The following is a 115,343-nucleotide window of genomic DNA, read 5'->3' as shown; positions in this document are numbered from 1 at the left end:
TAAAGGTACTGAAATAGGTTTCTTATGAGTAGTAGCATATGCCCAAATAATAGAAACTTTAACATTTTGAGTTCTTCCTAATTTTTCTTGAATAGTCATTAAATCAGCTATTCCTTGCATTGGATGGTAAAGATCACATTGAAGATTCATTACTGGAACTGATGCATATTTAGCCATTTCTCTTAAATATTTATTTCCTTGTTTCCAGAAACAATTCCTTGCAGCTATCCCATGCCCCATTCTAGATAATATTACTCCAGTATCTTTAGCAACTTCACCATGTGCTATTTGCATTGTTGAAGTATCTAGGAAGTTACCATGTCCACCCAATTGTGCCATTCCTGCTTCCATTGAGTTTCTTGTTCTTGTAGATTGTTCAAAGAACATTAAAAATATTGATTTATCCCTCAAATATGGAGTTGATTCTCCCATAGCAAATTTTCTTTTCAAGTCAAAAGATACGTCTAATAAAGTATTAATTTCATCCTTTGTCCACTCTTGTAATGTTATAAAGTCTTTACCTCTAAATGTAGTTTGCATTTTTATATTCCTCCTAAAATTTTATTATTTATTTACATACTTATTTACATAAGTTATTGGTGTTAAAGCATAAAGTGCTGCACATTTTACTAACTCATCTTTCCAAGTTTTTTCATTTGGTGCATGTGCTTGGTCCTCATGACCTGGTCCAAATCCTATACATGGAATTCCATATCTTCCCATTATAGAAACTGCATTTGTAGAGAAAGTCCACTTATCTACTAATGGTTCTTCTTTAAATAATTCTTTATATCCATCTACTAATGTTTGACAAGCTGGATGGTCTTCTTCCAATACCCATGATGGGAAATATGATTCTGTAGGGTATACAAGTCCTGTCCATGATGGTCTATCGTATTTATATAACTCAACTTCCGCATTTGCAGCTTTTACTGCAGGTAAATTTTTAATTTCTTGAATAGCTCCTTGCCAAGTTTCACCATCTGTAAGTCTTCTATCTATTGATATAGTACATCCATCTGCTACTGCACATCTTGATGGCGATGAGAAGAATATTTCAGAAACTGTTAATGTGCCTTTTCCTAAAAATTCATCATAATGTAAGTTTTCATGTAATGCCTTTAATTCATTTAATATTGGAGCCATTTTAAATATTGCATTTTCTCCTCTTTCTGGAGCAGAACCATGACAACTCAATCCTTTAGTAGTCACTTTAATTTCCATTCTTCCTCTATGTCCCCTATATATATTTAAAGAAGTTGGCTCAGTTATAACTACAAATTCAGGTTTAATCTTGGATTCTTCTATAATATATTGCCAACATAATCCATCACAATCTTCTTCTTGAACTGTACCTGTAACTATTAAAGTATAATCATCTTCAAGACCTAAGTCTTTTATGATTTTACCAGCATATACCATTGAAGCCATTCCGCCTTCTTGGTCAGAAGCTCCTCTACCTCCTACTACTTCATCATCTTCCATTCCTTCAAAAGGATCAAACTCCCATGCAGATTTGTCACCTACACCTACAGTGTCAATATGAGCATCCATAGCTATTACATGTTTTCCATGACCAATATAACCTAATACATTACCCATTGGATCTATTTCCACTTTATCAAAACCTACTTTTTCCATTTCTTCTTTAATTGTATAAATTACTTCTTTCTCATTACAAGATTCACTTGGATGACTAATCATTTTTCTTAGAAATGTAGACATATCTTGTTCATACTTTTTTGCTAATTCGAAAATTTTTTTAACTTTAAAATCTTTTGACATTTTAAATCCTCCCTTAAAATTAAAATTTATATTAAATTATTTTCTATCTTAGTCAACATACTTATCAGGATAAACTCCGTTCCAAACTATTTCCCTATAGTAATCTGGATCAGTATCTCCTTCTGTACTTACAACTAAAACTCGAGAATTTTCATCTAGTTTTAATTGTTCTTTTAAATCTTTTAAATCTTCATCTTTAAGTATTGAATATACTATACCTGTAGTAACTGCCCCTGACTCACCAGAAATCACTTTATCATCACCATTTAATGGGTTTCCAAGAACTCTCATTCCATTTGCTGCTATATATTCTGGACATGAAATATATGCATCTGAGTAATCATTTAATATTTCCCATCCAATTGGATTTGGTTCTCCACAAGCAAGTCCTGCCATTATAGTATTCATATCACCAGTTACATTAGTAATCTTTTTATTCTTACCTGATCTATATATGCAGTCAGCTTTATTTGGCTCCACTACAACAGTTATTGGTCTATCTTCTCCATAATAAGCTGCTATAAATCCTTGTACCGCTCCAGCAAGTGAACCTACACCAGCTTGTATAAATACATGTGTTGGTTTTTCTATTTTCATTTCTTCCATTTGTTCCACTGATTCTAGCATTAATGTAGCATACCCTTGCATAATCCATAGAGGAATATCTTCATAACCTTCCCAAGCAGTATCCTGAATTATTTCCCAACCATATTTATTAGCCATATCAAGTGATAGTCTAACTGCATCATCATAATTCATATCAGTAATACTTGCTTCAGCTCCAGTAGCTTGTATATTTTTAAGTCTTATTTCTGAAGATCCTTTTGGCATATATACAACGGCATTTTGATTTAATTGTTGTGCTGCCCAAGCAACTCCTCTACCATGATTTCCATCTGTAGCAGTCACAAAAGTAATATCACCTAATTTTTCTTTTGTTTCTTTATTAGTAAGCATATTAAATGTAACATCTCTCATTGGAACATTTAATTTCCCAGCTAAAAAATTACCAATTGCATAAGAACCACCTAGTACTTTAAATGCGTTTAATCCAAATCTGTATGATTCATCTTTAACTAATATTTCAGAAACCCCTAATTTATTTGAAAGATTTTTAAGTCTTGTAAGAGGAGTTTTGGAATATACATCAAAACTTTCATGAAACCTTTTAACATTCTTAGCATTTTCAACATTGAAATCTTTTACAGAAACTTTATCTTCGCATTTCCTTGCTTCTTTATTCATTACTATTTTAATAGATTCAGCCATCCATGAATCTCCTTTCAGCTTTTATTTTCTTTACACTTATTTATATAAGCAATTACCATGCCAAACTATTAAAAATAATATTTAAAATTTATAGTAGTTTTATAAATAACACTTTATAAGCTACTTATGAGCACCTAATCTTTATATTTTGTTATAAAATAAATAATAAAGTATAAAAATAAGCTTATTTTTATACTTTATTATTGTTTTTTTATTATCAATTTGATAAATAGTTATCATTTTGATAATAAATTCATTTAACCTTGATTTTTAGCTATAAAAAGGATTTCCTTTTATTTTTATTATCATTTTGATAATTTTATTTTTAAATTCTACTCCACATATTTTTTGCTAAATTTCTAGATTTTTGTAATATCTTGTGTTCATCCGCCACTAATATCTCTCTTTCTTTCATAACTATCTTTCCATTTATAATTGTAGTATCTACACTTCTTCCCATTATTCCAAATAATATATGTGCATTATAATTGTTTTTATTAATAGGAGTATGAGGTATATAATCTATTACTATGACATCAGCTAATGCTCCTTTTTCTAATGTTCCTATAGGTTTAGAAATATATTTTTCAGCTATTTTTCTGTTATTTGCAAAAAGCATAGTTGGCACTTCACTCCAAGCAACTCTAGGATCACATAAATGATGTTTTGCTAAAAGGTTAGCTACTTTCATAGATTCAAACATATCTGCTGTAAATCCATCTGTTCCAAGTCCCAAGTTTATTCCCATTTCTATCATTTTAATTATAGGGGCTGCTCCTACTGCATTTCCCATATTACTTTCAGGATTATGAACTACATTACTATTAGTTTCTTTTAAAATTTCTAATTCTCTTTTATTTGTATGAATACCATGGACTGCTATTGTTTTATCACTTAACATATTATAGTCATTATATCTTTCTACTACTCTTTTACCATATTTTTTAAGTGTATCAAATTGATCTTCTATTCCTTCAGCTACATGGACATGAAAACCAGCATCTAATCCTTCTATAGCTTGATTACATTTTTTAAGTGTATCATCTGAAAGAGTCATGGATGCATGAAGTCCAAACATAGCTGTTAGCATATCATCTTTATTTTCTTTAGTATATTTTATAAAATTAATATTTTCTTCTATAGCTTCTTCTAATATTTGTTCACCATCTCTATCTGTAACTTCATAACAAAGATTACTTCTAACATTCAATTCTTTTGCTACTTCTGCTATTGTAAATAAACTATTTTTTACTGCACCTTCACTTGCATGATGATCAAATATTGTTGTTGTCCCATTTCTAATACAATCTATATAAGTAGCATAAGCACTATATTTCACATCTTCAAGTGTTATTGTTTTATCTAGTTTCCACCATAACTTTTCAAGTATTTCTACAAAATTCTTAGACTCTTCTGTATTCATACCACGAGCAAATGAGCTGTAAATATGCATATGAGTATTTATCATACCAGGCATTATAATTCTTCTTTTTGCATCCATAAATTCTACATCTGGATATTTACTTTTTATATGTTCTGTACTACCTATTTCATGAATTAAATTATCTTTTATAACTATTGCTCCATCTTCTAAATAAGGATTACTTTTGCTTTGTGTAATCATTCTACCATTACCTACAATAAACAAGAAAAAAACCTCCTATAATATTAATTTTGAATTCTACAATAATTATAAAGCAAAATTCATGCCATTATTTTTGACATTTACTTTCATCAAGTTTCCTATAAAGTGTTGCTATTCCTATTCCTAATTTTTCAGACGCCATTTTTTTTCCTTTTGTATCCCAGCCATAAATATCAAGGGCTTTAATAATATAGTTTTTTTCTACATCTTTAAGTTTCTTTATAGTTTCTATTTCGTTTCCTATATCTCTATTTTGAATATAATTCATTATATTTTCAGGTATCATCTCTTTTTTTAATATGTTATAATTATCAGCTAGATTTATCATATACTCCAAAGTGTTTTCAAGTTCACGCACATTTCCTGGCCAAGGATATTCAAGTAAAATTTTCTTTGCATCTTCTTCAATTCCTTCAACATCTTTTTCAAATAATAAATTATATTTTTTTATCTTTTGTTCCATTATTATTTCAATATCTTCTATTCTTTCTCTTAATGGTGGTATACTAATAGGTATTACATTTAATCTATAATATAAATCATCTCTAAAGTTATTCTTTTTAATTAATTCTTTTAAGTCCTTATTTGTTGCAGCTATAACCCTTATGTCAAGATCTATAGGCTTATTTGACCCTATTCTAGTAACCTTTTTTTCTTGAAGTACTCTTAATATCTTAACTTGAAGATGCAAAGGCATGTCACCAATTTCATCTAAAAATATAACTCCTTCATTTGCCAATTCAAACTTTCCCATTCGTCCACTTGAATTAGCACCTGTAAAAGCCCCCTTTACATATCCAAATAGTTCTGATTCTAAAAGTTCGTCTGGTATTGCACCACAATTTATAGCTACAAAAGGTTTATCACTTCTATTACTCTCAGAATGAATTGTTCTTGCTATAAGTTCCTTTCCTGTTCCACTTTCTCCAGTAATAAGTATAGTAGATTTTGAATCTGCAAACTTTTTTATTCTTTCTTTTAAAGCATTAGTATATTTAGATTTACCTAATATAACATCCGTAGTAATTGTCCTATGTGCATTAGTTAAAGCATAAGCTTCTGATTTCATCTTTTTTATTCTATTAAACATGAATACTTTATTATAATTAGATATAACAGAAGGTAAACTTATAAGATTACCTAAAAGGTCAAACTTCATATCTCCTATTCTAATTGTATATTCTTCTTTCCCCATAATAAATTCATTTTTAGAAACAAATTCTATATTCTCAATATTTTGATTACTATTTATGTGAAGTTGAGTTTTGGCACTATCATTCATATGTGAAATTTTACCTTCTTCACTTGTCATAATTATACCTTTATCAACATTATCTATAATATTTGTAAGAACATTTATTACTGATTTGTTTCTTTCATTTTCCATATATTCATAAACTTTAGAGCTTATAAAGTCTGAAATTTGATATAAAAATTCAAGTTGCAAATCAATTTCAGAAAGTATTATTTGTTTTTGTACAGTATTTGAACAAATTAAACCTATTACACCAATTACTTCATCTTTAAGCTTTATTGGCGCACTTAATTCTAATTCTTCACTACAACTTCCTTTATTTATACACCTTTCACATAAAAGGTGTTCTCCAGGATTTTCAATTATTTTATGTTGACCAGTTTCTAGTACATTTTGGTAAACATAAGCTTCTCCTAATATATTTTCATCTACTCTTTTTTTAAATATTCCAGTTCCAGCTATTCTATTTAAATCTTTATCAACTATTTCAACATCAACTCCAAGAACATTTGCAACTACATTTGCATATTTCTTTACAACGTCTCTAATAAGGCTTAATTTTGACTGTCTATGGTTCATTTTCATCATCCTTTTAAAGAATTTAATAGATATTTTTATAACTATATTATATATTACAATTTATATCCAAACAAATATTTAAACAATAAAAAAACCGAGCATCCTCGGTTTTTTATTAACTAACTTCATCTCTTTTAAATTGAGAATTATATAATTCTGAATAAAATCCATTCTTCTTTAATAATTCATCATGATTACCTTGTTCTATAATATCACCATGATTCATAACTAATATTAAATCAGCATCACGTATAGTTGATAACCTATGAGCTATAATAAAACTAGTTCTATCTTTCATTAAATTATCCATTGCCTTTTGAATTTGAATTTCAGTACGAGTATCTATAGAACTTGTAGCTTCATCAAGTATTAAAATCCTTGGATCTTTCAATATTGCTCTTGCAATTGTAATAAGCTGTTTTTGACCTGAGGATACATTTGTAGCTTCTTCATTTAATACCATATCATATCCATTTGGAAGATGGTGAACAAAGCTGTCTACATGTGCTGCTTTTGCTGCTGCTATAACTTCTTCATCTGTTGCTTCAAGACGACCATACCTTATATTTTCCATTATACTACCATTATAAAGCCACGTATCTTGAAGTACCATTCCAAATTTTCTTCTTAAATCAGACCTAGTAAAATCTTTTATATTATGACCATCAATTAATATTTCACCTTCATCTACATCATAAAATCTCATAAGAAGCTTTACTATTGTAGTTTTACCAGCACCAGTAGGCCCTACTAAAGCTATTTTTTGTCCCGGTTTTATATCAGCTGAAAAATCATTAATAATTGTTTCTTCTTTATTGTATCCAAAATTAACATGATTAAAAGTAACTCTTCCATCTACTTTTTTTAGTTTAATAGGGTTTGTAGTTTCTTTTATTTCCTCATCTTCTTCTAAAAATTCAAATACTCTCTCTGCAGAAGCTGCAGTTTGTTGAAGTATATTTGAAATATTTGCTACTTGAGAAATAGGTTGTGTAAATTGCCTTACATACTGTATAAATGCTTGAATATCTCCAACTTCTATAGTTCTTTTAGCTGCTAGATAACCACCTAATATACTTACTACTACATATCCAATATTTCCTACAAAATTCATAAGTGGCATCATAATACTAGTTAAAAATTGTGATTTCCATGCAGCTCCATAAAGTTTTTTATTTCTTTTATTAAATTCATTAATACTCTTTTCTTCGCCATTAAATGCTTTTACTACAATATGCCCACTATACATCTCTTCTACATGACCATTCACATTCCCTAAATAATCTTGTTGTTGTTTGAAAAATTTTTGAGATTTCTTTACTATAGACATTATAAGAATCAGAGAAATAGGTATAGTAATAAGTGATGCTAAAGTCATCCTCCAGCTTATACTAATCATCATAACGAGTACACCTATTATAGTAGTAACTGAAGTAATTATTTGAGTTAAACTTTGATTAAGTGTCTGACTTAAAGTATCTACATCATTAGTAACTCTAGATAATATTTCACCTTTACTTGTAGTGTCAAAGTACTTAAGTGGTATAAGATTTATTTTTTCTGATATATCTTTCCTAAGTTTATAACTGACCTTCATAGATACTCCAGACATTACATAGTTTTGAACATAACGGAATAATGAACTTATTACATATAGCCCTAAAAGAATTAAAAGGGTGTTTCTAATATAAATAAAGTCTATACTCCCAGTACCTGCAATTTTTGACACTATTCCTTCAAAAAGTTTTGTAGTAATACGTCCAAGTATTTTAGGTCCTACTATTAAAAATATAGTACTTGCTATAGCAAATAAAATTACTATTATAATTGAGACTTTATATACACTTAAATAATTCAATAATTTTTTCATAGTTCCTTTAAAATCTTTTGCCTTTTCTCCACCTTTCATCATTCCATGAGGACCACCTTTCATAGGTCCTTGACGTTTTGGTTTCTTTTCTCTCATGCTAATTCCTCCTTTGAAAGCTGGGATTCAGCTATTTCTCTATAAGGCTTACAGTTTTCAAGTAATTCCTTATGTGTTCCTTTTCCTACAATTTCTCCTTCATCAAGTACTATTATTTGTTCTGCATTCATTATACTTGCAACTCTTTGTGCTACTATTATAATAGTACTTTTTTCTATCCTTTTATTAAGTGCCTTTCTAAGAGCAGAATCTGTTCTGAAATCAAGTGCTGAAAAACTATCATCAAATAAAAATATTTCAGGTTTTTTCATGAGAGCTCGTGCTATAGAAAGTCTCTGTTTTTGTCCGCCAGATACATTAGAACCACCTTGAGAAATTGGTGATCTAAATTCTTCTTCTTTTTCTTTAATGAATTCCATTGATTGAGAAATTTCTGCTGCTTTTATTAAATCTTCTTTTTCAGCATCTTCGTCTCCATATTTTAAATTTGATTCAATTGTTCCACTAAATAATATGCTTTTTTGAGGAACATACCCTATTTTTTCCCTTAAATCATGCTGAGATACTTTTCTTATATCTACACCATCTACAAGTATTTCACCACTTGTTACATCTTGAAATCTTGGTATTAAATTTAAAAGAGTAGTTTTACCAGAACCAGTAGAGCCAATAATAGCTGTAGTTTCACCTGGTAATGCTTTAAAGTCTATGTTTTTTAACATATCTTCTTCTGCTCCATCATATCTAAAAGATACATTTTTAAATTCTACTACTCCTTTTAAGGAATTATCAAATTCTTTAGGATTTTCAGGATCTTTTATTTCTAGCTCAGTTTGTAACACTTCTACTATACGATTAGCTGAAACAGAAGCTCTTGGAATAAGTATAAACATCATAGACATCATTAAAAATGCAAAAATAATCTGCATTGCATATTGCATATAAGCCATCATATCTCCAACTTGCATATTAGCATCAGCAATCCTATGAGCTCCTACCCATACTATAAGTATAGTGACTCCGTTCATTATAAGCATCATTGCAGGATACATTAATGCCATTACTCTATTAATAAAGAGATTTGTATCTGTAAGATTTTTATTTGCCTCATCAAATCTATTTTCTTCAAATTGCTGATTACTAAATGCTCTTATAACCATCATACCTGATAAATTCTCACGTGTAACTAAATTGAGTTTATCAATAAGTTTTTGTACTACCTTAAATTTAGGCATTACTACTATAATTAAAATAGAAATTAAACCTAATAGAGCTATTACAGCTACCCCTATAATCCAAGACATAGAAGCACTTTTACCTATAGCCTTTATTACTCCACCAACTCCCATGATTGGAGCAAAAAATACCATTCTTATCATTATTACAATTAAATTTTGTATTTGAGTTATATCATTAGTAGTTCTTGTAATAAGGGATGCTGAAGAAAATTTATCTAATTCTTTTATAGAAAATCTTTCTACATGATTAAAAACATCATATCGTAAGTTACGAGCCATGCCTGCTGCAGTTTTTGAAGCTAAAAATCCAACTATTACAATACTAATAGCACTTATTAAAGCTACTAATAACATCTTTAATCCTGCTTTTAAAATATAATTAGTTTGTATTTCATCTACATCCATACCAAGAGCTGAATACTCAGCTTTAACTGCTCCTACTGCAGATTGTATTAACATATCTTCACCTAATGCATCTATTCTTTCATTCATTTGTTTATCTATTTCTTGCCTTTGGTTAATCGGTAAGTTTTCAATTATACCATATATATCAGTATCAGCTGGTATCTCTGTACCATTAAATTCTATCACTCCATCTTTAGCATTATTTTGAATTTGTTCTATACCTGATATAGTTACAAGTGCTCTACCTATAATACTATTTAAGTATTCAATTTTTTCATCATCTATATCTTTCAATACATATATAGGTGACTCAGCTAAATTTGGATGTTTTTCCAAGTAATCATCATAACTTTCACTATTTTCATCAATAAAAATATAATTATTTGATACTTCTTTCTTTTCCTCTTCATTCATAAATATTTTTATTTTATCCATCAAACTTTTTCTCATAGCTTCTGGAGTAGCTTCTGTAATACCACCTTGTTGGATACCTTTATTAACTATATCTGCCATATAGTCAGGAAGTGAAAGTTCTGCCATAGCTTGAATAAATAAGAAAATAACCGCAAATATAATTAAAACCTTAAATGGTTTAAGATATTTAGCTAATTTAGTCATTATATTTCAACCCCTTACTTTTTTTCATTTCTATCTAATACTTTTTTTAAGGTTTCAAGTCCTTCATATATTTTTTCAATTTCTTCTTTTGTACCATTTTTTATAATATCATCTATTTTATTTTCAACTTTAGAAAAATGATTTTTAGATTTCTTTTTAAAAGAAGGAGTTATCTTTACATGAACAACTCTTCTATCCTCTTTACTTCTGATTCTTTCAATATATCCTTGTTTTTCCATCCTATCTACTATTCCTGAAACTGTACTATTTGAAAGTCCCATTTTTTGACTTATATCACTTATTTTCATCTCTTCATATTTGCTTAATATTCCTATAAGCATACCTTGTGGTCCTGTCAAATTCATTTCTTTAAATTCATCTTCTATATTACGTTTCATAGTATCCATTACATTTTTTAATAATTTAACTATACTTATTCCATTATTTTTCATTAATACACCTCATTTTCAAAACTATTTCGCATAGCAATATTTAGTATACGAAATATATTTTATCTTTATTATTATTAATTGTCAACATTTTTCATAAAAAAAACTCCTAAATAGGAGTTTTCTATTATTTATAAAATATGATATTTAAGTATTTTAATTTCTCTCTTTAAAGAAATTAATATCTATCATAACTTCTTCTAAAGATTTTCTAGTATTAGGTTTTTCATTTCCACTTTTAATTCTTTTTCCTATTGCTATCATAGCAATTATATCACAGTCTTCAGGTATATTTAGTATCTCACGTGCTTTCTTTTTACTAAAACCAGCCATTCCATGAGTATCATATCCTCTTTTTTTAGCTTCTAAAGATAAAAATCCCCATGAAGTACCTGTATCAAATTTATTATAATTATTTTTTTTATTGTTACGTTTAAATGTATTTGTAGAAATTGCAATTGCAAGTACAGGTGCTTTTTTTGCCCAACTATTTCCTTTCATTAATAATCCCCTTAATATTTCTACATCATCATCCTTATAAGCTACAATATATCTCCATGGTTGCTCATTAAAACAAGATGGTGCATATCTAGCAGCTTCAAAGATAGCTTTTAAATCTTCAAGTGGTACTTTTTCATTACTAAATTCTCTAGGAGACCATCTCTCCTTAATAACCTTCATTATATCGTAATTAAATTGTCTTTCCATATAACCACCCCAATTTGTTTTATTCATATTTAATATGTTACCCTTATTATATTGTTTTAAATAATATGTATAAGGTATAAAATATATATGAGAACTTTAAATATGGAAAGGGGATAAATATGGGTCAAAAAATATTGGATATCAAAGATTTTAGTTTTAGAGATGAAGTAGGTGATCCCTTTATTATAAGAATGCATCATTTAGATAATTATCCTAAAGGTAATGGTAAAATGGGAGTACAAAAAGAAGAGTTAAAACATAAAAATTTAGGTGAAGATTTCGATTTTAACAGTCCTTTTAAAATGTATTATGGAAAAGATGTTCCTGGATTTCCCGTACATCCCCATAGGGGTTTTGAAACTATTACAATAGTTCTAAAAGGGTTTGTTGATCATTCTGATTCAGCAGGCTTAACTGGAAGATATGGCAATGGAGATGTACAATGGATGACTGCAGGTAAAGGTATGCAACATGCTGAAATGTTTCCTTTGGTTTATGATGATAAAGAAAACACCTTGGAATTATTTCAAATATGGCTTAATTTGCCACGTAAAAATAAATTTGTAGAACCACATTATAAAATGTTATGGAATGAAGACATACCTATAGTTAAGGAAATAAATGAAAATGGCAATATAGCATATATTAAAGTAATATCTGGCTCATATAAAGATACTAATTCACTAGACCCAAACCCTGATTCTTGGGCAAATGATAAAAATAATAATGTAAACATTTGGACAATTCATATGGAACCAAATTCAAGTATAGATATTCCAAAGATTTCTCCTACTTTAAATAGAAAATTATATCTATACAAAGGTGAAAATATATATATTGATGGTGCTGAAATAAAAAACTCAAAGACCATTAACCTTAATGGAAATGAACAAATAAAAGTAACTAATGGTGATGAAGATAGTTACCTTCTACTATTAGAAGGAGAACCTATTGGAGAAAAAGTAGTTAATTATGGACCTTTTGTAATGACATCTATGGAAGAAATACATGAAGCTTATAGAGATTATGAAAAAAATCATTTTGGTGGATGGCCTTGGGAAAAAGAGGGTCCTATTAATCCAAAGGAAAAAGAAAGATTTGCAAAATATAGCAAAGAAAATATAGTTTATCCTAAAAAATAATAATCTGCCTCAATATATTGAGGCAGATTATTATTTAGATTAACTTATATTCTGACTTTTATTTTTCTTTTTTGAATCAAACTCATTTACTGCCTTAACTACTAATGCTGATAATCCAACAAGGGCTATAAGGTTAGGAATTACCATTAAAGCGTTAAACATATCTGCTAATGCCCAAACAAGTTCTACATCTAATAATGTTCCCACCACTATACATATAAGAACTAATGCTCTATAATATTTTACTCCACCTTTTCCAAATAAATATTTTATATTAAGTTCTCCAAAAAAGTACCAGCCTATTATAGTTGAAAAAGCAAAGAAAAATAATGCTACGGCTATAAATTGTAATCCAAAATCACCAAAATTACTAAATCCTAATCTAAATCCTTCTTGAGTTAATTCAGAACTTGTAAGACCAGTTTCAAATGCACCAGTAGTTAATATTACAAGAGCTGTTATAGTACAAACTATTCCAGTATCAACTATAACACCTAACATAGAAACATATCCTTGTTGTACTGGATGATCTACTTTAGCTACTGCATGGGCATGAGGAGTTGAACCCATACCTGCTTCATTTGAAAATAATCCTCTTGCAACACCGTATCTTAAAGTTTCTTTTACAGTTGCACCTATAAATCCTCCTGTTGCAGCACGAGGATTAAATGCTCCCCACACAATCATTTTAAGTGCTGGTAATATCTCCGAATAATTAATTGCTAAAACTACTATACCACCTAATATATATAAAGCCGCCATAAATGGAACTACTTTTTCTGTAAATGAAGCTATACGACTTACTCCACCTAATAATATTAATGCTGCTAAAGCTGCTACTATAATTCCAATAACTATTTTGGGAATAGGAAAAGCATTATTTACTGCAAGTCCTATAGAATTGGATTGTACCATACTTCCCATAAATCCAAGGGCAAATATAATTGAAATTGAAAAAAATCCTGCTAAAAATTTGCTTTTCAAGCCATATCTTAAGTAATATGCAGGCCCTCCAACTAATTCTCCATTTATACTCCTGTTGTATGTTTGAGCTAAAACTGCTTCTGCAAATATTGTTCCCATACCAAAGAATCCACTAATCCACATCCAAAATATAGCTCCAGGTCCTCCTGCTGCTATAGCTGTTGCAACTCCTGCTAAGTTTCCTGTTCCAACTTGTGCTGCTATAGCTGTAGAAAGCGATTGAAAAGCTGACATGCCAACATCTTCTGTTTCCTTTTCTGGCTTACTAAATACTTCTTTAAATATTGACTTAATTTTTGTAACTTGAATAAATTTTAACCTAAAAGTAAAAAGAATACCTGTCCCAAGTAATGCAACTAACATTACTGGCCCCCATAAAAACCCATTAATACTTTCAATAATATCCACTATAAATCCCTCCAATTTGTATGAATTGTATATTTAAGAAAAATATAAGAAAAGCTTTGTTAAAATTATATCTTTCTAGTTACAGAAACCTTCAAAAAGAAACAATCTAAAGCCTAAAAATAAAACTTTTTCGAAATATTACAATTTAATTACAGAAAACCCTTTCATTTGTTACTGTTATATTATATAATAATAATCAAGATATAAAACTATTAAAGGAGGCGTATGTTTTGGCATTAAAAAAACATGCTTTAAAAAGTACAGTAGCAACTTTAACACTTATGGCAGTTTTAGCAATGGGATTGCCTGCTAATGCACAATTAGGAGATCAGCTTTTAAAAAGAGGAATGCGTGATACTGATGTTAAAGTGTTGCAACAACACCTAAAAGACTTAGGACATATGAATTATAATGGGACAACAACATATTACGGATATATTACAGAAAATGCAGTAAAAGATTTTCAAAGAGCAAATGGTTTAAAAGTTGATGGCTATTTTGGCCCCAACACTTCCAAAACATTACTTAATAAAATAAATAAAACAAATTCTAGCTCAAATTCAACAAATACTAATACAAACAACAACACTTCATTATTTAACTATACAAGAGTATTAAAATATGGTTCTAGAGGACAAGATGTAAAGTCATTACAATCTATACTTAAATCATTAGGACATTATAGTTCAAGTATAGATGGCATTTTTGGTCCTGGTACAAGAAGTGCTGTAATAAAATTTCAAAGATCACAAAAAATTAGTGCAGATGGATACTTTGGTCCTAATTCTTATAAGTACTTAAAAAATACTTTAAGTGGAAATAATAAGCCCTCTAAGCCAGCACCAGAAGAGAAACCAAGTAATAATACTGGACTTTTAACTTACAAAAGAGTATTAAAATATGATTCTAGAGGGCAAGATGTAAAATCATTACAATCTGCACTTGATAAATTAAATTATTATAGTTCAAGTATAGATGGTATTTACGGTTCTGGTACTAAAAGTGCTGTAATGAATTTCCAAAGATCTGCTCATATTGCAGTAGATGGATATGCTGGACCTAATACTATAAAAACAATCAATAAAGCATTAAATGGTGAATTACCAAATCGTGGTGGATCAACTGAAAATAATACAAGTAATAGTAGTAGAGATAAATTAACTCAAAACATAATAAATGAGTCTAAAAAATACTTAGGAGTACCTTATCGTTATGCTGGTTCTACTCCATCAGGTTTTGATTGTTCAGGTTATACACAATATGTATATAGAAAATTTGGTATAAGTCTTTCTCGTAGTTCTGTAGGTCAAGCTGGTAATGGTTCTAGAATAAGTAGAAATAATTTAAAACCTGGAGATTTACTTATATTTGAAGGTACTTATAAAGCTGGTCCAAGTCATACAGGTATCTACTTAGGAAATGATATGTTTATAAGTGCTACTTCTTCAAGAGGAATTGCTATTGCAAGTTTAAATAGTAATTACTGGGGTTCACACTATGCATATGGTAGAAGAGTATATTAATAAATTGAATATTTAAAGCATCGCTTTTGCGATGCTTTTTTAATTTTTATTGATTTTTAAAAATAATTTTGTTATAGTATGTTTTAAATACTTATGGAAGAAAGGACAAAAAAATGGATAAATTAAAACAAATGATTCTATCTAAAGGTGAAACAAGAGAAGGTAATATTCTTAAGGTTGATAGCTTTTTAAATCATCAACTTGATTCAGAATTCTTGTATGAAATAGGTAAAGAATTTTATAATTATTTTAAAAATGAAAATATAACTAAAATTGTTACAATTGAAGTAAGTGGTGTTGCAATTGCTGCTATGGCAGCATTGTTTTTTAAAGTTCCAGTAGTTTTTGCAAAAAAATCTGAAAGCTTAAATTTAGATGAGGATATTTATAAAGGAAAAGTCTATTCTTATACTAAAAGAAAAGAGTACAATGTAATGGTAAGTAAAAGGTATCTTAATAAAGAGGATAATCTACTAGTTATAGATGACTTTTTAGCACAAGGTAATGCGATGAAAGGTCTTATTGATATTATAGATCAAAGTGGTGCTACAATTAAAGGCATGGGAATAGTTATAGAAAAGGGATTTCAATCAGGAGGAACTTATCTCAGAGAAAATGGTTATAACTTAAAAAGTTTAGCTATAGTAGATAAAATAACAAAAAAAAGCATTACTTTTAGATAAAAGTAATGCTTTTTTTATTAGCTTATATTTTTAATTTTATTGTCACTTATATTATCCATATTTTCCTCTTTCAAAGCTTTTAAAAATGAAAAAGCTCCAAATATCATTACTATAGCAAATGGAAAAGCAGCTACTATTGAACTAGTTTGTAATGCCTGTAATCCTCCAGAAAACATAAGTGCAAATGCCATCATTGACTGAATAGCTCCCCATATTACCTTTGTATTTGTTGGTGGATTTAAATTTCCATTTTTAGACATCATTCCTAATACAAATGTAGCAGAATCTGCAGATGTAATAAAAAATGTGCAAAGAAGCAATATCGTAATAAATGATATTATATTTCCTAAAGGTACATGTTCCATCACTACAAATAATGCTGTCTCGGTTACTTTGACTGCTTCAGTTGCTACTTCAGTTCCTAAATTCATTGCTGTTGTTCCAAATATTGCAAACCATAAAAATGAACCAAGTGCGGGTACTAATGAAACTCCTAAAATAAATTCTTTTATAGTTCTTCCCTTTGATATACGTGCTATAAATGAACCAACAAAAGGAGCCCATGCAATCCACCATGCCCAGTAAAATATTTTCCATCCACCTATCCAACTATTATCACTAAATGCATTAATAACAAAACTTTCTCTAACAAAACCAGATAAAAATGCACCTATACTATTTGTAAACATATTTATTATAGCAAGTGTAGGTCCTAATATAAGAGTTAAAATCATCAGTATGGAAGCTAAAGTTATATTTGAATTAGATAGGAATAAAATTCCCTTATCTAAGCCTGTAATAGCAGATATCATAAATAAAATTGTTACAGTTACTATAATTATTATTTGGATTAAATTGTTTATAGGCACTCCAAATAAATAATTTAATCCACTATTAATTTGTAAAACTCCTAGTCCTAAAGAGGTTGCAACACCTGCAACTGTAGCAAATACAGCAAGAATATCTATAAACTTTCCAATAGGTCCTCTTACCTTCTCTTCTCCTAATAGAGGTATAAAAATACTACTAATTAATGCTGGCTTTTTCTTTCTAAATTGCATATATGCAAGTGGCATAGCTACAACAGCATAATTTGCCCATGGATGTACACCCCAATGTATAAAAGATGTAAACATCGAAAAATTTGCTGCTTCTTGAGTTCCTGAACTTACGCCTATAGGATTAATAAAGTGATTTAAAGGTTCTGCTACTCCCCAAAATACAAGTCCAATTCCCATTCCAGCTGAAAATAACATTGCAAACCAAGATATGTAACTGTATTCTGGTTTTGAATCATCATCACCTAGTTTAATCCTTCCATATTTGCTAAATGCTAATACTAGCACAAATGCTACGAATAAAAACATAGCCATTAAATAAAACCAACCAAATTTTTCTGTCAAAAAAGAAAATACATTATTTGCTATATTTCCAAATGAATTAGGTGAAAATATACCCCATAGTGAAAATCCTAAAACTATAAATAATGAAATAAAATAAACATGATTATCTTTTTTTTCCATAATAATCTCCTTTTTAATTATGACATATAAAATATAGCTATATTTTATATGTCATAATTTTTTTAGATTTCTACTTTAAAAATTGTTGGTTCTTCTATGTTTATAGTAAGAGAATCTAACGCTATCCCTACTCTATGAAATCTTAATTTCCACTGTTCTTCTTTAGTTGTATTAGGATCTCCTAATGGATATGGAATAGATATTGTAGGTACTATTTTATTTACTCCTACAGATTCTGCTACTGGTATTAAATTGCACATTTCTACCACTGGTATTCCTGCCCTTTCAATTTCTCTTACCATTGTTGCACCGCAACGTGTACAAGTACCTCAGGTAGCAGTTAATATAACTCCATCTACATTATCTTCTTTTAATTTTTGAATCATTTCTTTACTCATTCTACTAGCTTCTGCTTGAGTAGTGCCAGTTCCAACTGTACTATAGAAATATTTATGAAGTTTCCCTATTTTTCCTTCTTTTAAATATTTTTTCATTGCATCTACTGGTACAATTCTATTTGGATCTGAATCACCAGCTGTAGGATCATATCCAGCATGTATAGTTTTAAATACTCCAGGTTCTAATCTATCTAATTCTGATATATCATACCTTCCCCAACGAGTTGCAGAAGCTGACTGTATTCTATCTGGATTATCTACTGGTACTATCCCTCCTGATGTTACTAAAGCAATATTTGCTTTTGATAAATTTTTTATAGGTTTTGCTATTGGAACTAAATCTTTCTTAGGGATAGGAAGCTCTGTCTGATAAGGTTCCTTATTCAACTTCTTAATTAACATTCCTACACCTCTTTGAGCTGCAGTTTCACCTGATTCTAACCAAACTTGTGCTCTTATGCCTCTTTTAAAAAATCCTTCTTCTTCTGCTGATTTTGTCTCTTCGTTATTTAATACTTTATTTGCAAAGTTAGCCATAACTTTTATATCTTTTCTTAACTTAGCAGCAGATTTTCCACCTTTAAAGATATGAATATCTCTTTTAAAAATTTCTACTCCGGGATTTTCTATATGCATAGAGGTTAAAGCTGGAACATTAAATTTTTCTTTTACAGCTTTACATATAGTTCCACAAGCTACTCCATATCTCCCTGCTTGAAAAGCTGGTCCTGCTATGAAAATATCAAATTCTTTATCCTCTAAGAAAGATAATATTTCTTCCACAGCCTCTTCTGTATTTGAAGATATATAATTGTCTCCACAAATTACTGTATGTATTACTTCAGCATCAATTAATTCATTTAATGCAAGAGCTGGACCTACTAGACCTTCTTTTATTTCTGGTTTATAATCTGCTTTTTCTTCTCCACCAATACCAGCAAAGAATTGATTAATATAATGTATTGCCTTTTTCATGATGACACCTCCTAAAATTCTTTCATAGTTTTAATTGACCAACCTGCAATTCTATCTCCACAGAACATTGCATTGTTTTCCATGATTATAGAACCATCTTCTCGTACTGAAGGTCCAATATTCTCATCATATGACCATCCACCAGATAAACCATCTCTTGAAAGCGATTTCAAATTCCCTATTACTTTATCTGCCGGTGGAAGTTCTATTAATTGTGATACATTGCCTGTTGATACTAATGCATCTGCCTTTTCATCTAATGATACAAGTGGTTGACTAGCACCATCTCTTCCAGTAGCTTCATTGCTTATACCTACAGTTTTTACTCCTACATCTTCTAAAGCTCTTAAACATAAAATATAGTCAGCATCAGGATTTCCATATCCTTCTTCAGTAACTATAGCTCCATCTGCACCTAATGACTTAGCCATTTGTGCAACAAATATGGATGATCTCTTTTTCTGTTCTAATGATACATTTAAGTTTGACATTATAACTCCTAAGAAATTTATACTTTTACCATGTTCTTTATACAACTCTCTTATAGTAGGAAAATTTTGCAAGTCATAAGTTGACCATTTTGATGATGAAGGCATGAAACTACCTGAAATATTAGAACCATCTAAAATTTCATTTGGATGCATGAAAGTTGGTATATATTTATTCATGTCCCATCCATAAACTCTAGCATTATACCCCATTATTTCCATTTGTGATTGTGGTTGCATTACTAGAACTACAGAAGGTAGTTTGTTTAAATTCTCTGACCTTTTAACTATAGGTCCTAGTTCATAGTTTTCTATCTCTTCTGGTTCCATTTCTTTTACTGTATTGCCTAAGTATTCAGCAAATTTATGAGTAGCCATTCTAATAGCAGTATTTCTTTTTTGTTGTTCAAATCTTTCTTGTTCTTCATCAGTATCTGCTACTATGCAAATATTAATTAACTCTGAGAATAAAGTATATTTTCCTCCTTCTTTGCTCATATCAACTAGTCCATCTCCAAAGCTTCCATAATTCATACCAACTCCTAATACACTGCATCCCTTTAGTGCATGTACTCTACCACTTCCAGCCATCTCTACTCCTCCTGTTACTCCAGGAAAGATTGTTCTACCATCTGGCCGTATTCTTGGTTCTACTGCTTCCTTGATTGGAACTATCTTTGTGTTATCACCTGGTTTTGCAATTTCTAGATCTACAGCTGTAATGTGTTCATCTTTTTTTATGAATCTAATAGCTTCATCTTTGCTAATTGTAAGTATTCCATCTTTAAAATTAGTTTTATTTCCAAATACAACATCTTTAACATTAAAATTACCAATTTCTAACTTCACATCTTCACCTCTTTTTTTATAATCATGATTATATTTGTTAATAATTTATATTAGTCAAAATAAAAATATATTACTTTTTTATTTAAATTTATTTTATTGTGATAATTTTATTTACTAACAAATATTCTTATATTAAAAAGTAAAATTTGGAGGCATTATGAATAATAAAGAAATGCAAACAAAAAGAGTAATGGGAGATTTTATTAATGCAAGTAATAAACTTATAAGAGAAAATGGAATAGCAAATATTTCTTTAAGAAAAGTATCAAAAATCGCAGGATACAATAGTGCTACAATGTATAATTATTTTGAAAATCTAGATCATCTAATTTTTTTTGGAGCTATGAAATATTTAAACAATTACACGAGAAGTTTAAATAACTATCTAAAAAAAGAGGAATGTTCTATGGATAGATTTTTAAAGGTATGGGAATATTTTTGTTTTTATGCTTATAGTGAGCCTCAAATATACAATGCTATATTTTTTCCAAACCTAAATAATAATATAGGACATTACATGAAAAAGTATTATGATTTTTTCCCAGAAGAATTATTAAGTAGTAATACAACTATTCGTAATATGCTTTTAAAAGATAATATAAATGATAGAGCTATGACTATATTATCTGATTGTGTAAATGAAAATTATATAAAATGTGAAGATGCTATTATATTAAATGATATGACTTTAGTAATATTTGAAGGTATTTTTAAAAGAGTATTAAATAAAAATATGTCATATAAATATGCTATAAAAAATACTATGCTCTATTTTAAATTAATTATTGAGAATTTTTTAATTAAAGATTATAATTTTTATTTTTAGAAAGAAGAAAGCATTGCCTAAGGCAATGCTTTCTTTATTTAATATTAAATTTATTATCTTTCAAATCTTTTATTGATTTTTCACTTATATTTATATTATCAACTCTTGCATGAGAGGGGCCAGATTTAGTCCATTCTATAAATTTTTCTATATTTTCTTCTTTACCTTGAGCATCTATTTCTACACTTCCATCAATTCTATTTGTCACCCAACCAGATATATTTAATTTATTAGCTTCTTGAGTAGTATAATATCTAAATCCTACCCCTTGTACTCTGCCAAAAATTTCTATATTAACTCTTTTCATTATATTCACCTCTTACTTAAAATACCCGATAAGTATAATGTTAAAACTTATATTTCCATAGCTAAATCTAATTTTGTAACCTTTAAAGCCATTTTAACAATATTATATATAGTTATTGTTACAAATATATTCGTTATTGATGTAGGAATTACTATTGCTAAAAATAATGCCATAAATGGTGCAGGTAATCCTACTAAAAATAATGAAGTAGATAAAAACACACTTCCACTTACAACTGTCCCTAGAAAAGCTATTATTCCAACTTTTATTTGACCCATTTTTACATTAGCTAATAAATGGATTAAGAAATAAACTGCTAATGAAGTTATAATTTTATCTACTATATTTGCTATTTGACCACCTGGAAAAGTAGTTGTCATAGCAGTAATTATTCCACTAAGTAATGCTGTAACTATTATACTTTTAAAATCTTTATTTATCATCAATGCTACAAATATAAAGGATAACATTAAATCAAACTTCATGCTCCCAAGGGTGCCTGGTACAATTTGATGCATAATAAATCCTATGGCAAGTAATAAAGCTATAAATATATTTTTTCTTAAATTCATTGTAATTATCTCCTTTTAATTTTATTTTGTTATACCAATCATATTCATCACCATCACAAGTTCAAATCATACCATTCACCTCCTTAAATTTATGTATTAAAAAAACCCTTCATCTCCTATAAAAGGGACGAAAGGTTTTATTCCGCGGTACCACCCAAATTAGATAGTATAAACTATCTCTCTTTACAGATACAGAAAATTATTCGATATCTTTTTTCTATAACGGGAATTCCCGACTAAGGATACTTTAATAAAATTTCACCTTGTATCTCATAAGACCATTCATTAAAAAATTTATATCGAACTCACACCAACTTCGACTCGCTATAATAAATTTATTTCAACTACTTTTCTTAATCATTGACTTTAATATTTTATTTGTATTATTTTATCATATATATTACTTAAAGTAAATATCTATTAATATATTAATAAACAGCCTATTTCATTTCTGTTGAATGTTTTTTATAATAGAAAAATCCAATTCCCATCCATAATACCATTATTATTATAGATGGATTACTCAACTTCCCTGGAGAACCAGGTATTATTAATAATCCCATAAAAGTTAAACTAATTAATGCTCCTATTATTGATAATGCTCTGTCAATACCTATTGTAGTTTTATACCCTATATAACATACATAAAAATATGCTATAGCAGCTAATAAGGAAGACATATCTACTATATATATTATTACTTCCCGACCTAGCCAAGGAGCAATTAAACTTACAATAGCTACAAACTTAATAGACTTTTCAAATACTCCATTTTTATTTCTTATATTAAATTTATCAGGTATAAGTTTATATTTAGAAAGAGCTCCTATCAACTTACTACTACTTAGCATAAATCCGTTTATACCTCCTGTTACTGCTCCCATTAGAGAAATAACTAATAATAAAAACCCTATATTACCTATATTATCTAATACAGCAGAACCTAAAGCCCATTCTTCTAGCAAAGCTTTTTCAGAAGTATATACTAATCCTGTGGTTATATTTAATAAATTATAAAAAAGTACTCCTGTAAATATAGCAATTATAGCTATTTTAGTAGCTTTTGTGCGTTCAAAATTTAAATCTGTTGATACCTGTGGGATAACATCAAACCCTACAAATAAAAATGGAACAATAGCTAAAATCTTAGCAACCTCACTCATGCTAAATTTATAATTTATTATATAGTTCTCTAATATTAAATTGTGATCAATTTTTATAATCATTACACTAAATACAATAATAACATTTAATACTAACAATAAAATCATTGTATTTTGAACTCTTGAACTTGCTCGTAATCCTTTAATATTTATAAAAGCAAATAAAATAATTATAAAACTAGATATTAATATTTCTGACAAATACACAGGATAACCTGCTATTTCATAAAGGTATAAAAATTCTACACTTGTTCCAAATAATTTTTTAATTACTAGTACAAATGCTGTAGCATTGAGAGGTACCATACTTATATAGCATAAAGTTAAAGACCATCCAACTATAAATCCGTTAGCTTTACCCATATTATTATAAGTATATGAAAATTCTCCACCATCTTCATCATTTTTTTCCATCATAATATGATATCCTTTTTGTATAAAAACAATAGCAAGGCCACCAAGAATAAATCCGATGGCCGTACTAATGATACCACTTTCATGGAGAAATTTTGACCCTGGAAGTGTAAAGGAACCCCATCCAATAATAGAACCTAATGCTAAACTTAATATATCTATTCTATTGAGCCTCTTTCTCATATAATATACCTTTATTAATTAAAATTATATTCTGTAACTATTTTTTCTCTTCCAGTTACTTGATCTTGAAAATATTCATAACAACAAATTCCTAAATAAGATCCAGAAATATTTACCACATTGTCATATCCCATATTTTTTAATGCCATTAAAGCATTATAACTTCTTTGAGATGAACGACAATGTAAATATACTTGTTTATCTTTTGGTATCTCATCTAATCTATTTCTAATTTGACTTAATGGTATATTTACTGCATTCTTAAGATGTCCTTCTGTAAATTCATCTTCTTCTCTAACATCTATTATGAATTCATTATTTTCTACTAATTCTCTAACCTTAGTTACAGGCACTTGTTCAAATTGACCGTTTAATAAATTTAATCCTACTAATGCTGCATGATTTACTACATCCTTTGCTGTTCCAAACAATGGTGCATAGCATAATTCTAATTCTTTTAAATCTTCTAAATTACCACCCATTAGAATCATTGTAGCAATAACATCTATTCTCTTATCTACATTTCCTTTTCCTATAGCTTGTGCTCCTAAAATCCTTCCTGTTGGATATTCATATAGTAATTTAAAGTGCATTGGATTACTTTCAGGCATTAGCCCTACCTTATCTCCTGGTATAACATATACTATGTCATAGTTTATACCTTCTGATTTTGCAACCTTTTCATTTAACCCAGTAGATGCTGCACCTAAATCAAATACTTGAACTACTGATGAACCTATTACTCCATTGTTTCTATGTGCTTTTCCATACATATGATCTGCTGCTGCTCTAGCCTGTCTTTGTGCTGGACCAGCAAGTGCAAGTCTTGATTTTTTATGTGTTAATCTATTATAAACTTCTATAGCATCTCCTACTGCATATATATCTTTATCATTAGTCAAATAATTATGATCTACTTTTATAGCACCAGTTTCTCCTATTTCTATTCCAGCATCCTTTGCTAAACTTGTTTCAGGAGCAACACCTATTGCCATAACTACTGCTTTTGCATCTACTTTTTTTCCAGATTGTAATTCCACTGAATCTTCATTTATTTGTTGTACTCCATCACTTAATATTAAATTAACACCTTTATCCATCATTTCTTTATGAAGAATTTGTGCCATATCATAATCAAATGGAGCCATTATTTGATCCTGTGCTTCAATTAAACTTACATTTTTACCTGCTAAATGTAAATTTTCTGCAACTTCTACTCCTATAAATCCTCCACCTACTACAGCTATATCTGCTATATTATTTTTAACAATATAAGAATTTAGTTTTTTAATGTCTACTACATTTCTTACAGTAAATACATTGTCTCCATTTATTCCTTTTATACTTCTAGGAAGTATAGCATTCGCTCCTGGAGATAATACTAATTTATCATAGGATTCTTTATATTCTTCTCCAGTTTGTAAATTCTTTACCACTAATTTTTTTTCTTCTCTATTTATCTTAATAACTTCACTATTAACTCTAGCTTCTATATTATATTGTTTTTTAAATTTTTCCGGAGACATTAAAACTAAATCATCACTACTCTCTACTATGCCACTTAAGTGAAATGGTAATGAACAATTAGAAAAAGATACATTAGGTCCTCTTTCAAACATTATTATCTCTGCTGATTCATCTATTCTTCTTGCTCTTGCTGCAGCTGAAGCTCCTCCAGCAACTCCTCCAATGACTAAAATTCTTTTACTCACAACTATCACCTCTTATAAAGATTTTTTAATTATAATTATTTATTGTATTATTATTTACTATCCATTTTTTTAGCAAATGTATTACCTATAATTCCACCACTTACCATAAAAATTAAAAATACCCATCCTGATAGAGAGAAATTAGCTATAGGTGTATATAGAGCTCCTACATTACATCCATTAGCTAAACGAGTACCTAGTCCCATAGTAAGTCCACCTAATGCAAATAATAAGAATTGCTTACCAGTTATATTTAATTCTGAAGTAAACATCTTTTTAAATATACCAGCAGTAAATAAGTAAATTGCTGTTCCAATTATTATTCCAACATTTTGAACTGTTATTGGATGTTCAAAAAATGGTAGATTAAATACATCTGATGGCATCTTAGTAAACTCTGAAATTGAATCAGCAGATATCCCAAAATTCATTAAAAATTTACCAAACCATATTCCATAAGGAGTTGATGCTCCCCAACCCGCTTTAGTTACTCCCATTAATATCACAAATAATAATGTTATTACTACTGCACCTTGCTTTAAAGTCCAAGGTTTTATGAAAAGTTTATTATATGATTCTTTACTGAATAAACTATAATTTGAACTATCTTCTATTAAATATTCATCTTGAAGTTTTTCAGTAGGATGTTGAGTATAACTATCATTTCTTTTTCTATATCTTTCATATTTATATGCTATTGAAACAACTATTAAACAGAATAAACCTATAAGCAAAAGTGCTCCTAAATAACCTTGAAGTCCATCCCATTTAAATAAATCTGGTAAAAACACTCCTCCAGATAATTCTTTACCTGTACTTGAAACTACCCATGAATTTGTAACGAATGATGCTGTTTTTTGTATTGGAAATCCTACAAATATTCCTAGACTAAAAAATATTAATGTTATTAATGCTCTTGGTAATCCAGTTATTAAATCAGTAAGTACTCCTGATGCACAACATGCAGAAAATGTCATCCCAAATCCGAATAATAATCCTCCTAAAATCAATCCTAAATTTATTGGGTTTACCCATAAATTATAAGAAGTAGGATCAGAATTATATAAAAATGCAGATGTTGCAAATGCAGAAATAAAAAACATAAACATTAAAGTTCTCATTAATTTAGTTGAACCTGTTGCATAGGCTCTATTTATACTTCCTGCAAATCCACTATACGCTCTAGTCAGAGTATATCCTAAAGCTAATCCTATTAATAATCTAAAAAATAACATATCAGTCTTTAAAAAAGCATTTCCAATTAATACTGTTAATAATAAAATAATGAATCCAATGATATTTTCTATAGCATTACTACTATCTAAATTTTTTCTTTTTCCACCTATCTTATTGTTAGAAATTTCTGTGTTTATCACAGTATACACCTCCGATTGATTTAAAATTAACATATTATTGCATTATCATTTTTGTAAATTAGTAAATAATCCCTCCTCGTTGTTTAATTTTTAACTTAGATATATAAGCTTTACGTGATTACAGTTATAGTATATACTGATAGATGATAATAGTGAATTAGATAAAATTTATACAATATAGATAATATTTATAGCAATTAAATTTTAAGTTAAGGAGATGGAAGTATGAATTTAGAATATCTAAAATCTTTTTATTGGATTGCAAAATGTAATAGTATTTCAAAAGCTAGTAAAAAACTTCATATTTCTCAACCTGCCCTTAGTAATCAATTAAATAGGTTAGAAGATGAATTAGGCTCTTCATTGTTAAAACGCTCAAATAAAGGTGTTTTACTTACTGCTACTGGAGAGATAGTTTTTGATTATTCAAAATCAATCTTTGCTCTTGAAGAAAATATGCACAATAGTATAGAAGAGTTAGACAAATTAAAAGATTTATTATCTATAGCTGTTTGTAAAAGCTTTGGATCTAGCTACTTTGCATCTAAAATCCATAATTTTAAAGATATTCATAGTAAAGCACAAATTAAAATTGATACTTATAATTCTTTAGATGTAATAAATAAAGTATTGAATCACGATTATAATATCGGTATTATTTTAAATCAATTTCCTTTAGATAATTTAGAGCAACTAGAGTTTTTTAATGATGAATTATTACTTTTTACAAATAAAGATTATCCTCACGATTCAATAGATATAAAACAATTAATTGAAATTCCTATAATAATTAGAGAAAAACAATCTACAATGTATAAAATGTTAGATAACTTTGCTAGAGCAAATGATTTAGATATAGACAATTTCAATATATTATTTAGTACTAATTGTGTGAGCATAACAAAATCCTCTATAATAAATGGCTGTGGATTTACATTTTTTCCAAAATCAAGTATGTATATTGAACTAAAAAATAATTTATTAAAAGAAATTAACATAAATAATGCTAATAGAAAAGATTTTCTTAGCTATAAATATTCAGTTATTAAGAGAAGTAAATATGAATTAAATTATTATGAAAAAAGATTAAAAGAATTTCTATTAAAAGTATAACACCTATTAACTTTTATAATTATAAAAGTTAATAGGTGTTATTTTTATATTATAGGTGAAAGTAATAATACTTCTTCATTTTCACTATATATTCTATTAAACTGATATATAGGTAGTGGATTTTCTCCAAGTCCTGTTTCGAATGTATATCCTGGAAGGTTATATTCTTTTATAAACCAATCCTTATAGCCAGCAAATGCTGCAGCATAAGGTACATCTGATAATCTATATCCTGTTATATTGGAAAATACTTCACCAATAGCCCTAGCATTAGGAGGATTAAAATCAAGGTATTGCCAATATATTACTCTTCCTTGAGTATGATAAGCAAGTGTCATTTTAAAATTATGTTCTCTGGTAAAATCAACCATAGCTTTTGTTTCAGGCTCTGATAATGGTGAAGGACCTCCATATCGTGTAGGACCTGGTCCTGTTACTCCAAGTTCAGTTTCCTGCTCTTTAGCTTCTTCCCAATTAGCTGGATAATTTCTATTTAAGTCTACTCCCCTTATATTTGCATTCCAAACTTCGGATAGTGGTTCACCTGTATCATTCCATTCTAATATTTGTTCATAGTATGGATTTTCAGGTGTTATACCATTTATCACAACATCTACTCCATCAGGATTTACCATAGGAACTATATAAATACTACTTGATTGCCAAATATCAACTATATTATATCCTCTAATAAAACCATTGTTCACAAAGCTCTCTAAAAAATTTTCCGTAAACTTCATCATAACTGGGGAATTTATCCATTCCAATGCATGATGACTAGCATTATAAAATACTTCATTAGGTCCATTGCCTAATTTTATATAATATAAACTTTTCCCAAGTACTGATGTCCCTATAGTTCCAACTTCTAAAAAAGGATACCTTGCTTTTAATCCTTCTATATTTTTTTCTAATAATTCATAAGTATATCCTACATCAGTTAATACTACATCAATACCATATGGCACAACTATCTTAGTACCAATAGTTAAATTATTAGGATCTAAATCTGGATTTGCTACTATAATAGAATTTACACTAGTATAATATTTATTAGCTATGCTATAGAAAGTATCTCCTTGTTTAATAGTATAATTATCATATCCTAAAATAAATCGTTCCAATAAACTCCATGTATTTGGTCCTACTATTCCATCGCTTATTAATCCATTATCATTTTGAAATCTCATAACTGCTATTTGTGTATTAATACCATATATACCATCAATAGCTCCAGGATTATATCCTATTTTAGATAAAACACTTTGAACTATCTTAACATTATTACCTCTAGAACCTAATTTTAAAATCTCCATAGTTTCACCTCTATTCATAGTTATGATATATAGTATTACTATGGAGATTTTTTGTTACTCATTACATTCTTCGTGATGAATATGCTGATGACATATTGAGTCAGTTGATACTAATTCTCCAGTTATATAACTTTCTACTAATTTTCTTGCATTACCGTGAGCTCCAGTTATTACTTCTATATTTTTATTGTTAAATATATTTATAGCTCCAGCTCCCATTCCTCCTGAAATTATAACATTAACTCCTAAATCATTTAAAAAATTAGGTAAAAATCCTGGCTTATGTCCTGGATTTGTTATAGATTCATTTTTAATAATATTATTTCCTTCCACCTCATAAATATTAAAATTCTCACAATGACCAAAATGCTCTGTTACTAAATCTTTTTCACTAGCTACTGCAATTTTCATTTAAACTCCTCCTATTTTATGTGTTTAATATTTTTATAGCTTGATTAAATACATCTTTTACCTTTTCCCCTATTTCACAATCAATATCTACAATAGTCTTTCCAATATTTATAGCTTTAATGGCATTTCTATCAAATCGTAATTTACCTATCATAGGTATTTCATTATTTTTGCAAAAATATTCAATTTCTTGACTTTTATCAATATTAACATCATATTTATTTATACATATAGCAGTTTTGATTCCAAATTTATATGATGTTTCAACAATTCTTTTCATATCAGTTATTCCAGATATAGAAGGTTCAGCTACAACTAAAACCATATCTACACCGGTTATTGAAGCAATAACTGGACAACCTATTCCTGGTGAACCATCTATTATTGCTAATTTTCCTCTTGTAATTGGCATATTTAACCTCTCTTTTACTTTGGTTACCAATTTCCCTGAAGTCCCACTCCCCATTTTAAGTTCTGCTGTTGAAAATACTTTATCTTCAGTATAAAGATCTAGTCTTCCTGCTATATCAGGTTGTAATTTAGCTGCATTCACTGGACAAACTAATTCACAAACTCCGCATCTCTCACAACTATAAGTATCTATTTTATAACTATCTTCTTTTTTTACTATTGCATCAAATCTACAATTTTCGAAACATTTTCCACAACTTATACATATATCACTATGGATATATGATTTATCCATTCCATAATAATCTTTAGTAATAGATTTGATTAAATCATCTATTACAAGGTGTAAGTTTGGGGCATCCACATCGCAATCTGCAAAAACTTTATCTTCTGAAAGTTTTACAAAACTACTTGCAATAGTAGTCTTTCCTGTTCCCCCTTTACCACTAAGGATTAGTAATTTCTGCATGCCACACCTCCTTAGTTACTTTTTCTAATAATGACGAAAATAACTCTTTATATTTATCATTTACTCTTGAAACAATCTCCCCATTAGAATTTAAATTTCCAATTGATTTATCAAAATATATTTTTTCTAATATATTTATATTTTTTTCATTACAAAATTCTTCTATGGGATTATTTTTATCTGTATATTTATTTAATACTACACCATGAGACTTATTAAATAATTTTACTAAATCATATACCATATTCAAATTATGAGATCCAAAAATAGTTGGCTCTGCTACTAATATACAATAATCAGCATCTTTTATACTATCCATAACTATACATGGACTTCCTGGTGGACAATCTATGATATTATAATTATTATTATCAATATATTTTAAAGATTCTTTAATAATAGGCACACCAGATACTTCACCAATATTCATAATTCCAGATATTACACTTACGTTATTTGAAATGCCTTTTTCTACTATCCCTATTTCTTTTTTCTTTTCAGTTATAGCATTAGCTGGACAAATAATAGAACAGCCTCCACAAGAATGGCATACATCTTCAAATACTAAAACTTTATTAGTATATGCTAATGCATTAAATTTGCAAAACCCCACACATTTTTTACATCCAGTACAAATATTATTATCTACTTCTGGAATATTTACATATATACTATTTCTAGTTATATTAGTAGGTTTAAAAAACAAATGGCCATTAGGTTCTTCTACATCACAATCAATATATGTTGAATTGCCAGCTACTTCAGATAAATTTACAGATATGAATGTTTTGCCAGTACCACCTTTACCACTTAATACTGCTATATTCATTATCTTCTTCCTCTACCTCTATTATTATTTCTTCCAACCCCATGAAAACCAGCATGTATTTCTGTTAATTCATTTAATTTACCTTCTTTTAATAACTCTATATTTTCTTTTATAGCCCCTGCAATGGATCTATATAGTTTTATATTAGAATTTTCAAATACTTCAGCTGAATTTTTACCACATCTTGGAATTATTAAAGAATCAATATTTTGATCTACTAATATTTGAGCTGCGCTTATACCAGCTCCACCTTGACTTGCTGCTGCTGTATTATCTATAAAAACACTAGATTCACTTTCAGTATCATATATCAAAAAATAATTTGCACGTCCAAAAGTATTATTAATATAACTATCTATAGATTTTTCGCTTACTGGCATTGCTATTTTCATATTCACACATCTCCTTCTTTTTTATTAATTAACTCTCGTTTTCTACAACCTTTCCCACAAGGCTTATTAGAATTTATACAAAGATTATAATTTCCACCTTCAATAACTATCACTTTTCCATTAATTAAAGAATCAGCAAGTTTTTTTCTAGCTTTATCATATATTCCTTGAACAGTAGTACGAGCTATATCCATTTGTTCTGAACATTCTTTTTGTGTAAAATTATTTAAATCAATTAATCTTATAGTTTCATACTCATCTACTGACATAATTATAACTTCTTTAACAATTCTCCCTATGCCCATAGGTCCAAATCTTTTGTTTTCTGGCAGCGAGCACACTCTCCTTCTTTTTTTAGGACGTGGCAAATAATTCACCTCCATTCATTATCGACATATGTCATCTATAAAATAATTATACTACATTTGCGACATATGTCAATAACTTTCCAAAAAATAACCATTAGACTTTTAAAAGTCTAATGGTTTAATTTATTTAAGATTTCCCTGTGTAGTGTCTACATATTCTCTTGCTCTTCCACATCTTGGTCTATATTCACTTTCATATGTTCTACTCACTCCACATCTCAGTTGGTTTTCTTTATCATAAGATCTGCTCATTCCACATCTTAACATATTTACTTCTTCTTTTGCATGTTGATGTCTTTCCATTTTAAAACACCTCCCAATTTATTTATATCCATAATTATAATTATTTATGCATTTCTTTGTATTAAATATTTACTTCTTTATAATCTAATTCCTCCATGTATCCCTCCTAACTCCTCTGTAGTTTTTAATGAGTAAGGTATCATAATTTGGAACTATTTTTTGTAAATATTCTTTAATATCTTGAACACTACCATTACTTGTCACTTCCTTTAATTTTTCAATTTCTTTAACTAACAATTCATAATCTTTAAATTGAGATTGAGCTATAAAAATTTTTGCATTATTTGTTAATAATACTTCTTCTTCATATAATAATAATTCTTCATATAATTTCTCTCCATCTCTTAAACCACTAATTTCAATAGGTATATCCTTATAAGGTTCAAATCCTGAAAGTCTTATTAAGTTTTCTGCTAAGTTTAATATCTTAATAGGTTCCCCCATATCTAATATAAATATCTCCCCACCTAATGCCATAGCACCTGCTTGTATTACAAGTTGAACTGCTTCTTGTATAGTCATAAAATATCTCGTTACATCTTTATGAGTTACAGTAATAGGGCCACCCTCTGATATTTGTCCTTTAAATAAAGATATTACGCTCCCATTACTACCTAGTACATTTCCAAATCTAACTGCTACAAATTCAGTTTTGCTAATATTATTTATAGATTGAATATACATTTCACATAGTCTTTTAGACGCCCCCATTACATTTATAGGATTTACTGCTTTATCTGTAGACATCATTACAAATCTTTTTACATGGTATTTGTGCGCTGCCAATATTACATTTATTGTACCTAATACATTATTCTTTATTGCTTCCTTTGGATTACTCTCCATTAAGGGAACATGTTTATGAGCTGCAGCATGAAATACTATATCTGGCATTAAATCTTTTATAACTTCATTTACTCTTTGTTTATCTCTAATAGATGCAATTATAATCTTTATATCTATATTCTTATATTTTCTTTTAACTTCATTTAATAAATTATATGCATCATTTTCATATATATCCAATATAATAATTTTTTTAGGATTAAATTTTGAAATTTGTCTACATAACTCAGAACCTATTGATCCTCCTCCCCCAGTTACTAAAATATTCTTATCTTTTAAATATTCACTTATTTCTTCAACTTTTAATTTCACTTCTTTCCTACATAATAAATCTTCTATCCTCACATCTCTTATCTTATTAATACTGCCCTTACTTTCAATATACTCAGACATATTAGGAAGAATTGTAATCTTACATTTAGTTTTTTTGCATTCATCAATTATATCTCTAATTTGTTTTTTATCTGCTGATGGAATAGCAATGATTATCTCATCAATACTTTTGTTTTTTACAACATTCACTATTTCAGTTTTTTTCCCCAAAATAGGTATTCCATTTATTCTTTGACCTATTTTTTTCTCATTATCATCAATTACAACGACTGGTTTATAATTTAATTTAAAGTTATTTTTAAACTCTCTGATTATCCTTGCTCCAGCATCTCCAGCACCGATAATCATAATTCTCTTTATATTATTATTTGAGTTTAACTTCTTCTTTTTAAATCTTCTTATTACTCTGTAACTTAAACGACTTGTACTAATAAATAAAATATCAATAATAAATATGAGAATATATATATTTTGAGGAAAATTAACTCTCCTTAATATAAAATAAAATAAAACAATAATATTAGAAATAAAAATAGCTGTAAGTATTTGTATTAATTCTTCTATACTTGCGTATCTCCAAAAATTTTTATATAGATTTAAATATGAAAATATAATTAGTTTAATAAGTGTAATAGGAATAAAATTTTTAGCAATATAACTTAAATATATTAATGGAATATTAAAATCAAACTTTAAATAAAATGATAAATAAAATGATATATTAATTAAAATAATATCCACAATAATTAGTATTAATTTTTTAGTTCTTTTATCCATTTTAATAACCCCTAACTTAATTGATTAATTATGATATATTTATTGCCCCTTCTAATTTTTCAGTAATCTAATTAATTTGATCTATGGTTAAGTTATTGCTAAATGGTAGTGCTGTAGTAGAATTACTTACTTTTTCAGTAATAGGAAAATCATTCTGTTTAAAGACAAATATTTTTTATTGTTTTGTATAGTCAATTCAAATATTTTGTCAGCACTAGTAGATCGTAATACCTTTCTATTTTTCTAACTTTATACTGTCTGATAACAACTCACTATTCTATTCTTTTCATCTGTCATTGTTTTAAACTTATACATAGTAAAAAGTTTCTCATCCAACCCTGGCCTCTTTTGCTTAAATATTATCGGACTTCCAAGATTTATTTTAACTAATAAACTTATAATTATAAAAACAGGACTTAAAACAATAATAGCTATCAAGGCCAAAATAAAGTCCATTAATCTTTATATATATTTTCTATATATACTACTTTTATTCTGATGACCTTTCATTTATCACATTCCCCTTTAGAATCTCATAATTTTTCAATCTCTTTATCTGCTAAATTTTATATCAAATTACATATACATAATATTTCAATTCTATAAATAACCTAAAAAAGTCCATCCCCTTATTAAAATATGAATATGATTATAAAATGTTACTTTCACTTTAGTTATCAGTTTATAGTTTTCTTAAAGTAATTTTAGACAATAAAAAAGCACTAGTAATATAATCTATGCATATTACTAGTACTATAAGAATTTATTTTTATATTTTTTCATTATTTTCCTTAATTAATTTTTTAAATTTTTTCCACTATCTTTTAAATCTATTAATCCCTCTGGATAACATGACCATATAGTTTGTTTTAATAAATAGTTTTCATTATATTTTATTGCATATGCTCTAAATACATTTAATGGCACACTTAAAGGTATACTTTCATTTCTATATTTATTTAATAAATATAAACTAAACTTCTTCTCTTCTTTAGATAATCCATTGGAAAAATATCCAAATATATGCATGAGAGCATTTATATAATTGGTTTTTCTAGGTAAGTTTTTCAAAGCTTTCCCTAAATTAAATTTATAATTATTTAAAATAGTTTCTATATTTAATTTATCATGATTTGCTACAATTCTTCCTAATACTTTTAATATTTCTGGGTTATGAGCCATTAATAAATATTTATTCTTACTATGAAAATCTACTAAAGATTTCATTATTCTTTCTTTTTCTACTATTTTAAATCTATTCATAGTATATAGATGTGCAAGAAAATGCTCTCTGATTTTAAAATTTGTAAGTCTTCCTTCTCCTTCAATAGCTAAGTAAGGATATTTTTTTAATACTTCTTTTGCAAATATTCCATCCTCTTTCCTAAGTACATTAGGGTTTTTTTTACCATCATAAACTTTAGTGTCTTTTATTCCACAAGATGGAGATCTTCCTTTAAGTAAAAATCCATCTACATCTTTTAAAGAGCTTAAAAAATAATTAGTAAATTTTTTCATTTCATATGTATACTCATTTTTAGTTTCTGGTTGAAAAAGAATTATTTCATTATCTTCTAATACTAATCTAATAGGCTTTCTAGGAATTCCAAGTCCTATCTCAACTTCTGGACAGACTGTTATATAATCTACATATTCTCCTAATTTATCTACAAAATCATCTTGTATTACTTGACCATTATATCTGCATTTAGAGAATCCTAAACATTTACTTACTACAACTTTTGGCTTATCAATCATATATGTCACTCCTATATAGAAAATTAAGAGCTGAAAATAAACCAGCTCTTAATTTTCTTACATATTATTTAAATCTTTCTTAAACTTTTCAATACCTATTCTATCTATCATAAAACCCAATTTTTCACCCGTTTCAGCATTATCTTTATAATAAATAAATAATTTATCAATTAAATCTAAAATTTCATTTTCTGTCAAATCTTTTTTTATTATATCTGCCATTCTTGGATTAAATCCACCAGAACCACCTGCAGTGAGAGTAAGTAACCCATTAAAATCTGCCACTACTCCTACATCTTTACTATAAACACTTCCACATGCATTTCTACAACCTGCCACACCTATCTTTGTCCTACAAGGCATATCCTGCTTCTGGTATTTTCTATATAATTTCATTCCGAGACCAATTGTATTATATTTCATTCTCTTACAAAATCCTGCTGGACACATTTCTACATTTTTAACTGAGTTTTGAGATAAAACTGCTGGTTCCATATCAAGTTCTTCCCAAATAGCAGGTAAGTCCTCTTCAAATAAATTTGTTATAAGTATTCTTTGCCCTGAAGTAAGTTTAATTACTCCATTATATTTTTTAGCTACTTTAGTTATTTTTTCTAATTGTTCTACAGTGATAAATCCTCCTGGAATATCTGGAGTAATTGCATATTTCCTTATACCATCTACAATTCTCTGCAAATTCCCATAATGTTTTCCCATAAAATTCTCCTTTTAAAATTTTATTTAATTGCAGCTATAACTGATATTTCAAAAAGTATAGATTCTCTTGCCATTTGTGCTTCAACACATGCACGTGCAGGCTCGAATCCATCTTCAATCCAATCATCCCATATTTCATTCATTTCACTAAACATACTCATATCTTTTATATAAAGAGTAGCTGATAGTATATGGCTTTTGTCTGAGCCATATTTGTTTAATAAATCTTCTACTTTTTTTAATGTTATTTTTGTTTGCTCTTTTATCCCTTTGTCTTCATCTCCACATGTTTGACCACAAAGATATACTGTATTATTATGTACTACAGCTCTACTCATTCTTCCCGTTCCTTCATATCTTTTTATTTCCATAAAAACACCCCTATCATTTGTTTATAAATTAATTATATAAAAAAAGCTATTTTATATCAATTTATTATAATATTTCTTTGATTCTACCTACAATACCACTTTCTAACCTTACTTTTATACCATGGTGATGTTTTCTTGAATTAGTTAAAATGTCTTTTACAATTCCTTCAGTAAGTTTTCCAGTTTTTTGATCTTGTTTTTGAACAACCTTTACTTTTATTCCTTTTTTTACATTGTCTCTTACAGTGCCATTCATAATTTTTCACATCCTATTATATTAATAATTATTAGTATATTTTTTCAATTTATATTCTTTACTAAATATTTTTATTATATCATTTTTTAAATAAAATAAAAAACTACCAGAAATTTTCTGATAGTTTTCTACATATCATTTAAAAAGTAAATAACCAAATTCCAAGTCCTATAAACAGTATTCCCCAGATAATAAAGAATGTAACTGTACCCTTTTCACCTAACACCTTTTTAAACAGTTTAATTTTTGTCATATTCCAAATTGAATTTGGTTTTTTTATTGCTATATATAATACAAATAAAGCATATACTATTGCAAGTAGTCCTAGAAGTGGATAAATATTCATATAAATTCCTCCCTTTATTTTATTCAAGCCCTTTTCTTATTTTTTTATGAAGAGCCAAATATACTACAAAAGAAATAATTAAAACTATAAAAGAATAAATCAATATTCGTGACCAGTTACCTGTTCCACTTAAAACTAGTTTATTTCCTTTATAAGACCAATAAAATGGTATCCAGTAAAAAAATTTCTGCCATTTATCTGATAATAGTTCTATAGCTAATACTGAACCTATAATTGGTAAAAACAGTACTTTTATACTTGCTGCTGCACTCATTACATCACTATTATTTATACCTTGAATAAAACCTAAAAGTAAGCTTATAATTGAACCTACTAAAATCATTGTTAACAATTGCAAATAATTAATATCAGTAAATCCTGTAATTAAGACCACTGAAAGAGAACCAAATATTACAAAAGATATACCTATTATACTTTTACCTAAAATAAATTGATTCCTTGTAGTAGGGGTGACATTTATGGCACTTGTTGTATTATCTGTTTTTTCTTCCACAATATTAAAAGATATTAACATGCCACCGAGAACTGCAATTAAAAGCAATACTCCGTTTACTAAAGTTTGTTTTAATGGTGGAACTTCTTTTCGCAAATCAATCAATTCTACATTTGTATCTTCTATGTTCACATCTAACTCATAAAGAGAATTTAATGTTCTAGCAAAATCTATTAATTCTTGTGGTTCATCTCCTTCTGGCATTATATAATAATCGTTACCATCAGGAATTATACCAATTATATTGTCCCTTTCACTTACTCTTTTTTCTATATCTTCTTTTGTTTTAAAAGTTTCTACATTTGCAAAGTCCTTAAAGAATTTAATTTGACTTTCATTTTGTCCTTTTAAAAGAGCTAAATTTACAGTAGTATCTTCTATCCCTGGAGCAAATATATTTATTCCTATTGCTATTATTATAGGAAATAATATTAAATATAGTGATAAAAAATTTCTTTTATTAACTTTTAAATCTCTTTTAAATATATTCCATATTTTCTTAATCATAATATCCCCCTTTCTTCTAAACTGTAAGCGTAGATTTATATCTTCTATTAGCTAGTGTAAATAACACTATACCTAATAATAAGAAACCTAAAGAAGCTAACAATATATATTTTATATCTTGATTCTCTAAAATTATCTCTTTAAAAACTTCTATCATATGATATGTAGGAAAAAATTTCATCCAATCTGGATTCCAAGAAGGTATCATATTAGCAATAGCTGGTAATATTAATATTATTATAATTATATAAATAGTACCAAATGCTTGCATTATATTATCATAAAAACTTGCTATTAATAACCCTAATGATGAAGAAAATAATGTTGTTGCTATTAAAAATAATATCATTAAAAAATAATTTGGTTGTAACCCCATAACAGGTATAACCATTATTAAACTAGTCACTAAAGTAGTTAATAAAAGGACCATTGTCTTACTTAAAAGATATTCTTTTACGCTAGATGCTGTAACTGCATAAGCCTTTATTACACCTTCATCTTTATCTAAAAATACATATGCTGCTATTATAAAAAGACCCATTAAACTTCCATTGAAAGTTAAAAATGTAGGAAGTAAATTTTCTCTATCAGTTAACTTTTCTTCACCAATTGATAAAGGTCTGACATCTTGATTATCTACATTTTCTCTTAAAGCCTCTGTATTTTCTACATTACTTATTAGATATAAATTTTTAAGTTTTTCTTTTTCATAACCTTGAATATAATATTTATAATGTAGTTTATTCTCTTTCATATTAACTACCATACCAAATTTTTGTTCTTTTTCTGATATATCTCTGATTTGTTGTTCACTATTTAATATATATATTTCTTTATCGCTAGTTTCATAAATGTCTACATCTACTTCTTTATTATCTATTTTAATTTTTTTTACTTCCTTTTTATTATCTAAATCTAATTGTTTTATACCATCTATATAATTTTCTCTTATATTCTCAGGTAAATTAAAATAAATATACTCTTCACTCTTTGAACTAAAATTTTCAGGTACTACTGTTAAAACTATTACAAGAAGTAATATTGCTATGAAAATTTCTATATAAATATAAAACCCACGAAAAGCTAACTTCATTTCCTTTAGAAAGCTATGCCATAATTTCATTTTACTTTAGCTCCCTTCCTGTAACTTTTATAAAGATTTCTTCAAGTGTGGCTTCTTTTGTATGCATTGTTTGTATTTGATAATTTTCAATTATATTTTTAATAGAATTTTTATCTTTGTCTAAAATAGTTGAAAAAGTTTCTGTGATTATCTGTTTTTCTTTTATATATTCAACTTCTACAAGTTTTTCTCCATATTGTAATTTTAAGTTTTTAGGTGAATCTATTAATTTTATTTCACCGTCTACAATAAATGCTACTCTATCACAAAGCTCATCTGCTATAAACATATTATGAGTAGTTAGAAATATTGTAACTCCTTCTTTATTTTTTTGCTTTATAATATCTTTTATATTTGAAGCTATAGCAGGATCAAGGCCAGTTGTAGGCTCATCTAAAAACCAAAGTTCAGGATTATTTATCATAGATCTTGCAAATGTTAATCTATGTTTCATTCCCTTTGAAAAATCCCCTGCTCTAATATTTTCTTTACCATCTAATCCTACTAGTTTAAGTAATTTCATGCTATCTACAGTTTTTACATCAAATAATTTACTATAAAAGTCTAGATTTTCTTTTGCTGTAAGTTTACTATATACATTTGATTGTTCAAAACTCATTCCAATTTTGTTAAACATTTTTGATGAAATATTTTTTATATCATATCCTACAACTTCAACTTCACCCTTTTGTAATTGTAAAAGTCCTGTAAGAATCCCTTGAGTAGTTGATTTTCCTGCTCCAGATGGACCTAAAAAACCAAATACTTCACCTTTATCTACATTAAAACTGACATTCTTTACTGAATAATTATCATCCTTGTTATATGAATGATATAAATTTTTTACACTAATCAACTATATTACCCCCTTTTAAATACTTAAATTTATTTAATACTATTATTTATAAAAAGATTTTCTAAATATTTCAATATATTCATCTACTTCCTTTTCAATGATTTTATAATTTATTTTTTCATTAGAATTTCTAATTTCTAAAATTTTTTGCTCACCATATTTTTCAAATGTCCAATTTATTATAGTAAAAGCCTTTTGTTTGTCAATATCATCTCTAAAGAAAGAAAAATCAATATTTTGAGTATATATCTTATCTATTAAACCTAAAGAATATTTATCACCTAATTTTTTCATATCTTCAACTGATATATTTTCAAATATTCTTGAAAAAAAATTAAACAAATAAGGATATCTATCACTCATTTTAAGCTTTATAATTCCAACTTGTTTTAACCTTAATAAAAAATCTTTTTCATCCCAATTAATGTTATTTTCTATATTTGACAATGTTTTTTTTATGCTAAATTCCTTTAAAAATTCATAAAGTTTTTGTTTTGTTCCAAAATAATGATATAGTAATCCTTTAGATATTTCAGCTCTTTTAACAATATTATTTGTTGAAGCCTTTTCAAAATTGTTCTTACTAAACTCTTCTAATGCGCTATTTATTATTCTATCTCTTTTTTCTATATCAATTTTCTCTAATATTGTTTCCATATTATTATTCATCCTTTTGTTTTGTATTGACTTTACTGGTCAGTTTAATTATAGCATACTCTGACTATATTGGTCAATAAAATTTTAAGTTTTATATTTTCTTTATATGTGGTAATATATATGTAGGTATTCAGTAAACTTTAGGAGGTTTTTTAATGTTAGTTACAGTAGATGATATGTTGAAAAAAGCACATAAGGAAGGATATGCTGTAGGACACTTTAATATAAATAATTTGGAGTGGACTAAGGCTGTATTACTTACAGCACAAGAAAATAATTCTCCAGTAATTTTAGGTGTATCTGAAGGTGCAGGAAAATATATGGGAGGATTTAAAACTGTAGTAGGTATGGTAAATGGTATGCTTGAAGAGTTAAATATAACTGTTCCTGTAGCACTTCACTTAGATCATGGTAGTTATGAAGGTGCACAAAAAGCTATGGATGCTGGATTTTCATCTGTAATGTTTGATGGTTCTCATTATGATATAGATGAAAATATAGAAAAAACAAAAGAAATTATAAGAATTGCACATTCTAAAGGAATTTCAGTTGAAGCAGAAGTAGGTTCAATTGGTGGTGAAGAAGATGGTGTTATAGGTTCTGGTGAAGTCGCTGATCCTAATGAATGTAAAACTATTGCTGACTTAGGTGTATCTATACTTGCTGCTGGAATTGGTAATATTCATGGTAAATATCCTGAAAATTGGAAAGGTCTAGATTTTGATGTATTAAAACAAATTGATGATATTACAAATGATGTTCCTTTAGTATTACATGGTGGAACAGGTATTCCTGAAGATATGGTTAAAAAAGCTATAAGTCTTGGAGTTGCAAAGATAAACGTAAATACTGAATGTCAATGGGCATTTGCAGCTGCAACTCGTAAATATATTGAAGAAGGAAAAGATTTAGAAGGTAAAGGATTTGATCCTAGAAAACTTCTAGCTCCTGGTACAGAAGCTGTTAAAGAAATAGTAAAAGAAAAAATGGAACTTTTTGGTTCAATAAATAAAGCTTAAATATTTAAAAGGATGTATGATTTACATACATCCTTTATTATTTGTTATTAACTATACATTCCATTAGCCTGCATATAATTATATATTTTTTCGCCATGTTCTTGTTCTTCTTTTTGAATATGATTTAATGCTTTTCTTACATTAGTATCTTTACATTCAAATATTGTTGTATTATATGTGCTTGACACATATTTTTCTGTAGAAAGTAAATCTTGACATAAGTCAGCATCTTGCTGATTGTTCATATTATTACCGCTAAATTGTGTTATTTCATTTTGAGAATTATTAGAACTACTTTGTGAACTTACATTTGGCACTTGACCATTTAATATTTGATTTACAGTATTTAAATGCTCCCTCTCTTGAGATGCCAATTCATTAAAAAGTTGTTTTAGTTCTGGATCTCTAGCTTCATTTGCATACTTTGTATATTTTTTAATACACATTTCTTCATGACTTTTCTGATCTTGCAATAATGTCTGTTCCTTTTGACTTAAATTTAGCATATAGAATACACCTCCTTAAGCTTATTTTTCCTATGATTTAAAACTTTATTCATAAGTAAAATAACCTAAAGATTAAGTTTACATAAGAGGTGAAAATGCTCTTAATATTGATCGGCCTAATCTTCTATGAAGTTTAATATCAGTTGCCTCTTCATAAGTAATTTCCTTGCAAAACTCTAGTGTATCTAAAAAATCTTTTTTCATATAATAAATACTATCTGTTTTATACATCCATACTCCACATTCAAAATGTAAATATAAGCTTCTATAATCCATATTAATTGTACTTACTACTCCATAGTTATCATCAACAATAAAATTTTTAGAATGAATAAAACCAGGCGTATATTCATATATTTTTATTCCCTTTTCAATAAGCAATTTATAAAAAGAACGTGTAACTGCATGAACATACCATTTATCAGGGCTATGAGGTGTGATAATTTTTACATCTATTCCAGCTTTTGCAGCAGAAGTAAGAGCTACTACCATTTCATTGTCTATAATTAAATATGGTGTAGTAATATATATATAATCTTTTGCTTTATTTATTAAATTAAGATATGTTATTTCACCCACTGTTTCATCATCTAATGGATTATCAGTAAAGGGTTGTATGTATCCTTTTTGTTCCTTATAATCAATATGTACTTTTTCTTTTTTAAATTTATTGAAATCTTCATCTATTCCATTAATATAATCCCACATGGATAAAAACATTACAGTAAGAGACCATACAGCATCTCCCTTAATCATAATAGCTGAATCTTTCCAATGTCCAAATCTATCAATAACATTTATATACTCATCCGCTAGATTTATTCCACCTGTAAAACCAGTATGACCATCTATTATTGCTATTTTTCTATGATCTCTATTATTAAGTTTTGGAGATAAAACTGGAATAAGTGGGTTGAAAATTGCACACTTTATACCCATACTTTCTAACTTTTTATCATATCCATAAGGCAATGTTAGTACACATCCAAAATCATCATATATTATTCTAATATCTAAACCTTCTGATGCTTTTTCCTTTAGTATTTCTAATATTTCATCCCACATCTTTCCTTCAGAAATAATAAAATACTCTAAAAATATGAATTCTTTAGCCTTTTTTAATTCTTCCTTTAATCTTTTAAACTTTAGCTCACCAATTGGAAAATATTCAGTAAAAGTATTTTTAAAAGCTGGTACATAAGCAGAATTTTGTAAATAGCTGCATTGATTCATTGCATCTTTATCAATTAATTCTATTTCCTTTAATATATCTCTATCAGGTGGCAAGCATTGTTTCATTTTATGCTCTATAAATTTCATCCTTTTTTTATCTCTTTTATTTACTTTATTACCACCGAATAATATATAAAACAATCCTCCAAATATAGGAAATAATAATATAGGTATTATCCAAGCTATTTTATAAGCAGGATTTATTGGGTCATTTATTATAAACAATACAACTCCTATACTAATTACAATACTAACTGCATAAAAAACTACAAAATAATCTTGAAATTTTAATATTGCCCATATTAGAACAAGAAGCTGTGCCAATATAGAAATACCTATGACTAATATCCTATTTAATAAAATTTTTTTAATAAATTTCATCTTTTACCTCTCTTATATTTAAATAATTAAAATTCTATTTTATTATACCATATGATTTAGATTATTCATTAAAAATTGATAATATATTATCAATTTTTAATGAATTGTACTTTTATTGTATCGTACTCTTTTAAATTTTATATTTTCACTAAAATTAACCCCTAATACTCCACCAATTATAAAAATGGATCCTATAATATGATAATAATATAAATTCTCATTTAAAAATATAACTCCTGCAAATATAGATATAACCGTCCCTAAATTAGCAAATACACTCATTTTTGAAGCCTCAATATTTGATAACACATAATTATTAATAAGCGATGAAACCAAAGAAGATAATACTCCAAGATATACTACAGAAATAGTGAAATCTATGTTTGTAAATGGAGTAAAATAATTTAATAAATCATTTGACATTATATGTTTTACTATAGCAATAATATTATATATTATAAAACTAATAGATATCATAACAAAGCTTATTTCCATATTTGAAAAATTCTTATTAAGTACTCTACCAACTACATTATATGATGCAATTGATATTGCTGATAAAAGTAAAAGTATTACCCCTAAAATATTATTAAGATCAAATGTTACACCTTTCATAATAGTTATATAAACAACTCCAGATACAGATAAAATCATGAATATTTTTTGACTTAATGTACTTTTTTCTTTTAAAAAATAAGAAGCTAATAGTAATGTAAATATTGGTGATGATGCTAGCAATATTCCTCCTTCAGCTGAAGTAGCATACTGAAGTCCTGTTGTCTGGAGTCCAAAATATAATAATGGATTAAAAAGTGCAAGAGGTAATATTTTTTTAATTTTTTCTTTTGTTAAATTCACTTTTATAAACCCAAATAATATGCCTATTAAAAGTCCTAAAAATGCTGAAGTAAACCTATGGGCTAATATATCTATAGGTTCTGAAGTTTCAAGAGCAACTTTATTTAAAAAATAAGATAGTCCTGTAATTATAGAAAATATTACAGCTGCTAAATATACTATTTTATTTTTATTTTTTATCATTATAAAAATTTCCTAATTCTTTTGCTTTTATAGGTAAATATGAATTATATATAGGAATTGGAGTAAATTTAAATCTACTATATTTATGAATTTTATCAATCTTATCTTTTATATCTTTATCATCTATTTTTCCTTCTCTTATATAACGATTCAAAGTGTCATAACTAAACCCAAGTACATCTTCATCTGTTTTCTTTGTAAGTCCATCTTCTGGAGTTTTAATGATAAATTTTTCTGGAATTCCAATATATCTACCTACTTGTATAACTTCATCAGTTGTAAGAGTTGCAAGTGGTGAAAATGCTCCTGTGGTATCTCCATAAACTGTAGCATATCCTACCCAATCTTCAGATAAATTACTTGTATTTATTACCCTACCATTATATATGGATTGGCTTATAGCATAAAGTAATGTCATACGAATTCTTGGAGGTAAATTTAATTTTGTTTGTTCTGATATATCATCTATAAAATCACCTTTTACACCTTCTAAAACTTCATAAAAACTTTTCATCATAGGAGTAATAGATACCTCTTTACATTTTATACCCAAAAAATCACATATTTCATGAGAATAATTTATATCATATTGCACTTCATGGGGCATTAAAACTCCTAATACATTCTCTTTTCCCAATGCTCTTACACATAGTCCTGCAACTACAGAACTATCTTTTCCACCTGATATACCAATTATAGCTTTCTCCCCACCAGTACTACTCATCATTTCTCTTATCCATTTTATTAAATCATTAGTTAATAATTTTAGTTTATCATTGCTTAACTTCATATTCATTCTCTCTCTTTCATATAAAATTTCGTATTATTTTTCAGCTACTATTATCAAAGGAAATGACTCTATAGGTTCATAGTTACTTTGAGTAAAATCCCCATAAAAATTAATACTAGAAAACCCTACTTCCTTTAACAATTCTTTTATTTCTTCAGATGTTATTGGATGTAATAATACATTGTTTTCAAAGGTGTTATTATCTACCTTTAATATGGTTTTAAAATTTATCTTATGTTCTTGCTCTAAATACTCATAATATCTTTCAAACACTAAATTTTCTTCATTATTTTTTATAGTTGGTAGTCTTTTGATATTTTTTTCTAATATTCTATCGTAATTAACTATTTGTATTAATAATTTCCCGTTTTCTTTTAGAGAATTTTTAGCTGAATACAAAAACTTTTTTATAATTTCATTATTTTCTAAATGAACTATAGAATTACCAATACTAAAAATTAAGTCGAACTTTTTATTTAACTTTTCTATATCTAGCATATTTAAAACTTTTGCATCTATTTTTTTGTCTTTTTCTTTTAATTTGTTTATCATTTCATTATCTAAATCAATAGCAGTTACATTATATCCATCATCACTTAATTGTTTTGAATATAAACCACTACCACTGGCCACATCTAAAATATCTTTTGGATTGTTTCCAGCTAAATCCTTTATTAAGTTTAATTTATTTGTTGATAAAGGAAAAATATAATCATAATATCTAGCTATTTCTGCATAAAATTTTGACATAAAATCACCTCTACTGTAAACCTTTAAAAAAGTTTACTAATTTATTAACTGATTCTTCAGTAGTAGCCCATGATGTTACAAATCGTACTGCACTATTGGCTTCATCTACTCTTGCTTCAATTGAATACAAAAATTCCTTTGATAAGTTTTCTAATATGTCATTTGATAATATAGGAAATAATTGATTTGTCATAGGTGGTGTATAAAAACTATAGCCTAGCTCTTCTAGCGAATTTGCTATTTTTTCTGCCATTTTATTAGCATGATTTGCTAGGGAAAAAAATAAATCATCTTCAAATAATGTTTCAAATTGAATCCCGGTTACAAAACCTTTAGCCATAAGAGCTCCTCTTTGTTTAATAAGATATCTAAAATCTTCTTTTATTTCATCTTTACATATAACTAAAGCTTCGCCAAGTAAAGCTCCATTTTTAGTTCCTCCTATATAAAAAGCATCCACCAAATTAGATATTTCTTTTAAAGACAAATCATTTTCTTTACAAGTAAGAGCAGAACCAATACGTGCTCCATCTAAAAATAATAACAAATTATTTTCATCACATATTTTCTTTATATCACTTAATTCTCTTTTTTTATATATAGTGCCAAGCTCTGTAGAATTAGATATGTACACCATCTTAGGTTTTACCATATGCTCATCACTATGATAATCTAAAGCTTTTTTAATAGATTCTATACTTAATTTCCCATTTTTAGATTCCATAGCAATTACCTTATGTCCTGTAGCCTCAATAGCACCTGTCTCATGTACATTAATATGTCCAGTATTAGCAGCAATTACAGCTTCATGCGGTCTTAAAAAACTTGATATTGCAAGCAAGTTAGTTTGTGTTCCACCTGGTATAAAATGAATATCAATATTATCATTTTGAATGAATTTTATCATATGTTTCTTTGCTTTTTCACTATGTTTATCTTGTCCATATCCTATGTTTTGCTCTAAATTATATTTAGTAAGATTTTCTAATATTTTTGGATGAGCACCTTCACTATAATCATTCATAAAACTATACATTTTAATTCCTCCAATACTTTTTATAATTTTCCTGTCACTGAATATAAATTATCATTTATATTAATAATTTCCAAATCCTTAAAACCTATATGAAATAATTTATCCTTTAACCATTCTTGAGATACTCTATGTTCTAATGATGGACCAATATCCATTTTGATTTTTTTCCACTCAATAATTGAAACTCTGCCATTACTTTGTAATACTCTCTTTAAATTAGTAAAAAACTCATCTTTATTATCAATTTCATGAAGAACATTACTAATAAAAATATAATTCACACTATTATCTTTTAATTCTGATATTTCTCCTTTTATAACCTGAATATTATCTATATCCTTATTATTTATTTTTTCTTCTACATCTTTAAGCATATCTTGTGATATATCTATAGCATAAACCTTCCCTGTACTCTTAACTATATCTAAAGCTGGAAATATGAAATATCCTATTCCACAACCAATATCGGCAATATAGTCTCCTTCTTTTAAATATAATTTTTCCAAAGTTTCTTTTGGTGGTAAGGATCTTCTTCTATCAATATTATCTAATTTTTTCTTGTTTTTTGGATTAAATTTATATGACATAGTATTCTCCTTTTAAAATTATTTTGAGTTAACTATAATAAATATATTATAACATAATGAAAATATCCTTAAACAATTGTTTAAGGATATTTGAATTTTGAATTTATTTATCTTCTAAAAATGTTTCAGCAACTGATTTTGCAGCAGTTCCTAATTCTACTTTATAGCCTAATTTAAATAGGGCCATTTCTAATGCACCCATTATTCCATATACTTCTACATGGTGAAGAGATCCTAAATGTCCAATCCTAAATATTTTTTCCTTTAGCTTCTTAAGCCCACCACCAATTATTATATTGTAATCTTCGCTTAACACTCTAGCTAAATCAATATATTTAATTCCTTTTGGTAAAAATATAGCTGTAACTGTATTTGAAGCATCTTTATCATTTGCAAGTAATTTAAGTCCCATTGCTTGAGATGAATTTCTAACAGCAGTAGTCATGAGTTCATGTCTATTCCATACATTTTCTAATTCTTCATCTAAAATCATATCTATAGATTCTTTTAATCCAAATAATAATGAAGTTGAAGGTGTATATGGAAATTGATTTCCTTTCATTCTTTCTTTGACTACTTTAAAATCCCAATACCATTTACTCATAGTAGATTTTTCTATTAAGTCCCATGCCCCTTTACTAATTGATACTATGCCAAGTCCTGGTGGCAACATAAGTCCTTTTTGTGATGAAGATACAACTACATCTAAGTTCCACTTATCTGTTTCAAGCTCTAAGGAAGCAAGAGAACTTATTGCATCTACAACAACTAATGCTGGATGATTTAATTTCTTTATAATTTCAGAAATGCTTTTAATGTCATTTTTAACTCCTGTTGATGTTTCATTATGTGGTAAACATATTGCTTTTATTTCTTTATCTTTATCATTTTCTAAAACTTTTTTTATATCACTTTTAGTTACAGCTTCTCCCCATTCTTTTTCTATTGGTATTACATTTAAGCCATGATTTTCCGCAATTGAAGCCATTCTATCACTAAATACACCTAATTTAACTATAGCTACTGTATCTCCTCTAGAAAATAAATTAACTATAGAAGCTTCTAATATTCCACTGCCTGAACTTGGAAATATCAAAATATCATTTTCTGTCTTATAAATCTTTTTTAATCCTTTCACACAGGAATCTACTAATTCTTCAAATTCTTCTCCCCTATGATTTAATAAAGGCTTAGAAAGACTTCTAAGTATTCTATCCGGTACATTTGTTGGCCCTGGTATTTGTAAATATTTTCTTCTTTCCACTTTACTCGCTCCAATCTATATATCATTTATTATTTTTTTTACTGTCTTTACAACCTTCTCTATTTCTTTTTCTCCAATTCCTAAATGAGTAACCATTCTAAAGCTATAATCCGATATTCTTTTTGCTTTAATTTTATTGTCATTTAATTTATCTAAAAATTTATCTATATCTATTGGTAAACCTTTTACTGACCCCGTTAGTATTGATGTATGAATATTATCTACATTTACATCTAATCCTTCTATTTCTGCTAATTTTTCCCCTAATAATTTTGCATTTTTATTATCTTCTTTTAATCTAGGTATCATTGTTTCAAGTGCTACTATTCCTGGAGCTGCTAAAAACCCTGCTTGTCTAAACCCACTTCCTAATCGTTGTTTTATCCATCTTGCTTTTTCTATAAACTTTCTATCTCCAGCAAGTATTGCTCCAAAAGGTGCACAAAGACCTTTTGTAAGGGCAAACATTACTGCATCTACATTTTTCACTATATCTTTAACCTCTATATCTAAAGCTACTGATGCGTTAAAAATTCTAGCTCCATCCATATAAACTGGTATATTATGTTTTTTTCCTAATTCACATACATTATTTATATTTCCCACTGGTACAATAAATCCTGCATTTAAATTATTTGTGTTTTCAATGCAAATAAGTCCTGTTCTTGCATTTTGAATCCCTTTATTTTGAATTAAACTTTTCATTTTATCTATATCATAATATCCATTTTCTACATCTATAGGTCTAGTTTGAACTTGAGAAAGTGCTGCAAGAGCCCCTACTTCCAAATTATATATATGAGAAGTATTTCCAACTATAACTTCTTCACCTCTATTTGTAAAAGTCATTACCGCTATTTGATTTGCCAGTGTTCCAGATGTTACAAATAAAGCATCCTCTTTACCTAATATGTCAGCCGACATTTTTTCAAGCTTTTTTACAGTAGGATCATCTCCTAATATATCATCTCCCACTTCTGCATTATACATTGCATCTCTCATAGCTTGAGTAGGTTGAGTAACAGTGTCTGAACGTAAATCAATATAATTTTCCATTAATTTCTCCTTTTTTAATATTATTTAATATATTACTTATATTTTATTCCATCCTTATGCCCTTAATCAAGATATATTAAATAAAAAGTCAGAAAAAATTCTGACTTTTAAATTATTTCTAATATTTTTAATATTTTCATATACGTTCTTAGACCTGTTAATAATATTTTATCATCAAAATTGAATTTAGAACTATGAAGGGGATAATTGTAACCTTTGATTTCATTTTTTGAACCTAACAAAAAGAAAAAACCTGCTACTTTTTTTTGATAGTAAGAAAAATCTTCAGATATCATCAGAGGCTCTATTTCCATAATCTCTTTACTACTTAAAGATTTCTTAACTATATTATATAAATATTTATCATTTATAACTGGAGGATAAAAATCTCTTATTTGCGTGTCAATATTAATATCATACATTAATTCAATCCCTTTATTTATTTCATAAATTCTACTTTTAATTTTATTATAAATATCTAAGTTAAAAGCTCTTATTGTTCCTTCTAATTTAATTTTATCAGCGATTATATTTATAGCACTTCCTCCTGAAATTTTTCCAATAGTTAACACTCCAGTTTCATTAGGACTTATATTTCTACTTATAATGCTCTGATAAGATTGTATTAATAAACTTGATATATATATACCATCAATTCCTAAGTGTGGCATAGCACCATGACTATTTTTAGAATTAATAAAAATATCAAATTCACCACTTTGAGCCATTATAGGTCCTGAAGCAATACCAATTTTACCTTCTTTTATTTCTGGGGAAATATGTAACCCAAAAATATACTTAACATTATATTTATCTAAAATACCTTCATTTACAATAATATTTGCTCCACCAGGCCCTTCTTCTGCTGGTTGAAATATTAATAATATATCTTTATTTATTTTATTTAATCTTGATAAAAACATTGCTAATCCAATTAAAATAGACATATGTCCGTCATGACCACATGCATGCATTTTTCCTGGATGTGTTGAAGAAAAATGTACTTCTAAGTCTTCATTAATCATCAACCCATCCATATCTGCTCTAAATGCTATAGCTTCACCAGTTATTTTACCTTTAATAAATGCTATAATTCCTGTTTTTGCAGTAATCTCTACCTCATACCCAAATTCTTCTAGTTTGGATTTTATAAATGATGATGTTTTAAATTCTTTAAACCCTATTTCTGGAATTTGATGAAGGTACTTTCTTACTTTTATCATCTCTTTATTTATTTCTTTATATAAAGTATCCTCATATTCTTTCACTGATTATCACCTCAAATATATCTAAAAATTCATCTATTTCTTTAGTATCTATATTTAGTGGAGGTAGCAATCTAATTACTGTTTTATTTGTAATATTAATAATTAATTTTTTTTCCAATGCTTTTTCTTTTATAATAAAGGCATATTCACCTACATCAATACCAATCATCAAACCTTTACCTCTTATATCTTTAATTATATGTGGATATTTATCTTTAAGTATATATAGTTTATCTAATAAATAATTACTTTTTCTCCTTAAATCTTTCTTAAAATCTTTTTCTAATATTTTATTTATTACAACTTCACCACAAGCACAAGAAACAGGATTACCACCAAATGTACTGCCATGTTCTCCTTTTTTTAGTAGGTTTTCAATATCTTTACTTACAAGCACAGCTCCTAAAGGCAATCCTCCACCTAAGGATTTTGCAAGTGTAGTAATATGAGGTTTAATATTATAATAATGAGACGTTAATAATTCTCCTGTTCTCCCTAATCCAGTTTGTATTTCATCAACAATGATTAAAAAATTATACTTTTTTGATAATTCATTTAAACACTTTACAAAAGAATTATCTATCTGTATTATACCTCCCTCACCTTGTATAAGTTCAATAAATACAGCACATGTTTTATGGTTAACTTTTTGTTTTAAATCTTCAATATTATTATATATAAAATAATCTATATCTGGTAAAAGGGGTTTAAAATTTTCTTGATATTTTTTCTGTCCTGTTAAAGAAAGACTTCCCAAAGTTCTTCCATGAAAAGAATTATAAGCTGCTAATATATGAGTTTTTCCTTTGTTAATAGAGAGTCCAAATTTTCTAGCAATCTTTATTGCTGCTTCATTAGATTCTGTTCCTGAATTAGTAAAAAACACTTTAGAAGCATGAGTATTTTCCACTAATAATTTAGCCAATTTAACTATTGATTTGCTAACAAAATAATTTGAAATATGTATATAATCGGAACTTTGTTTTAATATAGCCTGAATAATTTCTTCATTGCTATTACCTATATTATTCACTGAGAGACCACTAAACATATCTAAATACTTATTACCATCTTCATCATATAAATATGAACCTTTTGATTTAACAATTTCTAAATTTATTCTATTGTAAACATTTAAAATGTATTTTTTATCTTCTCTAAAAATATTTTCCACTTTAATTACCTCTTAGATCTTCTACAATTTGAACTTTTTCCAATGTCTTATGGTCTTTGATTTTTATCACTTTTGCAGGAGAACCAGCAACTACAGAGTTATTAGGTACATCTTTTGTAACTACAGATCCAGCAGCCACTACTGCCCCTTTTCCTATTTTAATACCTTCAAGTATTACTGCATTTGAACCAACTAATACATTATCTTCAATAATAACAGGTGTTTTACTAGGTGGCTCTAATACTCCTGCTACTACTGCTCCAGCTCCTATGTGTACATTTTCTCCTATTATTCCTCTAGCACCTATTACTGCATTCATATCAATCATAGAACCTTTTCCAATCTCTGCTCCTATGTTAATAACTGCTCCCATCATAATTATAACTTTTTCATCTATTTTAACTCCCTCTCGTATAATTGCCCCTGGTTCAATTCTGGCTTTAATATTTTTAATATCCAAAAGAGGAATAGCAGAATTTCTTCTGTCATTTTCAATATGATAGTCTTCTATTAAATCTTTATTTTTTTCTATAAACTCACATATTTCTTTGTATTCACAAAAAATTACCCTTGAATTACCTTCTCCAAAATTTCTTAGATTTTCGAAATCAATATAATCTAATTTTCCTTTTATATAAACTTTAACTGGTGTAGTCTTTTTTGATGATTTTATAAATTTAATAATTTCATTTGAATTAGTAAAATTTATTTTATTTTTCATAATCATTTCACCTCTTATGTTTAATTGCTTTCTATAAAGTTAAAAATATCTAACATGGAATATAATCCATTTTTCTTATTTATTACAAATTTAACTCCTTTAATAGCTCCTAATGCAAATATGTTTTTGGTAATTGCAGTATGTTTTATTTCTATCATTTCATCTAATCCAGAAAATAATACAGTATGCTCTCCTGACATGGTTCCACCTCTTATAGAATGTATGCCAATTTCATTTTTTGTTCTTAACTGCTTATGACCTTTTCTTCCAAAAACATAGTTTTTAGTATTATTAAATGACTTATTAATTTCATCAGCTATCATACAAGCAGTACCACTAGGTGCATCTACTTTAGTATTATGATGTTTTTCAATAATTTCTATATCAAAATTTTCACCTAGTATATTAGATATATTTTTAGCTAATTCAACCAATATATTTATCCCTAAAGACATATTCTTTGAATATAGTATAGGAATTTCCTTAGAAGCTTCTTCTATTAACTTTTCATCCTTTTGTATAAATCCTGATGTAGCTATTACTAAAGGTATATTATTTTTAATTCCATAATCTAATAGATTGTTCAAATTACTATAATGTGAAAAATCAATTATAGCATCAATTTCTTCTTTCATATCCCATATTTCTTTATATATTGGATATTCTCTATTTGACTTTTCAGGATTTCTATCTATTCCAGAAATAACTCTTATATTTTCACTTTCCTTTATCATATTAGTTAATACCAAACCCATCTTCCCATTACAACCATTTATAGCTATATTAATCATTTTTTACCTCCTATTAATAATTAAAGTATCATTTACAAATAAAATCAAAAGAACCTATTAAATACACTTCATCATCTATTATTTATACTTCTAATTCACCTCCTATCATATATATATTCACTTTTATATTTCTATTCCAGCTGCACCTGTTCCACATAATAATGTTTTTTCTGTAGTTTTTCTAAATTGTCTACCTTTATAACTCTATGTATATTTCCAATAAATAATGTTGACATTTTATATATTATATTATCTATTTCTACCTCTTTATTAATAAAATTTATTTTTACGCAATAAAAAAAGCCAGAAAATTTCTAGCTTTTAAATAAAATTTATTTAATTATATCTTTAACTACCTCTGAAGCAATGATTAAACCTGCTACTGGTGGCACAAAAGAAGTACTTCCAGGAATTTGCCTTCTTTCAGCACATGTTCTATCTTTATTAGGACATATACAATCTGTTTTACAATTTCCCACTAATTGTTTAGGTGTTATAGGTTTTTCTTTTGAATATACTACTTTTAATTTTTTAATTCCTTTTCTTTTAAGTTCTTTTCTCATGACTCTTGCTAATGGACAAATAGAAGTTTTATAAATATTAGACACCTCTAACATTGTAGGGTTTAATTTGTTTCCTGCTCCCATACTACTTATAATTGGAATCCCTTTCTTATTGCATCTTTCTATTAAATCCAATTTAGAAGAAACCATATCTATAGCATCAACTACATAGTCAAATTTATCAAACAAAAGCTTTTCTGCACTTTCACTATTATATAATTCATGAAAACAAATTACTTCTGCTTTAGGATTTATTTCTTGTATTCTATTTTTCATAGTTTGTACTTTTGATTTTCCAACAGTTTCTCTTGTTGCATGTATTTGTCTATTTATATTTGTAAGACAAATATCATCGTCATCTACAAGTATAAATTTTCCTACCCCACTTCTTGCAAGTCCTTCTACTGCAAAAGTACCTACTCCACCTATTCCAAAGACAGCTATAGTACTTTTCTTTAATTTTTCTAATCCTTCAGTTCCTATAAGCATTTCTGTACGTGAAAATTCATGTAACATATATAAGCGCCCCTTTAGATTTAAAGTTGTATTTCTCATACTGAAATAGATTAGCATAGAAATTTTTCATAGTCAATATAAAAAGCTATCTAAAATTTAAATTTTAGATAGCTTTTTACATTGACTAATCTTCATTTTTAATATCTTCTATTAATTTTTTCATTTCTGCAATTTCTTTTCTTTGTGCTTTAATTATCTCATCAGCTAATTTTCTAACTCTAGGATCTGATATATTAGCACGTTCACTAGTAAGTATAGCTATAGAATGGTGAGGTATCATACCTTCCATATAGTCTTCATCATCCATTGTAGTTTGATTTCTCATTAAAAATAATGATGAAGTAAATACTAACACACTAACAACTACAATAGCTATATTCATTTTCTTATTCTTAAGCATATGTAGCATAAATAATAGCATAACAACTGCCATTACTGAAGTAGAAAGTATAGTCATATATAGTCTTTCTTCACTGAAGAAAATATGATCAAATTTATAAGTGTTAAGATACATAACTATAAACATAAATATTGCAGAAGTTGCAATCATACCAAAAAATTTACCATAGTTTTTATTCATCTTTAGCACTCCTTTTTAATTTCATCTTAAAAAATTTATACCCGGTAAAATTTTCATTATTCATTCTAGATATATAAATACTATACTTACACTCTATAATGATTTAATTTATAAAATATTGTTTAAGTATTTTAGATATTGGGTAGTATAATTATGAAAGAAATTTTTAAAAATTTGAGGAGGTTACAATGAAAGATATAAAAAAATTAAATGAATATTTATCAAATTTAGCTGTTTTAAATATAAAGTTTCACAATTTACATTGGAATGTGGTAGGTAAACAATTTGTGCAGGTACATGAGTTTACTGAATCACTATATGAAGATTTCTTTGAAAAATATGATGAAGTAGCAGAAATCTTAAAGATGAAAGATCAAAAACCATTAGTTAAAATAAAAGATTATTTAGACAATGCTTCTGTAAAAGAATCAGATAAAGAACAATTCTCTATTGATGAAGTTCTTGAAATTGTTAAAGGTGATTTAGAATTAATGAAAAATTTAGCTACAGAAATCAGAAACTCTGCTGATGAAGAAAATGATTTTGAAGTAGTAGCTATGTTTGAAGATCACGTTTCAGGATATAGTAAAAACTTATGGTTTATAAAATCAATGCTTTCATAGAATAAAAACGGACTCTAAGAGTCCGTTTTTTTATTTATAAGCAATATCTTTTCTAAAATACATTCCATTATAATAAATCTTAGATATCTCTTCATAAATTTTTTCTCTAGCTTCAGCCGTATTAGATTCCAAAGAAGTAATACTTAAAACTCTACCACCATTGGTAACTAAATCTCTATTATTATATTTTGTACCATTATGAAAAAGTATTAAAGATTTATTTATATCTTCTGTTCCTGTAATTGAAATTTCTTTTTTATACTTTTTAGGATAACCATTTGAAGTAGTAACTACTGTAACACAGGAATTATTACTCCACAATAAATCATTTTCTACTATTTTATTATCTATTGTTTTTTCAAATATATCTATTAAATCACTTTTAAGTCTTGGCATTAATACTTCTGTTTCTGGATCCCCAAACCTCACATTAAATTCCAATACCTTAATATCAGATTCTTTTAAAATAAATCCAATAAATAATATGCCACTATACTCCAGTTCTTCTTCTTTTAATCCTCTACTAATCTTTTGTAATACTTGTTTTTCTATCTTATCCTTTAATTCCTCTGTAAATAATTCATTCGGTGAATATGCCCCTATGCCTCCTGTATTAAGTCCCTTATCTCCATCAAAGATTTTTTTATAGTCCCTTGCACTTTCCATTGGAATTATATCATTTCCAGATACAAAACAAAGAAGAGATGCTTCTGTTCCTTCTAAAAATTCTTCTATGATTACTTTCTCTCCCTCTTTTCCATATATTTTTTTCTCCAATATATCTTTTAGAGTATTTAAAGCCTCTGTTTCATTCTCACAAATTATAACTCCTTTTCCTAGACATAATCCATCTGCTTTTATTACAAGGGGGTAAGTAAACTCTTTTATTCCTTTTACTGCTTCATCATATTCTAAAAAGGATTTATATTTAGCTGTTGGTATATTATATTTCTCCATAAATTTTTTAGAGAATTCCTTACTAGCTTCTAATTGACTAGATTTTTTATTAGGCCCAAATATTTTCAAATTATTTTCTTTGAATTTATCTACTATACCTAATGCAAGTGGCTCTTCTGGTCCTACAACTGTTAAATCTATTTTGTTATCTAATGCAAATTCCAGTATTGAATCTATATCATTAGGTTCTATATCTACATTTTCAGCAACTTCTAAAGTTCCTCCATTACCTGGAGCACAATATATCTTTTTTACTTTGTTAGATTTACTAATCTTCCAGCATAAAGCATGTTCACGTCCTCCACTACCTATGACTAATATATTCATATTAACCCCCTAATTAATGTTTGAAATGTCTAATACCTGTAAATACCATTATCATATTATTTTTATTTACTTCTTCTATTACTTCTTCATCCCTCATAGAGCCTCCAGGTTGAATAATAGCCTTTACACCTGCTTTTGCAAGTATCTCTATTGAATCTCTAAATGGGAAAAATCCATCTGAAGCTATAACACTTCCAGAAACCTTATTCTTTGCTCTATTTATTGCATTTTCTACCGCCCAAACTCTATTGACTTCCCCTAGTCCTATACCAATAGTTGCTTTATTTTTTGCTATTACAACTCCATTAGAATTAATATGTTTTGCTGATTTAAATGCAAATAATAAATCTTCTAATTCTTGTTCATTTGGCTTTCTTTTACTTACAATTTGTATATCATCTAATAAAAGTTTATTATCCTTTTCTTGAATAAGTATTCCACCTAAAACTTTCTTTATATCAAATTCATTATAATTTTTTTTCATTATATCCTTTATCTCTATAAGTCTTATATTTTTCTTTTTAGTAAGTATATCTAAAGATTCATTACTAAATGAAGGAGCAAGTACTACTTCTATAAAAATTTCATTTATTTTCTCTGCAATTTCTTTGTTTATCTCTCTATTAGAAGCTATAATACCTCCAAATATTGATTTTGTATCGCATTCATAAGCTTTTACATATGCATCTTCTATTTTTTCACTACTCCCTATACCACTGGGATTAGCGTGTTTTACTCCTACTATAGTAGGTTCATCAAATTCTTTTAATATCTTTAATGCTCCATTTGAATCATTTATATTATTAAAAGACAATTCTTTTCCATGAATTTGATTTCCATTTGCTAAAGTACCTTTAGTTTCATTTATTTCTTCATAAAATGCTGCATTTTGATGAGGATTTTCTCCATATCTTAAATCTTTCTTAGATTTATAGCAAAAAGTAATATTTTGTGGAAACTTTAAATCTTCTAATTTATTAAAATAATTAGAAATTAAAGTATCATAATATGAAGTATAATTAAATACTTTTCTAGCTAAGTATCTTCTAGTTGAAAGACTTGTTTCATTATTATTATTAAGTTCTTGTAAAACTAAATTATAATCTTTTGGGTCCACTATAACTGTTACATCTTTATAATTTTTTGCAGCAGCTCTAATCATAGATGGTCCACCTATATCTATATTTTCTATTATATCTTCATGACTTGCATCTGTATTTTTTATAGTTTCTTCAAATGGATACAGATTATTTACTACTATATCTATTGATTCTATTCCCATTTCTTCAATAGTTTCTATATGTTCTTTATTTTCTCTTTTAAAAAGTAACCCTCCATGTATATATGGATTTAAGGTCTTTACCCTACCATCTAATATTTCTGGAAATTTAGTTATATCTTGTACTTCTAACACATCTATATCTGACTTGCTTAATAATTTTTTTGTACCACCAGTTGATATTATTTCCCAACCTAATTTTTTAAGAGAAGAGGCAAATTCTACTATACCTTCCTTGTCATATACACTTATTAAAGCTCTTTTCATTTCATCTCCCCCAATATTTTTACTTTCCTACTATTTAAAACAATTCTTTCTTCAGCAAATAATTTTACTGCCATAGGTAATATCTCATGTTCTATAGTAAGTACTTTTTGTTTTAAGCTATTTATAGTTTCATCTTCATCTATTTCAACTATTTTTTGTAATATTATAGGACCTGTATCTACTCCATTATCTACAAAATGTACTGTAGCTCCACTATATTTACATCCATAATTTAATACTTTTTCATGTACTTTTTCTCCATAACATCCTTTTCCTCCAAAGCTTGGTAGTAATGAAGGATGTATATTTATTATTTTATTTTTAAAAGCTTCAATAAAATTACTAGATAAAACTTTTAAATATCCTGCTAAAACTATTAATTCTATATCTCTTTCTTTAAATTCTTCTATTAATTTTAAATCATAGTCCTCCATATTATTAAAATCCTTATAATCTAAATACAAGGATTTTATTCCTCTTGATTTAGCTCTTTTAAGTCCATAAGCATCTTTTTTATTTGATATTACTAATTCTACTTTTGCATTTATATTTTCATTTTCTATTGTTTCAAATATAGCTTGAAGATTTGTGCCGCTGCCTGAAATTAAAACTCCTATTTTTAGCACAGTACTACTCCTTCATCACCTTTTTTAATTTCTCCTAAAATATAATATTTTTCATTTAAGTAATTTAATAAATTTTCAGTTTTTATTAATTCATCCTTTGAAATTACAATTACCATTCCAATTCCCATATTAAAAGTAGAATACATTTCACCAATACTAATGTCACCCCATTTTTGTAATAGATCAAATATGACTGGAGTATCTATTTTAGAAATATCCATATGAGCAGTTAATCCTTTAGGTAAAATTCTTGGAACATTTTCATATAATCCTCCACCTGTGATATGAGCTATTCCTTTTATATTAATTTTTTCTATTAAATTTAATACTGGTTCTTTATATATACGAGTAGGTTTTAATAATTCTTCTCCTATAGTAGTTTCCAACTCATCTATAAAGCTATCAATTTTTAATTTTTCTTTTTCAAATACTATTTTTCTAACTAATGAATATCCATTACTGTGTAGTCCATTAGAAGGAAGTCCTATTACAATATCTCCTTCTTTTATCTCCATTCCATTAATTATATTTTCTTTGTCAACTATGCCAACACAAAAACCTGCTAAATCATATTCATCCTCTTCATAAAGTCCTGGCATTTCGGCTGTTTCTCCACCTATTAGAGCTGATCCTGCCTTGATACAACCTTGTGACACCCCTTTTACTATACTTGCCATTTTTTCTGGTATAAGTTTTCCAGTAGATATATAATCTAAGAAAAACAACGGTTTTGCACCTTGACATAATATGTCATTTGCACACATAGCTACACAATCTTCACCTATAGTTTCATGCTTATCCATCATGAAGGCTATTTTAAGTTTAGTTCCTACACCATCTGTGCCAGATGCTAGTACAGGGCTTTTATAATCTTTAATGTCTAATCCAAATAAGCCAGAAAATCCCCCTAATTCAGATACTACATCTTTTGTATGAGTATTTTTAATAAGACTTTTTATTAAACTAATTTGTTTATATCCTGCTTGTTTATCTACTCCAGCATCCTTATATGTTAAAGCCATATTAATCCATCCTTTCTATTGGGTATTTACCTGTAAAGCATCCCTTACAAAATCCATTATTTTCACCTACAGATTGTAATAATCCTTCTAATGATAAGAAATATAATGAATCTGCACCTATTATTTCTGTTATTTCTTCAGGAGTTTTATTTGCACCTATTAAATTATCTTTATTTGGAGTATCCATTCCTAAATGACAGGAATGAGTTACTCTAGGAGATGCAATTCTTACATGAACTTCTTTTGCTCCTGCATCTTTTAACATCTTTACAGTTTGTTTTATTGTGGTTCCTCTCACAATAGAATCGTCTACTAATATTACTTTTTTACCTACTATATTTTCTTTTAAAGGATTTAATTTAATCTTTACACCTTGTTCTCGTAATTCTTTTGTAGGGCTAATAAATGTTCTTCCTACATATCTATTTTTAATTAATCCCTCTGCATATGGAATTTTTGACTCTTCTGCATATCCTATTGCAGCTATAATTCCAGAGTCTGGTGCACCTATTACTATATCTGCATCTATTTTTGATTCTTTAAAAAGAGTTTTTCCTGCTTTAATTCTAGATAGATAAATGCTTTTTCCATCTATTTCACTATCAGGTCTAGCAAAATATATACTTTCAAATAAACATAAGGCTCTTTTTTTAGATTTCTTATATATACTTTTAATACCTTCATCATCAATTACTACTATCTCACCTGGCTCTACATGTCTAATAAATTCTGCTCCTATGGTATCAAAGGCACATGTTTCTGAAGATAATATATAGTTCTCTCTTAATTTTCCAATAGATAATGGTTTAATACCAAAAGGACCTCTTGCTCCTATTAATTTATCATTCGTCATTATAGCTATTGAAAAAGAACCTTTTAATTTCTCCAAAGCATTTTTTATAGCATCTTCTACATTATCTTTATGATGTCTTGCTATTAAATTGGCTATCAATTCTGCATCTAAATCTGTTTGAAATATAGTTCCATCATCTTCTAATTTGTGTTTTAACTCTAGATAATTTGCTATTTTACCATCATGTGCTAATGCTAAAGCTCCTTTTCTATATCCTACTACTAAAGGTTCTGTATTTTTTCTATTCTTTTCTTCATCTGAAAAAGCATATCTTACATGTCCAATACAAATGTTTCCTCTAAATCTATTTAAAATTTCTTTTTCAAATACTTCATTTACAAGCCCCATATCTTTGTGATAATCTATAAATCCATTATTATTTATTGCAATTCCAGTACTAACTTGCCCTCTATGCTGAAGAGCATAGAGGCCATAGTACATCATACCTGAGATTTCTTCTATATCTTTTCCATAAATACCTAAAACACCACTCAAAATAACCCCCCCTTAAAAGTTTAGAGATTCATTCATTTCTTCAACTTGTTTTTTTAATTCCAATTTATATTCCTTTAATGCTTCTTTTAATTTTGGATATTTAATTGATAGCATTTGTACTGCAAGTAACCCTGCATTTTCTCCACCATTAATTGCAACAGTTGCTACAGGTACTCCTTTTGGCATTTGAACTGTAGAAAGTAAAGAATCTAATCCATCCATAGTAGATGATTTTGCAGGAATACCAATTACAGGTAATGTGCTAAGTCCTGCTAAAACTCCTGCTAAATGAGCTGCTTTACCTGCTATAGCTATAATTACTTCTGTATTATTTTCTTCAGCATCTTTAACAAATTTCACTGCCTTATCTGGTGTTCTATGGGCTGAAATTACCTTTACCTCATATTCAATATTAAATTTCTCTAAAATTCCTATTGTCTTTTTAGCTATCTCTTTATCTGAAATACTTCCCATTATTACGCTTACTTTCATTTACATTACCTCCTAATCAAAATATTTAACTCCTGATTTAAATATATTATTTGTTCCTTTTATTTCTATATTTTTATATAAGTCTTTGTGAATTCTATCAATAGAAGAAATTGTTCCAAGTATTCTTCCATCTTTACTTGTTAAGGATTCTATATTTCCTAAAGATCCAGTAGGATTTTCATTTGAAAATGTTGTTGCTATTTGTTCACTTAAATTATTTCCATCTGTTAAAATCAATCTTCCTTCTTTTGTAGCTACTGGTGCTGTGTAAATATCTCCTATATTCATAGAATTAAACCAAGGAGATGAATTATTTTCTACCACTATATCGCACGTAGTAGATATAAATTCCCCACTTTCATTTTCTGCTAAAGTTACTGAATCAATTATTAACCCTGATTTAATAAGACCTTGAAAACCATCACCTATTCCAAGAATAAGTCCATCTCTTAAATTTAAATGGTTTTGTATTTCTTCTTTTATATAATCTTCATTTAAAATATATTTAATAAGTTTTCCACCAGTTTCAGGTTCACCACCAAATATAGCTCCATGAGGAAAGGCAATGATTTGACTTTTCTCTATCCTTTTTTTTAATTCCTTAAAAGAATCTTCTACACTAACTTTATTAGAAAACTTAAATACAAAAGTATCTACTTCACCTCCAGCTTCCTTAAAAGAATTAGCTAAAGTATATTCCCCATGAGTTCCTGTAAATATAGGTATCAATATTTTAGGTTTTATGGATTTATTAGATTTAAATATAATTTTTTTATCACTTTTTATTTCTATTTTTTCTTTTAAAGTTTTATTTTTTACAGGGAATATATCTTTTAAAGGACTTTCCCATATATTTATAAGTTCATCTATAGATTCATTATCATTATCTATATAAATTTTACTTTCATTTATAGTTTCACCTAATATTTCATAGTCTACATCTTGAAATAATTTTTCTATATCTTCTTCTTTTGATATTTCAATTACTAAGGATCCAAATAAAGGTCTAAATAATTTTTCCTTTTCTATATCATTAAATTTGAAACCTATTTTATTTCCAAAGGCCATTTCACAAATAGTTCTAGCTATTCCACCTTCTTTTATGCTTTGGATAGCTTTTATTTTTTTATTATTAATTAGTTCTTTAACTTTTCTATAATTCTTTTTTAATTCTTTAAAATCTATTAGACCTTTATCATTTATTTCTAAAGGAATTAATAATACATTGCTATTTTCATATTTAAATTCATTTGATACGATATTTTCTAACTTTTCAGTTGTTACTCCAAAACTTATAAGTGTAGGGGGAACATCAATATCTTCAAATGTACCACTCATACTATCTTTTCCACCTATACTTGCTATATCAAGTTCCCTTTGAACTAAATATGCTCCAAGTAAAGCTGAAAAAGGCTTACCCCATTTAATAGGATTTTCTCCTAATCTTTCAAAGTATTCTTGAAATGTTAGTTTGATATTTCTATAATCTCCTCCTAAAGCTACTACTTTTGCAATAGATTCTATTACTGCATAATATCCTCCATGAAATGGACTCCATCTGGAGAGTTTTGGTTCATATCCATAAGTCATTATAGAACAAGTAGAAGTTTCACCTTCTAGAACCGGTATTTTTGATACCATTCCTTCTATAGGACTTAACATATATTTTCCTCCATAAGGCATCAGTACAGTAGTTCCTCCCACTGTGGTATCAAAGTTTTCTAAAAGTCCTTTTTGACTAGAATTATTAATATCTTTAAGAGTCATTTTTAAACTATCCATTTTGGATTTATTATTTAACTTATTTGGAATTTCTTCTAAATAACTATTATTAGAAGGATTTTCTACTTCCACTTTAGTATTTTTTCTTATGCCATTTGTATCTAAAAAGTCCCTTTTAATATTTACTATTTCTTTATCTTTCCATAACATTTTTAATATTCTTTCTTCTGTAACTTTAGCTATTACAGTAGCTTCTAAATCCTCTTTATTTATTTCTTTTAAAAATTTATCTAAATTATTTTTATCTATTAAAACAGCCATTCTTTCTTGAGATTCAGAAAGAGCTATTTCAGTTCCATCAAGACCAGGATATTTTAATTTTACATTGTCTAATTCTATAGTTAATCCATCGGCTAATTCTCCTATTGCAACTCCTACTCCTCCTGCTCCAAAATCATTACATTTTTTTATCATCTTAGATACATTTTCTTTTCTAAATAATCTTATTATCTTTCTTTCTAAAGAAGGATCACCTTTTTGTACTTCTGCTCCACTTGTATGAAGTGATTTTTCTGTATGTTCTTTAGATGAACCTACAGCTCCTCCAAGTCCATCTCTCCCAGTTCTCCCACCTACTAAAAGCACTAAATCTCCATCACTTGGATTACCTCTATAAACCCATTCTTTAGGAGCAGCTGCAACTAATGCACCACATTCCATTCTCTTTGCTAAAAATCCTTCATCATAAATTTCTCTTACATATCCAGTACTTGCACCTATTTCATTTCCATATGAGCTATATCCTTTCATAGCAGTTTTAGTTATTTTTCTTTGAGGTAATTTCCCTTTTAAAGTTTCATCATATTTTTTTCTAGGATCAGCTGAACCTGTAATTCTCATTGCTTGATATACATAACTTCTACCAGATAGTGGATCTCTAATTCCTCCTCCAAGACAAGTAGCAGCACCTCCAAATGGTTCCATTTCTGTAGGATGATTATGAGTTTCATTTTTAAACATTAGTAACCATTTTTCAGCTTTACCATCAATATCTACATCTATTTCTATACTTGCTGCATTTACTTCATCTGTTTGTTCTTTATCTTCTAAAAGTCCTTTTTTCTTTAATTCTTTCATATTTATAGTAGCTAAATCCATTAAAGATATAGCTTTATCTTGATCTTTATAAGTGTAATGTCTAGAAGATAAATATTTCTTTAAAGCTTCTTCAAAAACTTCCTTATATGTTCCTTCATTGAATTTTATATCTTTGATTTCTGTCATAAATGTAGTATGTCTACAATGGTCAGACCAGTAAGTATCTATTAGTTTTATTTCTGTAATGTATGGATTTCTATTTTCATCTTTAAAATATTTTTTAGTAAATAATAAATCTTCTAAATCTAATCCTATACCATAATCATCTTTAAATTCCTTCATTTTTTCTTCGTTGAAATCTATAAATCCATCTATTATTTCAATATCATTTGCCTTTTCTTTTTCCTCCATAAAAGTAAACTTATCTAAAGAAATCTCTGCTACTTCTATTGGATTTATATGATAATCTTTAATAATTTTAAATTCTTCATCATTTATACCTTTTAATATTATTACTTTTGATTGCAAAATTTTTATATCTTTATCTGGAAAAAGAGTATTTATAATCTTATTTGAAAAAAACTCTCTTTTGTTGTATTGCCCTTTTAAATCTTCTATTCTAAATACTTTTTCATCTTCACTAATATTTAATTCCTTATATAGGTTATCTATTTCAGGTTCATATAGAAACTTTTCTATAATTTCTTTTTCCTCTTTCTCATTTGCATTTACTAAATCATAAACATTTATAACCCTAACGTCTTCTAACTTTTTAATCTCTAAATAATTTTTAAACTCTTCTAAAAGATTTTTAGACTCTGAATTAAATCCTTGTTTTTTTTCAATAAATACTCTACTATATTTCATATTTTCCTCCTTTAAGATAAAAGCCCAGACGGGCAGATTTCGAGTGAAACCTACCCGCCTGGGCTTTTATCCCTTCGGTGTAATACAGAAGTATCTGTGTCGCTTGGACCAGCAAAGTAACTTTCGGAACCCTAGACACACTCTCACTCATAGACAAATGATTATCGGTCATTTAGTAGAAACGTCCCAACCATATTATGAGACTTATATGAGCATTTCTATTAACTTAATATTATTTTACCTAATTCAAATGGTTCTATATATTTGCCATCTCTATAGACTCTCATATTACCTGCTGATATCTCATCTATAAGAGCTATGTGATTATCATTACCTACTCTCCCAAATTCTAATTTTATATCATATAATTCTAAATCTTTTTTAGAAAGTTCATCTTTTATTACTTTACTAATTTTTCTAGTAAGACTTGTTAAAATTTCATATTCTTTTTTAGTCATTATATTTAACATTTCTAATGCTTCATCAGTTATTAAAGGATCATTTCTTTCATCATCTTTTAAAGTGATTTCTACATAAGCATCTAATTCTTGTCCTTCTTCTATATACATACCATATCTTCTAATAAAACTCCCTACAGCTTTGTATCTACAAATTACTTCTACACCTTTACCAAATGGTTTAGCCTTTAATACTGTCATATTTTGATTATCTAAATCTGAATCCACATAATGAGTAGGAATATCCATATCATTTAATTTTTCAAAGAAAAACTTTGTAAGCCTTAGTCCTAAATTACCCATGCCTTCTATACTAAGTCCTACAGTATTAGCACCTGGATCAAATACTCCATCATTTCCTGTAACATCATCCTTGAATTTTAATAATACTTTATCACTATCTAATTCATATACATCTTTAGTTTTACCTTCATAAATAAGCTTGATAACAATCCCTCCTATAATTTTTATTTTTACTAAATAAAAGTTAAAAAAGCCCAGACGGGTAGGTTTCGAGCGAAACCTACCCGTCTGGGCTTTTATCCCTTCGGTGTAATACTTAAGTATTTGTGCCGCTTGGACCAGCAAGAAAATTCTTCGGAACCCTAGGCACACTCTCGCTCATAGACAGATGATTATCGGTCACCTAGTAGAAACGTTCCAACCTTATTATGGAACTTATATGAGCATTTATTCGATTATTTAATATACTTAGATAGTAACAAGTATATTAAAATAAGTCAAGCTATTTTTGAAAAATAATTTATATATTGCAAAGGATATTGTAAAGATTAACATTTCAAAATAACCAAAATATAATATTGCTACAGATTCATTAAGATAAATTAGTTAATTCTTTTGAAGAGTTTAATAGTATCATCTATCTGCATCATATCTGGATTTCTAATATCTTTTAGATCTGCTCCCATAACTACAGATATGTATTCTTGATTATCTTTTATTCCAAGAGTTGCCCAACACATACCTGCTTCATAGGTCGTTCCTGACTTTCCTCCTATAATTTCAAATCCTTCTTTATTTAAATTATCAAGTTTTGAAAGAACAGTTGACCTTAAAAGTATTCCATCAGGATGATCTAATGTAGATGTTGTTTTAAAAGTTTTTTTAGTAAAAATTGCTTTAAAGTCACCATTATCTAAAGCATAATCTAAAAGGTGAGCCATATCATATGCTGTAGTATATTGATTATTATCATGAAGACCTTCTGGATTTGTAAAGTGTGTATCTTTGAGCCCAATTTCAGAAGCTTTTTCATTCATAAGACTGACAAAATCTTCAACTGAACCTGCTAAATTAACAGCAAGAGAATTTGCAGCTTCTCCCCCAGAACTTAAAATAGTTCCATATAGAAGATCTCTGTATGTTACTGCTTCTCTACCGTAAAAACCTGCCATAGAAGAATTATTTTCAACCATTTTCTTGTAAGTTTTGACATCTACCTTAACAGATTTTGATAAATCATCAATATGTTCAAGTGCAACAATTGTTGTCATAATTTTTGTAAGAGATGCAGGATATGCTCTAGTTTTAACATTTTTTTCATATTCTACACTCTTATCTTCTCTATTTAATACATAAATATATTTACTAGTATAGTTATCATCAGACTTTCCAAGAATTCTTTTAAAATTAGAATCCATATTCCAAAATTTACCTAACATTATTGTAAGTATAAATATAAAAAACATAGCAATAACTAGAAATTTTAAATTCCTTTTAATTTTTAACATATGTATCTCCTACTTTTCCATATACTTATTATAATCATTATTAAAAATGCACCTCACTTTCTGATATAATGATACCAGAAAATGATGTGCAGTATTTTCGTTTTTTATTATTAAATACTTACGATTTTCTTACAAAAATCAAACAGGAATTTTTATATTAATTTCAATATATTCATTTTGACTTTTGGCATTAATACTTCCACCATGGGCCTTAACTATTGATTTTGCAATAGCAAGTCCAAGTCCAGCTCCTCCACTTTTAGTACTCCTAGCATAATCAAGTCTGTAAAACTCCTCAAATATATTATCCAACTTAGCCTTAGGAATTGTAGGTCCATTATTTGTTACTTTTATTTTTATAAAATCATCAATTTTATTCATAGATATATTTATATCAGTATTTTCATAAGAATAATTAATAGAATTTCTAATAACATTATCTATGACTCTTTCCATTTTACCAGTATCAATATTTATAATAACATTGCTTTGAATATCGCTATTAATGGTAAGATTTTTATGACTTAATAAAGGCTTAAATTCATAAATAATCTGTTCCATCATAATTCCAAAATCAATCTTTGATTTTTCTAAATTAATGTCCTTTAGGTTATAACGAGTGATCTCAAAAAATTCATTGATTAAGTCTTCTAATCTCTCCGATTTATCGTATACAATTTGCAAATATTTTTTCCTGAAATTATCATTTAAATCATGTTCATCCTTAAGTATTGATAAATATCCAAGAATAGAAGTCAGAGGAGTTTTTAAATCATGAGCTAAATAAATTATCAAATCATTTTTCCTTTTTTCAGAATCCCTAGCTATTTTCTCATTTTCTCTTAAATTAAACTTTATACTATTCATCTTTTCAGTTACATCTTTTAAATCTCCTGAAAGAGAAATTAACGTATCATCTTTTCTATAAATTTGATCAATAGAGCTTACAATCTCATCCATATATTTAATAGTTTTATTAAATAATGCAAAACCTATAAAAGCATAACCCATTGATAAGACTAGAAATATTAAAAGTACCTTATTATTATTTGCCCAATGATAAAAAGGGTACATGAGTTCATATCCAAAATATGTTTTTCCACTTAAAATTTCCTTAAATAAAAAAAATAATAATAACATAATAACAGTATATATGCTAGACCAAATAACAAATTTTAATGCAATTTTTTTATAGAAATGTTTATAGTAATTATTCAATTATATAACCTACTCCCCAAACTGTTTTTATAAATTTTGGTTTTCTAGCATCCTCGTTTAGCTTTTCCCTTAATCTTGCAATATGGGCCATCACTGTATTGTTATTATCTAAATATCTTTCTCCCCAAACATTAGTAAAAAGTTTCTCAGAAGAAATAACATTTCCTCTATTCTTAGCAAGATACAATAAAATATTGTATTCTAAAGGAGTAAGATCAATTTCTTTTCCGTAAAGATTTACTTTATGAGAATTTTTATTAATATACAATCCATTAATATCAATAGAATCTGGTTCAATATCTTTATTATATAACTTAGTCCTTCTAATTTGGGTTTTTACTCTAGCAATAAGTTCAAGAGGATTGAATGGTTTAGTTATATAGTCATCAGCCCCTATAGTTAATCCCATTATTTTATCCATATTCTCAACTTTAGCTGTCAACATAATGACCGGATAAAAATATTTTTCTCTAATTTGCTTTAGAATACTAAATCCATCAATATCCGGTAACATAACATCTAAAATAGCTAAGTCAATTTTATGATTGTTAATAATCTGCAAAGCTTCCTCACCACTATTAACTTTTAATATATCATACCCCTCATTTTGGAGATAAAATTCTAATAAATCAGCTATTTCCTTTTCATCGTCAACTATTAAAATTCTAACCATATTAAACCTCCTATGTAGCATTCTACAAATTAATATTATATCATAAATTATATATATATTATATGAAATGCACATTGTATAATAACTTAGTATGAAATGAGATATATTAATAAATATACTCTGTTAAGATGAAAAGTAAACAGCCAAAGTCTGATATTTCATCAGACTTTGGCTGTTTAAATTATTTTTATTATTTTCCATATCTATTTAACATAATTTATAAATTAATTTTTTCAACTTGTTCTTTAGCTATTTTACCAGCTATAGGGAATTCATACCATTCATTTTTATATGATTTCATTACAAGTATAATCCATATAACTAAAGTTATAGGACTCATTAAAGCTCCTATTAACGCTCCTATTATTGGAACCCATGCTATAAAAAATCCTATTACAAATAGTGCACCAAAAACAACTATTGATTGCATTGCATGAAATCGCACAAATTTATTTTCTTTCTCAATTACAAGAAATATTATGCCTGTAATAAATCCTAAAATATAAGATAACATTGCAGCAACATTTTGATCTAAGCCAGTAGAGGTTTTCTGATTTTTATTTTTATTATTATCCATAATTATCACTCCTTATGTATAAATACATACCCTTATTAAGGGTGTTCTATCAATATTTATAATATAATAATATTATTATATTATAAATATTATTATTAAGGATATAATATATTTTAAAAAATGAAAAGAGGTTCAAGATATGAATAAATTAGATCTAATTAAAAAGTGGGAAATTATAGGTATATTTTGGATTATAATAATAGGTTCTTTGCTTCATTTTACATACGAATGGTCAGGAAATTCAAAATTTGTTGCCTTATTTTCACCAGTTAATGAAAGTGTTTGGGAGCATCTTAAGTTAGGGTATTTTTCACTATTATTTTATATTCCTATAGAGTATAAATTTTTAAAACCTAAAACTAATAGCTTTTTTCTTGGGAAACTTCTAGGAATATTATCTATGGAAATTACTATATTACTTATATATTATTCTTATCACTTAATTTTTAATAAATCATCACTTATAGTTGATATATTATCTTTCATAATAGGAGCTGTCCTATGTCAATTAATAAGTATTAAAGTTCTAAAAACAAATATAAATAAAAAAGCTAATATTTTAGGATTTATAGGCTTTATATCATTTGGATTTATACTTTCTTTTTTTACTTTTTTTCCACCTAAGCTTCCTCTATTTATGGATAATAACACTAAAAAATATGGAATATATTAATATTGTGAAACAAAAAATAAAGCATCAATCAATTGATTGATGCTTTATTTTTAAATTATTCTCATTTTTAATCTTCATATTCGTCTTCTTCATCTTCTTCAGCTCTTTCCTTTGCTTTATCTGTCTTTTCTCTTTCTCTTTCAGCTTTTTCTTCGGCTCTTTCCTTTGCTTTATCTGCTTTTTCCCTTTCTCTCTCAGCTTTTTCTTCAGCTCTTTCCCTTGCTTCCTCTGCTTTTTCTCTTTCTCTTTCAGCTTTTTCTTCAGCTCTTTCCCTTGCTTCCTCTGCTTTCTCTCTTTCTCTTTCAGCTTTTTCTTCGGCTCTTTCCCTTGCTTCCTCTAATTTATCTTCATCATCTATATCATCTTCATCGTCTATATCATCTTCATCATCTATATCATCTTCATCATCTATATCATCTTCACCTTTTAAAGATATGTATCTTTTCATTAAATCTTTAATGGATTCATTTGCATTATCTCCTACTTCTTCACCAAGTAAATTTGTAATAATATTATATTTTCCAGGTGTAATTCCTAATTTTTTCGCTTCTCTTACCATTTCATAACCTAAAGTCTTAGATTCAATTTCAGCTTTTATATGACCATCAGTAACTTGTTTTTGAGTTATTTCCATTAACTTTTTAGAAAGTTTTTCTGATTTTTTACTATTTTTTGAAGATGATGAAATTAAAATATTTCCACCCTCACCATCAAAATATCCATTTTCAGAAATTTTTTCAACTGCATTAGAAATTGCATCTTCTATATTTTGATTTTTTAAATCTACTCCTTCTAAAACTTTTTCTGCATCTTCATTCACAGCTTCCATGCCGATAACATTTTCAAATCTATTAACTTCCATTAAAACACTAGGATTAACATCTAAACTTACATAGTAGTAAGGTGTTGCATATGCCCATACTCCACCACCTATCATCATTACAAACATCGCTGCAATTGCTACTATAGCACTTATTTTACCTTTTGTGAAAGTTTTATTCTCTTCCATGTAAATAACATCTCCTATCGTATAATTTTTATTTTTTCTTTTTACTACAGTTCCATCATCCTGCAGTAATATAGCATGTCCAAATTTTATTTCGACTACAACTGCCCTCATATTTCCAACTCCTCTTTAATATAACCTAAATATTCTGAGAGATAAGGATAATCTCCATTCATTATTTCAGTTGCTGCTATTATATACTTACGATGTCGTTCTAAAGTTTTTCGGGGTATTCCAACATTTTTTTTAATAATTTTTACACATAACTGTTTTTTATTTCTCATCTCTTCAATTAATATAGGATTCTTTAATAAATAAGCAACAGCTTTAGCACATGCAACTTTTGTTTTTTTTGCCTTTGGTGAGCTCTTTATAAGGTTATTGAATTTAAAACCATAATTTTTGAAGACTTCTGCTATTGATTGAATTTCCAACTTCAAATTATGTGAATTGTCTTCCATAATTGCAGCATCTTCAATCCATTCAACTTGTATTTCTGAGTTATATTTATTTTGTTTTTTATAATAATCAATAATATTTCTACGTATTAATAATTCTGCAAAAGAAATGAAGCTTCCCTTTTTATAGTCATATTCTTTTATAGCTTTAGAAAATTCTGCTAATGCAATTGACCACTCATCATCATTTTTTGATATGTATTTTTTTGAGATTTTTGAGGCACTTTTCAATATGAAATTTTCATATTTATTTATAAAATTATCAAATTTTTCAGGACTGTCTACTATATTTAATACCATTTCATCTAATTCTCTCATATAATTATGTCCCCTTTAAATATATTAAAGTATTAAATAATATATTTAATACTTTTGTCTGTAAAAATTCTACTAATTTCTTTTGTGAAAAATTCTTGTATTTCATTTATTTGTTCCTTAGTATACATATATTTTCCATAACCAAATTGACCATATTTAAACCTTCTATCTTCTTCTTTCATAGGAAGAGTTGTATCAGGAAATATTTTAGTAATTACTTCTTTGGCTTTAAGTGTATACCTGTGAGATATAATTTCAAAAGTAATATCATTTGAATTATTAGGTTCTATTGATTTAGATATATCTTCAATTAACTTTCTATATTCATTTTTCCAACCATCATATAAAAATACAGGTGCTATGATAAATCCTAAAGGATATCCTGCTTTATATATTTTAGATGCAGCCTCAATCCTTTTTTTTGCTGATGAAGTAAAATGCTCATGATTTTTTATAATTTTTTCAGTATTTAAACTAAATCTAATAGTTGTATGGCCTTTGTGATCCAAATCTAAAAGACTATTAATATTATTATATTTTGTTACAAATCTAAATCTAGCATTAGGAATTCTAGAAAAATAATCAATTGATTTTTTTAGTCCATGGGTATAAGGTTCTACTGGCAAAGGATCTGAGGTAGCTGCACCTTCAAAAATAGTGACTCCTTCCCTTTTTTCAATATATTTTTTTGCTTGATCAAGTATTTCTTCTACATTTACATAAGTTCTTATATAAGGTTTATTTCCAAATCTTGTATTTAAATAACAATACTCACATTGCCCCATGCATCCAGTTACAAGCGGTAATTGATAATGAGCTGATGGCTTACATGTTTGAAATTTAAAACTTCTTCTCACACCAATTACTAATGTTTGTTTAGCTTTACTGTATTTTTCTTTTAAATCATCTGACTTTATGCTTGGTACTCTATTTGAATTTAATTTAACTATTTGAATATTTTCTTTTTTAAACTTATCATATATTTCTTTCCCTAAAGGATACTCTAGAGCTTCTTTTTCGAATAATACTTGATTAGGTTTAAACATTATGAAATCACCTCAAAATAAATATTTTTATTCATATTAATAGGTTTTCCCATAATTAAATAATCATTCTAGGTTTTATTTAAGTAAATATAGTTTATAAGTAAAATATTTATATTTAATAAAATTATACTGTAACTAATATTAACAGTAAATAGTACTAAATCACCTATTTTTATTATTTAACATATAATAATCTTATACTATAAAGAAAGGAATGAAATATATGAATAAATATTATAGATATTATGTATGTCCTTATTGTTCTAGACCATATAATTATAATCCTTATCACAACTATACTTACAATTATTGGAATGATCCAATGGGTGATAAAAATCACGACAAATATTATGAATTAAAAGACTATGGTCCTAATCCTTTTGTTGTTAATATTGAAGATATAACTAAACAAAATACTAACTTTAGGACTGCCTTATGGACAGGAGAACATTTGCAATTAACTTTAATGGAGATAAAACCTGGAGAAGATATAGGTTTAGAAATTCACCCAAACCTTGATCAATTTGTGAGAATAGAGGAAGGTCAAGGACTTGTATTAATGGGAGATAAAAAAGATAATTTATATTTCAGAAAAAATGTTTATGATGATTATGCATTTATAATACCTGCAGGAAAATGGCATAACCTTATTAACACAGGATGTGAACCGATTAAATTATATTCTATTTATGCACCTCCACAACATCCATATGGTACTATTCATAAGACTAAATCAGATGCTGAGGCTGATGAATAAAAATACTACAAATAAGAACTGATTAGTCATATGGCTAATCAGTTCTTACTTATAAATTTTATAAAATTATTATCAATTTTTATATTTAAAAAGTCAAATTCATCTTTTATATATTCCAAACCTTTTTTGTGATAAAAAAACACATGAGTATTGTCATTTTTATAATACCAACTATCAAAATTTATACTATTATCATACAAATTAGTCATGCAAAATATACTGCCACCTTTTTTTAATATTTTACTTAATTTATTAAATTCATCATATGGATTATGAAAATGCTCCATTACTTCACAACAAATAATATAATCATATTTTTTATAAAGCTTATTAGAATAGTTATGAAAAAAAGGGTCATATAACTCTATATTAAATCCTTCTTCTTCTAAAAGTTTAGTTATAACAGGACCAGTACCTGCTCCATAGTCTAACCCTATATGATTTATATTATAATTATTTTTAACTCCTTGAACAATAGGGGAAACAAAATTTTGATATCCAGAATCATATATATCATTATTATGAGCTTCATATCTTTTCTTTTCTTCTTCATCAGTTAAATAATATGCGGGATCTAACATTATAGAAAAGCAATTATTACATTGATAATATTCTTTATTTTCAGTTTCATAAAATAAGTTTGTTTTAGAACCACAAAGTAAGCATTTTATAAATGGTGCCAATTAAATCACTACTTTCAATTATACATATTTTATTTTATTATAACTAAACAAAATATAATATTCAATTTAGTTCATCTCATCACATATGATTTATTGAATCATATACTATTATAAAATCAAATTGTTTGGAGGAATTTTTATGATAATTTCATATGCACGTGGAGATGTAACTGGTGATAGAATACCAGATAATATATATCTGACTGGAATAAAAACTATAGACAGTCCATTTGTACAAAATATTACTTTAGTGATTCAAGATGGTAAAACAGGTATGAGAAACTATGTGTCTCTTAAATCTAATGCTGGATATGATCCTACTATTATCCTTAGAGATTTCACTGGAGATGGAGTAAAGGATATACTTATAAGTATTGCATCTGGTGGAAGTGGAGGAATTATGTATTATTATATATATTCAGATATAAATAATATACCTAAATTATTATTTGATTATAATATATTCAATGAAACTTATAACTATAAAGTAATATATAAAGATTTTTATAAAGTTGAAGTTATAAATGTTACAAATAAAATTAAATATATAATTGATATATCATATAAAGGTCAGGATTATTTAAATGAAATTTATGATTCTAATGGCAAACTTAAATCTGAAATAGAAGGTTTTGTGAATCCATTAAGTGGACTTTATCCTATAGACTTTGATTCAGATGGCATATATGAACTTATAGGATATCAAAGAATCGCAGGACTATATAATGCCGATTCCTTAGGTTATATTCAAACTGGATTACAATGGTCTGGTAAAAAGTTTGATGTTTTCAATCAATATGTAGCTATTAATGGCGCAAATATTTAATGGTATTTAGGATATCCTAAATACCATTTTTAGACTTATTTTAATTGATACTTTACTTAATCATTTTTGATAGTGACTTAAATTCAGGATCTGTAGATTTCTTTAATAAATCAAATACAATTGTTTCAGTGTTTGTAATAATAGCTCCCATTTGATTCATCAAGTCTAATCCATTTAGATAATTTTCTTTTGTTCTAGATGCCACTCCATCATTTGCTATGTATACATAATAATTATCTTCTAACAAATCCCTAACTGTTTGAAATACGCATATATGAGTTTCCATTCCTACTACGATAACCTTTTTTTTGTTGATTTTATTTAAATATGATTTCAACTCAGATCTATATGCTGAAAAATGAACTTTTTCTAATATATAGTCTTGTTTCAAGTCACTTTGTAATTCCTTTAAAGTTGATCCTAATCCTTTAGGATATTGTTCAGTAATTATAACTGGAATATTCATTTTCTCAGCAGTAGATAAAAGTACTTTTGTATTATTAACTACTTTATCTTTATACTTCATTGCAGGTGCAAGTTTCTCTTGTATATCAATTATTAATAATACTACTTCTGATTTATCTAATCTAAACTTTTCCATATGCAAATACTCCTTTCTTTTATGTATTTTTCACTACTAAATTTTATATGATATTAAATACCAGTTAAGATAACTGATAAATTATTATCATATATTTTATATTTATTATATCACAAATTTATAGATACACCATTTTTTGATACTTTTAAATTTAAGGGAATAATATCATTTTCCTTCCATAATTTGTACAGCTCTTTTACTTGTTCTTCTGACTTTATAAAAGCTATACCACAGTCTCCTCCTCCCGCTCCTGAAGATTTACTACTTCCAAATTTTTCAGCTATATCACATAAATCTTTTAATTTGTCTGTTTCAATATTCATTTTAGCGTCATAAGATAATTTTTGAAGTGCTTTTCGATTTTGCATAAGGCTATCGATTGCTTTTTCATAATTATTTTCATTAAAACTATAGATTAATTTATCTACTGCAATAGAACTTTCTCTTAAAAAATTATTATAACTTTTTCTATTTCTTTGTTTAAATTGTTGCAACTTTTCAATCATTGGTGCTGTTTTTGCAGGCTTTTTTGTCCACCCTATAACTAATTTTAGAGATTCTGGAGGTGAAATTTTATTTATAAGTAAATTAGACCATGGCATTTTTATTATATTCATTAAATTTTTGTTATTATACAATTTATCTAAAACCCATTTTCCATCAAATGCAGAATACTCTATCCATCCTCCATAAACAGCAGCTGCAATATCAGCTCCTGAACCACTTTTTTGAGTTTTTAAGTGGGCAATAACTGAAAGTTTAAAAATATCATCAAGGGAGTATTCTACTTTTTTTTCAGAATGAAAACTTAATATAGCTGAAATTACTGAAACAACAATAGCTGCACTGGAACCTAATCCATATTTTTTATTTGTCATATCATCATTAAGTTCACTCTCAATTTTTAATTTAAATTTTTTAAGTGTTATAGAGTTTTCTTTTAAATATTTAATAGCAATAAAAATAGCATTTTTAATAAATTCTAATCGTGAATCAAATATATTAAATTCTACTTCTTTATCTATATGCCATGTAATATCTTTTAAATCCATATTTAAAATAGTAATACTATTCTCTTTATTCTTTTCTATCTCAGCTGTTATATAACGATTAACAGCTATTACTATTGATTTCTGTTTCTTTTCCAATACAGCATATTCTCCAGCAATCATAAGTTTTCCTGGTGCTTTAACTTTTAAGCACGAGTTATCCATATAATACATCCTTTCTTTACAGAGTTGATAATGCTTTTATAATCCATGGTGCTGAATAAAGAGTCATAAATAAAACTCCATAACTTACACCTAATCTATAAAATAGACCTGATACAATTCCTATTAAAAGAACACCAAAAATATTAACTATACCACCGTCTATAAATGCAAGTAACAATACTAAACTAAAGAATAATCCTAATAATGCTTCATGAGGAATTTTCTTAAATACAAATCTACAAATTTCCCTTGAATATTTAACTGCAATATAAAAAGTAAAACCACAGGCAATTATTGCACCAATTAAAGTTGCAAGTATAAAGTCTGATGTAGATAATAAATGATGCATATTATTATCTAATGTAAAAACAGGTGGAGCATTGAAAAGTGGGTTACCAGGACCAATAGCTACAGGTGATAATGGAATTCCTAAAGCAATAAGTGGTATAAGAGCTCCTGATATATATGTTGATTGAGCTAATGACTCCATTGTAGACACTGCAAGAGAAGCTTTTTCCACTTCATCTTTTGTCCTGCTTGAAAATAACTCTCCAAAAAATGTTGTAAGTCCAACAGGACTTAATATAAAAGTAACAGAACCAATAAGTGAGGATAAAACACTATATCCTATCTCTTTTTTTGTTAATATTTTAAATGGGTTTGGAAATTTTTTTATCTTCTCAGTATTTTTCATATAAATAGATTTTTTATCATATCGTTCAAATTTATCTCTTCTATCTTTATTTAATAATTCAAATAAAGTAAGTATTACAGGTCCAATTGTAATACCTAAGAAAAAAGAAATAAATACATTAGTATCTTCTGGTACAGTTCCAACTCCCCAATACATATATCTAAGTCCTTGAATTAATAATGCAAAAGGTAATATTGAAACAATTGCAATTAATTTTTTCTTGCTCATTAGTGCTAATAATATGGCTCCAACAAAAAATACTGGATCACCATATTTCTCAATTATTTTTGCAAAAGGAATTAATGCTTGGGCTAAAAATAAACTAACTGGTATAGATACAATAGTACCTATAATAGCACCTGATGCTATTTTTCTAATACTAGTATCAGTTAAACCATTTTTCTTAAGAACCATAGCATGTTCTACCATTGGAGTAGACATAACACCAGCAGGAATACCTGCTATTGAAACTGGAACAGAATCAATTAATTTACAAGCTATAATGGCTGAAATAAAAAAAGCTAATATTATAGCAGGGTCTAGACCTGATAAAACTAAAACTAAAGTTATTGGTGCAATAGTTGCAGTTTCATCTGCACCTGGAGCTGCACCAATAACAGTATACATAACAGCTGCAATTATAGCAGCAAGAATCATTTGTAATATTAAAATTAAATCCATATTAATTCTCCTCATTTGTTTCTATAAATATTCTTTTAGGTTTTATAAAAATAGAAGAAATTATAAAACCTATTATAGCACCTGATAACCCAAAAAATAATGGTTTTGGAGGTTCATTAGGTGCTAATATGTATGCTACAAAAGTAGTTACACTACAAATTATAAGTGACATAACTAAATCTTTAATACTTACAATATCTTCCCAAACTTCAATGTTATTTTTTACATTTTCTTTTTCTTTCATAGTATATAGCCCCTTTCTTGAGACGGAGAATCGTATTCACCTCTAATTATAAATATGTTATTCCTTTACCAGGGTGGCAAGCAATAACATTTTGTACTGATTCTAATTTCAATAAAGATTCATATATCTTCTTTTCATCACTAGGATTACAAAGTACTTTTACATTTGCACCAGCATCTATTGTAAAATAAGCAGAAATTCCAGATAACCTTAAACTCTTAATGTGATGAATTACATCCATAGTACCACTTTGCCAATATAATATTGGTGGCTCAGATCCAAGCATAGTAGCATGCATCTTAAGTGCATTTTTTTCTACTACTTCTCCAAGACTTTCAAAATCTTTATATTTTATTGCTTTTCTAGTAATTTCTAAATCTTTTTCTACAGTATCAAGCCAAGCAGAATAAAAAGGTGAAGTTTCTACAGTTCTTTTCATACCTTCTCTACTGGATATATTTTTGTTATTGGAATTTACAAGAACTGAAAGTATACTAATATTCCAATCAGTTTCAGGTAGAAGTCTTTTTGCAAAAGAATCTTTTCCATCTATTCTTTCTCCCTTTTCCCACTCAACATATCCTCCATAAATTGAACGACAAGCAGAACCTGAGCCCTGCCTTGCAATAGCTGATAATTCACTTTTATCTAATTCTAAACCAAGTGCTTTTATTGATGCTGCAGCAAGTGCTGCAAAACCTGATGCAGAAGAAGCAAAACCGGCTGCAGTAGGTACCTTGTTTTCAGAATTAACCACTGCATAGAAATTTGTTCCAGAAAAATCTCTTATTTTGTCCAAAAAACTAGAAATTTTTATTTGTTCTTTTTTATCAGCCTTTTTATTATTTAAATAAAAAATATCATTTGTAATATTTTTTTTAAATTCAACTGTTGTAACAGTATAAAATCTATCAAGGGTAATAGATATACTATTATTTGTAGGTAAAAATAATTTTTCATCTCGCTTACCCCAATACTTTATAAGTGCAATATTAGTATTTGCTTTTGCTGTAGCTTTCATTTATTTAACCTCCATAACAATATCTTCATTAGTTGAAAAATACCAACTTTGATATGCACCTGATTTTATTAATCTATTTGAAATTATTTTAGCTTGTTCTATATCTTTTGCAAGAGCAATCATGCAACCACCTAATCCGCCACCAGTCAATTTAGCTCCTAAAGCTCCTGCCTTTAAGGATTTTTCAACTAATTTATTAAGGAACTTATCGCTAACTCCAATATTTACAAGCTCATTATGATTATATGTAAGTAATCTACCAACTAAATCAGTATTACCTTTTAAAAGAGCTTTTTTTATATCAATTGTAATTTGTTCTATTTTGTTAAGTATTCTTTGCACTTTTTCTGGATTATCATTATATCTTTTCCTTACATTTTCTACTGCTACTCTAGTATTAGCACTATTGCCAGTATCAGCTACAACTACATATAAAGGTTTTTGATTCTTTATATATGTTATTCCTATTCTCTTTTCAAACCATATAGGGTATTCACTTAATTCAGCCATAATATCTAATCCACTTGAATTTCCATGGGCATAGTTTTCAGCTACTTGTACAAAAGAAAATAATTGTTTTTGTGTAAGTTTTTGACCAAAAAAAGAAAATAAACTTCTTACAATGGAAATACTAATTGCAGCACTAGATCCAAGTCCTCTACCTATTGGGATAGAAGAAATAATCCTAATTCGTAAATCACTAATAGGTTTATTTAAATAATTTAATATTTGTTTTATACAATTAGAAATACCTTTGAGCTGCAAAGGCATATTATCAAGAAAACCAGTATATATATCAGATTCAAATATAATATTTCCACGTGATCTTTCTATAGTAGAACTAACTTTTAAAGGAAAAGGGATTGCAATTGCAGGTTTTCCATAAACAACAGCATGTTCACCAGCTAATATAATTTTACTATGGGCATTACTTGTTGATAATTTAGCAGGTAATTTATTCATTTATATTAACCATCAATTCTTTAAGTTGTCCCTTTATTCTATATGGTACAGTTTTTAAATCTCTTAGATTCTCTTTTCCTAAAAGAAGCATTATTACTTTAGATTTATATATTATATTTTCTAGATATTTATAAGCACTTTCATGACCTCTTTCTTCTAATTCCCTTAAGATCGGGCCACTAATACCTACCATATTTGCTCCTATAATTAATGCTTTTATAACATCATTAGCAGTTCTCATACCTCCACTACATACAATATTTAAATCACTAGCTATATTTTTATTTTCTAAAAGACTAAGGGCTGTTGGTATTCCCCATTCAAATAATTCATCAAAATCGAAATCTTCATTTCTTGCATTTTCAACTTTTATAAAATTGGTTCCTCCATGTCCACCTAAATCAATATATTTAACTCCTACATTATATAATCTTTTAGCTACATCATTAGAAATTCCGAACCCAACTTCTTTTACAATAACTGGCTTTTCTATGTTTTTTACTATTTTTTCTATTTTTTTTAAAACTCCTTTAAAATTTCTATCTCCTTCTGGCATGCAAATTTCTTGAGCAGGATTTATATGTATCTGAAGTGCATCTGAATTAATCATATCAACAGCCTTTTTTGCTTCATCTACATCTACAAAAGCATTAACATTTGAAATAACAACTCTATCATCCAATATCTCTCTAACTATTTTAAAAGAGGATTCATAATCTTTATCTTTTATAGCAATAGTCTGAGAACCTACTGCCATAGGTATATTTAATCTTTTTGCTACTTTCGCAAGATTACTATTGATTTCTACTGCTCTGTCAAATCCTCCCGTCATTGCATTTATCATTATAGGAAAGCTTATATTTTTCCCTAAAAAATTATATTCTGTATTAATATCATTAAAATCTATTTCAGGTAAAGAATTGTGTTCTAAATATACATCATTAAAATAATTATTACTTTCAAATTTATTTTTTAATACATGCTGTACATGATCTCTTTTTCTTGAACTTCTTATTTCAGCTTTTTCTTTCAAATCTTTCAAGTCTATCTTCCTTCCAACATATGAGATATTACTATTATTCCCCTTTTTAATTGTTTTAATTATAAAAATAATATCACATTGATATTGATTTGTAAATGATAAGAATTATCAATGAATACACCGTTAAATTTTTTTATTATCTTCACTAATATCAATTTGAGATTTAATTTTATCATCATATTTATCAATGTATATTTTATTATTTTCATCTATAGCAGAATAATATATCTCATCAATGCGATTAATACCAAATGGTTTAATCATTTTCATCAAATCTTTTCCAGTCATTTTTCTTTCTCTAAGGTTTTCGTAAATGATTTGTCCTCCTATTATTACTTCTGTAAAAAGTGAATCCGTACTACTTAATATTCCTAGATCTTCACGAGTAACAGTTTCCTTATCTGACTTTTTTATTATGTTTAACTTTCCATTTATTTCTAATAATCCATATTCTACATCTTCTATAGAAAATACATCTTTATCTCTTAATAAAAGATTCAATTCATCTATACTATATCTAGCTCTCTTTAAATTATTTTCAAGTATTTGCCCCTCTTGAATAACTATTATAGGTTCTCCTTCAATAACTTTTCTAAACTGTCTTTTTTTAAGAGAAATGTATGAAACTAACCCAGTCAAAACACCAAATAATAATAACCCAATAAAATGTTGATAAGTATGCTGATTAACATCAGTGGCAAGAGTTGCAGCTATTGAACCAAATGTTATTCCATTAATATATTCAAAAAATGTAAGTTGAGCAACTTGCTGTCTTCCTAAAAGTCTTGTAATAAATAATATTGTAAAAAAAGCTAAAAATGTTTGTACTACTACTTCTACAAATAATTTCATATTTTTTACCTCCAAAATAAATTTTATATTTGTATTTATTTTCTACTATATTGAGAATACTATACGTAAATCTATTTGTGAGGTGTATAAATTGAATTTAATTTATGAAACTATTTTTACATTAGTATTTATAGTCTTTGGATTTATTCTTTTATATATATTAGAAAAAAATGAATATATTTAACAATACCAGAAATAAAACTTCTCTAAATATATATTTAGAGAAGTTTTATTTCTAATTGTGACCTTAACTCTTCTAATTTTTCTTTCTCTTCATTGGAAATTACATCAGAAAATTCTAATGCAAAATCAATATCATACCTTATATCTTCTAATTCTTTTTTATCGCTTAAGCTACTTTTCTCAATACGATTAGATATATCATTTACTGAAATACCTATTGCATTTATAGCATTATGATCTTCTCTAAATAATTTTTTAATTATATTACTAAAGTTAATACCCAAATTTTCATCTCCTATACATTTTTATATATTTTATTTTAAAAAATAAATTTGAAGATATTATGAATATTTATATAAATTAAAAAACTTCCCTAAACATATGTTTAAGGAAGTTTTTAGCTACTTAATAATTTCTACTAATCCACTATCTAGATGATAAAATGAACCAATAATCTCTAAATTATTTTCTTTAATTTTTTTGCTTAGAATAGGATCTGATAGGCTTAATCTTTCAACTATACTTAATACATTCATCTTTGATGCATTATTCCACTTATCCATTAAATCTTTGTCCATATTTTCGATAGCAGGTTTTATTGTTTCTACAAAGCTATTCATATGTCCAAGACTAGTAGTTTCTTGTATAGCTGCATCTATAGCACCACATTTTTCGTGTCCCATTACCATTATTAATTGTACACCTAGGTTTTCTATTGCATATTCAATGCTTCCTATAACTAAATCATCTATAGTATTTCCAGCTGTACGTATAACAAATAAATCTCCAATACCTTGATTAAAAATAACTGAAGGTGGAACTCTAGAGTCTGAACAACTCAATATAACTGCAAAAGGATTTTGTTCATCCATTACTTCTTGACGTCGTTTTAATGATTTATTAGAATCCGAAGACTTTTCTGCTACATATTCTTTGTTTCCTTTAATCAACTTTTGTAATGCTATATCATGCTTTATAGTGTTCATAACTAATACGTCCTCCCTTAAACTTAAGATTATTTACTTGCATAAGGCTCTATTTTTTTTAACGCATGATTAATTGTTAAATATTTTATTTTATTTCCTAATCTTTGATCTAATTTTGCTCTTTTCATCATATCCATAACTGATCCTTTAATTCCACTTAAATAAAATTCAACTTCTTTATTTTTGCAATTTCCTAATATACCTTCTAGTGAGTGTATAGATACACCATCTATTTTATTAACTCCTGAAAAATCAAGAATAAACCATTTTATTTCTTTATTTTCACCTATTATATTACATAATTTATCTTCTAAAAATTTCATATTTGCAAAATAAAGAGATGCATCTACTCTTAAGATTACACCTTCCTTATATGTCTTTGCATTAGGATGTTTTGCTACATCTCTAAATACACCCTCTTCTTCTAAATAGCCTAATTCTGCTATATGAGGATATGCTCTTTCCCATATAAATATTAGAAGTGAAACCCCAACTCCAACTAATATACCTCTTTCAATACCTAATACAAGTGTGGATATAAAGGTAATAACTAATGTCCAACCATCTGCTTTTTTTACTTTAAATAAATATTTAGCTTCTTTAATATCAATTAATCCAAAAACTGATACCATTATAATTGATGCTAGTACTGCATTAGGTAAATAATAGAATAATCCAGTAAAGAAGATAAGTGTAACTATTATAATTAATGCTGTAATTATTGAAGCTAAACCTGTTTTCGCATTAGATTGATAATTAACTGCAGATCTAGAAAAGCCTCCTGTCACTGGATATGATGAGAAAAATGATCCTACTATATTAGCCAATCCTAATCCAATCAACTCTTTATTCGAATCAACATTATATCTATCTTTAGCAGCTAAAGCTTTAGCAACAGCTATAGATTCCATAAAGCTAACAAAAGAAATTACTAATGCAATTGGAAATAAAGTAGAAAATACATCAAAATTTAATTCATGAAATGAAAAAGATGGTAATCCTTTAGGTATATCTCCAACTATGCTAACACCTAATTCATTTAAATTAAATCCTTTAACTATTAATATGCTTCCCATCACTACTATAAGTGGGGTTGGAAATTTAGGAAATTTCTTTTTGACAAAATAAAGAATAGCAATACTTATAATGCCTATCAATAAAGCAATAATATTTACTTCATTAATACGCATTATAGCTTCATATATTAAATGAAATACTGTCTTACCTCTCCCTAAATCAATTCCAAGTAAATGTTTTAATTGACTTAATCCAATAATTAAAGCTGCTGCAGATGTAAAACCACTAATAACTGCATGAGATAAGAAATTAACTATAAACCCTAACTTAAATATTCCCAATAAAAATTGTATTACTCCCACCATTAATGCTAATATCAATGCATATTTTATATATTCACTTGAACCAGATGTAGCAATACCAGAAATACCTTCTGCAACTAATAAAGACACCATAGCTACAGGACCAATAGCAAGATGTCTAGATGAACCAAATAAAGCATATATAATTAAAGGAATAGTTGAGGAATATAATCCTATCTCAGGTGGCAATCCAGCTAACATAGCATATGCCATCCCTTGAGGAATTAGCATTATAGCAACAATTATACCAGCAAGTATATCACTACTTAAATTTTCACTTTTATATTCAGACATCCATTTGACAGCTGGAATTTTTTTAATCATAATTCAATTGCTCCTTTCATATTATTTTGGGATTAAAGGGCATCATATGATGCCCTTTTTTTAATTCCCTTTTCTTATATAAAATTTTATAACATTCTCTTCTTCTTGAGTATCTAACAATTCATGCGCTGATGATTTCATCCATGCTGCAAAATCATTCTTTGCACCTTTATCAGTAACATGTACTTCAAGTAGTTGATCAACGCTAAGTTCATCGATTGCTTTTTTAGTTTTCACAATAGGCATAGGACATGATAGTCCCTTAACATCTAATACTTTATCTACTTTCATTTTATCTCTCCTTTAATCATGTATAGCACAACGATTTGGACCTATTTCCATTTCTCTTTGTTCATCCACATCAGGTTCTATTTTCCCCATATTCACTTGACGTATTTCCTTATATGAATTTGGTTGTGGTGGAAGATTTTCTGTTACTGTCTTTCTAAAATCTTCCTCACTATTTATATTAAGTCCTAAGTTTACTTTATATAGTTCTCCTAGTGACTCCATTACTCTTCCTTTATTATCAAGTTCACTAACTTTACCAAAGTGTGCAGGTAAAACAATTAAATTATTTGGTAATTTCTTGTATAGACTATATAGTGTATTTCGAAGATCAGAAACCCAGTCTTCTGCTTTTCCTGCTAAATCTGGTCGACCAATTGATTCTACAAATAGAATATCACCTGTCATCAAGTATTCATCATTTATGTTAAATGACGTACTACCTATAGTATGCCCTGGAGAATATATAGGCTCAATTTTTATATTTTTACTACCAATTTTAATTTCTTTTTCTTCATTTAATTCTTCATAGTTAAATGTTACTTCCGTAGCATCTTTAGGTGGAAGCCAATAAGCGGCTCCTACATCTTTCGCTAAATGTCTCCCTCCAGAAATATGATCTGCATGTAAATGGGTATCAAGTACATGTTTTATTTCTATATTATTCTCTTTAGCAAAATCTTTAAATGCATCTATAGTTCTAACTGCATCAATTACTACACCTTCGCCTTCAGATTCCACTAAATATGATAAACATCCTTTTCCAATTCTTACAAATTGATAAACACTTCCACCTTCTTTTAAATCACCAACTTTAACAGGATGTAAATATTCACTCCATTCTTTCATACCACCTTCAAGATAGTAAACATCCAATCCCTTTTCAGATAACTTTTCAGCTATCATTTTAGATGAACCTTCTTTAGCACATACAACTAAAATATCTTTATCCTTAGGAAGTTTATCAAGAATACCATCAACACTTTCTAAAAGTTCAAAATAAGGTTTGTTATAGTGTTGAATATTTTCTCCTTCTATTTTCCATTCAGAAAACTCTTCAGCATTTCTAACATCTAAAATAAACAATTCTTCTTTATTAATTATACGATTAAAAGTCTCAGATCTACTCATCATAGATACACTCATATATATACCTCCTTAATTAATATTGTCTAAAATGTTAATACTACATCAGCATCGTTAGCATATTCTAAAAATGTTACAGCTCCACCAACATCTATGCCATCTACAAAATCTTCTTTTTCTAATCCCATTACATCCATTGTCATTTGACAAGCAATTAGTTTAACCCCTAAATCAGATGTCATTTCTACTAATTGTTCAATTGAAGGAACATTTGCCTTTTTAAAACCTTCAGCATAATGCTCTTTACCTTTAGGCATCTCTAAGTTCTTATGACCTTCTTTGTGAATTAAATTTAACCCTTCAAATGTGAAGAATATACCTACCTCTGAATCTGTTGTACTAGCTGCAGTTGCTATATTAAACACCTTATATGCATCAAATAAACCACCATTACTTGCAATTATCGCAATTTTTTTCTTACTCATTTTATTACCTCCTATTTATAATTATCTTAATTTATTTTTTATTTGTTCTTACTCTCCATGGGTCCTTGCCATTCAGACATTCCTGGAACCACTTTTTTTACATTCTTAAATCCATTACTTGATAATACTTTGCTAGCCATATCACTTCTATGACTTGTACGACATACTACATATAATTCATTATTTTTATCTAATTCATCTAATCTATTTTCCAATTCTCCAAAAGGAATAGATACAGCATCTGGAATATGATTAAAAGCATATTCTGCAGGCTCTCTTACATCTAATATTGTTACTCTTTCTGAGTTTAGATTTTTTTCTACCTCTTCTTGACTTATAGTGTGAGGAAATGTTTCTTCTGATTTAACCTCTTCTGAACTAGATTTTCTAATATAATGTTTTAATATGTTGTCTTCATCTGTAGTTCCTATATATTCATGTCCTGTACTTTTAGCCCATGCCTTAATATCTGCCAAGGAACCTTTATCAGTTGCTTGAACTTCAATTACTTGGCCTGGTGTTATTTCATCCATGCCTTTTTTTGTTTTAACAATAGGCATTGGACATGATAAGCCTTTAGCGTCTACCACTTTGTTAACTTGAACTTTCATATTTAACCTCCTTGATAGTAAAAGATTTCTACTTTTGATTTTAATAATCTTTTGCTTAAATCTTTATACCCCTAGGGGGTATGTTGTAATTACATTATAAGATACCTTTTTTGTTTTGTCAAGAATAATTTTCAATTGATATTTATTATCAATTGATTCCCTTTGAATTCATTATAGAAGTGAATTTTGAAGATATTATGAAGTTTTAAAAATTATATAATTTAAATTAACAGTTTTATTATTAAAAATAAAATTAACAACTAGGTTTAATAATAAAAAATACCTACTTACAGTATCTAATTACTGCAAATAGGTATTTTATATTTATTTAATCTCATTCCATATTTTTAAAAATTCATTTTCATTCATTTTAAAATATATATTCATATACCCATAATAGATATATCCACCTTTAATTAATGTTAAATTGACTTTAGATCCATCATTTAATTCAATTATTAAATTCCTATATTCCTCATTATTTCTAGAATTTCTTATTGGATCTGAATTTGATTCCCGAAGTAAAGGTTTTGCATTATTTAGATATTCAATAAATGAGTTTACAGCATCCATGTTACTAATAGAATGATAATTATCAATACTATTATCCCAGTCACTAAAAATTCTATACTTAGCATTTAATACATTTTCACTCATTTTCAATTTACCAAATATATCTTCACCATCATGTACAGTAATTCCATTTAAAGATTCATAAAACTCAGCATAAGATTTTCCTTCCGTTTCTTTATATGTCATAATTCTAAATTCTTCATCATATCCTTTAACAGAATAAACATCAGTTTCCCCTATAGTTGATGCAAATTCCTCATCATAAGCATTTTGATTACTCCATTCATCAATATTTCCTTTTGTTGTTCCAAGCATTTCCCCTAATATTTTTTTTGCATTCTCAGATTTTATCTCTGTAGTTGTTTGTGTATAAATTTTACCATTATATACTATTAAACCTATCATATCTGCATGTGATAAATCATCTGATAATTGAATTTTAGGAATCTTTATACTTCCATCTTCATTAACAATAAGTTCACCTTGTTTAGGTATATTGTTATTTTGATTCCAGTTATTGTAGATAGAAATAACTCCAATTAATACAATTACACCAGCAACTAGACTAATATTTTTAAATTTATAATTTTTTCTATTTTTATATCTTTCATTTTTGACTTTTAAAATACCCATTTTACTTCTCTCATGAAGTTCTTTAGGAATCTCGATTTTATTTATTTCTTGCTTTATCTTATTACTCACTAATATCCTCTCCCTTCGAGTATTCATATCTAAGCTTCTTTAATGCCCTATATAATATAGATTTTGCTGTTCCTAAAGGAATATCTAATATCTCAGATATTTGCTTAAAGGTATATCCATTATAATACTTTAATATAATAGTACTTTTTTCATCTGTATTTAATTTGTCTAGAAGTTCATTAATTGTTAATTTAAGTGGTATATCTTCATCATAATCTCCTATGAATTCTTCATATCCCTCTGTTAAGTGAACTACTTTTTTATTTTTTCTTATATGATCAATAGCACAGTTGATTGTAATTCTTATTACCCAAGTTTTAAAATGTTCTGGATTTTTCAAAGATTTTATATTTTTAAATGAACGATAAGCTGTCTCCTGAATTACATCTAATGCATCATCTTTTTTCTTTACATATACATAAGCAATTCGATATAATTCTTCTTCATAAAATTTAAAAAGCTTCAAAAATGCTTTATCATTGCCTTTTTGTGCTTTTTTCACTAATTTATCAATATTAATCACCTTCTCTACTTGTTTTTTTATCCTTCTACTTATTAGACGACTATCTCCTTAATTTGGCTTAAATTTTTTTCAAGAAATTTAAAAAAGTTAAGTAATTAGAATCTAATTACTTAACTTTTTATAATAATATCTCTATATTAGCTAAAATTCAACTTTTTATAAATTTTATATTTATAAAAACTCCTAAATTTTGTTAATATGCATAGTTTTTTTTCTATTACATAAAATATCCTTTGAAAGTTATTTGAGGAGGGAATTTATTATGGAAGAGTTTCCAATTATTCATACAAATCTTTGGGATGCTATTATAGCAGTTCCTACAGTTGTAGTAGTTACACAAATTATTAAAATATTTTTTTCAATTAAAGGTATTTATGTCCCATCAATTGCAAATTTAATAGGACTTATAATATCAATCTTCTTTGCGCATAAACAAGATTTAAGTGCTGGGATATTTATGGGTTTATTTTACGGAAATGCAGCTGTAGGTGTTTATTCTTCAATTAAAACAACTTGGAAGTCTTATAAAAAAAGGCATATAAATAAATCATGACCTTCATAATAGATATGATTTATTTATATGCTTTATATTATAATCTAAATATTCAAATATATTTTTGTAAATAACACTTGAATATTAATTATTAATTTTTATAAACTTAGGAACTATATAAATTAATATTGCCGAAATAATAGAAATAACTGCAAGTAATAATCCTATTGGAATAAGAAAAAAGGGTTCAGATAATGTACCATCTGACAAAACAGTAGATCCAATTATATTATATCCCATCAAGCATATAAAGCTCATAATCCCTAAAATAATACTAAATAAATATTTTTTCATTTTTATTCCTCCTCATTTAAATCTTTATATTCTAATATATCTCCTGGTTGACAATCTAATGCTTTACATATTGCATCTAAAGTAGTTAATCTTATAGCCTTAGCTTTTCCATTTTTAAGAATAGAAATATTAGATATGGTTATACCTACTCTTTCAGATAGTTCTGTAACACTCATCTTTCTTTTCGCCAACATTATATCAATATTAATTATAATAGCCATATAATCACCTTATATTGTAAAGTCATTTTCATCTTTTATCTCAACTGCTTTTCTGAGTAATTCTTTAAGTATTGCTGAAAATATTGCAATAATAAATGAAGCAAACATAATTAAAATTCCAAACACCAAAACTTCAAATTGAATTGCATTGTTAATACTTATAAGAATCATACCAATAATATATATAGCTATAACTAATATAGCATATATTTTTATTGCTCCTAAAGACTTACAAGCATTCTTAGTAAATGCACTATTTCCTTGTATTAATTTAAGAAGCTTAAAGGTGTGGAAAATACCCATATAAAAAGGTATGCCTGTAATATAAAGCCCAAAAAGTAATGGATATCTTAAGTATGCATATTCAGGATTTGATATTGCCAATCTCCTCGATACATTAGGTAGCCAAAATATAAAAAGTAATAATACAGCTACTCCAATTAAAATAATAGATACTTTAAAAGCATTAACCATCCATGTTTTCATATCATCACCATCCAATTATATTATAATTCTATAATTATCATATGTCAATACAAATTTATTGCAAAACAATAAATTTGTATTGATATATGATAACCTAAATATTTGTTTTATAACCAAATCTAACCTATGACAATTTTAATTATGATTAACTTAACTAAATATTTCAATAAAAAAAGAAAGTATTCAAAGCCTAAGCCATGATACTTCCTACTATTTATAATTTATTTATTTAATTAATTTCTTAATAATAACTTCTATTAATCATCTCATATTTTGCTATATTATGATACAATATTCTATAGGTTTAAAAATTAATAAACGTATAGGAGATTTTTATGGATATCTTTTTTCACATTTTAATAAATAATATAATACCAATATTTTTTCTAATTACAATAGGATATATATTAAATAAAATTTTCAATTTAGATATGTATACTTTAAGCAAACTAAATTTTTATGTTTTTGTTCCAGCTTTTCTTTTAGTAAATATTTACACCACAGATTTAGATTCTAGATTTTTAAAGGTTTTTATATTTGGTGTTTTATTAGTTACTTTAAATTATATACTAGGAATATTAATTTCATTATTATTAGGATATAGTAACTCTTTAAAAAATGCATTTATTAACTCTATAACTTTTATAAATTCTGGTAATATAGGAATACCTTTAATCACTTTAATTTTTAGTAATGAAATTTTCATTGTAGATGGTATTAATCCATATATTGATATAGCACTTACTAGTCATATAATAATATACATTACTCAAAATATCTTTACAAATACACTTGGATTTTATAATGCTAGTAGAGGAAGTGCTGATTGGAAAAATTCTTTAAAAAGTATATTTAAAATTCCTGTTATTTATACGATTATATTAGCTATTTTACTAAAATTTATTCCATATGATATAACTCAAAATCCTCTTTGGACTGGTATTTCATATGCAAAACAAGGAATGATTTCATTTGCTTTATTAGTATTGGGAATTCAATTATCTAAAACTCCAATATTCTTTAAAAATAATGTGGTTTATCTATCAAATTTTATTAGACTTTTATTTGGTCCTATTATAGCTTTTATACTAATTAAAGCTTTAGATATAAATACTATAATGGCTCAAACTCTTATGGTATCATCTAGTTTACCTACTGCTGTAAATACTGCCTTAATAGCTGTAGAGCATGATAATGAACCAGAATTTGCTTCTCAAGTTGTTATGACATCTACTATTTTTAGTGTAATAACATTGTCATTTATAGTTTCACTATCAAGAATAATATTTCCATTATAATAAAAATAAAAAAGTGATTGAAAATCACTTTTTTATTTTTATATTATGCAGTTAAAAGTAAGCTTAGTGCCATTACACCCATTCCACCTATAAGTCCATATATTGCAATATGATGTTCACCATATTTTTCAGCTGTAGGTAATAATTCATCTAATGATATATAAACCATAATTCCCGCCACACTGGCAAATACTATACCAAACATGGCATCAGTAAATATATTCATAAGTATAAAATATCCTACAATAGCTCCTACAGGTTCTGATAATCCTGACAGAAAAGAATATTTAAATGCTTTTTTTCTATCACCTGTAGAAAAATAAATTGGTACTGATACAGCTATTCCCTCAGGTATATTATGTATAGCTATTGCTATAGCAATACTAATTCCAAGGGCTGGATCTTGAATAGCTCCAATAAAAGTTGCAAGTCCTTCAGGAAAATTATGTATAGCTATTGCAAGAGCAGAAAATAATCCCATTCTAAGTAAAGCTGGATCGCTTACATCTTTTTCTTTCATATCTTTTACATCTCGCATTTCATGAGGATTTTCAGCTTTTGGTACAAATTTATCTATTAATGCAATAACAGCAATTCCACCAAAAAAAGCAATTGTAGTAACCCAATACCCTTTACTCGCTCCATAAACAGCCTCTAACGAATCTCTTGCCTTTACAAATATTTCAATCATAGAAACATATATCATAACACCTGCAGAAAATCCTAAAGCCCCTGATAAAAATTTCTTATTTGTTTGTTTAGTATAAAATGCTAAAATACTTCCTATACCTGTAGATAAACCAGCAAAAAGGGTTAATCCAAAAGCAAATAATATATTACTTGTATTTATATCCATATACTACTCCTTTATTATTTTTTAATATAAAAACCCCACTTATTTTAATTGCAAGATTGCAGCTTGACTACCTCTTTTTCCTTTATGTCCCCTATGTGAGAAAAATAAGTCTTTATTTTCCATGGTACATATATTAGATAATTTTATATTTTCTTCTTTTACTCCTTTATTAATCAATAAGGCTTTATTAATCATTGGAATATCAGGATAATATTTATTTTTTTTATTATCAAAACTAATATATGATGATGTATCTATTGACATATTATCAAATTCATTCTTAACATTTTCATCAATCTCATAGCATCTATCACATATTGATGGACCTATTACAGCAACTAAATCTTCAGGGTTTGTATTAAATTCTAGGGACATTTTTTCTACCATTTCACTTGAAATTTCCATTGTTGTACCTTTCCAACCTGCATGTGCTAATCCTATAACTTTATTTTTAGGGTCATAAAAATAAATAGGAGAACAATCTGCATGAAGTGTTACAAGTGCTATTTCAGGAGTATTTGTAATAAAACCATCTATATCTTGATAATCTTTATTTCTAAATATCCCCTTTCCTTTATCTTTCTCTTTAACTATTTTAATATTATTATGATGATATTGAGATGAAATAACTATATTTTTATAATTAATATCTAAATATCTTGAAAAAATTTTATAATTTTCTAATACATTTTGTTGATTATCACCAATTTCAAATCCTAAATTCATGCTTTCATAAATTCCTTTACTTACTCCACCATCTCTTGTACTAAATCCTGCAATAATATCATCTCTATATTTATCAAATATAGAGAATTTAACAATTTTCAAACTTTCATTTTCTTCAATATAAGCATTATCTCTCATGTAGTTCTCCTTTACTTTTGATTTATACCCATTTTATTTTCAAACAAAGAAATTATTTCTTTTGCATCTGTATTTTTAAGATATACATAATTAAATTCCCTAGTAATAATATTATTGTCAATTGTAAAATATGATAAATTACTGTCACTATTTGCTACTGACTCGTATACAAATGATATGCTTTTTTCAGCCATTAAAAGTTTTTTTATGATTTCAAAACTACTAATGCATATTTTTTTCTTAAAAGAATCCAATGTAAAATTATTTTCATAAAGAATTTGTTCAAAAATTTCTCTTGTTCCTGACCCTTTCTCACGGACAATTAAAGTCTCTTTAAATATATCTTTAAAAGATACATTCTTTTGTGCAAAAGAATGAGTTTTACTACAAACTCCAACAAAAGATTCTTCTTTATATAAAGCATAATTATACTTTTCTTTATCAAAAAAACCTTCTATTATAGCAAAATCAAGTTTATTATGTTCAAGTAGAAATAATAAATGCTCTGTATTATCTACAATTAAATTTAACGCATAATTATCAGTGTCAAAAAAACTCTTAACATTTTTAGCAATTACATATTCACCAATTGTTTTCGTTGCACCAATACGCAATTCTATTAAAGGTTTTTCCTTAATTTGATTTTTTAAAACATCTTCATTATATTTAGCAGATCGTGCATAAGATTCAAGCTTATCTGCTTCTTTTGTTTTCTTTAGCATTTTACCATCATAAATAAATAATTTACATCCATATTCATTCTCCAAAAAATGAATATGTTGTGTTACTGCTGGTTGAGTCATATGTAGTAATTCTGCTGTTTTATGATAATTCATAGTATCACATAGTTTTAAAAATGTATAAATTCGATAATCTAACATAATTCCTCCAATAAATATTTATTATCAATAAATAATATTTGATAATTAGATTTTATCACTTAGCGATGATAGAATCAATATGTCAAAAGAAAAGGAGGGCTTATAATGTTTAATAAAAGTATAATAAATAAGATAGTTGATCTAATTCCTGGAATTTTTATTGCATTATTAATAGCAACAATTGCAAAGTTTATAGAGAATTTATTACCAATTCATCTTATTGGTGCATCAGTAATAGCACTTTTTATAGGTATGTTTATTAATAGTATAATACAACCAAAGGAAATAATTAAACCAGGATTGAAATTTACATCAAAAAAAATATTAAAATTTGCTATAATTTTACTAGGTTTGTCATTAAGTATTAATACAGTTTTAACTGTAGGTAAACTATCATTAGTAGTTATGTTTTTTACTCTTTTAACATGCTTTGGTGGAGGATATGTAGTAGGTCGCTTATTAAAATTAAATTGGAAACTATCAAACCTAATTTCTGCAGGAACAGGGATTTGTGGTGGTTCTGCAATTGCAGCTATAGCACCTGTTATTGAAGCAGAGAATAAAGATATCGCATATGCTATGTCAGCTACATTTTTATTTGATATTTTGATGATCTTATTATTTCCTATTATGGGTGAATGGATGGGACTTTCTGATATGGCCTATGGTCTTTGGACAGGAACAGCCGTTAATGATACATCCAGTGTTGTAGCAGCTGGTTATGCCTTTAGCGAATCTGCAGGAGATTTTGCAACTATGGTTAAATTAACTCGTACAATATCAATTATTCCTGTTGTAGCTATGTTTGCATTTATAAATTCTAAAATAAAGAAAAAAGAATTATATTCAAAGGAAAGTGTTATAAATATTAACCCAAAAGCAAATATTACATCTGTTTTTCCATGGTTTATCTTAGCTTTTATCGGATTAGCTATTATAAATAGTTTTGGAATTATTCCTGATACAATTTCAATTATGGCAAAAGAAATTAGTAAATTTTTAATGATTTCAGCACTAGCAGCTATAGGATTAAATACAAATTTTAATGAAATGAAAAAATCTGGTGTTGCTCCAATGATACACGGATTTACTATTTCAGCTTTAGTTGTAATTGTTTCTATTACTGTACAATATTTTATGGGACTTGTTTAATAATAAATGAAATTCCACTGATATTAGTGGAATTTCATTTATTTATAATGTTGTTGAAGAGAATTTTTCAAGTCATCATCTGGAGTACTTATTGGCTTTAAACTAAAAGTATCTACCAAGTATTGTAATACATTAGGAGATATGAAAGCAGGTAAACTTGGACCTAAGTACATTCCATTTACTCCAAGGGATAATAATGCTAATAAATCAGCAACTGCCTTTTGCTCATACCAAGAAAGTACTATAGTAAGTGGTAAAGAATTAACATCTGTATCAAATACATCTGCAAGGGTTGAAGCAATCTTAACTGCTGAATATACATCATTACATTGCCCTACATCTAATAGTCTAGGTAAGCCTGCTACTGTTCCAAACTCTAATTTATTAAATCTATACTTGCCACAAGCTAATGTTAAAATTATACAATCTTTTGGAACCTTTTCGGCAAATTCAGTATAATAATTTCTTCCTGGTTTTGCACCATCACATCCACCAATTACAAATAAATGTTTTATATCTTCATTCTTTATTGCACTCACTATAGTTTCAGCATTAGATAAAGTTTCATTATGTCCAAATCCTACTATAATTTCCTTTTCTTCTTCATCTTCCTTAAATCCACCTAATTGTAATGCTTTCTCTATAATTAAACTAAAATCCTTTGTACCGTCTTTATTTAGTTTAATATTTTTGACGCCTTCCCATCCTACAACATTTGTAGTAAATATTCTATCTTTATATGATTCTCTAGGCCTCATCAAACAATTAGTAGTCATTAAAATAGCACCAGGTATATCATTAAATTCCTTTTGTTGATTTTGCCATGCAGACCCATAGTTACCTACTAAATGTTTATATTTCTTTAATTTAGGATAACCATGACATGGTAACATTTCTCCATGTGTATATACATTGATTCCTTTTCCTTCTGTTTGTTTAAGCACTTGTTCTAAATCTCTTAAATCATGTCCAGATACTACTATAAATGGTCCTTTCTTAATTTTCACATTAACTTTATGTGCACTTGGATTTTCATATGTTTCAGTATTGGCTTCATCTAAAATCCTCATTACTTCTATACTAATTTCTCCAGTTCTCATAACCATTCGTATAAGATCTTCAACTGTTAAACTATCATTCGTTGTTGCCTCTAATGCTATAAAGTAAAAACGATCTACTTGTTCACTATGATAATTAATATATCTTGCTTGATGTCCATATGCACTTATACCTTTTAATCCATAAATTACTGTCCATCTTAACGAACGAATATCTGGATCAAGGTCTTGGTCATACATAATACCAGCTTTAATTGAATCTTTTAACATTTCCTCTTTATTATCACTTAAATTATATGTAGCTTCATTAGAGTATGTTCCTGTAGGTGCTTTTGCTCTTAGATCTTCTTTTATCTCTTGAGATTCTTTTAATAATTCTACATGAGCTTCTACATCAAAGTTTACATTAGTTAATGTAGTAAACAAACTATTCTCTACAAATTTTACAATTTCTTTATTAATACTTTCCCCTTTTTCTATTAATTGCTTTGCATAACATGATATACCTTTCAATTGATATATTAATAAATCTTGTAGATTAGCTATTTCTGGCGTTTTTCCACATACTCCGTGTTTGGTACAACCCTTTCCTCCCATTGTCTGTTCACATTGATAACAAAACATAGCATTTTCCATTTTTATCAACCTTTCTAAATGTTTTAAGTTGTATATTTTTTATTATTTATTATTTGTATTAGTTATAATTTTTCCATGACTCATCTATTCTATTCTTTTATTTACTCGATTATTAAATTTAATAATAATAAATAGCCCTTCATTTTGGACTCTTTTCTTCTGAATTTCATATTTTTAATTCTATTAATATGGGATAAGTTTATTATATTCAACTTCTATAATTTCAAAATTAAACCAATTAAAATCACCTGAATTTAATTTCCACGTAACGTCTCCTTTAGTAGGTATTTTTATGCCTTCAAATTCTTTATAATTTCTTATAGGAATAGACCATGTTTCTAATCTATATTCACCATTAAACTCTCCATATCTTTGAGCCTCAAAATTAATAATTTGATTCTTATCATTAAATGTAAATATGCCTGATGCTTTTATCCCTTTGTAATTCATAGTCACTCTAGCATTATATTTATCTATTTCTTCCCAAGTTAAATAATCATTTAAAGATGCTGTGGGAAACCAAACCATTTCTGCCAAATATCTAAGTAAAGAACCTTGATCTATTTCTCTTCCTTTAGAATCAGCAATAGTGAATAATGAAAGAGGTTTAATTAGCATATTTCCTTTACCCTTATTATATTTATCTCTTCCTGAAATATGTATTAAAGGGACCATTTTAATATTTGCATTCCAAACAAATCCAGGCTCTTCAGTTTTAAAATATTGTTCCGCTTCAACTTCCATCCAAGATTTATCTTTTTCTAATCTCATATATGCTTTTTGTTTTAAACGTACAGATGTTATTTTTTCTTTCCCAACAATTCCAGAATATTCAAGCCATAATTGAACATTTTTTGGTAATTTTTTTATATCTTCTTTTATTATAATTTCACCGTGGTTTTCTATATTATTAAAAAAGCCTTTAACCTCATTATTTGTATGTTGTTTAAATAAAAATTTAGCAGTAAATGATACTGATATAAATAAAATTAAAAGTATAAAAATTCCAATTAACCCCAATGTTAGTTTCGACATATTGAACCTCCTTTAAATAGTTATATATTTTATTTTATAATACCATTAACTAATATATTGTATTATCAGATATCAAACTAATATAAATAATACATTAAGAATATTACTTTATTATAATAATAAAGTAATATATAAGGAAGTATTAAACACGAAAGCTTCAAGAGACAATAAATGTTTAATAAATAAATTAATATCATTTGAAATGATATTTGGTAAGGAAGAAAATTATAATTCAATACCAAGGTTTTTAGCAATGTCATCAGCAACTATAGCTATACCATCTACCTTTGTATCTGATTCTAATTTAGTTTGAATCGATGGATTACTTGGATATGTTATTCCATCATATTTAATCAATGCAAAAAATTCTTTTATACCTCCACCGTAGACATTCATAATAATATCTTTATAACCATTTGTTTTACTATTACTTATAATGACAGGATTATTAACAAGACTAAATCTTGTTAATAACTTATATTTTCCATTTTCTTGTTTAAAAATAGCAGCACTACATCCACCAGTACCACATACTAACGAACCAACTAAATATACAAATATTTCAGGAATTCCATCTTCATCTAAATCTATTTTATTATAATAGTACCTTATATTATCCTTATACCTATCTAAATTAAATTCTTTTATCAATGCTTTTTCAAGTTTTATATCTCTCTGTGTTTCAGAACAAATATATTCTATAGATGATAAATCTATTTCATCTTGATTTACAAAAGGTTTATACCTACATTTATCATCTCTTATTATCTCACAATCAAAATATGATGATATATCATTCTCTTCTTTAAAGATATCAACTATATACCAGTGACTATAATAATACTTTAGTATAATAAAATACCTTTCTCCTTGCAAATTATAAATATCAACTAATTCTAAATACCCATCTCCATCTAAATCTACCATATATCTATTACTCCACATATACTAACCCCCTTTATATTTATCTTGTTATTAATATATGTGAAATTAATTAATAAGTTTTCTATATATAATTTTTTTCTAAATTTAACCTGATTTTTCCCCTCTGCTTTTGCTTGATATAAAGCTTTATCTATAGTCAAAAATATATCTCTATATGAAAGGTTATCCTTTGGAACTACGGATGTTACTCCTATACTTACAGTGACAAAATTACTTACTGATGATGCTCTGTGATGAATATTAAGTTCTAGGATATTATGTCTTAATTTACAATAAAAAAATTATTTTGATACCATAGCAAGTTGAATTGCTAATCTAATAGGAAGAGCTGGGTTAGACATCTGGTTGATATCTCCTACAAAAAATAAATCTTTTGTAGGATAATAAAAGGCAAATGAACCTGTTGAGCCAGAATGTCCTATCAGTTCACCTTTCACCATAAAAAGACTAACAAATCCATTCAAGGGAATCTTCATATATCCTCCTCCATAATAAATCGGTTTCATAGAAAGTTGTAGTTTGTTATAAACTGATAAACTTTTAAAAATAGTTTTATTAAATAGCTTACCTCCAAAAAATGCCTTTATAAATATCATTAATTCATAAGCATTAGTTATGCACCCACCACTTGCACCACTACTAATCACAAAATCAGGACGATGAATAATTTGATTCATATAATAAATTTTAGGTATCTCCTCGTTTTTATTTTCTGGAAGATATGTATTAACTAATCCAAGAGGCTCAAAAATATATTTTTTATATGCTTTTGATAGTGTTAAACCGCTTTCTTTTTTGATTATTTCACCTAATATATCGAAATTTATATCTGCATAGTAAGATTTTTCTTTCTTCCCAGGTTCAAAATGTGACTTTAAATTTTTAACCATAGATATCATATCACAAAAAGTTATATAATAATCATCTTGAATGATTTGATTCTTTAAACTATTTTTTCCTTCTAAGTATACATCAGGTAACCCACTTGTTTGAAACAGTAAATCAGAGATTGTTAGTTTTAAAGAGTAATCCTTATTCTTGTAAGTATGAATTCCATTTAAAAAATTTATATCAAAATATTTTATAATTTTATCCTCCAAGGATAATTTCTCTTGCTCTAATAATATTAAAATACAAGTAGTAGTAAATAACTTCGTAATACTCGCCATAAGAAATAGAGAATTTAATTCCTTTCCGCCATAATTTTTGCAAAGTGAAAATTCTCCACTTGTATTTTCTATCAACAAAATTCCCTCATTGACTTTTTTAAGACGTGTAAATTTATTAAAAATTCTTTCAAATTTTTTGGTTTGAATATTTATCATATAAACTTCCCCTTATATCTAACTAATATTAACTTTATATTTTTCAGTGTTTTCTTCATCTAAAATACTACTTCCAAGAATATTTGCAAAATGTTTTTCTATAATCACATCTTATATCTCTTATTTTTTTTTCCTATTTTTTCATTTCCACGTTTAAAATTACCAGTAATCTTAGCCATTATCAGTTGAGCTTCCATTTTATCTTTCTTCGATACTTTCGATAAAAATTTGTTACTTTCTTTTCCTTTTAATATCCTAACTTGCTTTCCATTCCAAAAAATAAATACTTTATTATCTTTCGATACTCTATAAGAAAATATCTCTTCCTTAAGTTTATTTCTTTTATCTATATCATTCAACTTGTATCTCCTCCTTATATAAATATATTTTAAATCATAATTAGTATAATATATGAAATGTCTCTTATTGTATTTCTGAATAATACAATATTAATAAACTTCTAAATGTTAAATCACACATACGTCTTTTTTCTGTTCTCCAATCTTTTTCCAATGCTAAACCAGTATATGTACCCCATTTTGTAAAATAATAGTGATTTAATCTTTTCTTGAATACTCCATCATTTTCTTTTAAATTACTAGCAAGAAAATCAACTTGATCTTTTAATTCTTTTATATGCTTTACTACCCCTAGCCTAGATAGTAGTTCCATCCTATGAAACCATATCATCCAATCTTTATCTTTAAAATTATTCATGTCTGAATAAAAATCATGCATGCAAAATGAAGCAGGTGAAATTAATTGATGTCCTTTTAATACAAGTATATCTGGAATCGGTGATAATCTTATTAACTTAATTATTGAGGAAATAATTATTTTTTTGTTTTCTTTGCTTCTCCACGTTTTTGTAAAAGCAAGAAGACTAATGTCATATATACTTGGCCATTTTACTTTATCTTTAAAAACTAATTTATTTTTATATTCTGTTGTAATATCTTCTATTTTATCTACTGAAAGTATGAACTTAAATTTATCCAATGCATATTCCATATGCTTTTTGATAAAGTCTTTATTTTCTATTCCTGCATAAGCAAATATAGTTGCTCTGATTAACTGTGATCCTCCAAATCCTTTTTTATCTAATATTTTTCCAACATTAAATAAACATCCCTTGTCAAATGTATCCTTTCTTATTTCTAATTCATTAAGCATTTTTTGAATTGAGGGTTGTTCTGATAACATGCCTTTTTCTGATAATACTCTTATTGCTGTTTCAATTCCCTTATCACTGTGAAAGTCCTCATCTATCCAACCATATGAATTTTGTTTTGATATAAATTTATGAATCAGCTTATCCTCTAAAATTTGACTTTGAAGTTTTTCTTCTTCATATGAATCTATATTATTTAATACTTCCTTTTTTATCCTATACTTTATAGATGGACAAGCATTATCTAATAAAAATTTTAATGTTTTATTCATTTGTTTCTCCTTTTACTCTAAAGAATTAAAATACACCTATTTTATTCAATATTTTTTCATTTCACAAACTTTAACATTGATCTTAATACTTATAAGTTATAATATTATTAATAATATTATAACTTATAAGTATTATATTATCTATAAAAAATTAAAAATAATTTGAATATTTTATTAATTTAAAAACGCACTATTAAAAAATTTTAATAGTGCGTTTTCTTTATTTAAGTGCTTGAGTAACATCTTCTATCATTTTATTTGTTGCTTCAATTCCACCAGAAGCTACATACCAAATTGGAGAATCAAGGTATACTATATTCTCATTTTTATATGCCTTTGTTGATTTTATTATATCATTATCTAAAGTTTGTTTAGCTGAAATATCTCCACCTACAATAGCTGATCTATCCATTACAAATAAAATATCTGGATCTTTTTCTAATATATATTCAAAGCTAACCTTTTGACCATGACTACTAGATTCTATATCTGTATCTATTGGCTTTATTCCAAACTCATCATATAATATCCCAAATCTTGAACCTGGCCCATATACACTTAGCTCTCCATCATTTGCTAGAATATATAATCCAGTTTTATTTGATTCTTCAGCCATTGTATTTAACTCTTTTATTTTCTCTTCTATTTCTTTTATACTATTATCAATTTTTTCTTCATCATCAAATATTTTTCCCAATTTATTCATATTTCCTTTGAAAGATTCCATATAATTAGCACCATCTATTGCCATATAAGCAGTATTACTTATTTCTTTAAATTCATCATATTTTGATGCTTGTCTACCTGAAATTATTATTAAATCAGGATCAAGTTCAAATATTTTTTCAAAATTTGGCTCTTTTAACGTTCCTACATCTGTATAATTATCTCCTTTAAATTTGCTTAAGTATTCTGGAACAGAACTTTTAGGTAATCCTATTACATTATCTCCATAACCCATTTCATTTATAGCATCTAAAATACCATAATCAAATACTACAATTTTCTCTGGAATTTCTGTAAGTTCTACTTTTCCATATTCATCTTCAAGAGTTACCTTATAACCTTTAGAATCCACATTTTCTTCATCCTTTTCTACTACTTCTCCCTCCTGTGAACAAGCTCCTAAAGTAAATATTAATACTAATCCAAATAAGATAAATGTAATTTTTTTGCTAATTTTCATTTTTTATTCCCTCCATTAAAAATAGACACAAAGTCTTTTATTATTTATATCCGTTACTGTTATATCTAAATTATAGATATCTTTTAATGTATAATCATTAATTATATTGTGAGTTTTGTTATGTTCTACTACCCTCCCTTCCTTTAATGCCAATATATAGTCTGAATAAACAGATGCAAAATTTATATCATGAATAACTAAAATTATAGTTTTTCCTAAATCAACTACCATTTCTTTTAAAATCTTCATAATCTCTACAGAGTGCTTCATATCTAAATTATTTAAAGGTTCATCTAAAAGAATATATTCTGTATCTTGAGCTAGTACCATGGCAATGTATGCTCTCTGTCTTTGACCACCACTTAATTGATCCAAATATTTATTCTGAATATCTTCTAATTTCATATATTTAATTGATTCATCTATAAACTTATCATCTTCTTTTGTAATTCTTCCTTGATTATGAGGAAATCTTCCAAAAGCAACTAATTCTCTAATAGTAAGTCTAATATTTATATTATTTGTTTGTCTTAAAACACCTATTTTTTTAGATAGATCTTTATTATTCCAATCCTCTAGTTTCCTACCATCTATTATTACTTCACCTTCATAATCTTTTATTATTCTAGATATAATTGATAGCAAAGTAGATTTTCCAGCACCGTTAGGCCCTATAAAAGAAGTAATACTTTTTTTATTTATATCTAAAGATACATCACTTAATACCTTTTTATCTCCATAGAATTTATCAATATTTCTAATTTCTATCACTTTACATTCTCCTTTACTAGTAAAAATATGAAATATAATCCTCCAACTAAATTTATTATTACACTTATTGGTGTGCCAAAATTCAGAATTTTTTCTACTATAAATTGTCCACCTACTAAAAATATAATACTAAGTAAACATGATGTTATTATTAAATAAGTGTGTTTATAAGTATTAATATATTCTCTAGCTAAGTTTGCAACTAATAGTCCTAGAAATGTTATAGGTCCTACTAAAGCTGTTGAAACAGAAACCAATAAAGACACTATAATAAGTAAACCTGTATTTAGTTTGTCATAATTTATACCTAAGTTTATTGCATGATTTCTACCTAGAGAAATAACATCTAACTTTCTAATATTTTTATAAATATATATATAGGACAAAATTATTATTATAGCAGCTACTTTTAATATATCTTTATTAATTAGATTAAAACTAGCATACATTTTATCCTGAATATGCATAAATTCATTGGGATCTATAATCATCTGCATAAAAGATGATAAACTTTCAAACAAAGTTCCCACTATAACTCCAATTAATAATAGTTTCATTAAATTATTACCAGTAATTTTAAATAAATATTTAAATAAAAAGGTTGAAAACAAAGCCATGACTAATATAGTTATTAAAAAATTCAAATTGAAATTTACTATTAATTTACTACTAGAACCTAGTAAAAAAACTATGGAAGTCTGTATAAAGATATATAAAGAATCTAATCCTAATATACTAGGAGTCAATATCCTATTGTCTGTTATAGTCTGAAAAATTAATGAAGATGTACTTATAGCTATTCCAGTCATTACTATTGCTAAGATTCTAGGTATTCTCTTTGACATAGCATAGGAATAATTTTTTTCATTAACTCCTATAAATAAAAGTAAAGATATAAAAATTATTGCCAAAATAATAAGTAGAATTATTTTTCTATTTTCCTTCATTACTGATTCCCCCTAATTAATAAATATAGAAAAATAATACTTCCAAAGACACCTACTGTTAAACTTATGGAAACTTCATAAGGATATATTATAACTCTTCCTACAATGTCAGATATTAAAAGAAAATTAGCTCCTATTAAAGCAGTATATCCTATACTATTTTTCATATTATCTCCCTTAATAAGGCTTACGATATTAGGCACTATTAATCCTAAAAATGGAATTTTACCTGCTGTTACTATTACTATTGCTGAGATTAAAGCTACTATGGTTATTCCTAAGTTTACGACAAACTTATAATTCAAACCTAAATTTATTGAAAAGTCTTCTCCTATACCTGCTAAAGTAAATTTATTAGCATAAATTACAGCTATTATTAGTAGAGGAATACTTATATATAACATTTCATACCTACCTTTTATTATCATGGAGAAATCCCCTTGAAGCCATGTTCCAATACTTTGTACTAAGTCAAATCTATAGGCTATAGCTGTAGTAATAGAATCTATTACTCCTCCTAACATCATCCCTATTAAAGGAATAAATACTGTGTTCTTTACTTTAATATGCCTTAATATAAACATAAAAAGAAAAGTGCCTCCCACTGCAAATAAAAAAGCTAAGAGCATTTTATTAAGAGAGCTTGCAGATGTAAAGAAAATAAGAGAAAACAATATTCCCATTTTAGCAAAATTTATAGTTCCTGCAGTTGTAGGAGATACAAATTTATTTTGAGTTATTTGCTGCATAATAAGTCCTGCAACACTCATGCTAATCCCAGCAAATATAATACTAATTAATCTTGGCAACCTACTTAAAACTATAATGTTTAAATTTTCTTCACTTAAATTAAACATATTTTTTATACTAATATCCTTAGCTCCTATAAACATTGAAACTACAGATAAAATCAATAGTAATGCAACTAGATACCTTTTCTTCATAAAATCTTCCTATCTTTTGTTTGTTATTGATTAAATTATTAAATATGATATGATATTAAACGATAATGATAATCTCTATCAATTATGGTAACATTGTTTAACTTTAGTTTATTTGAATATTTTTATATTTTTATTAAATTTTTTAAGCGTATGAGGTGATATCTTGATAAATAAATTACATATTTCAAATGTGATGAAAAAATTTAACCTTTTAACTAATATTTCTATTATTGCATTTGATTTAAAAGGAGTTCCTATAGGTGCGTCTGGATATGGAAAATCATTATATGATTTCCTAGATAAAAATAATATTTATGATAAGATGCTTAAAAATTATTTTAACGATGGAGAAACTATTTTAAATTCTAACTGTTATAATAATATAGAATATATTCTTTCTCCTATTTCTCCTAGAAACATTCATAGAGGTGTATTTATTATAGGTCCCGTATCTCAGAAAAAAAACAACTGTATTCGCGCACCTTATAAACCAAGATATTTATATTCGTATATTTTAAAATCCTTGGAATTAATTTTGAAAGATTTCCCTAAAAAACATATTGAAATGGAAAAAGAAAAAGAATATAGCTTACATATAAAAAAAGCTATTGATTATATTGATTCTAGATATATGGATAACATTGGATTAGATGAAGTTGCTAATTATCTAAATATAAATAGATCTTATTTTTCTACTATATTTAAATTAGAAACAGGCGAGAGTTTTACTAACTTCTTAAATAGATTAAGAGTTGAAAAAAGCAAAAAATTACTTGTAAATAAAGACTATTCTATGTTAAATATTGCCCTCATGGTCGGTTTCAATAACCAAAACTACTATAATATTGTATTTAAAAAATTTACTAACTACACTCCTCTTCAATACAGAAAAATATACGCTGTTTAAAAGTAATAAAGGTAGTATCTTAAATCTTGATTTAAGATACTACCTTTATATTAATATTAAATAATAGAAATCTAATAAAATTAGTTTAATTTTAAGTCATTAATAATTTTAAGTCTTTTTCCATAGATGATTTAAATTCTTTTAAAAGAATTTTCTGATCAGATGTTAAATCCATTGGCTCGTCATCTAAGACACAAATAGTACCAAAAAATTCACCATCTGGCCACTTTATTGGAAGTCCATAATAAGAGATCATATCAATATCAACATCAGGGTTATCTTTCCATGATTCTAATTGCCTTGAATCCACAATAGATAATTCCTTATCTGTTCCAACAACTGTTTCACAATAGAGACCATGACATAGATAATCATTTCCCCCTACTTTATATGGATTAGACTCATTTTCACTCATTAAAAATACCTGCATAGCTTCTTGTGTAATTTCCATTATTAGACCTGCACGTACATTAGTAAAAGAAGCAATTAGGTTTGCCATATTTTGCCATCTTTTTTTCATATCATCTTCTAGTTTTGGCTTATCTGAACTAGTTATAGGAACTTCTTTATAAGAACCATCAGATCTAAGCTTTACTTTAACTTTTGTCATAAAAAATCTCCCTTCAAAACTTAAGGAACTTAATGCTCCCATTTTTCAAACTTGAATTAATGCATATTAGCTAATTACCCATATTAATTTTAAATATGCATTTATTTATATTTAATTACTCAAGATACATTTGTATTGGATAAGAAAGATACTCAACATTATCCATTTTCTCTATAGTATAATATCCTGATGGAGCTTGAATAATTATTGGAATACGGTTAACAATAGTTGCACAAGTATGTTCTACTGTTGCAGGTTTTTCAACAAAGAAACTTGTATTAGGCTCTCCAGTAATCTTCCAATCACACATGTCTCCATCATCTGGACCATAAACTTTTCCGATACATTGTGTTTCAATGATTGGACCTTGAAAAGTTTCTGTAGTTACAATTGCACTCATTCCGATACAATTACCTTTAGGTATATTTTCCCCAAGAGTTTCTGAATCTAAATCATTATCATATATATATGGAACATTTTTTTGACTTTGTGACTTAATTATCCATCCCATTTTAGAACACAATGCTTCATTTGAATTCCACACATATGAAGGTTCTAATGTTTCTGGATGTGCAATCTTCTCCTCAAATTCTTCAGGAGTAAGGCCTACTCCATGAGCCTTTGCAAGTGCAATACCATAATCTTCAACATTATAACTTACTGCACCTTCTATTTTTTTAATACTATGTACTCCTCCTGCTACACATGCAATCATATTGATCCAATAAATATCTTGCATACCAGATCCAGCAATAGTACAATTATTATCCTTTGCAAGTTTATCTAGTTTATTTGTTATTGCTGAAGCAGTGGTCCATGGATATATTGCTTCTTCACAAGTAGTAATAACATTTATTCCACGTCTTACAAGTTTTTCAATATATGGCATTACTTCTTCCATAAAACTAAACAAAGTAACAATCGCTATATCAGGATCACATTCATCTAAAACAGCATCAGCATCACTTCTTATTGTAACTCCCAATTTAACGTCTAACTCTGCCCAATCACCAACATCGATTCCAACTACATCAGGATTAACATCTATAGCACCAACAATTTCTGCACCTTTTTCATAAAGATAACGAAGAGTGTATTTAGACATCTTTCCACAACCATACTGAATAACACGAATCTTTTGTTTAAACATCATTATCTTCCTCTCGACTATAATTATTTATTAACTAAACATTTATACTTTTAATGTCAATAATTATAGTATCTCCGCCTAACATAACCTTTTATTCACTACAAAATATATAAAGCAAACTTTATTTTTAGCTTCCAAACTATCTATCATAAATTTTATGTTTATTAAAATTAGTGTTCATAATTACTAAAATTTTTCAATTCAAATTTTATGTTATAATATAGTTCTTATAAAATTATTTATATTAACCTATATGATAAATATTGACACAATAGGAGGCTTTTTGATTGAATGCACCAGAAATTTTCAAATTTAAAACAAAGCAAAATATTACACTAAATATGAGTTTATATCGATGTGAAAATAATAGAAAAAATATAACTATTTTTTATTTTCACGGTGGTGGTTTAGTTTCAGGATTACGAGATGATTTGCCTAAAACTTATATAGAAAATTTCTTAAATTCAGGTTATGACTTTTTGTCATTAGATTATCCATTAGCGCCCGAATCAAAATTAGAAGTGATTTTAAATTCAGCTTATGAAGAAATTTTATACTTTTTACAAAATCATAGAAAAAAATTTGAGTTGGAAAGCCAAAAATATATTCTATTTGGTAGATCGGCAGGAGCATATCTATGTCTTAATTTATGTAATATGCTAATAAAAAATTATGATTTACATCCATTAGCTATTATAAGTCTTTATGGATATGCAAGACTTTATGAACCTGAATTTAACACTCCAAGTAACTATTATAACAAACTTACAAAGGTATCTAAAAAGATGATAAAAAATATTATTTCAGATTTTCCAGTTACTGAAGATCCAATGAATAGGAGGCTTTTACTTTATATTAAAGGAAGACAAGAAGGGTCATGGATACAATATCTATGTGAAGAAGAAAATATAAATGATTATTATCTTGATGATCATGATTTCCAATCTTATCCACCTACAATACTAGCAGCATCAATTCTAGATCCTGATGTACCATATAGGATATCTAAAAAACTAAGCAAATTAATTCCAAACTCTAAATGCTTAACTATATATACTCAAGTCCATGATTTTGATAAAGATATAACCCAAAGTTCAGGAATAACAACTTATAATCAAATAATAGATTGGCTAGAACATATTGTAACTAGAAATTAAAAAATTTCCTCATACCAAGGTATGAGGAAATTTTTTAATTTCTATAAAATCATCTAATACTTATACTGCTTTTTCTTTTATTTTTCCTTCTATTTTTTCTTCTGCTTTTTCTAATAATTTTAGAACTCCTGTTTCAACTTTATTTAAATCTTCTTCATTAGGACAACCTTCAAATTCAACTGTTTCAACAAAGTCCCATTTCATTCTACTTTTCTCTATTATTTCTGTTAATTCCCTTTCAGCTCCACCTGACCATCCATAAGATCCAAAACGAAAAGCTGCTTTATTAGTAACTTTTTTTCTTCCTAACTCTTCTATTGCTGCTGCTACCGGTGGAAACATCTTGTATTCATAAGTAGGTGCAGCAATTATTACGCCTGCTGATTTAAATACAGTAGCAATCATTTCACTTTCACTTTCTAAAGGCATTTCAAGCTTATTTACTTTTACTCCTTCTCTTTCTAATACCTTTTCTGCAAAATCAACTGCTTTAGCAGTCATACCATACATTGAACCCCATAATATAGTAATTTCTTTTTTTCCATATCCTGATGAATATTTACAGAACCTAGTATAATCATCTATTATTTTTTCAGGATTTTGTCTATATACTGGACCATGTCCTGGAGCTATAATATTTATATCAAATTCTTTAGATTTTTTTATTGCCTTTTCTACCATAGGTGCAAATGTTCCCATAACATTTGAAAAATACCTTATACCTTCATTTTCAAAAAAATCTACTTCTTCAGATGTCATCTCATCATCAAAATGATGTTCATTCATTCTTCCAAAAGCTCCATACATGTCACAAGAAAATAAAGTTTTAGTATCTGATTCATAAGTATACATAGTATCAGGCCAATGTACATTTGGAACTGGATGAAAACTTAATTTTTTCCCCTTACCTAAATCTAACGTATCTCCTTCTTTAACTACTTTTATTTTTTCCCCATCACCATAAAAAGAATTTATCAATTTAGCAGCTTTATCTGTACATATAATTGTAAAATCATCATTAATCTTTTTAAAATTCTCAATCCATCCAGAATGATCTGGCTCCATATGATTAACTATCAAATAATCTATGTCTTCAGGATTTACATCAATTTCTCCAAGGTTTTTATATAAAGTTTCTGGTACTCCATCCCAACCTATAACACCATCTATAATAGCGGTTTTTTCTCCTTTTACTATATAAGAGTTTAATGTAACTCCATTGGCTATCTCCCATATTCCTTCAAAAAGCATATCTTCTACATTCATAGATAACATGTGTATTCCATCAGCTATCTTTATTTGTTTCATAATATAACCTCCCTATTTTTTAATTAATATGATGTTTTTACTCTTATTTATTCTTTTTCAAAAAGATGTATGTGCTTTCATCTGATAGATGATCCTCATAAGTATAATCTAGTCTATTAAAACCTTTAATACCATCTACATCTTTAATCTGGTTTTCTGCCATAAATCTGACCATTTCACCTCTAGCCATCTTGGCTAATGTACCCTTTTCAACTATTTTTTTTTCAATAATTTCTCCAAAAACACAAGTAATAAATCTTACTTCTTTGTCCAAGTATTTAGAAATACATTTGCTATACTCTTTAGATGCTAAATTTATAATGTGTTTACTTTCCGAAAAAAGTTGCTTAGCTAGTTTTTCATTCCAGAATTCATAGAGTGAATTTATATCCTCACTTCCCAATTTTGATTGCATTTCCAACCTATAAGGAACAACACC

Annotated in this window: 119 protein-coding genes, 1 pseudogene, 2 riboswitches and 1 other annotated feature (2 of these 123 only partly in view); of the genes and pseudogenes, 15 read left to right on the top strand and 105 right to left on the bottom strand. The window is 27.3% G+C overall.

Annotation, left to right across the window (positions count from 1 at the left end):
• From E0D94_RS05510 to E0D94_RS05470, 9 genes are all read right to left on the bottom strand, one after another.
• Positions 1 to 540, bottom strand: partial view of an ornithine carbamoyltransferase gene (locus E0D94_RS05510; RefSeq protein ID WP_130806284.1) — the 5' portion only. Its footprint begins 444 nt before the window's first position; only the first 540 of its 984 coding nucleotides appear in the window; its start codon is at positions 538 to 540; the stop codon falls past the left edge of the window.
• A 24-nt stretch (positions 541 to 564) separates the two neighbouring features.
• Positions 565 to 1,785 carry a YgeY family selenium metabolism-linked hydrolase gene (locus tag E0D94_RS05505; RefSeq protein ID WP_130806283.1) on the bottom strand — a complete coding sequence of 407 codons (1,221 nt, stop codon included), beginning with the start codon at positions 1,783 to 1,785 and terminating at the stop codon, positions 565 to 567.
• 48 nt (positions 1,786 to 1,833) lie between these two features.
• Positions 1,834 to 3,054 (bottom strand): diaminopropionate ammonia-lyase, encoded by a 1,221-nt coding sequence (gene dpaL / locus E0D94_RS05500; RefSeq protein ID WP_130806282.1) that lies wholly within the window; start codon positions 3,052 to 3,054, stop codon positions 1,834 to 1,836.
• A 325-nt stretch (positions 3,055 to 3,379) separates the two neighbouring features.
• Positions 3,380 to 4,702: a putative aminohydrolase SsnA gene (gene ssnA, locus E0D94_RS05495; protein ID WP_130806281.1), complete on the bottom strand. Its 1,323-nt coding sequence runs from the start codon at positions 4,700 to 4,702 to the stop codon at positions 3,380 to 3,382.
• A gap of 64 nt (positions 4,703 to 4,766) precedes the next feature.
• Positions 4,767 to 6,533 (bottom strand): sigma-54 interaction domain-containing protein, encoded by a 1,767-nt coding sequence (locus tag E0D94_RS05490; protein WP_130806280.1) that lies wholly within the window; start codon positions 6,531 to 6,533, stop codon positions 4,767 to 4,769.
• A 115-nt stretch (positions 6,534 to 6,648) separates the two neighbouring features.
• A complete protein-coding gene (locus E0D94_RS05485) occupies positions 6,649 to 8,499 on the bottom strand; it encodes an ABC transporter ATP-binding protein (protein WP_130806279.1) in 1,851 nt (616 codons plus the stop codon).
• Positions 8,496 to 10,721, bottom strand: a complete 2,226-nt coding sequence (locus tag E0D94_RS05480) for an ABC transporter ATP-binding protein (protein ID WP_130806278.1) — start codon at positions 10,719 to 10,721, stop codon at positions 8,496 to 8,498. The genes E0D94_RS05485 and E0D94_RS05480 overlap by 4 nt, the downstream gene beginning before the upstream one ends.
• Before the next feature lie 14 nt (positions 10,722 to 10,735).
• Positions 10,736 to 11,173 (bottom strand): MarR family winged helix-turn-helix transcriptional regulator, encoded by a 438-nt coding sequence (locus E0D94_RS05475; protein WP_130806277.1) that lies wholly within the window; start codon positions 11,171 to 11,173, stop codon positions 10,736 to 10,738.
• Between the two features lie 153 nt (positions 11,174 to 11,326).
• Entirely contained in the window at positions 11,327 to 11,878 is a 552-nt protein-coding gene (locus tag E0D94_RS05470) for a nitroreductase family protein (RefSeq protein ID WP_130806276.1), read from the bottom strand.
• Positions 11,879 to 11,997: 119 nt separating this feature from the next.
• Here E0D94_RS05470 and E0D94_RS05465 point away from each other — a divergent pair, with 119 nt between their 5' ends.
• Complete coding sequence (locus E0D94_RS05465; RefSeq protein WP_130806275.1) at positions 11,998 to 13,020, top strand: pirin family protein; 1,023 nt, start codon at positions 11,998 to 12,000, stop codon at positions 13,018 to 13,020.
• Between the two features lie 39 nt (positions 13,021 to 13,059).
• Here E0D94_RS05465 and E0D94_RS05460 read toward each other — a convergent pair whose 3' ends face one another.
• The gene (locus E0D94_RS05460) at positions 13,060 to 14,367 is read right to left on the bottom strand and encodes an alanine/glycine:cation symporter family protein (protein ID WP_130807356.1); all 1,308 of its coding nucleotides are present in this window, start codon (positions 14,365 to 14,367) and stop codon (positions 13,060 to 13,062) included.
• A gap of 275 nt (positions 14,368 to 14,642) precedes the next feature.
• On the opposite strand from E0D94_RS05460, the gene E0D94_RS05455 reads away from it, so the two are divergent.
• Complete coding sequence (locus tag E0D94_RS05455) at positions 14,643 to 15,935, top strand: C40 family peptidase (RefSeq protein WP_130806274.1); 1,293 nt, start codon at positions 14,643 to 14,645, stop codon at positions 15,933 to 15,935.
• A 113-nt stretch (positions 15,936 to 16,048) separates the two neighbouring features.
• Entirely contained in the window at positions 16,049 to 16,618 is a 570-nt protein-coding gene (locus tag E0D94_RS05450; protein ID WP_130806273.1) for a xanthine phosphoribosyltransferase, read from the top strand.
• A 17-nt stretch (positions 16,619 to 16,635) separates the two neighbouring features.
• Here E0D94_RS05450 and E0D94_RS05445 read toward each other — a convergent pair whose 3' ends face one another.
• Genes E0D94_RS05445 through E0D94_RS05435 form a run of 3 tightly spaced genes read right to left on the bottom strand, consistent with a single transcriptional unit; the run spans position 16,636 to position 20,851 of the window.
• Positions 16,636 to 18,147, bottom strand: a complete 1,512-nt coding sequence (locus E0D94_RS05445; RefSeq protein ID WP_423213400.1) for a glycine betaine uptake BCCT transporter — start codon at positions 18,145 to 18,147, stop codon at positions 16,636 to 16,638.
• Positions 18,148 to 18,203: 56 nt separating this feature from the next.
• The gene (grdH, locus tag E0D94_RS05440; RefSeq protein WP_130806271.1) at positions 18,204 to 19,514 is read right to left on the bottom strand and encodes a betaine reductase selenoprotein B; all 1,311 of its coding nucleotides are present in this window, start codon (positions 19,512 to 19,514) and stop codon (positions 18,204 to 18,206) included.
• Positions 19,515 to 19,525: 11 nt separating this feature from the next.
• Positions 19,526 to 20,851, bottom strand: coding sequence for a glycine/sarcosine/betaine reductase component B subunit (locus E0D94_RS05435; RefSeq protein WP_130806270.1), 1,326 nt, complete (start codon positions 20,849 to 20,851; stop codon positions 19,526 to 19,528).
• Positions 20,852 to 21,008: 157 nt separating this feature from the next.
• On the opposite strand from E0D94_RS05435, the gene E0D94_RS05430 reads away from it, so the two are divergent.
• On the top strand, positions 21,009 to 21,677 hold the full coding sequence (locus tag E0D94_RS05430; protein WP_130806269.1) for a TetR/AcrR family transcriptional regulator: 669 nt from the start codon (positions 21,009 to 21,011) through the stop codon (positions 21,675 to 21,677).
• Positions 21,678 to 21,711: 34 nt separating this feature from the next.
• Here the strand turns inward: E0D94_RS05430 and E0D94_RS05425 are convergent, their stop codons facing one another.
• The 5 genes from E0D94_RS05425 to E0D94_RS05405 form a co-directional block, all read right to left on the bottom strand.
• Entirely contained in the window at positions 21,712 to 21,984 is a 273-nt protein-coding gene (locus E0D94_RS05425) for an acylphosphatase (protein ID WP_130806268.1), read from the bottom strand.
• Between the two features lie 47 nt (positions 21,985 to 22,031).
• Positions 22,032 to 22,556: a tryptophan transporter gene (locus tag E0D94_RS05420; protein WP_130806267.1), complete on the bottom strand. Its 525-nt coding sequence runs from the start codon at positions 22,554 to 22,556 to the stop codon at positions 22,032 to 22,034.
• 120 nt (positions 22,557 to 22,676) lie between these two features.
• Positions 22,677 to 22,926, bottom strand: a binding site (T-box leader).
• A gap of 70 nt (positions 22,927 to 22,996) precedes the next feature.
• Positions 22,997 to 24,316: an APC family permease gene (locus E0D94_RS05415; RefSeq protein WP_130806266.1), complete on the bottom strand. Its 1,320-nt coding sequence runs from the start codon at positions 24,314 to 24,316 to the stop codon at positions 22,997 to 22,999.
• A 14-nt stretch (positions 24,317 to 24,330) separates the two neighbouring features.
• The gene (locus E0D94_RS05410) at positions 24,331 to 26,028 is read right to left on the bottom strand and encodes an FAD-dependent oxidoreductase (protein ID WP_130806265.1); all 1,698 of its coding nucleotides are present in this window, start codon (positions 26,026 to 26,028) and stop codon (positions 24,331 to 24,333) included.
• Positions 26,029 to 26,078: 50 nt separating this feature from the next.
• The gene (locus E0D94_RS05405) at positions 26,079 to 27,404 is read right to left on the bottom strand and encodes a YeeE/YedE family protein (protein ID WP_242620486.1); all 1,326 of its coding nucleotides are present in this window, start codon (positions 27,402 to 27,404) and stop codon (positions 26,079 to 26,081) included.
• A gap of 225 nt (positions 27,405 to 27,629) precedes the next feature.
• Here E0D94_RS05405 and E0D94_RS05400 point away from each other — a divergent pair, with 225 nt between their 5' ends.
• Positions 27,630 to 28,517, top strand: a complete 888-nt coding sequence (locus tag E0D94_RS05400; RefSeq protein WP_130806263.1) for a LysR family transcriptional regulator — start codon at positions 27,630 to 27,632, stop codon at positions 28,515 to 28,517.
• Between the two features lie 44 nt (positions 28,518 to 28,561).
• Here E0D94_RS05400 and E0D94_RS05395 read toward each other — a convergent pair whose 3' ends face one another.
• The 18 genes from E0D94_RS05395 to E0D94_RS05310 all read right to left on the bottom strand — a co-directional run bounded on the left by E0D94_RS05395 (position 28,562) and on the right by E0D94_RS05310 (position 42,077).
• Entirely contained in the window at positions 28,562 to 29,833 is a 1,272-nt protein-coding gene (locus E0D94_RS05395; protein ID WP_130806262.1) for a M14 family metallopeptidase, read from the bottom strand.
• A gap of 54 nt (positions 29,834 to 29,887) precedes the next feature.
• Entirely contained in the window at positions 29,888 to 30,244 is a 357-nt protein-coding gene (locus E0D94_RS05390) for a NifB/NifX family molybdenum-iron cluster-binding protein (protein ID WP_130806261.1), read from the bottom strand.
• 16 nt (positions 30,245 to 30,260) lie between these two features.
• Positions 30,261 to 31,124 carry an ATP-binding protein gene (locus E0D94_RS05385; RefSeq protein ID WP_130806260.1) on the bottom strand — a complete coding sequence of 288 codons (864 nt, stop codon included), beginning with the start codon at positions 31,122 to 31,124 and terminating at the stop codon, positions 30,261 to 30,263.
• Complete coding sequence (locus tag E0D94_RS05380; protein ID WP_130806259.1) at positions 31,102 to 31,953, bottom strand: nucleotide-binding protein; 852 nt, start codon at positions 31,951 to 31,953, stop codon at positions 31,102 to 31,104. The genes E0D94_RS05385 and E0D94_RS05380 overlap by 23 nt, the downstream gene beginning before the upstream one ends.
• Entirely contained in the window at positions 31,953 to 32,345 is a 393-nt protein-coding gene (locus E0D94_RS05375; protein ID WP_130806258.1) for a NifB/NifX family molybdenum-iron cluster-binding protein, read from the bottom strand. Before E0D94_RS05375 ends, E0D94_RS05380 begins: the two co-directional genes overlap by 1 nt.
• A 2-nt stretch (positions 32,346 to 32,347) precedes the next feature.
• Entirely contained in the window at positions 32,348 to 32,713 is a 366-nt protein-coding gene (locus E0D94_RS05370; RefSeq protein ID WP_130806257.1) for a DUF134 domain-containing protein, read from the bottom strand.
• A 123-nt stretch (positions 32,714 to 32,836) separates the two neighbouring features.
• The gene (locus E0D94_RS05365; protein WP_130806256.1) at positions 32,837 to 33,016 is read right to left on the bottom strand and encodes a hypothetical protein; all 180 of its coding nucleotides are present in this window, start codon (positions 33,014 to 33,016) and stop codon (positions 32,837 to 32,839) included.
• Between the two features lie 84 nt (positions 33,017 to 33,100).
• Entirely contained in the window at positions 33,101 to 34,972 is a 1,872-nt protein-coding gene (locus tag E0D94_RS05360) for a polysaccharide biosynthesis protein (protein ID WP_130806255.1), read from the bottom strand.
• A gap of 249 nt (positions 34,973 to 35,221) precedes the next feature.
• Positions 35,222 to 35,428: a sugar transferase gene (locus E0D94_RS05355; RefSeq protein WP_130806254.1), complete on the bottom strand. Its 207-nt coding sequence runs from the start codon at positions 35,426 to 35,428 to the stop codon at positions 35,222 to 35,224.
• 339 nt (positions 35,429 to 35,767) lie between these two features.
• On the bottom strand, positions 35,768 to 36,730 hold the full coding sequence (locus tag E0D94_RS05350; protein ID WP_130806253.1) for a YbgA family protein: 963 nt from the start codon (positions 36,728 to 36,730) through the stop codon (positions 35,768 to 35,770).
• A 57-nt stretch (positions 36,731 to 36,787) separates the two neighbouring features.
• Positions 36,788 to 37,447: a nitrite/sulfite reductase domain-containing protein gene (locus tag E0D94_RS05345; RefSeq protein ID WP_130806252.1), complete on the bottom strand. Its 660-nt coding sequence runs from the start codon at positions 37,445 to 37,447 to the stop codon at positions 36,788 to 36,790.
• Between the two features lie 20 nt (positions 37,448 to 37,467).
• On the bottom strand, positions 37,468 to 37,818 hold the full coding sequence (locus E0D94_RS05340; RefSeq protein ID WP_130806251.1) for a RidA family protein: 351 nt from the start codon (positions 37,816 to 37,818) through the stop codon (positions 37,468 to 37,470).
• Between the two features lie 64 nt (positions 37,819 to 37,882).
• On the bottom strand, positions 37,883 to 38,074 hold the full coding sequence (locus tag E0D94_RS05335; protein ID WP_130806250.1) for a YwbE family protein: 192 nt from the start codon (positions 38,072 to 38,074) through the stop codon (positions 37,883 to 37,885).
• A 139-nt stretch (positions 38,075 to 38,213) separates the two neighbouring features.
• Positions 38,214 to 38,420 (bottom strand): hypothetical protein, encoded by a 207-nt coding sequence (locus E0D94_RS05330; RefSeq protein WP_130806249.1) that lies wholly within the window; start codon positions 38,418 to 38,420, stop codon positions 38,214 to 38,216.
• A gap of 19 nt (positions 38,421 to 38,439) precedes the next feature.
• A complete protein-coding gene (locus tag E0D94_RS05325) occupies positions 38,440 to 39,441 on the bottom strand; it encodes an ABC transporter permease (RefSeq protein WP_130806248.1) in 1,002 nt (333 codons plus the stop codon).
• Between the two features lie 16 nt (positions 39,442 to 39,457).
• A complete protein-coding gene (locus tag E0D94_RS05320) occupies positions 39,458 to 40,564 on the bottom strand; it encodes an ABC transporter permease (RefSeq protein ID WP_130806247.1) in 1,107 nt (368 codons plus the stop codon).
• Between the two features lies 1 nt (position 40,565).
• Positions 40,566 to 41,420, bottom strand: a complete 855-nt coding sequence (locus E0D94_RS05315) for an ABC transporter ATP-binding protein (RefSeq protein WP_130806246.1) — start codon at positions 41,418 to 41,420, stop codon at positions 40,566 to 40,568.
• A gap of 42 nt (positions 41,421 to 41,462) precedes the next feature.
• Complete coding sequence (locus tag E0D94_RS05310) at positions 41,463 to 42,077, bottom strand: TetR/AcrR family transcriptional regulator (RefSeq protein ID WP_165442875.1); 615 nt, start codon at positions 42,075 to 42,077, stop codon at positions 41,463 to 41,465.
• Positions 42,078 to 42,232: 155 nt separating this feature from the next.
• Between E0D94_RS05310 and fba the strand changes: the two genes are divergently transcribed.
• Entirely contained in the window at positions 42,233 to 43,096 is an 864-nt protein-coding gene (fba, locus tag E0D94_RS05305; RefSeq protein WP_130806244.1) for a class II fructose-1,6-bisphosphate aldolase, read from the top strand.
• A gap of 47 nt (positions 43,097 to 43,143) precedes the next feature.
• Here fba and E0D94_RS05300 read toward each other — a convergent pair whose 3' ends face one another.
• The 15 genes from E0D94_RS05300 to E0D94_RS05230 form a co-directional block, all read right to left on the bottom strand.
• A complete protein-coding gene (locus tag E0D94_RS05300) occupies positions 43,144 to 43,602 on the bottom strand; it encodes a spore coat protein (protein WP_130806243.1) in 459 nt (152 codons plus the stop codon).
• A gap of 78 nt (positions 43,603 to 43,680) precedes the next feature.
• Positions 43,681 to 45,216, bottom strand: a complete 1,536-nt coding sequence (gene cls / locus E0D94_RS05295) for a cardiolipin synthase (RefSeq protein WP_130806242.1) — start codon at positions 45,214 to 45,216, stop codon at positions 43,681 to 43,683.
• Positions 45,217 to 45,312: 96 nt separating this feature from the next.
• Complete coding sequence (locus E0D94_RS05290; RefSeq protein WP_130806241.1) at positions 45,313 to 46,257, bottom strand: DMT family transporter; 945 nt, start codon at positions 46,255 to 46,257, stop codon at positions 45,313 to 45,315.
• Positions 46,244 to 47,047, bottom strand: coding sequence for an NAD(+) synthase (nadE, locus tag E0D94_RS05285; RefSeq protein ID WP_130806240.1), 804 nt, complete (start codon positions 47,045 to 47,047; stop codon positions 46,244 to 46,246). Before nadE ends, E0D94_RS05290 begins: the two co-directional genes overlap by 14 nt.
• 33 nt (positions 47,048 to 47,080) lie before the next feature.
• Positions 47,081 to 47,797: a class I SAM-dependent methyltransferase gene (locus E0D94_RS05280; RefSeq protein WP_130806239.1), complete on the bottom strand. Its 717-nt coding sequence runs from the start codon at positions 47,795 to 47,797 to the stop codon at positions 47,081 to 47,083.
• 10 nt (positions 47,798 to 47,807) lie between these two features.
• On the bottom strand, positions 47,808 to 48,833 hold the full coding sequence (locus E0D94_RS05275; RefSeq protein ID WP_130806238.1) for a threonine aldolase family protein: 1,026 nt from the start codon (positions 48,831 to 48,833) through the stop codon (positions 47,808 to 47,810).
• 20 nt (positions 48,834 to 48,853) lie between these two features.
• Positions 48,854 to 49,420: a class I SAM-dependent methyltransferase gene (locus E0D94_RS05270; RefSeq protein ID WP_130806237.1), complete on the bottom strand. Its 567-nt coding sequence runs from the start codon at positions 49,418 to 49,420 to the stop codon at positions 48,854 to 48,856.
• A 103-nt stretch (positions 49,421 to 49,523) separates the two neighbouring features.
• Positions 49,524 to 50,684: a pyridoxal-phosphate-dependent aminotransferase family protein gene (locus E0D94_RS05265; RefSeq protein WP_130806236.1), complete on the bottom strand. Its 1,161-nt coding sequence runs from the start codon at positions 50,682 to 50,684 to the stop codon at positions 49,524 to 49,526.
• 15 nt (positions 50,685 to 50,699) lie between these two features.
• Positions 50,700 to 51,740: a threonine aldolase family protein gene (locus E0D94_RS05260; RefSeq protein ID WP_130806235.1), complete on the bottom strand. Its 1,041-nt coding sequence runs from the start codon at positions 51,738 to 51,740 to the stop codon at positions 50,700 to 50,702.
• A 107-nt stretch (positions 51,741 to 51,847) separates the two neighbouring features.
• Positions 51,848 to 53,008 (bottom strand): M20 metallopeptidase family protein, encoded by a 1,161-nt coding sequence (locus E0D94_RS05255; RefSeq protein ID WP_242620485.1) that lies wholly within the window; start codon positions 53,006 to 53,008, stop codon positions 51,848 to 51,850.
• Positions 52,995 to 54,182 carry an aspartate aminotransferase family protein gene (locus E0D94_RS05250; protein ID WP_165442874.1) on the bottom strand — a complete coding sequence of 396 codons (1,188 nt, stop codon included), beginning with the start codon at positions 54,180 to 54,182 and terminating at the stop codon, positions 52,995 to 52,997. Before E0D94_RS05250 ends, E0D94_RS05255 begins: the two co-directional genes overlap by 14 nt.
• Position 54,183: 1 nt before the next feature.
• Positions 54,184 to 54,903, bottom strand: coding sequence for a 2,3,4,5-tetrahydropyridine-2,6-dicarboxylate N-acetyltransferase (gene dapD, locus E0D94_RS05245; RefSeq protein WP_130806233.1), 720 nt, complete (start codon positions 54,901 to 54,903; stop codon positions 54,184 to 54,186).
• A gap of 20 nt (positions 54,904 to 54,923) precedes the next feature.
• Complete coding sequence (gene dapB, locus E0D94_RS05240) at positions 54,924 to 55,694, bottom strand: 4-hydroxy-tetrahydrodipicolinate reductase (protein WP_130806232.1); 771 nt, start codon at positions 55,692 to 55,694, stop codon at positions 54,924 to 54,926.
• A 332-nt stretch (positions 55,695 to 56,026) separates the two neighbouring features.
• On the bottom strand, positions 56,027 to 56,773 hold the full coding sequence (locus tag E0D94_RS05235; RefSeq protein WP_130806231.1) for a tRNA threonylcarbamoyladenosine dehydratase: 747 nt from the start codon (positions 56,771 to 56,773) through the stop codon (positions 56,027 to 56,029).
• Positions 56,774 to 56,897: 124 nt separating this feature from the next.
• On the bottom strand, positions 56,898 to 57,353 hold the full coding sequence (locus E0D94_RS05230; protein WP_130806230.1) for a DUF305 domain-containing protein: 456 nt from the start codon (positions 57,351 to 57,353) through the stop codon (positions 56,898 to 56,900).
• A 188-nt stretch (positions 57,354 to 57,541) separates the two neighbouring features.
• Between E0D94_RS05230 and E0D94_RS05225 the strand changes: the two genes are divergently transcribed.
• Complete coding sequence (locus tag E0D94_RS05225; RefSeq protein ID WP_130806229.1) at positions 57,542 to 57,976, top strand: Dps family protein; 435 nt, start codon at positions 57,542 to 57,544, stop codon at positions 57,974 to 57,976.
• 30 nt (positions 57,977 to 58,006) lie between these two features.
• Here the strand turns inward: E0D94_RS05225 and purD are convergent, their stop codons facing one another.
• The 12 genes from purD to E0D94_RS05165 form a co-directional block, all read right to left on the bottom strand.
• A complete protein-coding gene (purD, locus tag E0D94_RS05220; RefSeq protein ID WP_130806228.1) occupies positions 58,007 to 59,260 on the bottom strand; it encodes a phosphoribosylamine--glycine ligase in 1,254 nt (417 codons plus the stop codon).
• Between the two features lie 13 nt (positions 59,261 to 59,273).
• Complete coding sequence (gene purH, locus E0D94_RS05215) at positions 59,274 to 60,806, bottom strand: bifunctional phosphoribosylaminoimidazolecarboxamide formyltransferase/IMP cyclohydrolase (RefSeq protein ID WP_130806227.1); 1,533 nt, start codon at positions 60,804 to 60,806, stop codon at positions 59,274 to 59,276.
• Positions 60,803 to 61,432 (bottom strand): phosphoribosylglycinamide formyltransferase, encoded by a 630-nt coding sequence (gene purN / locus E0D94_RS05210; protein WP_130806226.1) that lies wholly within the window; start codon positions 61,430 to 61,432, stop codon positions 60,803 to 60,805. The genes purH and purN overlap by 4 nt, the downstream gene beginning before the upstream one ends.
• Positions 61,426 to 62,454, bottom strand: coding sequence for a phosphoribosylformylglycinamidine cyclo-ligase (gene purM / locus E0D94_RS05205; RefSeq protein ID WP_130806225.1), 1,029 nt, complete (start codon positions 62,452 to 62,454; stop codon positions 61,426 to 61,428). The genes purN and purM overlap by 7 nt, the downstream gene beginning before the upstream one ends.
• A gap of 1 nt (position 62,455) precedes the next feature.
• Entirely contained in the window at positions 62,456 to 63,802 is a 1,347-nt protein-coding gene (gene purF / locus E0D94_RS05200; RefSeq protein WP_242620484.1) for an amidophosphoribosyltransferase, read from the bottom strand.
• A 12-nt stretch (positions 63,803 to 63,814) separates the two neighbouring features.
• Positions 63,815 to 64,294, bottom strand: coding sequence for a 5-(carboxyamino)imidazole ribonucleotide mutase (gene purE / locus E0D94_RS05195; protein ID WP_130806224.1), 480 nt, complete (start codon positions 64,292 to 64,294; stop codon positions 63,815 to 63,817).
• Between the two features lie 12 nt (positions 64,295 to 64,306).
• Positions 64,307 to 67,981, bottom strand: coding sequence for a phosphoribosylformylglycinamidine synthase (locus E0D94_RS05190; protein ID WP_130806223.1), 3,675 nt, complete (start codon positions 67,979 to 67,981; stop codon positions 64,307 to 64,309).
• A 130-nt stretch (positions 67,982 to 68,111) separates the two neighbouring features.
• A riboswitch (purine riboswitch) is annotated at positions 68,112 to 68,213 on the bottom strand.
• Positions 68,203 to 68,886 (bottom strand): phosphoribosylaminoimidazolesuccinocarboxamide synthase, encoded by a 684-nt coding sequence (locus E0D94_RS05185; RefSeq protein ID WP_130807353.1) that lies wholly within the window; start codon positions 68,884 to 68,886, stop codon positions 68,203 to 68,205. It overlaps the preceding riboswitch by 11 nt.
• Before the next feature lie 157 nt (positions 68,887 to 69,043).
• Positions 69,044 to 69,145: riboswitch (purine riboswitch) on the bottom strand.
• A 139-nt stretch (positions 69,146 to 69,284) separates the two neighbouring features.
• Positions 69,285 to 70,190 carry a D-alanyl-D-alanine carboxypeptidase family protein gene (locus E0D94_RS05180; RefSeq protein ID WP_207289646.1) on the bottom strand — a complete coding sequence of 302 codons (906 nt, stop codon included), beginning with the start codon at positions 70,188 to 70,190 and terminating at the stop codon, positions 69,285 to 69,287.
• Between the two features lie 138 nt (positions 70,191 to 70,328).
• A complete protein-coding gene (locus E0D94_RS05175; RefSeq protein ID WP_130806221.1) occupies positions 70,329 to 71,408 on the bottom strand; it encodes a sensor histidine kinase in 1,080 nt (359 codons plus the stop codon).
• Positions 71,401 to 72,081 carry a VanR-ABDEGLN family response regulator transcription factor gene (gene vanR, locus E0D94_RS05170; protein ID WP_130806220.1) on the bottom strand — a complete coding sequence of 227 codons (681 nt, stop codon included), beginning with the start codon at positions 72,079 to 72,081 and terminating at the stop codon, positions 71,401 to 71,403. Before vanR ends, E0D94_RS05175 begins: the two co-directional genes overlap by 8 nt.
• Before the next feature lie 217 nt (positions 72,082 to 72,298).
• Complete coding sequence (locus tag E0D94_RS05165) at positions 72,299 to 72,658, bottom strand: DUF4870 domain-containing protein (protein WP_130806219.1); 360 nt, start codon at positions 72,656 to 72,658, stop codon at positions 72,299 to 72,301.
• 139 nt (positions 72,659 to 72,797) lie between these two features.
• Between E0D94_RS05165 and E0D94_RS05160 the strand changes: the two genes are divergently transcribed.
• Positions 72,798 to 73,331 carry a DUF6512 family protein gene (locus tag E0D94_RS05160; RefSeq protein WP_130806218.1) on the top strand — a complete coding sequence of 178 codons (534 nt, stop codon included), beginning with the start codon at positions 72,798 to 72,800 and terminating at the stop codon, positions 73,329 to 73,331.
• 67 nt (positions 73,332 to 73,398) lie between these two features.
• On the opposite strand, the gene E0D94_RS05155 is transcribed toward E0D94_RS05160, so the two are convergent.
• From E0D94_RS05155 to splB, 3 genes are read right to left on the bottom strand one after another with little or no spacing between them, the layout of a single operon-like run.
• Positions 73,399 to 74,451 carry an anti-sigma-I factor RsgI family protein gene (locus tag E0D94_RS05155; RefSeq protein ID WP_130806217.1) on the bottom strand — a complete coding sequence of 351 codons (1,053 nt, stop codon included), beginning with the start codon at positions 74,449 to 74,451 and terminating at the stop codon, positions 73,399 to 73,401.
• Positions 74,448 to 75,113 (bottom strand): sigma factor, encoded by a 666-nt coding sequence (locus tag E0D94_RS05150; protein ID WP_130806216.1) that lies wholly within the window; start codon positions 75,111 to 75,113, stop codon positions 74,448 to 74,450. The genes E0D94_RS05155 and E0D94_RS05150 overlap by 4 nt, the downstream gene beginning before the upstream one ends.
• Positions 75,114 to 75,145: 32 nt before the next feature.
• Positions 75,146 to 76,159 (bottom strand): spore photoproduct lyase, encoded by a 1,014-nt coding sequence (gene splB, locus E0D94_RS05145; protein ID WP_130806215.1) that lies wholly within the window; start codon positions 76,157 to 76,159, stop codon positions 75,146 to 75,148.
• A gap of 223 nt (positions 76,160 to 76,382) precedes the next feature.
• Between splB and E0D94_RS05140 the strand changes: the two genes are divergently transcribed.
• The gene (locus E0D94_RS05140; protein ID WP_242620483.1) at positions 76,383 to 76,916 is read left to right on the top strand and encodes a cupin domain-containing protein; all 534 of its coding nucleotides are present in this window, start codon (positions 76,383 to 76,385) and stop codon (positions 76,914 to 76,916) included.
• Positions 76,917 to 76,954: 38 nt separating this feature from the next.
• Here E0D94_RS05140 and E0D94_RS05135 read toward each other — a convergent pair whose 3' ends face one another.
• Entirely contained in the window at positions 76,955 to 77,599 is a 645-nt protein-coding gene (locus E0D94_RS05135; protein WP_207289644.1) for a class I SAM-dependent methyltransferase, read from the bottom strand.
• Positions 77,600 to 77,738: 139 nt separating this feature from the next.
• On the opposite strand from E0D94_RS05135, the gene E0D94_RS05130 reads away from it, so the two are divergent.
• Complete coding sequence (locus tag E0D94_RS05130; RefSeq protein ID WP_130806213.1) at positions 77,739 to 78,425, top strand: VCBS repeat-containing protein; 687 nt, start codon at positions 77,739 to 77,741, stop codon at positions 78,423 to 78,425.
• A gap of 52 nt (positions 78,426 to 78,477) precedes the next feature.
• Here E0D94_RS05130 and E0D94_RS05125 read toward each other — a convergent pair whose 3' ends face one another.
• The 17 genes from E0D94_RS05125 to E0D94_RS05045 form a co-directional block, all read right to left on the bottom strand.
• On the bottom strand, positions 78,478 to 79,026 hold the full coding sequence (locus E0D94_RS05125) for an isochorismatase family protein (protein WP_130806212.1): 549 nt from the start codon (positions 79,024 to 79,026) through the stop codon (positions 78,478 to 78,480).
• Between the two features lie 110 nt (positions 79,027 to 79,136).
• Complete coding sequence (locus E0D94_RS05120) at positions 79,137 to 80,240, bottom strand: phosphomevalonate kinase (protein ID WP_165442873.1); 1,104 nt, start codon at positions 80,238 to 80,240, stop codon at positions 79,137 to 79,139.
• Positions 80,241 to 80,256: 16 nt separating this feature from the next.
• A complete protein-coding gene (locus E0D94_RS05115; protein ID WP_130806210.1) occupies positions 80,257 to 81,615 on the bottom strand; it encodes a tripartite tricarboxylate transporter permease in 1,359 nt (452 codons plus the stop codon).
• Position 81,616: 1 nt separating this feature from the next.
• Positions 81,617 to 81,859: a hypothetical protein gene (locus tag E0D94_RS05110; RefSeq protein ID WP_130806209.1), complete on the bottom strand. Its 243-nt coding sequence runs from the start codon at positions 81,857 to 81,859 to the stop codon at positions 81,617 to 81,619.
• Positions 81,860 to 81,905: 46 nt separating this feature from the next.
• The gene (gene mvaD, locus E0D94_RS05105; RefSeq protein WP_130806208.1) at positions 81,906 to 82,880 is read right to left on the bottom strand and encodes a diphosphomevalonate decarboxylase; all 975 of its coding nucleotides are present in this window, start codon (positions 82,878 to 82,880) and stop codon (positions 81,906 to 81,908) included.
• Positions 82,881 to 83,843: a mevalonate kinase gene (gene mvk, locus E0D94_RS05100; protein WP_130806207.1), complete on the bottom strand. Its 963-nt coding sequence runs from the start codon at positions 83,841 to 83,843 to the stop codon at positions 82,881 to 82,883.
• Positions 83,836 to 84,885 carry a type 2 isopentenyl-diphosphate Delta-isomerase gene (fni, locus tag E0D94_RS05095; protein WP_207289642.1) on the bottom strand — a complete coding sequence of 350 codons (1,050 nt, stop codon included), beginning with the start codon at positions 84,883 to 84,885 and terminating at the stop codon, positions 83,836 to 83,838. The genes mvk and fni overlap by 8 nt, the downstream gene beginning before the upstream one ends.
• A gap of 123 nt (positions 84,886 to 85,008) precedes the next feature.
• Positions 85,009 to 85,737 carry a DUF421 domain-containing protein gene (locus E0D94_RS05090; RefSeq protein WP_130806206.1) on the bottom strand — a complete coding sequence of 243 codons (729 nt, stop codon included), beginning with the start codon at positions 85,735 to 85,737 and terminating at the stop codon, positions 85,009 to 85,011.
• Positions 85,738 to 85,955: 218 nt separating this feature from the next.
• Complete coding sequence (locus tag E0D94_RS05085; protein WP_130806205.1) at positions 85,956 to 86,204, bottom strand: hypothetical protein; 249 nt, start codon at positions 86,202 to 86,204, stop codon at positions 85,956 to 85,958.
• Between the two features lie 117 nt (positions 86,205 to 86,321).
• A complete protein-coding gene (locus E0D94_RS05080) occupies positions 86,322 to 86,906 on the bottom strand; it encodes a carbonic anhydrase (protein ID WP_130806204.1) in 585 nt (194 codons plus the stop codon).
• 29 nt (positions 86,907 to 86,935) lie between these two features.
• Positions 86,936 to 88,609, bottom strand: coding sequence for a SulP family inorganic anion transporter (locus E0D94_RS05075; protein WP_130806203.1), 1,674 nt, complete (start codon positions 88,607 to 88,609; stop codon positions 86,936 to 86,938).
• Between the two features lie 60 nt (positions 88,610 to 88,669).
• Positions 88,670 to 88,900 (bottom strand): sulfurtransferase TusA family protein, encoded by a 231-nt coding sequence (locus E0D94_RS05070; RefSeq protein WP_130806202.1) that lies wholly within the window; start codon positions 88,898 to 88,900, stop codon positions 88,670 to 88,672.
• A 12-nt stretch (positions 88,901 to 88,912) separates the two neighbouring features.
• Complete coding sequence (locus tag E0D94_RS05065) at positions 88,913 to 90,043, bottom strand: MBL fold metallo-hydrolase (RefSeq protein WP_130806201.1); 1,131 nt, start codon at positions 90,041 to 90,043, stop codon at positions 88,913 to 88,915.
• 26 nt (positions 90,044 to 90,069) lie between these two features.
• The gene (locus E0D94_RS05060) at positions 90,070 to 90,468 is read right to left on the bottom strand and encodes a DsrE/DsrF/DrsH-like family protein (RefSeq protein WP_130806200.1); all 399 of its coding nucleotides are present in this window, start codon (positions 90,466 to 90,468) and stop codon (positions 90,070 to 90,072) included.
• Between the two features lie 38 nt (positions 90,469 to 90,506).
• A complete protein-coding gene (locus E0D94_RS05055; RefSeq protein WP_130806199.1) occupies positions 90,507 to 91,079 on the bottom strand; it encodes a sulfurtransferase TusA family protein in 573 nt (190 codons plus the stop codon).
• 324 nt (positions 91,080 to 91,403) lie between these two features.
• A complete protein-coding gene (locus tag E0D94_RS05050; protein WP_130806198.1) occupies positions 91,404 to 92,354 on the bottom strand; it encodes a hypothetical protein in 951 nt (316 codons plus the stop codon).
• Positions 92,347 to 92,877, bottom strand: a complete 531-nt coding sequence (locus tag E0D94_RS05045; protein WP_207289640.1) for an RNA polymerase sigma factor — start codon at positions 92,875 to 92,877, stop codon at positions 92,347 to 92,349. The genes E0D94_RS05050 and E0D94_RS05045 overlap by 8 nt, the downstream gene beginning before the upstream one ends.
• Positions 92,878 to 93,139: 262 nt before the next feature.
• Here E0D94_RS05045 and E0D94_RS05040 point away from each other — a divergent pair, with 262 nt between their 5' ends.
• Entirely contained in the window at positions 93,140 to 93,430 is a 291-nt protein-coding gene (locus E0D94_RS05040) for a hypothetical protein (RefSeq protein WP_130806197.1), read from the top strand.
• Between the two features lie 84 nt (positions 93,431 to 93,514).
• Here E0D94_RS05040 and E0D94_RS05035 read toward each other — a convergent pair whose 3' ends face one another.
• From E0D94_RS05035 to E0D94_RS05025, 3 genes are read right to left on the bottom strand one after another with little or no spacing between them, the layout of a single operon-like run.
• Positions 93,515 to 93,724, bottom strand: coding sequence for a DUF3955 domain-containing protein (locus tag E0D94_RS05035; protein ID WP_130806196.1), 210 nt, complete (start codon positions 93,722 to 93,724; stop codon positions 93,515 to 93,517).
• Positions 93,725 to 93,726: 2 nt separating this feature from the next.
• Complete coding sequence (locus E0D94_RS05030; RefSeq protein WP_130806195.1) at positions 93,727 to 93,945, bottom strand: helix-turn-helix domain-containing protein; 219 nt, start codon at positions 93,943 to 93,945, stop codon at positions 93,727 to 93,729.
• 9 nt (positions 93,946 to 93,954) lie between these two features.
• Entirely contained in the window at positions 93,955 to 94,431 is a 477-nt protein-coding gene (locus E0D94_RS05025; RefSeq protein ID WP_130806194.1) for a DUF2975 domain-containing protein, read from the bottom strand.
• 335 nt (positions 94,432 to 94,766) lie between these two features.
• On the opposite strand from E0D94_RS05025, the gene E0D94_RS05020 reads away from it, so the two are divergent.
• Positions 94,767 to 95,729 carry an AEC family transporter gene (locus E0D94_RS05020; RefSeq protein WP_130806193.1) on the top strand — a complete coding sequence of 321 codons (963 nt, stop codon included), beginning with the start codon at positions 94,767 to 94,769 and terminating at the stop codon, positions 95,727 to 95,729.
• A gap of 43 nt (positions 95,730 to 95,772) precedes the next feature.
• On the opposite strand, the gene zupT is transcribed toward E0D94_RS05020, so the two are convergent.
• The 3 genes from zupT to E0D94_RS05005 are packed head-to-tail and all read right to left on the bottom strand — an operon-like array spanning position 95,773 to position 98,330.
• On the bottom strand, positions 95,773 to 96,585 hold the full coding sequence (gene zupT, locus E0D94_RS05015; RefSeq protein ID WP_130806192.1) for a zinc transporter ZupT: 813 nt from the start codon (positions 96,583 to 96,585) through the stop codon (positions 95,773 to 95,775).
• Positions 96,586 to 96,624: 39 nt separating this feature from the next.
• On the bottom strand, positions 96,625 to 97,449 hold the full coding sequence (gene pgeF / locus E0D94_RS05010) for a peptidoglycan editing factor PgeF (protein WP_130806191.1): 825 nt from the start codon (positions 97,447 to 97,449) through the stop codon (positions 96,625 to 96,627).
• Between the two features lie 11 nt (positions 97,450 to 97,460).
• A complete protein-coding gene (locus E0D94_RS05005) occupies positions 97,461 to 98,330 on the bottom strand; it encodes a LysR family transcriptional regulator (RefSeq protein WP_130806190.1) in 870 nt (289 codons plus the stop codon).
• A gap of 105 nt (positions 98,331 to 98,435) precedes the next feature.
• On the opposite strand from E0D94_RS05005, the gene E0D94_RS05000 reads away from it, so the two are divergent.
• Positions 98,436 to 99,482 carry a YeiH family protein gene (locus E0D94_RS05000; RefSeq protein ID WP_130806189.1) on the top strand — a complete coding sequence of 349 codons (1,047 nt, stop codon included), beginning with the start codon at positions 98,436 to 98,438 and terminating at the stop codon, positions 99,480 to 99,482.
• 38 nt (positions 99,483 to 99,520) lie between these two features.
• On the opposite strand, the gene hcp is transcribed toward E0D94_RS05000, so the two are convergent.
• The 11 genes and pseudogenes from hcp to E0D94_RS04945 form a co-directional block, all read right to left on the bottom strand.
• Complete coding sequence (hcp, locus tag E0D94_RS04995; RefSeq protein ID WP_130806188.1) at positions 99,521 to 101,176, bottom strand: hydroxylamine reductase; 1,656 nt, start codon at positions 101,174 to 101,176, stop codon at positions 99,521 to 99,523.
• Positions 101,177 to 101,359: 183 nt separating this feature from the next.
• Positions 101,360 to 102,211 (bottom strand): DUF6544 family protein, encoded by an 852-nt coding sequence (locus E0D94_RS04990; RefSeq protein ID WP_130806187.1) that lies wholly within the window; start codon positions 102,209 to 102,211, stop codon positions 101,360 to 101,362.
• Positions 102,212 to 102,436: 225 nt separating this feature from the next.
• Positions 102,437 to 103,156, bottom strand: a complete 720-nt coding sequence (locus E0D94_RS04985) for a hypothetical protein (protein ID WP_130806186.1) — start codon at positions 103,154 to 103,156, stop codon at positions 102,437 to 102,439.
• Positions 103,132 to 103,413 (bottom strand): annotated as a pseudogene (locus E0D94_RS15080) (diguanylate cyclase domain-containing protein); the annotation flags it as partial. The gene E0D94_RS04985 and the pseudogene E0D94_RS15080, both read right to left, overlap by 25 nt.
• Before the next feature lie 24 nt (positions 103,414 to 103,437).
• Positions 103,438 to 104,481 (bottom strand): serine hydrolase domain-containing protein, encoded by a 1,044-nt coding sequence (locus tag E0D94_RS04975; protein WP_130806184.1) that lies wholly within the window; start codon positions 104,479 to 104,481, stop codon positions 103,438 to 103,440.
• A 104-nt stretch (positions 104,482 to 104,585) separates the two neighbouring features.
• The gene (locus E0D94_RS04970; RefSeq protein ID WP_130806183.1) at positions 104,586 to 104,840 is read right to left on the bottom strand and encodes a hypothetical protein; all 255 of its coding nucleotides are present in this window, start codon (positions 104,838 to 104,840) and stop codon (positions 104,586 to 104,588) included.
• Positions 104,841 to 104,904: 64 nt separating this feature from the next.
• Positions 104,905 to 105,924, bottom strand: a complete 1,020-nt coding sequence (locus tag E0D94_RS04965) for a hypothetical protein (RefSeq protein WP_130806182.1) — start codon at positions 105,922 to 105,924, stop codon at positions 104,905 to 104,907.
• 220 nt (positions 105,925 to 106,144) lie between these two features.
• Positions 106,145 to 107,110 (bottom strand): siderophore ABC transporter substrate-binding protein, encoded by a 966-nt coding sequence (locus E0D94_RS04960; RefSeq protein WP_130806181.1) that lies wholly within the window; start codon positions 107,108 to 107,110, stop codon positions 106,145 to 106,147.
• Between the two features lie 15 nt (positions 107,111 to 107,125).
• Positions 107,126 to 107,881 carry an iron ABC transporter ATP-binding protein gene (locus E0D94_RS04955; RefSeq protein WP_130806180.1) on the bottom strand — a complete coding sequence of 252 codons (756 nt, stop codon included), beginning with the start codon at positions 107,879 to 107,881 and terminating at the stop codon, positions 107,126 to 107,128.
• Positions 107,878 to 108,828 carry an iron chelate uptake ABC transporter family permease subunit gene (locus E0D94_RS04950; RefSeq protein WP_130806179.1) on the bottom strand — a complete coding sequence of 317 codons (951 nt, stop codon included), beginning with the start codon at positions 108,826 to 108,828 and terminating at the stop codon, positions 107,878 to 107,880. The genes E0D94_RS04955 and E0D94_RS04950 overlap by 4 nt, the downstream gene beginning before the upstream one ends.
• Positions 108,828 to 109,772, bottom strand: a complete 945-nt coding sequence (locus E0D94_RS04945) for an ABC transporter permease (protein WP_130806178.1) — start codon at positions 109,770 to 109,772, stop codon at positions 108,828 to 108,830. The genes E0D94_RS04950 and E0D94_RS04945 overlap by 1 nt, the downstream gene beginning before the upstream one ends.
• 193 nt (positions 109,773 to 109,965) lie before the next feature.
• Between E0D94_RS04945 and E0D94_RS04940 the strand changes: the two genes are divergently transcribed.
• A complete protein-coding gene (locus tag E0D94_RS04940) occupies positions 109,966 to 110,679 on the top strand; it encodes a helix-turn-helix domain-containing protein (protein ID WP_165442872.1) in 714 nt (237 codons plus the stop codon).
• A gap of 91 nt (positions 110,680 to 110,770) precedes the next feature.
• Here E0D94_RS04940 and E0D94_RS04935 read toward each other — a convergent pair whose 3' ends face one another.
• Both E0D94_RS04935 and E0D94_RS04930 read right to left on the bottom strand, forming a co-directional pair.
• On the bottom strand, positions 110,771 to 111,289 hold the full coding sequence (locus E0D94_RS04935; RefSeq protein WP_130806176.1) for a GAF domain-containing protein: 519 nt from the start codon (positions 111,287 to 111,289) through the stop codon (positions 110,771 to 110,773).
• A gap of 115 nt (positions 111,290 to 111,404) precedes the next feature.
• On the bottom strand, positions 111,405 to 112,442 hold the full coding sequence (locus tag E0D94_RS04930; RefSeq protein WP_130806175.1) for an NAD(P)H-dependent amine dehydrogenase family protein: 1,038 nt from the start codon (positions 112,440 to 112,442) through the stop codon (positions 111,405 to 111,407).
• A 284-nt stretch (positions 112,443 to 112,726) separates the two neighbouring features.
• On the opposite strand from E0D94_RS04930, the gene E0D94_RS04925 reads away from it, so the two are divergent.
• Complete coding sequence (locus tag E0D94_RS04925; protein WP_130806174.1) at positions 112,727 to 113,596, top strand: alpha/beta hydrolase; 870 nt, start codon at positions 112,727 to 112,729, stop codon at positions 113,594 to 113,596.
• Between the two features lie 60 nt (positions 113,597 to 113,656).
• Here the strand turns inward: E0D94_RS04925 and E0D94_RS04920 are convergent, their stop codons facing one another.
• Both E0D94_RS04920 and yaaA read right to left on the bottom strand, forming a co-directional pair.
• Positions 113,657 to 114,904 (bottom strand): FprA family A-type flavoprotein, encoded by a 1,248-nt coding sequence (locus E0D94_RS04920; RefSeq protein ID WP_130806173.1) that lies wholly within the window; start codon positions 114,902 to 114,904, stop codon positions 113,657 to 113,659.
• 43 nt (positions 114,905 to 114,947) lie between these two features.
• Positions 114,948 to 115,343: the 3' portion of a peroxide stress protein YaaA gene (yaaA, locus tag E0D94_RS04915; RefSeq protein ID WP_130806172.1), read on the bottom strand. The gene runs 354 nt beyond the window's last position; 396 of the gene's 750 nt are visible here — the last part of the coding sequence; the start codon falls outside the window, past its right edge; the stop codon is at positions 114,948 to 114,950.

The organism is Senegalia massiliensis, assembly GCF_900626135.1.
Taxonomy (GTDB): Bacteria; Bacillota; Clostridia; order Tissierellales; family SIT17; genus Anaeromonas; species Anaeromonas massiliensis.
This window is presented reverse-complemented; position numbering and strand designations above follow the sequence as displayed.

What these genes read in the sequence shown, in the direction of transcription:
- E0D94_RS05125 (WP_130806212.1), bottom strand. Translation starts at nt 79,026, where the DNA reads ATGGAAAAGTTTAGATTAGATAAATCAGAAGTAGTATTATTAATAATT.
- E0D94_RS05300 (WP_130806243.1), bottom strand. Translation starts at nt 43,602, where the DNA reads ATGCTAAATTTAAGTCAAAAGGAACAGACATTATTGCAAGATCAGAAA.
- hcp (WP_130806188.1), bottom strand. Translation starts at nt 101,176, where the DNA reads ATGGAAAATGCTATGTTTTGTTATCAATGTGAACAGACAATGGGAGGA.
- E0D94_RS05490 (WP_130806280.1), bottom strand. Translation starts at nt 6,533, where the DNA reads ATGAACCATAGACAGTCAAAATTAAGCCTTATTAGAGACGTTGTAAAG.
- E0D94_RS05320 (WP_130806247.1), bottom strand. Translation starts at nt 40,564, where the DNA reads ATGAAATTATGGCATAGCTTTCTAAAGGAAATGAAGTTAGCTTTTCGT.
- vanR (WP_130806220.1), bottom strand. Translation starts at nt 72,081, where the DNA reads ATGGTTAGAATTTTAATAGTTGACGATGAAAAGGAAATAGCTGATTTA.
- E0D94_RS05130 (WP_130806213.1), top strand. Translation starts at nt 77,739, where the DNA reads ATGATAATTTCATATGCACGTGGAGATGTAACTGGTGATAGAATACCA.
- E0D94_RS05060 (WP_130806200.1), bottom strand. Translation starts at nt 90,468, where the DNA reads ATGAGTAAGAAAAAAATTGCGATAATTGCAAGTAATGGTGGTTTATTT.
- E0D94_RS05345 (WP_130806252.1), bottom strand. Translation starts at nt 37,447, where the DNA reads ATGGGAAAACATTATGGGAATTTGCAGAGAATTGTAGATGGTATAAGG.
- E0D94_RS05000 (WP_130806189.1), top strand. Translation starts at nt 98,436, where the DNA reads ATGTTTAATAAAAGTATAATAAATAAGATAGTTGATCTAATTCCTGGA.
- E0D94_RS05480 (WP_130806278.1), bottom strand. Translation starts at nt 10,721, where the DNA reads ATGACTAAATTAGCTAAATATCTTAAACCATTTAAGGTTTTAATTATA.
- E0D94_RS05360 (WP_130806255.1), bottom strand. Translation starts at nt 34,972, where the DNA reads ATGGATAAAAGAACTAAAAAATTAATACTAATTATTGTGGATATTATT.
- E0D94_RS05420 (WP_130806267.1), bottom strand. Translation starts at nt 22,556, where the DNA reads ATGAATTTAAGAAAAAATATATTTATAGCTTTATTACTTGCCATAGGA.
- E0D94_RS05430 (WP_130806269.1), top strand. Translation starts at nt 21,009, where the DNA reads ATGAATAATAAAGAAATGCAAACAAAAAGAGTAATGGGAGATTTTATT.
- purH (WP_130806227.1), bottom strand. Translation starts at nt 60,806, where the DNA reads ATGAAAAGAGCTTTAATAAGTGTATATGACAAGGAAGGTATAGTAGAA.
- E0D94_RS05120 (WP_165442873.1), bottom strand. Translation starts at nt 80,240, where the DNA reads ATGGATAACTCGTGCTTAAAAGTTAAAGCACCAGGAAAACTTATGATT.
- E0D94_RS05190 (WP_130806223.1), bottom strand. Translation starts at nt 67,981, where the DNA reads ATGAAATATAGTAGAGTATTTATTGAAAAAAAACAAGGATTTAATTCA.
- E0D94_RS05475 (WP_130806277.1), bottom strand. Translation starts at nt 11,173, where the DNA reads ATGAAAAATAATGGAATAAGTATAGTTAAATTATTAAAAAATGTAATG.
- E0D94_RS04935 (WP_130806176.1), bottom strand. Translation starts at nt 111,289, where the DNA reads ATGACAAAAGTTAAAGTAAAGCTTAGATCTGATGGTTCTTATAAAGAA.
- purD (WP_130806228.1), bottom strand. Translation starts at nt 59,260, where the DNA reads ATGAATATATTAGTCATAGGTAGTGGAGGACGTGAACATGCTTTATGC.
- E0D94_RS05325 (WP_130806248.1), bottom strand. Translation starts at nt 39,441, where the DNA reads ATGATTAAGAAAATATGGAATATATTTAAAAGAGATTTAAAAGTTAAT.
- cls (WP_130806242.1), bottom strand. Translation starts at nt 45,216, where the DNA reads ATGAAATTTATTAAAAAAATTTTATTAAATAGGATATTAGTCATAGGT.
- mvaD (WP_130806208.1), bottom strand. Translation starts at nt 82,880, where the DNA reads ATGAAAGCTACAGCAAAAGCAAATACTAATATTGCACTTATAAAGTAT.
- E0D94_RS05390 (WP_130806261.1), bottom strand. Translation starts at nt 30,244, where the DNA reads ATGAAAATTGCAGTAGCTAGTGAAAAAGATTTAGTAACAGAGCATTTT.
- E0D94_RS05030 (WP_130806195.1), bottom strand. Translation starts at nt 93,945, where the DNA reads ATGGCTATTATAATTAATATTGATATAATGTTGGCGAAAAGAAAGATG.
- E0D94_RS05485 (WP_130806279.1), bottom strand. Translation starts at nt 8,499, where the DNA reads ATGAGAGAAAAGAAACCAAAACGTCAAGGACCTATGAAAGGTGGTCCT.
- E0D94_RS05425 (WP_130806268.1), bottom strand. Translation starts at nt 21,984, where the DNA reads ATGAAAAGAGTTAATATAGAAATTTTTGGCAGAGTACAAGGGGTAGGA.
- E0D94_RS05150 (WP_130806216.1), bottom strand. Translation starts at nt 75,113, where the DNA reads ATGAGAGAATTAGATGAAATGGTATTAAATATAGTAGACAGTCCTGAA.
- E0D94_RS05355 (WP_130806254.1), bottom strand. Translation starts at nt 35,428, where the DNA reads ATGGACTTTATTTTGGCCTTGATAGCTATTATTGTTTTAAGTCCTGTT.
- E0D94_RS05140 (WP_242620483.1), top strand. Translation starts at nt 76,383, where the DNA reads ATGAATAAATATTATAGATATTATGTATGTCCTTATTGTTCTAGACCA.
- E0D94_RS05380 (WP_130806259.1), bottom strand. Translation starts at nt 31,953, where the DNA reads ATGAATATAGCAGTATTAAGTGGTAAAGGTGGTACTGGCAAAACATTC.
- E0D94_RS05460 (WP_130807356.1), bottom strand. Translation starts at nt 14,367, where the DNA reads ATGTTAGTTGCATTACTTGGGACAGGTATTCTTTTTACTTTTAGGTTA.
- E0D94_RS05065 (WP_130806201.1), bottom strand. Translation starts at nt 90,043, where the DNA reads ATGAGTGTATCTATGATGAGTAGATCTGAGACTTTTAATCGTATAATT.
- E0D94_RS05110 (WP_130806209.1), bottom strand. Translation starts at nt 81,859, where the DNA reads ATGAAAGAAAAAGAAAATGTAAAAAATAACATTGAAGTTTGGGAAGAT.
- E0D94_RS05225 (WP_130806229.1), top strand. Translation starts at nt 57,542, where the DNA reads ATGAAAGATATAAAAAAATTAAATGAATATTTATCAAATTTAGCTGTT.
- E0D94_RS05280 (WP_130806239.1), bottom strand. Translation starts at nt 47,797, where the DNA reads ATGTCAAAATTTTATGCAGAAATAGCTAGATATTATGATTATATTTTT.
- E0D94_RS04950 (WP_130806179.1), bottom strand. Translation starts at nt 108,828, where the DNA reads ATGAAGGAAAATAGAAAAATAATTCTACTTATTATTTTGGCAATAATT.
- E0D94_RS05395 (WP_130806262.1), bottom strand. Translation starts at nt 29,833, where the DNA reads ATGGAGATTTTAAAATTAGGTTCTAGAGGTAATAATGTTAAGATAGTT.
- E0D94_RS05400 (WP_130806263.1), top strand. Translation starts at nt 27,630, where the DNA reads ATGAATTTAGAATATCTAAAATCTTTTTATTGGATTGCAAAATGTAAT.
- E0D94_RS05310 (WP_165442875.1), bottom strand. Translation starts at nt 42,077, where the DNA reads ATGGAAACAATATTAGAGAAAATTGATATAGAAAAAAGAGATAGAATA.
- E0D94_RS05230 (WP_130806230.1), bottom strand. Translation starts at nt 57,353, where the DNA reads ATGAATAAAAACTATGGTAAATTTTTTGGTATGATTGCAACTTCTGCA.
- mvk (WP_130806207.1), bottom strand. Translation starts at nt 83,843, where the DNA reads ATGAATAAATTACCTGCTAAATTATCAACAAGTAATGCCCATAGTAAA.
- zupT (WP_130806192.1), bottom strand. Translation starts at nt 96,585, where the DNA reads ATGGATATAAATACAAGTAATATATTATTTGCTTTTGGATTAACCCTT.
- E0D94_RS05385 (WP_130806260.1), bottom strand. Translation starts at nt 31,124, where the DNA reads ATGCAGAAATTACTAATCCTTAGTGGTAAAGGGGGAACAGGAAAGACT.
- E0D94_RS05465 (WP_130806275.1), top strand. Translation starts at nt 11,998, where the DNA reads ATGGGTCAAAAAATATTGGATATCAAAGATTTTAGTTTTAGAGATGAA.
- E0D94_RS04920 (WP_130806173.1), bottom strand. Translation starts at nt 114,904, where the DNA reads ATGAAACAAATAAAGATAGCTGATGGAATACACATGTTATCTATGAAT.
- pgeF (WP_130806191.1), bottom strand. Translation starts at nt 97,449, where the DNA reads ATGAGAGATAATGCTTATATTGAAGAAAATGAAAGTTTGAAAATTGTT.
- E0D94_RS05020 (WP_130806193.1), top strand. Translation starts at nt 94,767, where the DNA reads ATGGATATCTTTTTTCACATTTTAATAAATAATATAATACCAATATTT.
- E0D94_RS05375 (WP_130806258.1), bottom strand. Translation starts at nt 32,345, where the DNA reads ATGAAAATAGCAATGCCAGTAAGCGAAAAATCTATAGATAGTTATATT.
- E0D94_RS05155 (WP_130806217.1), bottom strand. Translation starts at nt 74,451, where the DNA reads ATGAGGGCAGTTGTAGTCGAAATAAAATTTGGACATGCTATATTACTG.
- E0D94_RS05055 (WP_130806199.1), bottom strand. Translation starts at nt 91,079, where the DNA reads ATGAAAGTTCAAGTTAACAAAGTGGTAGACGCTAAAGGCTTATCATGT.
- splB (WP_130806215.1), bottom strand. Translation starts at nt 76,159, where the DNA reads ATGTTTAAACCTAATCAAGTATTATTCGAAAAAGAAGCTCTAGAGTAT.
- E0D94_RS05165 (WP_130806219.1), bottom strand. Translation starts at nt 72,658, where the DNA reads ATGGATAATAATAAAAATAAAAATCAGAAAACCTCTACTGGCTTAGAT.
- E0D94_RS05505 (WP_130806283.1), bottom strand. Translation starts at nt 1,785, where the DNA reads ATGTCAAAAGATTTTAAAGTTAAAAAAATTTTCGAATTAGCAAAAAAG.
- E0D94_RS05330 (WP_130806249.1), bottom strand. Translation starts at nt 38,420, where the DNA reads ATGAATATTTATCCACTTCTAGGACTACTTGCAATAGTATATGCTTTA.
- E0D94_RS05180 (WP_207289646.1), bottom strand. Translation starts at nt 70,190, where the DNA reads ATGTTAAAAATTAAAAGGAATTTAAAATTTCTAGTTATTGCTATGTTT.
- E0D94_RS05335 (WP_130806250.1), bottom strand. Translation starts at nt 38,074, where the DNA reads ATGAATGGCACTGTAAGAGACAATGTAAAAAAAGGAATAAAAGTAAAG.
- E0D94_RS05470 (WP_130806276.1), bottom strand. Translation starts at nt 11,878, where the DNA reads ATGGAAAGACAATTTAATTACGATATAATGAAGGTTATTAAGGAGAGA.
- E0D94_RS05025 (WP_130806194.1), bottom strand. Translation starts at nt 94,431, where the DNA reads ATGAAAACATGGATGGTTAATGCTTTTAAAGTATCTATTATTTTAATT.
- E0D94_RS04945 (WP_130806178.1), bottom strand. Translation starts at nt 109,772, where the DNA reads ATGAAGAAAAGGTATCTAGTTGCATTACTATTGATTTTATCTGTAGTT.
- E0D94_RS04985 (WP_130806186.1), bottom strand. Translation starts at nt 103,156, where the DNA reads ATGTGGAGTAATAGATATATGGTAGATTTAGATGGAGATGGGTATTTA.
- fba (WP_130806244.1), top strand. Translation starts at nt 42,233, where the DNA reads ATGTTAGTTACAGTAGATGATATGTTGAAAAAAGCACATAAGGAAGGA.
- dapB (WP_130806232.1), bottom strand. Translation starts at nt 55,694, where the DNA reads ATGATTAATATAGCTATAAATGGTTGTAATGGGAAGATGGGTTTGGTA.
- dpaL (WP_130806282.1), bottom strand. Translation starts at nt 3,054, where the DNA reads ATGGCTGAATCTATTAAAATAGTAATGAATAAAGAAGCAAGGAAATGC.
- E0D94_RS05365 (WP_130806256.1), bottom strand. Translation starts at nt 33,016, where the DNA reads ATGGAAAGACATCAACATGCAAAAGAAGAAGTAAATATGTTAAGATGT.
- E0D94_RS05070 (WP_130806202.1), bottom strand. Translation starts at nt 88,900, where the DNA reads ATGAAAGTAGATAAAGTATTAGATGTTAAGGGACTATCATGTCCTATG.
- E0D94_RS05115 (WP_130806210.1), bottom strand. Translation starts at nt 81,615, where the DNA reads ATGGATTTAATTTTAATATTACAAATGATTCTTGCTGCTATAATTGCA.
- E0D94_RS05080 (WP_130806204.1), bottom strand. Translation starts at nt 86,906, where the DNA reads ATGAACACTATAAAGCATGATATAGCATTACAAAAGTTGATTAAAGGA.
- E0D94_RS05290 (WP_130806241.1), bottom strand. Translation starts at nt 46,257, where the DNA reads ATGATAAAAAATAAAAATAAAATAGTATATTTAGCAGCTGTAATATTT.
- E0D94_RS04975 (WP_130806184.1), bottom strand. Translation starts at nt 104,481, where the DNA reads ATGATAAATATTCAAACCAAAAAATTTGAAAGAATTTTTAATAAATTT.
- E0D94_RS05340 (WP_130806251.1), bottom strand. Translation starts at nt 37,818, where the DNA reads ATGGAAATAAAAAGATATGAAGGAACGGGAAGAATGAGTAGAGCTGTA.
- dapD (WP_130806233.1), bottom strand. Translation starts at nt 54,903, where the DNA reads ATGAAAAATAAAATAAATTTTACTAATTCAAATGAAATTATTAAATTT.
- E0D94_RS04965 (WP_130806182.1), bottom strand. Translation starts at nt 105,924, where the DNA reads ATGAATAAAACATTAAAATTTTTATTAGATAATGCTTGTCCATCTATA.
- E0D94_RS05270 (WP_130806237.1), bottom strand. Translation starts at nt 49,420, where the DNA reads ATGTCATATAAATTTAATCCAAAAAACAAGAAAAAATTAGATAATATT.
- E0D94_RS05275 (WP_130806238.1), bottom strand. Translation starts at nt 48,833, where the DNA reads ATGTATAGTTTTATGAATGATTATAGTGAAGGTGCTCATCCAAAAATA.
- E0D94_RS05075 (WP_130806203.1), bottom strand. Translation starts at nt 88,609, where the DNA reads ATGATTAAAAAAATTCCAGCTGTCAAATGGATGTCTGAATATAAAAGT.
- E0D94_RS05040 (WP_130806197.1), top strand. Translation starts at nt 93,140, where the DNA reads ATGGAAGAGTTTCCAATTATTCATACAAATCTTTGGGATGCTATTATA.
- E0D94_RS05090 (WP_130806206.1), bottom strand. Translation starts at nt 85,737, where the DNA reads ATGAAATTATTTGTAGAAGTAGTAGTACAAACATTTTTAGCTTTTTTT.
- E0D94_RS05350 (WP_130806253.1), bottom strand. Translation starts at nt 36,730, where the DNA reads ATGATTGATAAGCCAAAAGTTGTAGTAAGTAAATGTTTAGGATTCTCT.
- E0D94_RS04930 (WP_130806175.1), bottom strand. Translation starts at nt 112,442, where the DNA reads ATGATGTTTAAACAAAAGATTCGTGTTATTCAGTATGGTTGTGGAAAG.
- purE (WP_130806224.1), bottom strand. Translation starts at nt 64,294, where the DNA reads ATGAAAGTAAGCGTAATAATGGGAAGTATTTCAGATAAAGAGATAGCT.
- purM (WP_130806225.1), bottom strand. Translation starts at nt 62,454, where the DNA reads ATGGCTTTAACATATAAGGATGCTGGAGTAGATAAACAAGCAGGATAT.
- E0D94_RS05260 (WP_130806235.1), bottom strand. Translation starts at nt 51,740, where the DNA reads ATGGAAAATTATATTGATTTACGTTCAGACACTGTTACTCAACCTACT.
- E0D94_RS05035 (WP_130806196.1), bottom strand. Translation starts at nt 93,724, where the DNA reads ATGAAAAAATATTTATTTAGTATTATTTTAGGGATTATGAGCTTTATA.
- E0D94_RS05235 (WP_130806231.1), bottom strand. Translation starts at nt 56,773, where the DNA reads ATGTTACATGAATTTTCACGTACAGAAATGCTTATAGGAACTGAAGGA.
- E0D94_RS04960 (WP_130806181.1), bottom strand. Translation starts at nt 107,110, where the DNA reads ATGAAAATTAGCAAAAAAATTACATTTATCTTATTTGGATTAGTATTA.
- E0D94_RS05160 (WP_130806218.1), top strand. Translation starts at nt 72,798, where the DNA reads ATGAATAAATTAGATCTAATTAAAAAGTGGGAAATTATAGGTATATTT.
- nadE (WP_130806240.1), bottom strand. Translation starts at nt 47,047, where the DNA reads ATGAAGTTAAGCAATGATAAACTAAAATTATTAACTAATGATTTAATA.
- E0D94_RS05415 (WP_130806266.1), bottom strand. Translation starts at nt 24,316, where the DNA reads ATGAGAAAGAGGCTCAATAGAATAGATATATTAAGTTTAGCATTAGGT.
- E0D94_RS05005 (WP_130806190.1), bottom strand. Translation starts at nt 98,330, where the DNA reads ATGTTAGATTATCGAATTTATACATTTTTAAAACTATGTGATACTATG.
- E0D94_RS04940 (WP_165442872.1), top strand. Translation starts at nt 109,966, where the DNA reads ATGAAAAAATTTAACCTTTTAACTAATATTTCTATTATTGCATTTGAT.
- E0D94_RS05450 (WP_130806273.1), top strand. Translation starts at nt 16,049, where the DNA reads ATGGATAAATTAAAACAAATGATTCTATCTAAAGGTGAAACAAGAGAA.
- E0D94_RS04990 (WP_130806187.1), bottom strand. Translation starts at nt 102,211, where the DNA reads ATGTCGAAACTAACATTGGGGTTAATTGGAATTTTTATACTTTTAATT.